Origin of the sequence: Leifsonia poae (assembly GCF_050632865.1) — a bacterium.
In the GTDB taxonomy this organism is placed as follows: domain Bacteria; phylum Actinomycetota; class Actinomycetes; order Actinomycetales; family Microbacteriaceae; genus Leifsonia; species Leifsonia poae_B.
The window spans coordinates 285038-396184 of the sequence record NZ_JBODSA010000001.1 but is presented as its reverse complement, the minus strand read 5'-3'; the positions used below and the strand labels follow the sequence as shown (position 1 = coordinate 396184).

102 protein-coding genes, 1 tRNA gene and 14 pseudogenes (2 of these 117 only partly in view) are annotated in these 111147 nt (G+C 69.8%); 39 read left to right on the top strand and 78 right to left on the bottom strand.

From position 1 onward, the window contains the following. The 5 genes from ACRAWB_RS01895 to ACRAWB_RS01875 form a co-directional block, all read right to left on the bottom strand. On the bottom strand, positions 1–1999 hold the 5' portion of the coding sequence (locus ACRAWB_RS01895; RefSeq protein ID WP_431351801.1) for a hypothetical protein. The gene continues 443 nt to the left of window position 1, outside the view; only the first 1999 of its 2442 coding nucleotides appear in the window; the start codon lies at positions 1997–1999; the stop codon falls past the left edge of the window. A 65-nt stretch (positions 2000–2064) separates the two neighbouring features. Further along, positions 2065–2250, bottom strand: a complete 186-nt coding sequence (locus tag ACRAWB_RS01890; RefSeq protein WP_431351800.1) for a hypothetical protein — start codon at positions 2248–2250, stop codon at positions 2065–2067. A 53-nt stretch (positions 2251–2303) separates the two neighbouring features. Further along, positions 2304–2498, bottom strand: coding sequence for a hypothetical protein (locus tag ACRAWB_RS01885; RefSeq protein WP_431351799.1), 195 nt, complete (start codon positions 2496–2498; stop codon positions 2304–2306). After that, positions 2491–3288: a hypothetical protein gene (locus ACRAWB_RS01880; RefSeq protein ID WP_431351798.1), complete on the bottom strand. Its 798-nt coding sequence runs from the start codon at positions 3286–3288 to the stop codon at positions 2491–2493. The genes ACRAWB_RS01885 and ACRAWB_RS01880 overlap by 8 nt, the downstream gene beginning before the upstream one ends. Beyond that, on the bottom strand, positions 3288–3740 hold the full coding sequence (locus tag ACRAWB_RS01875) for a helix-turn-helix domain-containing protein (protein ID WP_431351797.1): 453 nt from the start codon (positions 3738–3740) through the stop codon (positions 3288–3290). The genes ACRAWB_RS01880 and ACRAWB_RS01875 overlap by 1 nt, the downstream gene beginning before the upstream one ends. A 257-nt stretch (positions 3741–3997) precedes the next feature. Here ACRAWB_RS01875 and ACRAWB_RS01870 point away from each other — a divergent pair, with 257 nt between their 5' ends. Next, complete coding sequence (locus tag ACRAWB_RS01870) at positions 3998–4384, top strand: hypothetical protein (protein WP_431351796.1); 387 nt, start codon at positions 3998–4000, stop codon at positions 4382–4384. A gap of 15 nt (positions 4385–4399) precedes the next feature. Here ACRAWB_RS01870 and ACRAWB_RS01865 read toward each other — a convergent pair whose 3' ends face one another. The 6 genes from ACRAWB_RS01865 to ACRAWB_RS01840 all read right to left on the bottom strand — a co-directional run bounded on the left by ACRAWB_RS01865 (position 4400) and on the right by ACRAWB_RS01840 (position 8239). Further along, a complete protein-coding gene (locus ACRAWB_RS01865) occupies positions 4400–4726 on the bottom strand; it encodes a hypothetical protein (RefSeq protein WP_431351795.1) in 327 nt (108 codons plus the stop codon). Then, positions 4723–4899, bottom strand: a complete 177-nt coding sequence (locus tag ACRAWB_RS01860; protein ID WP_431352692.1) for a WhiB family transcriptional regulator — start codon at positions 4897–4899, stop codon at positions 4723–4725. Before ACRAWB_RS01860 ends, ACRAWB_RS01865 begins: the two co-directional genes overlap by 4 nt. Before the next feature lie 738 nt (positions 4900–5637). After that, a complete protein-coding gene (locus ACRAWB_RS01855; protein ID WP_431351794.1) occupies positions 5638–6828 on the bottom strand; it encodes an AAA family ATPase in 1191 nt (396 codons plus the stop codon). Beyond that, positions 6828–7199 carry a hypothetical protein gene (locus tag ACRAWB_RS01850; protein WP_431351793.1) on the bottom strand — a complete coding sequence of 124 codons (372 nt, stop codon included), beginning with the start codon at positions 7197–7199 and terminating at the stop codon, positions 6828–6830. Before ACRAWB_RS01850 ends, ACRAWB_RS01855 begins: the two co-directional genes overlap by 1 nt. A gap of 477 nt (positions 7200–7676) precedes the next feature. Next, positions 7677–7955, bottom strand: coding sequence for a hypothetical protein (locus ACRAWB_RS01845; RefSeq protein WP_431351792.1), 279 nt, complete (start codon positions 7953–7955; stop codon positions 7677–7679). After that, complete coding sequence (locus tag ACRAWB_RS01840) at positions 7952–8239, bottom strand: helix-turn-helix transcriptional regulator (RefSeq protein ID WP_431351791.1); 288 nt, start codon at positions 8237–8239, stop codon at positions 7952–7954. Before ACRAWB_RS01840 ends, ACRAWB_RS01845 begins: the two co-directional genes overlap by 4 nt. A 265-nt stretch (positions 8240–8504) precedes the next feature. Here ACRAWB_RS01840 and ACRAWB_RS01835 point away from each other — a divergent pair, with 265 nt between their 5' ends. From ACRAWB_RS01835 to ACRAWB_RS01825, 3 genes are all read left to right on the top strand, one after another. After that, positions 8505–9038, top strand: a complete 534-nt coding sequence (locus ACRAWB_RS01835) for a hypothetical protein (protein WP_431351790.1) — start codon at positions 8505–8507, stop codon at positions 9036–9038. An 84-nt stretch (positions 9039–9122) separates the two neighbouring features. Beyond that, on the top strand, positions 9123–9503 hold the full coding sequence (locus ACRAWB_RS01830) for a hypothetical protein (protein ID WP_431351789.1): 381 nt from the start codon (positions 9123–9125) through the stop codon (positions 9501–9503). Positions 9504–9604: 101 nt separating this feature from the next. Beyond that, positions 9605–10867, top strand: coding sequence for a tyrosine-type recombinase/integrase (locus ACRAWB_RS01825; RefSeq protein ID WP_431351788.1), 1263 nt, complete (start codon positions 9605–9607; stop codon positions 10865–10867). A gap of 60 nt (positions 10868–10927) precedes the next feature. Here the strand turns inward: ACRAWB_RS01825 and ACRAWB_RS01820 are convergent. The 13 genes and pseudogenes from ACRAWB_RS01820 to ACRAWB_RS01760 form a co-directional block, all read right to left on the bottom strand. Next, positions 10928–11001: transfer RNA gene (locus tag ACRAWB_RS01820), tRNA-Pro, on the bottom strand. An 83-nt stretch (positions 11002–11084) separates the two neighbouring features. Continuing rightward, positions 11085–11261 (bottom strand): hypothetical protein, encoded by a 177-nt coding sequence (locus tag ACRAWB_RS01815; RefSeq protein WP_431351787.1) that lies wholly within the window; start codon positions 11259–11261, stop codon positions 11085–11087. A 461-nt stretch (positions 11262–11722) separates the two neighbouring features. Beyond that, positions 11723–13333: a chitinase gene (locus ACRAWB_RS01810; protein ID WP_431351786.1), complete on the bottom strand. Its 1611-nt coding sequence runs from the start codon at positions 13331–13333 to the stop codon at positions 11723–11725. Then, positions 13333–15699 carry a glycosyltransferase family 2 protein gene (locus ACRAWB_RS01805; RefSeq protein WP_431351785.1) on the bottom strand — a complete coding sequence of 789 codons (2367 nt, stop codon included), beginning with the start codon at positions 15697–15699 and terminating at the stop codon, positions 13333–13335. The genes ACRAWB_RS01810 and ACRAWB_RS01805 overlap by 1 nt, the downstream gene beginning before the upstream one ends. A 194-nt stretch (positions 15700–15893) precedes the next feature. Further along, positions 15894–17354, bottom strand: a complete 1461-nt coding sequence (locus tag ACRAWB_RS01800) for a hypothetical protein (protein ID WP_431351784.1) — start codon at positions 17352–17354, stop codon at positions 15894–15896. Between the two features lie 147 nt (positions 17355–17501). Next, a complete protein-coding gene (locus ACRAWB_RS01795) occupies positions 17502–17816 on the bottom strand; it encodes a hypothetical protein (RefSeq protein ID WP_431351783.1) in 315 nt (104 codons plus the stop codon). A gap of 54 nt (positions 17817–17870) precedes the next feature. After that, positions 17871–19376, bottom strand: coding sequence for a ribosome biogenesis GTPase Der (gene der, locus ACRAWB_RS01790; RefSeq protein WP_431351782.1), 1506 nt, complete (start codon positions 19374–19376; stop codon positions 17871–17873). Next, positions 19369–20040, bottom strand: a complete 672-nt coding sequence (cmk, locus tag ACRAWB_RS01785) for a (d)CMP kinase (protein ID WP_431351781.1) — start codon at positions 20038–20040, stop codon at positions 19369–19371. The genes der and cmk overlap by 8 nt, the downstream gene beginning before the upstream one ends. Continuing rightward, positions 20037–21124: pseudogene (locus tag ACRAWB_RS01780) on the bottom strand (prephenate dehydrogenase). The gene cmk and the pseudogene ACRAWB_RS01780 overlap by 4 nt, the downstream one beginning before the upstream one ends. Before the next feature lie 72 nt (positions 21125–21196). Continuing rightward, positions 21197–21961, bottom strand: a complete 765-nt coding sequence (locus ACRAWB_RS01775; protein ID WP_431351780.1) for a pseudouridine synthase — start codon at positions 21959–21961, stop codon at positions 21197–21199. After that, positions 21951–22601, bottom strand: coding sequence for an SMC-Scp complex subunit ScpB (gene scpB, locus ACRAWB_RS01770; RefSeq protein ID WP_431351779.1), 651 nt, complete (start codon positions 22599–22601; stop codon positions 21951–21953). The genes ACRAWB_RS01775 and scpB overlap by 11 nt, the downstream gene beginning before the upstream one ends. Beyond that, complete coding sequence (locus ACRAWB_RS01765) at positions 22591–23418, bottom strand: segregation and condensation protein A (RefSeq protein WP_431351778.1); 828 nt, start codon at positions 23416–23418, stop codon at positions 22591–22593. The genes scpB and ACRAWB_RS01765 overlap by 11 nt, the downstream gene beginning before the upstream one ends. Beyond that, the gene (locus ACRAWB_RS01760) at positions 23402–24301 is read right to left on the bottom strand and encodes a ParA family protein (RefSeq protein WP_431351777.1); all 900 of its coding nucleotides are present in this window, start codon (positions 24299–24301) and stop codon (positions 23402–23404) included. The genes ACRAWB_RS01765 and ACRAWB_RS01760 overlap by 17 nt, the downstream gene beginning before the upstream one ends. A gap of 115 nt (positions 24302–24416) precedes the next feature. Between ACRAWB_RS01760 and ACRAWB_RS01755 the strand changes: the two genes are divergently transcribed. Next, positions 24417–24929, top strand: coding sequence for a GNAT family N-acetyltransferase (locus ACRAWB_RS01755; RefSeq protein WP_431352691.1), 513 nt, complete (start codon positions 24417–24419; stop codon positions 24927–24929). Here ACRAWB_RS01755 and xerD read toward each other — a convergent pair. The 8 genes and pseudogenes from xerD to tyrS all read right to left on the bottom strand — a co-directional run bounded on the left by xerD (position 24926) and on the right by tyrS (position 33299). After that, on the bottom strand, positions 24926–25834 hold the full coding sequence (xerD, locus tag ACRAWB_RS01750) for a site-specific tyrosine recombinase XerD (protein WP_431351776.1): 909 nt from the start codon (positions 25832–25834) through the stop codon (positions 24926–24928). The genes ACRAWB_RS01755 and xerD overlap by 4 nt on opposite strands. After that, positions 25831–26478: an NUDIX domain-containing protein gene (locus ACRAWB_RS01745; protein ID WP_431351775.1), complete on the bottom strand. Its 648-nt coding sequence runs from the start codon at positions 26476–26478 to the stop codon at positions 25831–25833. Before ACRAWB_RS01745 ends, xerD begins: the two co-directional genes overlap by 4 nt. Next, the gene (locus tag ACRAWB_RS01740; RefSeq protein ID WP_431351774.1) at positions 26478–28205 is read right to left on the bottom strand and encodes a CTP synthase; all 1728 of its coding nucleotides are present in this window, start codon (positions 28203–28205) and stop codon (positions 26478–26480) included. Before ACRAWB_RS01740 ends, ACRAWB_RS01745 begins: the two co-directional genes overlap by 1 nt. Positions 28206–28257: 52 nt before the next feature. Continuing rightward, a complete protein-coding gene (gene recN / locus ACRAWB_RS01735; protein ID WP_431352690.1) occupies positions 28258–30000 on the bottom strand; it encodes a DNA repair protein RecN in 1743 nt (580 codons plus the stop codon). Positions 30001–30066: 66 nt separating this feature from the next. Then, a pseudogene (locus ACRAWB_RS01730) lies at positions 30067–30948 on the bottom strand (NAD kinase); the annotation flags it as partial. Positions 30949–31006: 58 nt separating this feature from the next. After that, positions 31007–31806 (bottom strand): annotated as a pseudogene (locus tag ACRAWB_RS01725) (TlyA family RNA methyltransferase). Continuing rightward, complete coding sequence (locus ACRAWB_RS01720; protein ID WP_363807818.1) at positions 31793–31948, bottom strand: hypothetical protein; 156 nt, start codon at positions 31946–31948, stop codon at positions 31793–31795. Before ACRAWB_RS01720 ends, ACRAWB_RS01725 begins: the two are co-directional and overlap by 14 nt. A gap of 31 nt (positions 31949–31979) precedes the next feature. Beyond that, positions 31980–33299, bottom strand: a complete 1320-nt coding sequence (gene tyrS, locus ACRAWB_RS01715; RefSeq protein ID WP_431351773.1) for a tyrosine--tRNA ligase — start codon at positions 33297–33299, stop codon at positions 31980–31982. A gap of 575 nt (positions 33300–33874) precedes the next feature. Between tyrS and ACRAWB_RS01710 the strand changes: the two genes are divergently transcribed. Both ACRAWB_RS01710 and ACRAWB_RS01705 read left to right on the top strand, forming a co-directional pair. After that, the gene (locus ACRAWB_RS01710; RefSeq protein ID WP_431351772.1) at positions 33875–34060 is read left to right on the top strand and encodes a hypothetical protein; all 186 of its coding nucleotides are present in this window, start codon (positions 33875–33877) and stop codon (positions 34058–34060) included. Next, entirely contained in the window at positions 34057–34662 is a 606-nt protein-coding gene (locus ACRAWB_RS01705; RefSeq protein ID WP_431351771.1) for a hypothetical protein, read from the top strand. The genes ACRAWB_RS01710 and ACRAWB_RS01705 overlap by 4 nt, the downstream gene beginning before the upstream one ends. A gap of 4 nt (positions 34663–34666) precedes the next feature. Here ACRAWB_RS01705 and ACRAWB_RS01700 read toward each other — a convergent pair. The 12 genes and pseudogenes from ACRAWB_RS01700 to ACRAWB_RS01645 form a co-directional block, all read right to left on the bottom strand. Then, positions 34667–35295: pseudogene (locus tag ACRAWB_RS01700) on the bottom strand (DNA-3-methyladenine glycosylase). A 1-nt stretch (position 35296) separates the two neighbouring features. After that, the gene (locus ACRAWB_RS01695; protein ID WP_431351770.1) at positions 35297–35419 is read right to left on the bottom strand and encodes a hypothetical protein; all 123 of its coding nucleotides are present in this window, start codon (positions 35417–35419) and stop codon (positions 35297–35299) included. Beyond that, a complete protein-coding gene (gene argH / locus ACRAWB_RS01690; RefSeq protein ID WP_431351769.1) occupies positions 35419–36888 on the bottom strand; it encodes an argininosuccinate lyase in 1470 nt (489 codons plus the stop codon). Before argH ends, ACRAWB_RS01695 begins: the two co-directional genes overlap by 1 nt. Beyond that, positions 36885–37823, bottom strand: a complete 939-nt coding sequence (gene argF, locus ACRAWB_RS01685; RefSeq protein WP_431351768.1) for an ornithine carbamoyltransferase — start codon at positions 37821–37823, stop codon at positions 36885–36887. Before argF ends, argH begins: the two co-directional genes overlap by 4 nt. A gap of 36 nt (positions 37824–37859) precedes the next feature. After that, positions 37860–39073: pseudogene (locus ACRAWB_RS01680) on the bottom strand (acetylornithine transaminase). Positions 39074–39087: 14 nt separating this feature from the next. Further along, positions 39088–39998, bottom strand: a pseudogene (argB, locus tag ACRAWB_RS01675) (acetylglutamate kinase). After that, positions 39998–41152: a bifunctional glutamate N-acetyltransferase/amino-acid acetyltransferase ArgJ gene (gene argJ, locus ACRAWB_RS01670; RefSeq protein ID WP_431351767.1), complete on the bottom strand. Its 1155-nt coding sequence runs from the start codon at positions 41150–41152 to the stop codon at positions 39998–40000. The pseudogene argB and the gene argJ overlap by 1 nt, the downstream one beginning before the upstream one ends. Beyond that, positions 41149–42195, bottom strand: a complete 1047-nt coding sequence (gene argC, locus ACRAWB_RS01665) for an N-acetyl-gamma-glutamyl-phosphate reductase (protein ID WP_431351766.1) — start codon at positions 42193–42195, stop codon at positions 41149–41151. The genes argJ and argC overlap by 4 nt, the downstream gene beginning before the upstream one ends. Before the next feature lie 313 nt (positions 42196–42508). Further along, positions 42509–45048: pseudogene (gene pheT / locus ACRAWB_RS01660) on the bottom strand (phenylalanine--tRNA ligase subunit beta). Then, the gene (gene pheS / locus ACRAWB_RS01655) at positions 45048–46088 is read right to left on the bottom strand and encodes a phenylalanine--tRNA ligase subunit alpha (RefSeq protein WP_431351765.1); all 1041 of its coding nucleotides are present in this window, start codon (positions 46086–46088) and stop codon (positions 45048–45050) included. The pseudogene pheT and the gene pheS overlap by 1 nt, the downstream one beginning before the upstream one ends. A 76-nt stretch (positions 46089–46164) precedes the next feature. Next, on the bottom strand, positions 46165–46833 hold the full coding sequence (locus ACRAWB_RS01650) for a GOLPH3/VPS74 family protein (protein WP_431351764.1): 669 nt from the start codon (positions 46831–46833) through the stop codon (positions 46165–46167). A gap of 76 nt (positions 46834–46909) precedes the next feature. Next, positions 46910–47709: pseudogene (locus ACRAWB_RS01645) on the bottom strand (TrmH family RNA methyltransferase). A gap of 75 nt (positions 47710–47784) precedes the next feature. Between ACRAWB_RS01645 and ACRAWB_RS01640 the strand changes: the two are divergent. Then, positions 47785–48222 (top strand): hypothetical protein, encoded by a 438-nt coding sequence (locus tag ACRAWB_RS01640; RefSeq protein WP_431351763.1) that lies wholly within the window; start codon positions 47785–47787, stop codon positions 48220–48222. 6 nt (positions 48223–48228) lie between these two features. Here the strand turns inward: ACRAWB_RS01640 and ACRAWB_RS01635 are convergent, their stop codons facing one another. After that, entirely contained in the window at positions 48229–48807 is a 579-nt protein-coding gene (locus tag ACRAWB_RS01635) for a TetR/AcrR family transcriptional regulator (RefSeq protein ID WP_431351762.1), read from the bottom strand. Between the two features lie 78 nt (positions 48808–48885). Here ACRAWB_RS01635 and ACRAWB_RS01630 point away from each other — a divergent pair. Both ACRAWB_RS01630 and ACRAWB_RS01625 read left to right on the top strand, forming a co-directional pair. After that, positions 48886–49101, top strand: a pseudogene (locus ACRAWB_RS01630) (aldo/keto reductase); the annotation flags it as partial. 95 nt (positions 49102–49196) lie between these two features. Then, the gene (locus ACRAWB_RS01625; protein WP_431352689.1) at positions 49197–49769 is read left to right on the top strand and encodes an aldo/keto reductase; all 573 of its coding nucleotides are present in this window, start codon (positions 49197–49199) and stop codon (positions 49767–49769) included. 65 nt (positions 49770–49834) lie between these two features. Here the strand turns inward: ACRAWB_RS01625 and rplT are convergent, their stop codons facing one another. From rplT to infC, 3 genes are read right to left on the bottom strand one after another with little or no spacing between them, the layout of a single operon-like run. Continuing rightward, positions 49835–50227 carry a 50S ribosomal protein L20 gene (gene rplT / locus ACRAWB_RS01620; RefSeq protein ID WP_285113798.1) on the bottom strand — a complete coding sequence of 131 codons (393 nt, stop codon included), beginning with the start codon at positions 50225–50227 and terminating at the stop codon, positions 49835–49837. A 33-nt stretch (positions 50228–50260) separates the two neighbouring features. Then, positions 50261–50455: a 50S ribosomal protein L35 gene (gene rpmI / locus ACRAWB_RS01615; protein WP_064111236.1), complete on the bottom strand. Its 195-nt coding sequence runs from the start codon at positions 50453–50455 to the stop codon at positions 50261–50263. Continuing rightward, entirely contained in the window at positions 50455–51111 is a 657-nt protein-coding gene (gene infC / locus ACRAWB_RS01610) for a translation initiation factor IF-3 (RefSeq protein WP_431352688.1), read from the bottom strand. Before infC ends, rpmI begins: the two co-directional genes overlap by 1 nt. Positions 51112–51390: 279 nt before the next feature. Between infC and ACRAWB_RS01605 the strand changes: the two genes are divergently transcribed. Together ACRAWB_RS01605 and ACRAWB_RS01600 are read left to right on the top strand one after the other, a co-directional pair. Further along, on the top strand, positions 51391–51765 hold the full coding sequence (locus ACRAWB_RS01605) for a DUF1844 domain-containing protein (RefSeq protein WP_431351761.1): 375 nt from the start codon (positions 51391–51393) through the stop codon (positions 51763–51765). 1 nt (position 51766) lies between these two features. Continuing rightward, positions 51767–53566 (top strand): gamma-glutamyltransferase family protein, encoded by a 1800-nt coding sequence (locus ACRAWB_RS01600; protein WP_431351760.1) that lies wholly within the window; start codon positions 51767–51769, stop codon positions 53564–53566. A gap of 3 nt (positions 53567–53569) precedes the next feature. Here the strand turns inward: ACRAWB_RS01600 and ACRAWB_RS01595 are convergent, their stop codons facing one another. Genes ACRAWB_RS01595 through ACRAWB_RS01585 form a run of 3 tightly spaced genes read right to left on the bottom strand, consistent with a single transcriptional unit; the run spans position 53570 to position 57577 of the window. Then, entirely contained in the window at positions 53570–54949 is a 1380-nt protein-coding gene (locus tag ACRAWB_RS01595) for a pyridoxal phosphate-dependent decarboxylase family protein (RefSeq protein WP_431351759.1), read from the bottom strand. A 57-nt stretch (positions 54950–55006) separates the two neighbouring features. Continuing rightward, entirely contained in the window at positions 55007–56437 is a 1431-nt protein-coding gene (locus ACRAWB_RS01590; protein ID WP_431351758.1) for an amidase, read from the bottom strand. Positions 56438–56446: 9 nt separating this feature from the next. Further along, entirely contained in the window at positions 56447–57577 is a 1131-nt protein-coding gene (locus ACRAWB_RS01585; protein WP_431351757.1) for an alpha/beta hydrolase family protein, read from the bottom strand. A gap of 108 nt (positions 57578–57685) precedes the next feature. On the opposite strand from ACRAWB_RS01585, the gene ACRAWB_RS01580 reads away from it, so the two are divergent. Genes ACRAWB_RS01580 through ACRAWB_RS01570 form a run of 3 tightly spaced genes read left to right on the top strand, consistent with a single transcriptional unit; the run spans position 57686 to position 59750 of the window. Then, entirely contained in the window at positions 57686–58072 is a 387-nt protein-coding gene (locus ACRAWB_RS01580; RefSeq protein ID WP_431351756.1) for a GntR family transcriptional regulator, read from the top strand. After that, positions 58069–58980, top strand: coding sequence for an ABC transporter ATP-binding protein (locus ACRAWB_RS01575; protein WP_431351755.1), 912 nt, complete (start codon positions 58069–58071; stop codon positions 58978–58980). Before ACRAWB_RS01580 ends, ACRAWB_RS01575 begins: the two co-directional genes overlap by 4 nt. Further along, positions 58977–59750, top strand: coding sequence for a hypothetical protein (locus ACRAWB_RS01570; protein WP_431351754.1), 774 nt, complete (start codon positions 58977–58979; stop codon positions 59748–59750). Before ACRAWB_RS01575 ends, ACRAWB_RS01570 begins: the two co-directional genes overlap by 4 nt. Positions 59751–59943: 193 nt before the next feature. On the opposite strand, the gene ACRAWB_RS01565 is transcribed toward ACRAWB_RS01570, so the two are convergent. Beyond that, entirely contained in the window at positions 59944–61029 is a 1086-nt protein-coding gene (locus ACRAWB_RS01565; RefSeq protein ID WP_431351753.1) for a hypothetical protein, read from the bottom strand. Between the two features lie 67 nt (positions 61030–61096). On the opposite strand from ACRAWB_RS01565, the gene ACRAWB_RS01560 reads away from it, so the two are divergent. After that, positions 61097–61432, top strand: a complete 336-nt coding sequence (locus tag ACRAWB_RS01560) for a DMT family transporter (RefSeq protein ID WP_431351752.1) — start codon at positions 61097–61099, stop codon at positions 61430–61432. A 34-nt stretch (positions 61433–61466) separates the two neighbouring features. Here ACRAWB_RS01560 and ACRAWB_RS01555 read toward each other — a convergent pair whose 3' ends face one another. The 5 genes from ACRAWB_RS01555 to ACRAWB_RS01535 are packed head-to-tail and all read right to left on the bottom strand — an operon-like array spanning position 61467 to position 64115. Then, complete coding sequence (locus ACRAWB_RS01555; RefSeq protein ID WP_431351751.1) at positions 61467–61697, bottom strand: hypothetical protein; 231 nt, start codon at positions 61695–61697, stop codon at positions 61467–61469. Beyond that, a complete protein-coding gene (locus tag ACRAWB_RS01550) occupies positions 61697–62242 on the bottom strand; it encodes a DUF2781 domain-containing protein (protein WP_431351750.1) in 546 nt (181 codons plus the stop codon). The genes ACRAWB_RS01555 and ACRAWB_RS01550 overlap by 1 nt, the downstream gene beginning before the upstream one ends. Before the next feature lie 36 nt (positions 62243–62278). Beyond that, on the bottom strand, positions 62279–62857 hold the full coding sequence (locus ACRAWB_RS01545; protein WP_431351749.1) for an N-acetyltransferase family protein: 579 nt from the start codon (positions 62855–62857) through the stop codon (positions 62279–62281). A gap of 35 nt (positions 62858–62892) precedes the next feature. Next, positions 62893–63585, bottom strand: a complete 693-nt coding sequence (locus ACRAWB_RS01540; protein ID WP_431351748.1) for a uracil-DNA glycosylase — start codon at positions 63583–63585, stop codon at positions 62893–62895. 8 nt (positions 63586–63593) lie between these two features. Beyond that, entirely contained in the window at positions 63594–64115 is a 522-nt protein-coding gene (locus tag ACRAWB_RS01535; protein WP_431351747.1) for a phosphoribosyltransferase, read from the bottom strand. A 42-nt stretch (positions 64116–64157) separates the two neighbouring features. Between ACRAWB_RS01535 and ACRAWB_RS01530 the strand changes: the two genes are divergently transcribed. Both ACRAWB_RS01530 and ACRAWB_RS01525 read left to right on the top strand, forming a co-directional pair. Then, a complete protein-coding gene (locus ACRAWB_RS01530) occupies positions 64158–65618 on the top strand; it encodes an MFS transporter (protein ID WP_431351746.1) in 1461 nt (486 codons plus the stop codon). A gap of 2 nt (positions 65619–65620) precedes the next feature. Further along, entirely contained in the window at positions 65621–66415 is a 795-nt protein-coding gene (locus tag ACRAWB_RS01525; protein WP_431351745.1) for a nucleotidyltransferase domain-containing protein, read from the top strand. 75 nt (positions 66416–66490) lie between these two features. Here the strand turns inward: ACRAWB_RS01525 and ACRAWB_RS01520 are convergent, their stop codons facing one another. Beyond that, positions 66491–67813 (bottom strand): bifunctional o-acetylhomoserine/o-acetylserine sulfhydrylase, encoded by a 1323-nt coding sequence (locus tag ACRAWB_RS01520; RefSeq protein ID WP_431351744.1) that lies wholly within the window; start codon positions 67811–67813, stop codon positions 66491–66493. A 108-nt stretch (positions 67814–67921) separates the two neighbouring features. Here ACRAWB_RS01520 and ACRAWB_RS01515 point away from each other — a divergent pair, with 108 nt between their 5' ends. The 6 genes from ACRAWB_RS01515 (at position 67922) to ACRAWB_RS01490 (ending at position 73772) form a co-directional block, all read left to right on the top strand. Next, complete coding sequence (locus ACRAWB_RS01515) at positions 67922–68707, top strand: SDR family oxidoreductase (RefSeq protein ID WP_431351743.1); 786 nt, start codon at positions 67922–67924, stop codon at positions 68705–68707. Positions 68708–68716: 9 nt separating this feature from the next. Then, positions 68717–69421 carry a potassium channel family protein gene (locus tag ACRAWB_RS01510; RefSeq protein ID WP_431351742.1) on the top strand — a complete coding sequence of 235 codons (705 nt, stop codon included), beginning with the start codon at positions 68717–68719 and terminating at the stop codon, positions 69419–69421. A gap of 62 nt (positions 69422–69483) precedes the next feature. Beyond that, positions 69484–70689, top strand: coding sequence for a homoserine O-acetyltransferase MetX (gene metX / locus ACRAWB_RS01505; RefSeq protein ID WP_431351741.1), 1206 nt, complete (start codon positions 69484–69486; stop codon positions 70687–70689). A gap of 153 nt (positions 70690–70842) precedes the next feature. Next, on the top strand, positions 70843–71871 hold the full coding sequence (locus ACRAWB_RS01500) for a sensor histidine kinase (protein WP_431351740.1): 1029 nt from the start codon (positions 70843–70845) through the stop codon (positions 71869–71871). Then, complete coding sequence (locus ACRAWB_RS01495; protein ID WP_431351739.1) at positions 71868–73085, top strand: hypothetical protein; 1218 nt, start codon at positions 71868–71870, stop codon at positions 73083–73085. The genes ACRAWB_RS01500 and ACRAWB_RS01495 overlap by 4 nt, the downstream gene beginning before the upstream one ends. A gap of 33 nt (positions 73086–73118) precedes the next feature. Continuing rightward, positions 73119–73772 (top strand): response regulator transcription factor, encoded by a 654-nt coding sequence (locus ACRAWB_RS01490; protein ID WP_064111214.1) that lies wholly within the window; start codon positions 73119–73121, stop codon positions 73770–73772. 19 nt (positions 73773–73791) lie between these two features. Here ACRAWB_RS01490 and ACRAWB_RS01485 read toward each other — a convergent pair whose 3' ends face one another. From ACRAWB_RS01485 to ACRAWB_RS01465, 5 genes and pseudogenes are all read right to left on the bottom strand, one after another. Continuing rightward, positions 73792–75072, bottom strand: a complete 1281-nt coding sequence (locus ACRAWB_RS01485; protein ID WP_431351738.1) for an MFS transporter — start codon at positions 75070–75072, stop codon at positions 73792–73794. A 9-nt stretch (positions 75073–75081) separates the two neighbouring features. Next, a complete protein-coding gene (locus ACRAWB_RS01480) occupies positions 75082–75321 on the bottom strand; it encodes a hypothetical protein (RefSeq protein WP_431351737.1) in 240 nt (79 codons plus the stop codon). Position 75322: 1 nt separating this feature from the next. Beyond that, positions 75323–75630 (bottom strand): annotated as a pseudogene (locus ACRAWB_RS01475) (thiamine-binding protein). Between the two features lie 83 nt (positions 75631–75713). After that, a complete protein-coding gene (locus tag ACRAWB_RS01470; RefSeq protein ID WP_431351736.1) occupies positions 75714–77054 on the bottom strand; it encodes a hypothetical protein in 1341 nt (446 codons plus the stop codon). Between the two features lie 56 nt (positions 77055–77110). After that, a complete protein-coding gene (locus tag ACRAWB_RS01465; RefSeq protein WP_431351735.1) occupies positions 77111–77968 on the bottom strand; it encodes an ADP-dependent NAD(P)H-hydrate dehydratase in 858 nt (285 codons plus the stop codon). A gap of 72 nt (positions 77969–78040) precedes the next feature. On the opposite strand from ACRAWB_RS01465, the gene ACRAWB_RS01460 reads away from it, so the two are divergent. Both ACRAWB_RS01460 and ACRAWB_RS01455 read left to right on the top strand, forming a co-directional pair. After that, entirely contained in the window at positions 78041–78658 is a 618-nt protein-coding gene (locus ACRAWB_RS01460) for an HAD family hydrolase (protein WP_431351734.1), read from the top strand. Positions 78659–78666: 8 nt separating this feature from the next. Then, the gene (locus tag ACRAWB_RS01455) at positions 78667–79749 is read left to right on the top strand and encodes an NADH:flavin oxidoreductase/NADH oxidase (RefSeq protein ID WP_431351733.1); all 1083 of its coding nucleotides are present in this window, start codon (positions 78667–78669) and stop codon (positions 79747–79749) included. A 28-nt stretch (positions 79750–79777) separates the two neighbouring features. On the opposite strand, the gene ACRAWB_RS01450 is transcribed toward ACRAWB_RS01455, so the two are convergent. Continuing rightward, the gene (locus ACRAWB_RS01450; RefSeq protein ID WP_431351732.1) at positions 79778–80155 is read right to left on the bottom strand and encodes a VOC family protein; all 378 of its coding nucleotides are present in this window, start codon (positions 80153–80155) and stop codon (positions 79778–79780) included. A 230-nt stretch (positions 80156–80385) separates the two neighbouring features. Here ACRAWB_RS01450 and ACRAWB_RS01445 point away from each other — a divergent pair, with 230 nt between their 5' ends. Both ACRAWB_RS01445 and ACRAWB_RS01440 read left to right on the top strand, forming a co-directional pair. Beyond that, positions 80386–81708 carry a hemolysin family protein gene (locus ACRAWB_RS01445; protein WP_431352687.1) on the top strand — a complete coding sequence of 441 codons (1323 nt, stop codon included), beginning with the start codon at positions 80386–80388 and terminating at the stop codon, positions 81706–81708. Next, on the top strand, positions 81701–82738 hold the full coding sequence (locus ACRAWB_RS01440) for a hemolysin family protein (RefSeq protein ID WP_431351731.1): 1038 nt from the start codon (positions 81701–81703) through the stop codon (positions 82736–82738). The genes ACRAWB_RS01445 and ACRAWB_RS01440 overlap by 8 nt, the downstream gene beginning before the upstream one ends. 50 nt (positions 82739–82788) lie before the next feature. Here the strand turns inward: ACRAWB_RS01440 and ACRAWB_RS01435 are convergent, their stop codons facing one another. After that, a complete protein-coding gene (locus tag ACRAWB_RS01435) occupies positions 82789–83706 on the bottom strand; it encodes a hypothetical protein (protein ID WP_431351730.1) in 918 nt (305 codons plus the stop codon). A gap of 223 nt (positions 83707–83929) precedes the next feature. On the opposite strand from ACRAWB_RS01435, the gene ACRAWB_RS01430 reads away from it, so the two are divergent. Further along, on the top strand, positions 83930–84481 hold the full coding sequence (locus tag ACRAWB_RS01430; protein WP_431351729.1) for a TetR/AcrR family transcriptional regulator: 552 nt from the start codon (positions 83930–83932) through the stop codon (positions 84479–84481). A 78-nt stretch (positions 84482–84559) separates the two neighbouring features. Further along, entirely contained in the window at positions 84560–85993 is a 1434-nt protein-coding gene (locus tag ACRAWB_RS01425) for an MFS transporter (protein ID WP_431351728.1), read from the top strand. Positions 85994–86089: 96 nt separating this feature from the next. On the opposite strand, the gene ACRAWB_RS01420 is transcribed toward ACRAWB_RS01425, so the two are convergent. Beyond that, entirely contained in the window at positions 86090–87529 is a 1440-nt protein-coding gene (locus ACRAWB_RS01420) for a GuaB1 family IMP dehydrogenase-related protein (RefSeq protein WP_431351727.1), read from the bottom strand. 135 nt (positions 87530–87664) lie between these two features. Here ACRAWB_RS01420 and ACRAWB_RS01415 point away from each other — a divergent pair. From ACRAWB_RS01415 to ACRAWB_RS01405, 3 genes and pseudogenes are all read left to right on the top strand, one after another. Further along, positions 87665–87769: pseudogene (locus ACRAWB_RS01415) on the top strand (hypothetical protein); the annotation flags it as partial. Continuing rightward, a pseudogene (locus ACRAWB_RS01410) lies at positions 87730–91508 on the top strand (multifunctional oxoglutarate decarboxylase/oxoglutarate dehydrogenase thiamine pyrophosphate-binding subunit/dihydrolipoyllysine-residue succinyltransferase subunit). The pseudogenes ACRAWB_RS01415 and ACRAWB_RS01410, both read left to right, overlap by 40 nt. 38 nt (positions 91509–91546) lie before the next feature. Further along, positions 91547–92329, top strand: a complete 783-nt coding sequence (locus tag ACRAWB_RS01405; RefSeq protein WP_431351726.1) for a VOC family protein — start codon at positions 91547–91549, stop codon at positions 92327–92329. A gap of 19 nt (positions 92330–92348) precedes the next feature. Here ACRAWB_RS01405 and ACRAWB_RS01400 read toward each other — a convergent pair whose 3' ends face one another. Both ACRAWB_RS01400 and ACRAWB_RS01395 read right to left on the bottom strand, forming a co-directional pair. Further along, a complete protein-coding gene (locus ACRAWB_RS01400) occupies positions 92349–92594 on the bottom strand; it encodes a zf-HC2 domain-containing protein (RefSeq protein WP_064111200.1) in 246 nt (81 codons plus the stop codon). Then, entirely contained in the window at positions 92591–93274 is a 684-nt protein-coding gene (locus tag ACRAWB_RS01395; protein ID WP_431351725.1) for a sigma-70 family RNA polymerase sigma factor, read from the bottom strand. Before ACRAWB_RS01395 ends, ACRAWB_RS01400 begins: the two co-directional genes overlap by 4 nt. Positions 93275–93317: 43 nt before the next feature. On the opposite strand from ACRAWB_RS01395, the gene aroA reads away from it, so the two are divergent. From aroA to bcp, 3 genes are read left to right on the top strand one after another with little or no spacing between them, the layout of a single operon-like run. Next, positions 93318–94676, top strand: a complete 1359-nt coding sequence (gene aroA / locus ACRAWB_RS01390) for a 3-phosphoshikimate 1-carboxyvinyltransferase (protein WP_431351724.1) — start codon at positions 93318–93320, stop codon at positions 94674–94676. Then, positions 94677–95726, top strand: coding sequence for a ribosome small subunit-dependent GTPase A (gene rsgA / locus ACRAWB_RS01385; RefSeq protein ID WP_431351723.1), 1050 nt, complete (start codon positions 94677–94679; stop codon positions 95724–95726). Positions 95727–95770: 44 nt separating this feature from the next. Beyond that, positions 95771–96247: a thioredoxin-dependent thiol peroxidase gene (gene bcp, locus ACRAWB_RS01380; protein ID WP_431351722.1), complete on the top strand. Its 477-nt coding sequence runs from the start codon at positions 95771–95773 to the stop codon at positions 96245–96247. 23 nt (positions 96248–96270) lie between these two features. Here bcp and ACRAWB_RS01375 read toward each other — a convergent pair whose 3' ends face one another. The 7 genes from ACRAWB_RS01375 to ACRAWB_RS01345 all read right to left on the bottom strand — a co-directional run bounded on the left by ACRAWB_RS01375 (position 96271) and on the right by ACRAWB_RS01345 (position 102526). Further along, entirely contained in the window at positions 96271–97035 is a 765-nt protein-coding gene (locus ACRAWB_RS01375) for an ABC transporter ATP-binding protein (RefSeq protein ID WP_431351721.1), read from the bottom strand. Beyond that, positions 97032–97835, bottom strand: coding sequence for an ABC transporter ATP-binding protein (locus ACRAWB_RS01370; RefSeq protein WP_431351720.1), 804 nt, complete (start codon positions 97833–97835; stop codon positions 97032–97034). Before ACRAWB_RS01370 ends, ACRAWB_RS01375 begins: the two co-directional genes overlap by 4 nt. Next, complete coding sequence (locus ACRAWB_RS01365) at positions 97832–98713, bottom strand: ABC transporter permease (protein ID WP_431351719.1); 882 nt, start codon at positions 98711–98713, stop codon at positions 97832–97834. The genes ACRAWB_RS01370 and ACRAWB_RS01365 overlap by 4 nt, the downstream gene beginning before the upstream one ends. Then, positions 98710–99672, bottom strand: a complete 963-nt coding sequence (locus ACRAWB_RS01360) for an ABC transporter permease (protein WP_431351718.1) — start codon at positions 99670–99672, stop codon at positions 98710–98712. Before ACRAWB_RS01360 ends, ACRAWB_RS01365 begins: the two co-directional genes overlap by 4 nt. A gap of 72 nt (positions 99673–99744) precedes the next feature. Continuing rightward, a complete protein-coding gene (locus ACRAWB_RS01355) occupies positions 99745–101244 on the bottom strand; it encodes an ABC transporter substrate-binding protein (RefSeq protein WP_431351717.1) in 1500 nt (499 codons plus the stop codon). Between the two features lie 58 nt (positions 101245–101302). Next, positions 101303–102058, bottom strand: a complete 756-nt coding sequence (locus ACRAWB_RS01350; protein WP_431351716.1) for a DUF1684 domain-containing protein — start codon at positions 102056–102058, stop codon at positions 101303–101305. Positions 102059–102094: 36 nt separating this feature from the next. Further along, positions 102095–102526, bottom strand: coding sequence for a hypothetical protein (locus ACRAWB_RS01345; protein ID WP_431351715.1), 432 nt, complete (start codon positions 102524–102526; stop codon positions 102095–102097). 225 nt (positions 102527–102751) lie between these two features. Between ACRAWB_RS01345 and ACRAWB_RS01340 the strand changes: the two genes are divergently transcribed. Next, a complete protein-coding gene (locus ACRAWB_RS01340; protein ID WP_018190103.1) occupies positions 102752–103000 on the top strand; it encodes a WhiB family transcriptional regulator in 249 nt (82 codons plus the stop codon). 146 nt (positions 103001–103146) lie between these two features. Here ACRAWB_RS01340 and ACRAWB_RS01335 read toward each other — a convergent pair. Further along, positions 103147–104639, bottom strand: a pseudogene (locus ACRAWB_RS01335) (sensor histidine kinase). A gap of 158 nt (positions 104640–104797) precedes the next feature. Between ACRAWB_RS01335 and ACRAWB_RS01330 the strand changes: the two are divergent. Continuing rightward, positions 104798–105244: an Rv3235 family protein gene (locus tag ACRAWB_RS01330; RefSeq protein ID WP_431351714.1), complete on the top strand. Its 447-nt coding sequence runs from the start codon at positions 104798–104800 to the stop codon at positions 105242–105244. 83 nt (positions 105245–105327) lie between these two features. On the opposite strand, the gene secA is transcribed toward ACRAWB_RS01330, so the two are convergent. Together secA and ACRAWB_RS01320 are read right to left on the bottom strand one after the other, a co-directional pair. Then, on the bottom strand, positions 105328–108135 hold the full coding sequence (secA, locus tag ACRAWB_RS01325) for a preprotein translocase subunit SecA (RefSeq protein ID WP_431351713.1): 2808 nt from the start codon (positions 108133–108135) through the stop codon (positions 105328–105330). Between the two features lie 161 nt (positions 108136–108296). Further along, positions 108297–110558 carry a transglycosylase domain-containing protein gene (locus ACRAWB_RS01320; protein ID WP_431351712.1) on the bottom strand — a complete coding sequence of 754 codons (2262 nt, stop codon included), beginning with the start codon at positions 110556–110558 and terminating at the stop codon, positions 108297–108299. A 165-nt stretch (positions 110559–110723) separates the two neighbouring features. Between ACRAWB_RS01320 and bla the strand changes: the two are divergent. Continuing rightward, positions 110724–111147: pseudogene (gene bla, locus ACRAWB_RS01315) on the top strand (class A beta-lactamase) (it continues 499 nt past the right edge of the window).

Sequence of the window (111147 nt, the reverse complement as noted above, 5' to 3'; positions counted from 1 at the left end):
GGTTGTTGATCCACTGCTGCAACCCGATGACCTTGTTTCTGGCGTCGTCCACACCGGTGACCTGGACGGCAGTCGCCACGTTCTTGGGAATGAGCCCGTACTGATCGGCCAAGGCGTTAGCCTGCTCGGCGGTCGCGCCCATCTTGATGGCGGTGTCAATGAAGCCCTGACGGGCCGCCGCCATCGTTGCGGTCAGCTGGTCCGTTGAGGCACCAGTCTTCGACTGCGCAGCAACCAAGCCGATGCCGGAACTTGCGATACTGTCCAAAGCTCGCTGGTTCTCGCGGCCCTTCTGCGTATTCAAATCGAGCGTTGCGCCGTTCTGCGCAAGGGCGGCCGACGCGTCTGCGAGGGACTGCTGGTACTGGATGTTCGCCGTGGACGCGTCCAGGTTCACCTGGCCGAGGCCGCGCAACTGCTGCGCCAACTTGTCTGTTGCATCCGCAGTTGCGTCGGTTGCGGTCCTCAACGCGGTAATCAGGTCAGTGCTTGTAGCGGTGTCGCTGTTCGCCTTCCCGATGGCGCTGCTGAGTTGGCGGGACTTGTTGATCTGATCCTGAATCTGCGAGTTTTCCGCCCCAGTCACCTGGGCCAGCAGGGTCGAAGCGTCGAGGCGCTGCTGTTCGGCCTTGGTGAGGCCACCGTGCGCCGCCTGTAGTTGACGGGTCTTGTCCTGAACGTCACTGATAGCGGCGCTGAGCAACTTCTTGGCAGCAACGTCGCCAAGGGTGGCGTCTACGACCGCCTGCGTTGAGACGCCGATCTTGCGTGCCGCGTCCAACGCGTTCTCGTCCTGCAACCGCTTAGCCGCGGTCGCGCGCACATTCGCGCCAATCGCATCGTTGTCCTGCCTCAACGCTGCCGCATAATCAGCAGCCGCCTGAGTCGCCTCCTGCGACGCCTGCGCGTTCACCGACAGCACCGCGGCCAGCGCCGAGACTCCCGCCGTAACCCAGCCGATGGGACCTGTGGCCAGTTGCGTCGCGACGCCTACCGCGCCGATGGACGAAGCCACAGTCGACAAGATGGGCTGAATCAGACCCCATAGCTTGAACGCCGCGAACGCCGCCCCGGCCGCAGCAGCCACATCCATAATCACCGGCAGGGGGATCGCGTTAATCGCTTGCCCAACGAGGGTGAGCGCCTGCACAACAACGGTTCCGATCGGTGCCAAGGCTGCCACGATATGGAGAGCGGCCGTGGCCACGGAGCCGAGAGCATCGGCCACGATCGGCAGTTGGGTGATGGCGTAGTTGGCGAACTGCTGAAGGCCGCCATTCTGTGTCCACGTCTGGAAGCCTCGAGCGAGATCGAGAACGTATTTCGACGCCTGCACGAAAACGGGGTTGAGGATGCGGAGGGCGTTCAGCACACCCGTGAGGGCAGCATTCCCGGCCACCCCCAGAATCTGGCTGAACGTGCGAATCTGCTCGTTCAGAATCGGCAGAACCGTGTTGATCTGGGAGATGGCTTGCTTGAAAGATCCGAGCAGGGCGTTAGCGGCGGTGTTCGCGAGGGAGTCGAGCACCGACTTGAGTTGGATTAGTCCGTTCTTCCACTCGCCACCTGCGGCGGTGCCGTCCCTCATCGCCTTGATGAGTCCGTAGATAGCGAGGCCGCCAGCGGCACCCATGCCCGCGAGAGCACCGGTCACACCGATGGCGTACCCGGCAAGCGGGGCCAGCAGAGGGATGAGGGCAGCAATCGCGGCAGCGATCAACTGCCACCGTTGAATGCCTGCCCCGTTCGCGCTGTTCAGGGCCCCCTGTGCGACTGCCAACCGCCGCGTGGATCCGTCCAAGCGGTTCGCAGCTGCGTCCACTGCAGCGAGCTTTGAAATCGCGTCGCCGGCCTGAACGTCAACGTCGATGTTCGGGTCAACGCTGCCGAGCTTGCGCGCCGCAGCGTCAGCCGCGGCAAGCTTCGACATGAAGTCGGAACTGTCGAGAATCAGCTCTGCCCGGATACTGCCAGCAGTAGTTGGCCCGTCTGCGCCCACGTGGAGTTGTCCTTTAAACGACGAAAGCCCCGTCAGGGGCTAAGAGAGTGGAGTCGGATGGAACGTCAGAGTCGAAGCGCGTGCGCTACCGCGTCGCGAACCTGGGAACTGATCGCGGCAATCCGGTCAGCTTCGTTCGCGACGTCTCGACCCAGAAGGTTGTCGAGATCGCCCGCCTGCTCCGCGTTGAACGCCTCCGCAGGGGTAGCGGACTCCAACCACGCAAGCTTCTCGAGCTGAGCCGGCGTCATATCCCGCCGCTTCGACTCAAACAGCGTTGATCCGTATGCGCTGCCCGCGGAACTCATCTGCGCGAACGAAGTGAAACCGTACGCCTCGGCAAGGAGGCGATCTGGGGAGCCCCCACGTGAGCATCATGCGCTTTCTCCTCCTCGGTCTTGCCCCCGAGGTATTGCGCCAGCTCGCCAGCGCCCATGGCTGCGTTGATCTGCTCCGGAGACGCCGCCTTCACCCAAGCTTCGTCGCGCTGCTCAACCATTCAAAGCCTCCTCACGAGAAATCCGCTCAAGACGGTCCCGCTTCACAATCTCCGGCGAGAACGCGTTGGATTGGTCCGTGACAATCAGCCCGCCATCGGCAGTACGGAAGAACACGGCGTCGTCAGGGATACCCGCCGCCTCGTGGTCGACCGATCCGACCTCCGCACGGAGACGTTCGATATCGCTGTACCCGTAACCCTTCTCATCGAAGTAGTAGCGGCTGTCCCGACGCTCGGCTCCCAACCCAACAAGAAGGCCGGTCAGGTAGGCGCCGGGGTAGACGCGCTTTAGCTTCCGGTTCCCGGCCTGCAACTCGAAGTCGGCTCCCAACGGACCGAGACCCAAGCCTGCATCAGCGTCGGAAGGGACCAGCTTCGTCGGGGATATCTCCGCCACCCCGAGCTGCCGCAAGCGATCCTGCCATCCGGAGATCTTTTCGTTTCTCGCCTTGAACGCCTCGGCAAAAGAAACGGCGGCCGACTCAGCAATGTCGAGCAGCTTCGAGAACTCATCACCGGAGGCCAACGAATAGGAGTCGATCTCCTTGCGAAGCTTCGCCAACTCCCCGAATCGGACCTCCTGGTCGTGGCGCTCCTTCGCGCGACGCAGCCGAATGATCTCGGCCTCTGCATATCGGAGCACCGCTTCCTGGGACTCCACTGCGTCCCAGGACGTGCCATCGCTGGCGAAGTACGCCTCTCGAAGCCGTTCCAACTCGCGCTGAGCAACCTCGAGCGCTTCCCGAGCCGCTGTCACGTCGTCTTCGGTGACCTTTTCGACTTTGGCCATCAGGCCCCCTCTTTGTAGTTTTCCAATGCTTCTCGCGTGAAGACGTACGAATGCCCTGACTTCAGCCCCTGCAACCGTCCGCTCTGCGCCAGGCGGCGAACCGTACGAGCTGTCACCCCCAGCTCAACGGCAACCTCGTCAGAACAGAGATACGCCGAAGCCAGGGCGTTACTGGCAGACACCGCTGAAGAGAAGCCATCGACCTCAGCCGCTGTATTAATTTTACTGTTATCCATAACGGGCTGTCCGGGAACGGACATCAGCGCATCCAAGAGCTCCAGCACATCCGACGCATACTCACCGACGCTCCGCGCACGCCGCATCTGCTGCAAATCCGCCAACAACACCCTCTTCACCCACGGCGCTAAACGCGAGCGAATGTACAGCGACCCGTCGGGCTGCAACAGCACATTCAGCCGGCGCGCGTCCGCCTCAGTGCCACTCTCAGCCACGCTGCACCCACACATTCGCTAGGGTGCGGAGCATGCAACAATGCATAGCCTTCTGGCCGGGAATTTGCGCCACATACCAGGACACGTTCCCCTTCTGGGAGGTGTTCGCAAGTGTGCTCGTGACGGGCACGGTCACCTGGGTAACAGTCCTCGCAGCTACTCGCAGCGCAGAACGTGCAACGCGGAAATCAATCGAGCACGCAGACCGCTTGGCCTTGGTAGCAGAGCGCCGCTCCGAAGGAGCAGCGTTGCTTCGAATGATCGACACTGCCATCAGGCGCTTCGGACCAAAACCGAACCGGAAAGCAAGACGCGAATATGACCAGGCGACGCTCGAGGCCGCCCGCCTCGTCGGCTCCAGTCGAAATATGGCGGGGAGGGACCTTTTCGAGGTCGTCAAGTTCCACACCGAGCGGATTCCCAAAGCGATGGATTCTGACACCCCAGGCAAAGCCGTAACCGAAGCTATCCTCGCGCAGGAATGGCTATCAAACATGGTGCGTTCGTGGATGGACGACCCCACCGAGTACCAAGAGGAAATACTCGAAGAGGCAGAGATAGTACGCAAGGAACGCAACGAGAAAACGCGCCGACTAATAGACCAGCTTCTGGCCAACGCCTCTAAGAACGACACAGGGCACTGACGACCGCCCCAACCGCTACGCATCCAGCCACCCGTCCGACTCCGGATCGTGACCAAACACATCTTTCTCAAGCCCGATAGCCTCAAGCTTTCCCAATTTGTCGTCCAAGAACGCGACAGCGTTGCTTTGACCGGCGAGCAACAAAAGCAGTTCCGCATAGTCCTGAACCAACAACTGCAACATCGCCCGCCGAACCTCGCCAGCATCCGGGAACCCATCAGGCCACGTGTTCAACTCCTCGATATGCAAACCATCCGGATCCTCAACCAAACTGCGAATAGCCCGCATCATCACCGCAAGAGCCTCACGGCCCACCCGCATCCGGTCCTCTTCATCACTCACCGATCCCACCTCTCTCCCGCCCAGACACCAGCCTTCGGCTTCGCAACCCGCGCGTAATTCAGACACAACCCAAACAACGGACACATCAAACACAGCTCACGAACATGAGCCGGATCCGTATCGTCATCCGTGAACTCATCGCGACCACGGCACAACGGCCGAACACGATCCATCCCCGCCACCAAAGCCGCATAAGCGTCATCCCCCGCCGAACTAGCCACGCAACACCACCACGTCCCCCTCCAACTCCCGCAAACGAATCCGCCTCCGCGCCGACTCATCCCGCAACTCGTACACGTATGCCTCCATCGCATCCGCTGCTGAGGCATCCACCGCCCGCACCCGCTCCAACGCCTCACGCCACGAACGCCCAGCCGCATCCCTACGCCGCGTCATCGCGCACCCCGAAAACTAGATTTCAGAAAACCCACACGTACCGAACGGCAAGTGACCGGGGCCTCGCGTTCTGAGAAAAGGGGGCTAGGGCGGGGGTGTCAGCGGTTCTCGCACGCGCGTATCCCCGCAGTGCCGGCCAACCCGCCACGCGCCACGCACTTGACACCACGACATGTGCCCGCGCTCCGATGCCAGTAAACACAAGGGCAGTAGGCACCCTGTGTGCACCCCTGTGTGCATGGGTACGCGCGTGCGGGGCGTTTCCGCCAATCGACCACGCGACGCTGACAGGCCCCGCACCACTCCCCCATCTCACGCGCGCGGGGTTTCGCCACATTGGCCCGATGACGCGGGCGGACCGATCACGACTCCGGTTGGTGGTCATGCGGTTCTCCTCTCGTCGCATGTGGGGTGGGTGCCGTAGGGCTGGTTGGTGGGGTGCATGGGCATGCCGCAGGTTGAGCAGTAGTGCCCGGTGACTGGCCACGGGTGGCCTTGTTTGTCGGTGATGTGTTTCATGCGGCTGCCTCGCATCGTCCGCAGATCCCGTTGAGTGTTGGGGTGTTGTGGATGGGGCAAGGCAACGCGTTCGCAACAGAACCTGACGCTGTTGTGTGTGTTGCTTCTGTTGCTTTGGGCGGGAAAGCAACAGAAGCAACACTCCTAACGGTGTGTGGTTCCGTTATGTCGGTGTTGCGTATGGGCGTGTAGACGCCGCGTTCTGGTCGGTCGATGCGGCCCGTCTTATGTGCACGGCTGAGGTAGGTTCGCGCCTGTGCCACGTCGATGTTCAGCGCTGCTGCTACAGCTTCGGGCCGCACGCCTTCGGGGTGTTCGTTGACGTATTCGATGAGGTCTTGTGACCGTTCCCCGAGGACGCTGAGGTCGCGGTTGAGGATGTCGTCAACGGTGACGTTGGCGGGGCCGATGAGTCGCGCACGGCCAACCGTCGCGGTGTCGCCGTCGTCGGTGCCGACGTTCACGGATTCGATTTGGAACGCGAGCGACGGGCGCACCGGGCTGTAGTTGGACTTCTCCACCGTGAGGATTCGGTCATCGGTTTCCTCATCCACCGCCATCACGATGAGGGACCGGGCGATGTCCCGGAAGGCGTGTGAGCCGCTGACTTTGTCCCCTGCCCTTCCTCCGCCCTTGTTGAAGTGAGCGACGCAGATAATCGCAATTTCGAGGTCCGAAGCCATTTGCGCCAGTGGGTCGAGGTTGCGGCGTACGTCTTCGAGTCGGTGTGAGTCACCCGACATGAGGCTGATGATCGGGTCGATGATGAGCACTTTGGCGCCGAACTCGATCAGGCTTTCCCGGATGCTCTGAAGATCGTCCGCGAGGTTAGGAGAGGTGATCCAGTCGCCGCGATCATCGGTGGCCTCGACGCTACCGAGGGACACGATGTTGTCAATGTTGGCTCCTGCCGCTTTGAGCCGCGGAACCAAAACACTGCTGGCGTCGTCCTCGCCGTTGATGATTGCGACAACGGAGGGGATGCCGTGGAGGTCGCCGTCAAGAGTTCCGTTGGTCCACCCAGCGATCTTCCACGCGAGCACGGTTGATTTGGCGATGCCGGCCGCGCCAGCAAACACTGTGATCGTGCTAATCGGTACGACATCCCGGAAGGCTGATTTGGTTCGGGTCGTTTTCACTGTCGCAAGCGGCGTTGCGATGAGTCGGCGTTGCGTCGCCTGCGTCACTACTTGACCGCCTTCCGGGTGATGCCGAAGTGAGCTTCGAGATCATCGACGTTCGCTCCGCGTGCGGCGAAGGCGTTGCAGACGGTGCGCTTCTCCGCCTCGGTCATCGACTCTGGGGTGAAGTGGCGCGGCTTAAGTGAGACGGCGTATCGGTGTTCGAGGTACTCGAGGTCGAACGATTGCGTCAGCAGTGCGACGGCAAGCGCCCGTCGCTGCCGCTTCGGAAGTCTGAGCGGGTCGAATTCGGGCGCATGCGATTCGAATCCGCCTCCGCGTTCGATGAGCTGGTTGTGCCACCGGAATCGGGAGTGCTGGGTGCCCCTCATCATTCGCTCCTTTCGACCAGGGCACGCACATCCGAAGTCGCGCATTGATTCACGTTGATCGCCCCGAGTCGCTGTGCAGCACGGAGCAACAGAAGAGTGCGGCGACCGAACGAGATCGGGCCGTCAACGCAGGCCAGGGTGAATACAAGGTCTTCGCTCGGCGTCGCTGCGAAGGGGTGGGGACTCTTTGGTTCTCGCGCGCGTCTATGCGGCGGGTCTTCCGGCGTGTGCTGGGTTCGGGCCAGCATCTGGGCGAACACGGGATCCGCATACGATTCGCGTTCCGGCAGTCGAGTCTCCCGCCACAGTCGGCGGCGAAGGTAGCGGTCTACGGCGCTTTGCGGAATGTCCGCGAGTGTGAGCTGGGGGGTGATTTCGTGCGCCTGTACGAAGGCGGCTGAGAGGTCGAGGGACGAAATGAACAAGAGGGGTCAACCCTTCTCGATATGAAGTTGTTGCGGTTGTGGGCCTGGGTTGCGGCTGTCAAAACCGTTGTGAAGCGCGTGCCGTATCTGGCGGCGGTCAGTCCTCTCCGAGTGACCGAAGAAGGGGGCGGGTGAGAATCAAGATGCGCTTGCCGGCGCGGAACGTCTCAATTTCCTTTCGTGCGACGAGTTCGTAAATGGTGTCGGTGCTGCACTGCATGAAGTGAGCGGTGTCAGCTACGGAGTTCACTGAGCGCGAGCGATAGAGGGTCTGAAATGCGACCTCATCGGTGCGGGCGAATTCCTCCGGTTCGGAATGGCGGATACCTGTCGTTGTGGTTGGCGCTGTAGTCATAGATGAGGTCGCCGATGTCACAGCTGACCCCCTTCATCCCCTTCACGAACGGTCAGCACACTTGGCTGTCGCGCGCTGCCGGCGACCTTCGCCAGAACTTCCAGCACGCGGGCGTACCTGACCGCCGTTTCCCCTTGAGGTGTGCGCCTGCCTGTCTCCCAGCGCGAAATCGCTGCACCGGAGACGCCGACCGTTGCGCCGAGGTCACCGACGCTCATCCGGAGCGACAGGCGCAATTCGCGCGCCCGGCCGCTTCCGAGGGCGACGTGCGCTTCCGCGATCCGCCGCAGGTCTTCTTCATCCATGCCTCTACTTTACCATAACCATGTCAATTGCCGACCGTTCGCGGACATCGATCGTGCCCCGAACCTTTACCGATTCCTTATCGTGTGCCATGATGGATACATGGCACGGCCCCTTGACTTCGCGTACGACTTCGGAAACCCGGAGGGCTACGTCACGCACGTAGCACGAGGGTGGGCAGTTGTGCCTTCTGATCAGCGAGGTACACCCGACGCTCAAGTAGGGGCGGTCACCTATCCGAAACGCTTTCAGACGCTCGTGGCATCAGTGACCGACGAGTTCGCATGCCTGATTCTCTTTCTTGCCGACACCGATGCGAGCAGCGTGACCCTGGCCGGCGTAATAAGTCCGACCGTAGATACCGACAGCGCGATCGAAAGGCTCGCTAATGTTCGCCCACTTTCGTGGTGGAAACAGCACGCCATCGTTGGTCTCACGTCGTCCGAGGGATATCTGCCACCGGAGGACGTACGCCCACTGCTGGGTGCGATATTCGACCTGGACGCCGAGGAAGTACACAGGGAGGCCGAATCCATCGCGCGCGCCAAAATGCGTCATCCCTCGCAGGAGGTTCGCGAGCGACGACGGATGTCGGACGCGCTTAGCGCCGAAATCGCAGAGGTATATCGCGACGCTTGGACCGCAGGGAAGAACCCCACGCAAGCCGTAGCGCATCACTTCAACAAGCCCTACTCCACCGCTGCTCGATGGGTAGGCGAAGCCCGTAAGCGGGGCCACCTTGGCCCGGCTGACGGCTCACGTGGCGGCGAGACGACTTCCCCGGAATCCACCGGGGATTGAAAGGAAACGCCCCCGCATCTGAGGCAACAGACGCAGGGGCAGCCCAAACCGATGCAACCAACACTCGAAAGGAAGCGCATCGAAATGAACATCAACAAGGCTACCGGCACCCACACCACCGACAACCGTGCGGACACGGAGGCACTTAAGGCCGCGTACGCAACGGCGAAGGCGACACCGTGCGACTTCCCCGGCTGCGACGGCGGCTGGCACGAGCCCGGCGTTCTCGCCTCTCAGTGGGCGCACCACGCCGACGCCGACTTCGACAACGGGGAGGTTCAGGTGTCCCTCACCCGCGACGGCCTCAACACCCCTCACGCTCAAGTGTGGCTCGAGGGGACGTACGACGATCTGACGGCCGATGACCTCCGCCGCCTGGCGACGGTCTACGAGGCCCTTCCCGCTCTCTTCCGGGAACAGGCTGCGCGACTGGACCGCATCACGCGAGAGGTTGAGTCGCACTGAGGCCGCGACGGTCGGGGCAGGTGCAACGCATGTTTCACCTGCCCCTGCCGTCCTGCCGCCACGTGAGACACAACGATCTACTGAAAAGGAGGCGCAGTCATATGGCTGACTACCTTTACCGTCGCTGCGGTTGCGAACACGACGGCAAGCAATACCCGGTACTGCGCGACAATGCGTCCCCGGATCAACTGGCGAAAGCCTGCCCGAAGATGGCGACGGACCCCACGCACGGCGGATGGGGCTTCTACCTGTCCGCCGGCCGCGACCCCAAAACCAACAAGCGCCGTCAGATCCGACGTACGGGATATCGCACCAAGCGTGAGGCGCAGGCCGCGTACCGATCGGAGGGCAAGAAAGCCGACGACGGCGTATACGTCCCACCGACGCGGCAGACGTACGGCGAGTACATCGACCAGTGGTTTCAGCATCGACTGACCACCGGCGACGGATTCCGGCCAACCACAGAGGACAATTACGCCCGATACATCGCGAGCGATATCAAGCCGTCCGCGCTGGGGCGCATGAAGCTCACGGACATTCGGAAGTACCACGTCAACGGATTCGTGTCCGAGCTGACCGCACAGGGCCGCGGAGCGACAACTGTGCGGCGAATCGCCGCCGTCGTGCAGGGATCGCTGAAAGCCGCTTGGCAGGACGAGCTGATCGACCACAACCCCGGCGCGGGCATCCGTCTACCGAGCGTCCAGAAGCAGAGCTTCGAACCGTGGGAACCGGAGCAGTTGGGAACGTTCCTCGACGTGGCCGTGGCTCACCGGCTCGGAGCGCTGTTCGAAGTGCTCGCATACACCGGGATGCGACGTGGCGAAGCGCTCGGGCTGAGATGGTCCGATGTGAACTTCGAAAGGGGCACCCTCACCATTCGGAACAACCGCACGAGCACCGGCTCTCGCATCGTAGAAGGCGCACCCAAGACCGATGCGGGCCGCCGAACGATTAGCTACCCCGATCAGGTCGGAGGAGTCTTGCTCGCATGGCAGCTTCGTCAGCGCGAGGAAGCCGAAACGCTTGAGGGTGCATGGACAGACAGCGGATACGTGTTCACCTATCCGACTGGGGAACCGCTCAAGCCGCAGTACGTTACTCGCCTCTTCGAGAAGCTGCGGGCGCAAAGCGGTTTGCCCCGCATGCCCCTCCACGGCCTCCGGCACGAGTCCGCTTCGCTTTTGCTGTCTCATGGGGCAGATATCGCGCTGGTGTCAAAAATGCTCGGGCACTCGTCGGTGAGCATCACTGCGGACCTGTATTCGCACCTTATTGCGCGCGCGGATCGCGACGCCTCCGCGAAGGTCGCGGCGGCTGTTCCGAGGGCTAGTGCACACAGAGTGCACACAGAACAGCACTGAGTGCGTCAAACGCAGAAAACCCCGGCGAATCAATTCCTTGATTCGCCGGGGCTTTCTCTGTCGGGCTGACAGGATTTGAACCTGCGACCCCTTGACCCCCAGTCAAGTGCGCTACCAAACTGCGCCACAGCCCGATGTCGTCGCACGCGGGCCGGAGCTCCGCGCGAGGCAACCCATCCATCCTACCGTGTCGGCGGGGTGCCTCGCGCACGCGCGATCAGACGTCCTTCGTCGCCCAGTCGAGGAGCTTGGGCTCGCCCTTGGTGCCGGACAGGTGGCAGACGACGATGACCGACCCAGCGCCCTGGACCGGCGGCTCGATCGGGAAGCCGATGGTCACCTGCCACGATCCGTCCGCATTCTGCGTCGGCGGGTGGGCCGGGTTGTACGGCATCTCCTTGGCCGTCGGCTCGTCCTTCGCGTAGACCTCTTGGGCCAGGACGGCGCACGCTGTCCAGGCCGAGAGCGCATCCAGCGGCTCATCGCCCGACGCCGGCGACGGCGTGGCCGTGACCGTCGCGGCGACCGTCGTCGCGGGCTCAGCCGAGCTCCCGACGGCCGCTCCCCGGCGCAGCCGGACAGTGCCAATAGCGACGCCGCGGCGACCCCGCCGACAGCGTCATCCCCCTCAGTGATCTCATGCGATCCCCCCGAATCTCTCGGGGCAAACCTATCGTGCCGGCGGCGACACCGTGCACCACCCGAAGGCACACGCGTCCCCGCCGGCACTGCTCCGCGTACCGGCCGACTTCACGGCGCGCGGGCGCCCGGACGCTCCCGCCCCGCAGCGGGAGTCCAGGTGGGGTCGGCGACGGGACGCGATGGGGGAGTCAGCGTCCCGCCGCCGATTCTGGTTCAGCGGCTCGTGGAGCCGCCGACGATCTGGTCGATCTCGTCCTGCGTGAGCGGCACCCACGGCGACGAGTCGGGGTCGGCGCTGGCGGCCTCGGGGCTGTCACCCTGCGTCCACCACTTGGCCTCGTAGGGCACACCGTCGAACAGGATGCGCTGGCCCTTGTCGTACGCGGTCGTCCCGCTCCAGTTCGGGTACGTCCCGGCCGGCAGGGTCGGTTGCGGGATGGGCGTCTCGCCCGGCAGCACCGGGCCCACCAGCTCCCACGGCGTCTCCCACGCGTTCAGCACGGGGTTATCCGGGACGTCGCCCTTGGTCCACCACTTGGCCTGGTACACGTTGTGGTGCCAGACCACCTTCGCGCCCTTCAGGTACGAGTTCTTCGTCGCCCAGATCGGGTACGGCGAGGTGGACGGGTCGTCAGCGGCCGCGGCGGAGGTCGGCTCGGCCGTGGTGACCTGGCCCTCCCCCAGTCCGATCCGGCCGTCGAAGCCCTTCGCGAGCAGGCCGGCGAACGTCTTCTTGCCCTGGCTGACGCCGCTGCAGGCGTCCGACACGACGGTCAGGTCGACGTAGTTCGAGCCGCAGGTCTTGTCCCGGTTCGCCGACCACATCGACATGCGGCCGAGACCGTTGGACACGGCCCACGTGTTGAAGGAGGCGGCGTCGGCGAGCGAGAAGACCTCGGCCTCGATGTCGTTCTGGCCGATCATCGGGGTCGCGCCGAGCTTCGCCCACAGGCTCGGGTCGCTCTGGTGCAGCTTCGCGCGGTCGTACAGGATGCCCAGCTGGCGCTGAGTAGCGGAGACCGCCTGCTCAGCGGTCTTCGCCATGGAGGTCTTGGCGTTCTTGGCGTCGCCGAAGTCCATGGTCATGACGTTGACACCGGCGATGTCGACCTTCGCCTTCAGCATGGCGGCGATCGCGTCCGTCCCGTCGGCGGTCAGACCGGTCGGCGCGACGGGGAGGGTCAGCCAGACGGCGAGCCCCTTGCCCGCGGCACGGCGCTCCTGCTGCAGCGCGGCGATCGCGGAGGCGCGGCGCTCGGCGGCGTCGCGGTTCGTGAGGCCGGCGCCCTCGAGGTCGAGGTCGATCGTCCCGATCTTGTAGCGGTCGACGACCGCGGCGTAGGCGTCCTTCAGCTTCGACTCGTCGTCGCAGCCGACGGCGAGCTCGTCGTTCCGCTGGCCGCCGAACGAGACGGCGACCGTCCCGCCCTGCTGCTGCAGGCGCGCGATGCGGCGGTCCAGGTCGAGGGAGCCGCGGGCCTCGTCGAGCGAGTACGCGGCGCCCCAGCTGGGCTCGCATCCGTCGTCCTTCGAGGACACCACGAACGAGAGGACCGCGTCCTTCGTCGACGTGCCGCCCAGGTTCTCGAACGCGAACCGCGGGGTCGCGGTCACATCCACGTAGGAGGCGAACCACGGCTTCGCGTCGACCGCGGCGCGGGCGCTCCACCACTGGAGGCCGACCGCACCGGCGGAGACGACGATGACGGCGACGAGCCCGGCGCCGATCACGCGCCACGGCGAGAGACGGCGGCCGCTGTCGGCCTCGGGGGCCTGAGCCCGCTCGACGGCGTCGGCGGCCGTCGCCTTCTTCTGCTTCGACATCAGGCGGCCTGCTTCTCGTTCGAGGCGGAAGCGGCGGAAGCGGCGGCGGAGTCGGAGTCGGATTCCGCACTTTCGGCCGACGCAGCCGCCGGCTCCACGACCGCGCCGACACCGGCCAGGTGCGGCACCTCGCCGCCGGTGTGCCCGTGGTACAGCACGGAGCGCCAGTCGAGGGAGGCCGTGGCCGGCTGTGCGACGTCCGCCGTGCCCTTCCGCGAGGTGGAGACGTAGAGCGGCTTCGTCATCCCGAGCCAGATGTCGACGATGGTGTTCCACGGGCCGATGTAGGCGATGATCGCCCAGATGGCCAGCGTCGCGTTGAACGCGGCGAACGCGGCGTTGCCCCAGTTGTGCGCGTTGACATCGCGCCACAGGGTGAACAGCGAGAACCCGACGATCGCGAGCGGCGCGACCACGTAGAGCAGCGGCGAGGCGGTGCGGTTCTTCACCTTCGGCGTGCGGGCGAACGGGATCTTCTTGCCGGTCAGCGACTGCTGGATCGACTTGAGCACACCGGCGAGGTTCACCGGCAGCAGGATCAGGTTGAAGCCGTAGATCCGGAAGATGTCGGTGGCCTTGTAGCCGCTGTAGCGGAGGTCCGCGGCCTGGCTGATGAAGTACGGCAGCGCGGCGAGCAGCACCATCGGGCTGAGCAGGCGGCCGTCGTACGGGTAGGCCAGCAGGAAGATCAGGCCGAAGCTCGCCCAGCTGATCGACGCCATGTAGTTGACGCGCAGCAGCAGCTCGATCTTCGACACGGTCTCGCCGCGGCGCTTCCGCTCCTTCACCTGACGCCAGAGTTTCGGCAGGATGAGGAGTCCGCCGTTCGCCCACCGTCGGCGCTGGACGATCAGCGAGCCGAAGTCCGGCGGGGTGGCCGAGTAGCTGAGGCGTTCCGGGTAGTTGGACAGCGTCCAGCCGTGGGTGCCGAGGTCGATGCTCGACTCGGTGTCCTCGATGACCGTGCGGTCCTGGATGTACCGGCGCACCTCGAACCCGCCGACGAACTCGGTCTCGACGATGTCGTCCAGCGCGCGCTTGCGGATGACCGCGTTCGCGCCCACCCAGAAGGTCGCCCCGTAGTACGACTTTCCCTGGTGCAGGATGTGCTGGATGTCGGTGGTCGCACCGGCCAGGCGCTCGATGCGGGTGCCGGCGCCGCGGAACGACGAGTACGGGGTCTGGGTGACCGCGACGCGCGCGTTGTCGGGCTGCTGCAGGAAGTAGGTGAGCCGGAGGCAGTACTCGCGCAGCAGGATGGAGTCGGCGTCCAGCGTCAGGAGGAAGTCGCTGTCCGGGATCTCGACGTCACCGGCACGGCGCTGGCCGGCGGGCACCGCGTTCAGGATGGGGCCCTCCGGCGTCTCCTCGACGCGGTAGGTGCCGCCCATCAGGCCGATGTAGGCGTTGAGGTTCATCGCCTTGTTCGCCTCGTGCGACAGCGACGCCCACTTCTTGCGCTCGAAGACGGCGAGCTCGGCGTCGAAGGTCCAGGCGAGGCGGCGGTAGAGCTGCGCGACGCGCTTGGAGGTGAGGGACGCGCCCTCCGCGATCGCCGCGGCGACGGCCTCGCCGGTGAGCGCCAGGTCGTCGCCGAGGGCGCGGAGCACCTGGTCGGCGAAGAAGACGTCGACGTGGTCCTCGACGGTGTGGGCGTCGGCCTGCTCGTAGAGCCACTGCGCGGCCCAGCGGTAGTGCTCGGCGAGCTCGAGGCCGGCCTCATCGGTGGCGTAGACGCCGGTGTCGCCCAGCTCGTAGCGCAGGAGCGCGTCCGAGAAGCGGAACCGCGGCTCAGCGAGCATGGCACTGATGTCGTGCGCGAGGTCGCGGGTCGCCTCGAGCCGTTCGCGGACGGCCGGGTCGGTCGGGTTGGGGTTGTCGTCGAGGAGCAGGACGACCCGCTTCGACGGGAACTCCTGCAGCGCGGCGGAGAGGAGGGTCATCTTGACGACCTCCGGCTCCTCCGCGTACGACGGCACGAGCACGGTGATGCTGGGCTGGTTCTCCGCGAAGTGGCGGTCCAGCTCGGCGCGCGGAACGCGGACGTGCTTCTGGAAGCGCTGCAGCGCACCCTGCCGGGCCACCAGGTACATGAGGGCCGAGAAGGTGAGGAAGGTCACGACGACCGTGTAGCCGATCGCCTCCATCGTGAAGCGGAAGTTCTGGCTGCCGCTGTCGATGAACTGGCGGATGATCGTGGTGACGACGTAGATGGCCCAGAACAGCACGGTCAGCACGATGGCGACGCGGCTCCAGGTGATCTTGCGGTCGGACGGCTTCGGGTGGACCGTCGGGAGCGGTTCGGTGCGCTTCTCGGAGCCGAGCTGGCGCTTTCGGGCAGGGGTGTATTGGGTTGTAGAACTCATTTTCGGGTATGCGTCCTTGATCGGGTTCGGAAGCCCGGCCCTCGGGTGGGCGCGGTCGGGTGGCTTCCGGTTGTCCACACTAGTGAGGACAAGCCGGGGTACAAATACCCCCTTCTGGTCGCCCCTTCTTTGGGGGCGGTTTCGTGCGATCTTTCACAGCGTGCGCCGGTGTGTCGCTCTTGCGCTCCGGCGATTCATGCATACGCATCGAAGCCGAAGGGATGTCGGAGGCCGCGGTCTAGGCTGGCGGCATGCCGTCGCAGCCGTCCCCGCAGCTGTGGCGGGGGCGCACGGCCGGCGGCCGTCTGGCGTTCCTCCTCGGTCTCGTCGTCGCCATCCCGGTCGTGCTCGCTCTCGGAATCCTGCTGCTGGTCCTCGGCGTGGTGGCCGGTGTCGTCGCGCTGGTCGGGTGGCTGATCGGCGTCGCGGCGGCGTGGGTGTGGTTCTGGATTCAGCGGCAGCAGACCATCCCGTATCCGTTCGGCACGCCCGCGCCGGTGTCGCGCCGTGCCCGGCGGATCGCGCTGAGCGGGCTCTACCTGTCGCTGGCCCCGCGTGCCATCGGCGGAATCGCGCGGTTCGCGGGTTGGTTGCTGGCGCCCGTGGCGTTGCTCGTCTCGCTCATCGGCGTCTTCCTCCCCCGGTGGCGGGCGCGCCCATACGTCGCGGTGTTCACGCTGCCCGCGCTCCTGCGCAAGGTCGTCGGTCTCGGACACCGCCGCGGTCTCCTCCGCGACGGCCAGGACGCCGTGATCGTGCCGTATGACGACTTCCTCGCGCGGGCCTTCCCGCTGATCAAGGATGTGCTCGACTGGTGGAACGACCCCGCGCGCGGTGACGACTACACGCCGACCCCGGGCCTGCCCGACGTGCCGGCGGGGCTCCTCGGCCTGCCGCTCGGACCCTCCCCCGACCCCCTGGGCCAACCGGGCATCGCCGCGGGCGCGATGCGGCGGCGCGCGATCCGGACGCTGCGGGAGGTGCTGCTCAGCCAGCGGGAGATCGACGACCTCTGCGACCCGGACCTCGACGACCGTCCCGACACCGCCCTCGTTCGGCTCGTGGAGGTGGACGCACCGGACGGGCGACGCTGGATCGCCCAGTTCGCGAGCACGAGGACGTGGCACCCGCGTGCGGGCGCGGCGCCGAACGACCTGACGGCCGACCTCATGATCGGCGGTGACGAACGGCCCACCGTGACGCGCGCGGCGATCGAAACGCTCCGCCTGGCGGGCGTGCGTCCCGGCGAGCCGGTGTGCCTCGCCGGCTTCAGCCTGGGCGGGATGATCGCCGCGCAGGTCGCGACGGCGGCGGTCGACGAGGGCTTCACGGTGACGCACCTCGTCGTCGCGGGGTCGCCGCTCGGACGCATCCCCGTGCCGGATTCGATCGCGGTGCTGGCGCTGGAGCATGTGCTCGACCCGGTGCCGCGCGTAGAGGGACGCGAGAACCCGCTGCGAGCGGACGGCGGCCGACCGTTCCTCACGGTGAAGGCGCGGCCTCCGCTCGGGGTGGGCTTCAAGATCGGCGCGCTGCACGCGTCGACGGCCTACGCGGACACGGCTGCGATGGTGGAGGCGGAGCCTCCGGACGAGCGCGTCGGCGCGCTGCTCGCGGAGCTCGCGCCGTTCCTGCGCGGTGCGCAGCGCATCCACGATCGGGCGGCCGTGCGGCCGGGGCTGCCACCGCGTCCGTCGGTCCCGCTGTACCTGCACAGCACGGTGGAAGAGGGCATCACGCGCGGGACACTGCGCCAGACGGTGCGGCGGCTTCCCGGCGTGATCGCCGTGGACGTCTACCAGTCACGCAGCGGGTTCGCGACGACCATCCTCTGGAACGCCGACATCCTCGTCCGGGTGCTCGACCCGTGGCTGGTCGCGGCGGGACGGACGGCGGTCTATCGCGGCCTGCTGTCCCTCCTCGCGCGGCGTCGCGCGGTCGGCATCCACCTGCGGCTGCAGGCGCGGGGAGACGCCCGGGATCACGTGGGAGGCCACGCTGCAGCGGCTCTCGGACGGCCGCTGGCGCGAGGCCGTCGACATCACGGTCGACGACCGCGCCGATCCGTCCGACGTCGCTCGCCTGTTCCCGGGCGGCACAGCACCCGTGGTGGTCATCCACCCGCCGGACGCCTTCGCGCCCGTCCTCGACGTCGCCTTCCAGCGACGGGGCTAGCGCTTGCGCTTCTCGCGGACCCGCATGTTGAGGACGATGGGCGTTCCCTCGAAGCCGTAGACCTCGCGGAGCCGGCGGATGATGTAGCGCCGGTACCCCGGGTCCAGGAACCCCGTCGTGAAGACCACGAATGTCGGCGGACGGCTCGACGCCTGGGTGCCGAACAGGATGCGCGGCTGCTTGCCGCCGCGGACCGGGTGGGGGTGCGCCGCGGTCAGCTCAGCCAGGAAGGCGTTGAACTTGCCCGTCGGGATGCGGGTGTCCCACGACTCGAGCGCGAGCTCCAGCGCGGGCACCAGCTTCTCGAGGTGACGGCCGGTGCGCGCCGAGATGTTGACGCGCGGCGCCCAGGAGACGTGCGCGAGGTCCTGCTCGATCTCGCGCTCCAGGTAGCGGCGGCGGTCGTCGTCGAGCAGGTCCCACTTGTTGAAGGCGAGGACCAGGGCGCGGCCCGACTCGAGGACGAGGTCGATGATGCGGACGTCCTGCTCGCTGATCGGCTCGCTCACGTCGAGCACGACGACGGCGACCTCCGCCTTCTCCAGCGCGGTGGAGGTGCGGAGCGACGCATAGAAGTCGGCGCCCTGCTGCAGGTGCACGCGACGGCGGATGCCGGCGGTGTCGACGAAGCGCCACACCTTGCCGCCGAGCTCCACCTGCTCGTCCACCGGGTCGCGGGTGGTGCCCGCGAGCTCGTTGACGACCACGCGCTCCTCGCCCGCCGTCTTGTTCAGAAGAGACGACTTGCCGACGTTCGGGCGACCGATGATCGCGACGCGGCGGGGTCCGCCGATCTCGCGCTTGGCGACCGCAGACTCCTCCGGCAGGACCTTCAGGATCTCGTCCAGCAGGTCGGCGACGCCGCGGCCGTGCAGGGCCGAGACCGGATGCGGCTCGCCCAGGCCCAGCGACCACAGCTCGGTCGCGTACGGCTCCTGGCGGGCGTCGTCCACCTTGTTGGCGGCGAGGAAGACGGGCTTCTTGGTCTTGCGGAGCAGCCGGACGACGTGCTCATCGGTCGATGTCGCGCCGACAGTCGCATCCACCACGAAGAGGACCGCGTCGGCCAGGTCGATGGCGACCTCGGCCTGCGCGGCGACGGACGCGTCGATGCCGCGGGCGTCGGGCTCCCAGCCGCCGGTGTCGACGAGCGTGAAGCGGCGGCCGTTCCACTCCGCCTGGTACGACACGCGGTCGCGCGTGACGCCGGGGGTGTCCTCGACGACGGCCTCGCGGCGGCCCAGGATGCGGTTGACGAGCGCGGACTTGCCCACGTTCGGGCGGCCGACGATCGCCAGCACCGGGAGCGCGGGCAGGTAGGTGATGCCCTCGACGTCCTCACCGGCGATGTCGAGGATGTCGAGGTCGCTCTCGTCGAGCTCGTACTCCTCGAGGCCGCTGCGCAGCGCGTTGGCGCGCTGGACCGCAAGGTCCTCGTCGAGGTCGGAGAGCCGTGCGACGAGGTCGTCGTCGCCGGTGGGCTCGTTTTCGATGTCAGACATGTGCTGCTTTCTGTACGACCTGGATGACCGCGTCAACGGTCTGGTCGAAGTCGAGGTCGGTGGAGTCGACCGTGGTGACGCCTTCTGCGGCGTTCATGAAGTCGACGACGCGGGAGTCCGCCGCGTCGCGCCTCCTCAGGGCCTCACCGACGTGGGCGGCGGAATGGCCGGTCAGCTCCGCGGAACGCCTGGCCATTCTAACGGCTTCGTCGGCGGTGAGCAGGATGCGGACGGGCGCATCCGGGCACACCACGGTGGTGATGTCGCGTCCTTCGACCACGATCCCGTCGCGGTCCGTGTGCCGGATGATGTCGCGGAACAGCTGCGTGAGGAATTCCCGTACCTCGGGCACGCGCGCGATCGGAGCGACGACGGCGGTCACCTCCGGGGTGCGGATGGTCGCGGTCACGTCGGTGTCGCCGACGAACACGTGGTAGGTGTCCGGGTCGGTCCCGATCCGGTAGTCGAAGTCGGGCAGCGCATCGATGACGGCGCCAGCGTCCGTCGGGTCGAGCTCGCGCGCGACCACGTACCAGCTCAGCGCGCGGTAGGCGGCGCCGGTGTCCAGGTACGCCCAGCCCAGCCGGCGCGCGGCCGCCTTGCTGACGCTCGACTTGCCGCTGCCCGCGGGTCCGTCGACCGCGACCACGATCGTCTCGGTCATCCGGTGATCCTCCATCCACGTTCGGTCAGGTCCGTCACGGTGCGGTGCTCGACCTCGGGCAGCACCGCGATGTCGGCGAGGCCGAACGGCGCGCCCGGCGAGTGCTCCAGCCGCAGGTCCTCCATGTTGACGCCGAGCTCGCCGAGCTCGTGCAGCAGCCGGGCCAGCTCGCCCGGGCGGTCCTCGACCATCACCACGAAGCGCGCATACCTGCGGTCCTGGCCGTGCTTGCCGGGGAGCCGCGAGACACCGGTGTTGCCGCCGGCGATCTCCTCCGCGATCGTGCGGCGCGCCCCAACTGCGTCGACGTCGCCGAGCGCGACCAGCACGCGGTCGAGGTCGTCCCGGTAGGCCCGCAGGATCTCGACGATCGCGGGCGCGTTCGCCCCGAGGATCTGCACCCACAGCTCCGGCTCGCTCGCCGCGATGCGGGTCACGTCGCGGACGCCCTGCCCGGCCAGCGCGAGCGCCGCATCCGGCGAGTCGGCCAGCCGCTTCGCCATGAGCGACGAGACGATCTGCGGCGCGTGCGAGACGAGGGCGACGGCGGCGTCGTGCTCGTCGGCGGCCATCTCGACCGGGGTGGCGCCGAGGTCGAGGATGAGCGCTTCGACCAGGCTGACCGCCGATCGCGGGTTCTCCGGCCTCGCCGCGACCACCCACGGCCGACCGATGAACAGGTCGGCACGCGCGGACGAGGGTCCGCCGCGCTCGCGTCCGGCCAGCGGATGCCCGCCGACGTAGCGCGACAGGTCGGCGCCCGACGCCTCCAATTCGGCCAGCGGCGCGACCTTCACGCTCGCCACGTCCGTGACCACCGCATCCGGATGCGCCGCCAGCTCGTCGGCGACGACCCGGCCGGTCAGGTCCGGCGGCACGGCCACCACGATCAGCGCGGGCTCCACTCCCCGTCGTCGATGCGACCCGCGCCATAGTCCGCCGCCAGCCGCAGGTGGGCGGGCGAGGCGTCGGCGAGCACCACGTCGACACCGCGGGCGCGCAGCCCGAGTCCGACGGACGCGCCGAGCAGCCCCGCGCCGACGACGCGGACGGGGCCGGCGAGGCGGGCGGGAGTGTCAGTCACCCGTCCACCTTAGCCAGCGCCGCCGACCCTCGTTTTCCGCACCCTGCCATTCGCCGTGGGGGTGGTGGTGCCTCAGCCGTTCTCGCGGGAGATGGTGAGCAGTTTGCCGAGCTCGTCCTTCGTCAGGTCGCGCAGCTGGCCGACCTTCAGCGTGCCGAGGTGCAGCGGCCCGAACTGCCGCCGGACCAGCTCGACCACGGGGTGCCCGACCTCGGCGAGCATCCGCCGCACGATCCGGTTGCGTCCGGAGTGCAGCGTGATCTCGACCAGCGACTCGCCGTCCCGCTGGTTCGACTGCAGCAGCCGCGCCTTGTCTGCGGCGATCGGCCCGTCCTCCAGCTCGACGCCCTTGGTCAGGCGGCCGATCGTCTGCGGCGTCATCACCCCGCGCACGCGGGCGATGTACGTCTTGGTCACCCCGAACGACGGATGCGCCAGCACGTGCGCCAGCTCGCCGTCGTTGGTGAGGATGAGCAGGCCCGAGGTCTCCGCATCCAGCCGCCCGACGTTGAACAGCCGCTCCGGGTACTGCGCCGTGAACCGCGACAGGTCCGGCCGGCCCTGCTCGTCGCGCATCGAGCTGACCACGCCGACCGGCTTGTTGAGCATGACGTAACGGCGGGAGGTGTCCAGCTGCACGGCCGTGCCGTCCACCGCGACCTTGTCAACGGCGGGGTCGACGCGGGTGCCGAGCTCCTGGACGACCTTCCCGTTCACGGTCACCCGGCCGGCGACGATCAGCTCCTCGGACACGCGCCGCGACGCCACGCCCGCGGCAGCCATCACCTTCTGCAGACGCTCGCCCTGCGAGCCCTGCGTCCCGTTCTCAGCGGACATCGCCCTCGAACCCGTCCACGCCGTCGCTGAGCAGCGGCGAGATCTTCGGCAGCTCGTCGACGGAGTTGATGCCGAGCTGGCTGAGCAGCAGGTCGGTGGTCCCGTAGTTGATCGCACCCGTCTCGCTGTCCGTGAACAGCTCCGTGATCAGGCCGCGGCCGAGCAGCGTCCGCACCACCGAGTCCACGTTGACGGCACGGATGGAGGCGATGGCGCCGCGGCTGATCGGCTGCTTGTAGGCGATCACGGCCAGCGTCTCCAGGGCCGCCTGGGACAGCTTGGTGGGGTTCTGCTGCAGCACGTAGCCCGAGACGACGGCATCGAACTCCTCGCGGACGTAGATGCGCCATCCGCCGCCCACCTCGCGCAGCTCGAACCCGCGCCGGACGCCGCCGCCCTCGCCGTCGAAGTCGGCGACCAGCGCGGCGATGGCCGCGCGCACGCGCTTCACGGGCGCGCCGACCGCCGTCGCCAGCGTCACCAGGCTCATCGGCTCGTCGGCGACCATCAGGATGGCCTCCAGCGCCCGCTCGATCTGCGCATCCTCGACGGGCGCCGGCACCTCGGTGGTGTCCGTCACCTCGTCGCCACTGATGACCACGTCCTCGACGACGTCGTCGGCCACATCCTCAACCGTCATAGTCGGCTCCCAAGTTCGAAAGGTTCTCCTCGGACCAGTGCTCGGCGGTCCATCGCAGCGTCAGCTCCCCCAGCGGCTCCAGCTGCTCGAAGGCGAGCGCCGCGCGCCGGTACAGCTCCAGCACCGCGAGGAACCGCGCGACGACCACGCCCTTCTGCTCGGCGCCGGCCACCAGCTGCCGGAAGCTCATCGGCTCGCCGTGCCGCAGCATCCCGACCACGATCGCCGCCTGCTCGCGGATGCTGACCAGCGGCGCGTGCAGGTGGTCGAGCCCGACGACGGGCACCTCGCGCGGCGTCATGGCCAGGGTCGCGAGGGCGGCGAAGTCGTCCAGGCTCAGCGTCCACACCAGCTCCGGAGTGCGCTGGCGGAACTTGTCCTCCAGCCGCACCAGGCGCGCGTGCCGGGCGCCCTCGGCCTCCAGCCGCTGCGCGAACCACGCCGACGCCTCCTTGAACGCGCGGTACTGCAGCAGGCGGGCGAACAGGAGGTCGCGGGCTTCGAGCAGCGCGACGTCCTCCGCGTCCACCAGCTCGCCCTGGGGCAGGAGTCCGGCCACCTTGAGGTCGAGGAGGGTCGCGGCGACGAGCAGGAACTCGCTCGCCTCATCCAGGCTGTCGTCGGTGTCGAGCTGGCGCAGGTAGGCGATGAACTCGTCGGTCACCCTGCTGAGCGAGATCTCGGTGATGTCGAGCTCGTGCTTGGTGATCAGCGACAGGAGCAGGTCGAACGGGCCCTCGAAGTCGCCGAGGGACACGCGGAAGCCCGGGGCGTCCTCCGGCTGCGCGACGTCGGGCAGGTCAGGCGACGGCGCCACGGAACACCAGTTCCCGCGCCAGCTGCCGGTACGCCTCCGCGGCCTGGTGCTCGGGCGCGAACTGCGTGATCGGGGTGGCCGCGACCGACGCGTCCGGGAACTTCACCGTGCGCGAGATGACGGTCTCGAGCACGCGGTCGCCGAAAGCGTCGACGACGCGCTCCAGCACCTCGCGGGAGTGCAGCGTGCGCGAGTCGTACATGGTGGCGAGGATGCCGTCCAGCTCGATCGCCGGGTTCAGGCGCTCGCGGACCTTGTCGATCGTCTCGATGAGGAGGGCGACGCCGCGCAGCGCGAAGTACTCGCACTCGAGCGGGATGAGGACGCCGTGGCTCGCGGTCAGGGCGTTGACGGTGAGGATGCCGAGCGAGGGCTGGCAGTCGACCAGGATCACGTCGTAGTCGTTCGCGACCTTGCGCAGCACGCCGGCCAGGATCTGCTCGCGGGCGACCTCGTTGACGAGGTGCACCTCGGCGGCCGACAGGTCGATGTTGGCCGGGATGATGTCGAGGTTCGGCACGGAGGTCTGCTGGATGGCGCCCTGCACGTCCGCGTTGCGGTTGAGCAGGAGGTCGTAGATCGTCGTGACGTCGTGCGTCCGCGCGCCGAGGCCCGCGGACAGCGCGCCCTGCGGGTCGAAGTCAACCGCCAGCACGCGGCGGCCGTAGTCGGCGAGCGACGCGCCGAGGTTGATGCTCGTCGTCGTCTTGCCGACGCCGCCCTTCTGGTTGCAGAGGGCGATGATCTTGGCGGGACCGTGCTGCGCGAGCGGGGCCGGTACCGGGAAGGCGCGCAGCGGACGGCCGGTGGGCCCGGGCTTCGCGGCGACGGATGCCTCATCCATGCCCGGAAGCTGGGTCTCGACCTCGTCGTTGCGCGTCACCTGGGTGTTCCTCGTCCCTCTCGTGGGCGGTCTTTCAAGGGACCAGTCTATGCGCGACGTGCCCCGCTTGCGGGTCGCACGCCCGGCGGTTCGGTACGGTGGTCGCGTGCAGCCGATGCCGTCCGCCCTCGAGACCCCGCGTCTGCGTCTGCGCCCGCGCGACGGACGCGACGCCGAGTGGAACCTCGCGCTGCTCGCCGAGCATCCTCTCGGCCGTGCCGCCGGGACCGTCGAGGAGGAGCGGGAGCGGCTGGATGCGCAGCGCGCGGCCTTCGACGAGCGCGGCTTCGGGTTGTACACGATCGAGGACGCCGAGACGGGCGAGGTCGTCGGGTACTGCGGGCTCGTGGTCGGCCGGGCCACCGCATCCCAGCCCGAGCTCGCGTACGAGCTGCTGCGCGGACAGGTGGGTCACGGCTACGCGACGGAGGCGGCCGCTGCCGTGGCGGATGCGGCGTTCGACGCGGGCTTCCCGGTGCTGTGGGCGACCGTGGCGACGTGGAACGCGCCGTCGTTCGGAGTGCTCGCGAAGCTCGGCTTCACCGCGACCCGCCGCGCCGGCTTCGACGGCGGCTCGGTCTACGTCTGGTTGCGCCGCCGCGCCCCGCGCCGCCGCCACCGCGGCTAGCGCGCGCGGGGGTGGGACGCGGTGTAGACGTCGCGGAGGGTGTCGGCCGTGACCAGCGTGTAGATCTGCGTCGTCGCGACGGACGAGTGGCCCAGCAGCTCCTGCACGACGCGGACGTCCGCTCCGCCGGCCAGCAGGTGGGTCGCGAACGAGTGGCGCAGCGTGTGCGGCGACAGGTGGTCGACCTCCAGCTGCGCCCGCTCGGCGGCGGCGCGGATGATCAGCCACACGTTCTGGCGCGACAGCCGCGCCCCGCGCATCCCGAGGAACAGCGCGGGCGTCGCGCGTCCCTTCGCCGACAGCACCGGCCGGGCGCGGACGAGATATGCGGACACCGCCTCGCGCGCGTATGACCCCAGCGGCACGATCCGTTGCTTGCTGCCCTTTCCGGTGAGGCGGACGACGTCGGCGTCGATGACGTCGTCCACATTCAGCCCGACCGCCTCGCTCACGCGCGCGCCCGTCGCGTACATCAGCTCGAGCAGCGCCTTGTCGCGCAGCGCGGCGACGTCGTCGCCGTCGGTCGCGGCCAGCAGTGCCGACACCTGCTCCACCGAGATGGCCTTCGGCAGGCGGCTCGGGAGCTTCGGCGGACGGAGGTCGCGCGCCGCATCCACCTCGACGCGGCCCTCCTCCAGCAGGAACCGGTGGAAGCCGCGAACGGTCGACAGCATCCGGGCCAGCGAGGATGCGGTGAGCGGCGACTCCTCCCGCGTCCCGAGGTGAACGGCGAACGCCGACAGGGTCGCCGGCGTCACGGAACGCACGTCGGCCACCCCCTGCGCCTCCAGCCACCCGCTGTAGACGCCTAGGTCGCGACGGTACGCCGCGACCGTGTTCGCCGAGAGGCCGCGCTCGATGGCGACGTGCCTCAGGAAGGCGTCGACACCGGCCGCGACGGTCATACCGACAGCTTGGGGTGGCTCGGCCAGGGCTCGCCGGCCGCTCCGAGCGTGCTCCATTCCTGCTCGCGCGCGGTGCGGGCGGCGAGCAGCGCGATGATCAGCGGGGCGTTGTGGACGCGCCGCTGCAGCACCGCGTCCACGGCCTCGTCGAGCGGTACCCAGCGCACCTCGATGTCGGCCTCCTCCGCCTCGCGCGCGAACGCCGAACCGGTCGAGCGGATGCCGCGGGCCAGGTAGATGCGGATCGCCTCGTCGTTTCCGCCCGGGCTCGTGAACACGTCGGCGAGCACGTTCCACTCGTCCGCCTCGAGGTCGGCTTCCTCGCCCAGTTCGCGCTGGGCCGCGATCAGCGGCTCCTCGCCGTGCTGGTCGAGCAGGCCGGCCGGGATCTCCCAGTCGCGGTGCCGCACCGGGTGGCGGTACTGGCGGATGAGCAGCACGCGACCCTCATCGTCCATCGCCAGGATGCCGACGGCGCCGGTGTGGTCGACGTACTCGCGCGTGATCTCCTCGCCGTTGTAGCGGACGACGTCGCGGCGGACGTTCCAGATCTTGCCCTCGAAGGCGGTCTCGCTCGAGACGACCTCCGGGCGGAACGGCTGGTCGTTCAGGTCGGTCGCGGTGGTCTCGGGGGCGTCCGACATCAGACCTCGGCCACCATCTCCGCGTCGGCCTCGGCGACCTCGAACAGCAGGGCGGCCTTCTGGCGGTCGAGCGCGGCCCCGACGAGGCCGGCGAAGAGCGGGTGCGCCCGGTTCGGCCGCGACCGCAGCTCGGGGTGCGCCTGAGTGCCCACGTAGAACGGGTGCACGTCGCGCGGCAGCTCGACGTACTCGACGAGGTGGCCGTCGGGCGAGGTGCCCGAGAACCAGAGGCCCGCGTCGGCGATCTGCTCGCGGTAGTTGTTGTTCACCTCGTAGCGGTGACGGTGGCGCTCGGATGCCTCGTTGGCGCCGTACAGCTCCGCGACGATGGAGCCCTCGGCGAGCGTGGCCGGGTAGAGCCCGAGGCGCATGGTGCCGCCCAGGTCGCCGCCGGCGATGATGTCCACCTGCTCGGCCATGGTCGCGATCACCGGGAACTCGGTCTCGGGGTCGAACTCCGACGACGAGGCGCCGCCGAGACCGGCCTCGTGCCGCGCGTACTCGATGACCATGCACTGGAGGCCCAGGCACAGCCCCAACGCCGGGATGCCGTTCTCGCGGGCGAAGCGCAGCGCACCCACCTTGCCCTCGATGCCGCGCACGCCGAAGCCGCCGGGCACGCAGATCGCGTCGACGTCGCTCAGCTGGTGCGCCGCGCCCTCGGGCGTCTGGCACTCGTCGGAGGCGATCCACTTGAGCTTCACCTTGGTGCGGTGGGCGAAGCCGCCGGCACGCAGGGCCTCGGTGACCGAGAGGTAGGCGTCCGGCAGGTCGATGTACTTGCCGACCAGGCCGATCGTGACCTCGTGCTTGGGGTCGTGGACGGACTCCAGGAGGCGCGCCCAGCCGTTCCAGTCGACGTCGCCGGCCTGGTCGAGGCCGAGCTGGTCGATGATGTACGCGTCGAGGCCCTGCTCGTGGAGCATGGTCGGGATGTCGTAGATGCTCGGCACGTCGACCGCGTTCACGACGGCCTGCTCGTCGACGTCGCACATGAGCGCGATCTTGCGCTTGTTGCTGTCGGAGACCGGGCGGTCGCTGCGGAGCACGAGCGCGTCCGGCTGGATACCGATGGAGCGGAGGGCGGCGACGGAGTGCTGCGTCGGCTTGGTCTTCTGCTCGCCGGAGGCGTTCATGAACGGCACCAGCGAGACGTGCACGAAGAAGCAGTTCTTGCGGCCGAGCTCGTGCCGCACCTGGCGGGCGGACTCGATGAACGGCTGCGACTCGATGTCGCCGACCGTGCCGCCGATCTCGGTGATGATGACGTCGGGCGCGGGCTCGCCGTCGGGGCCCGGCTGGGCCTGGAGACGCATCCGGCGCTTGATCTCGTCGGTGATGTGCGGGATGACCTGCACGGTGTCGCCCAGGTATTCGCCGCGGCGCTCCTTGGCGATGACGTTCGAGTAGATCTGGCCGGTCGTGACGTTGGCCGACTGGCCGAGGTTGATGTCGAGGAAGCGCTCGTAGTGGCCGATGTCGAGGTCGGTCTCGGCGCCGTCGTCCGTGACGAAGACCTCGCCGTGCTGGAACGGGTTCATCGTTCCCGGGTCCACGTTGAGGTACGGGTCGAGCTTCTGCATGACGACGCGGAGGCCGCGAGCCGTCAGGAGGTTGCCGAGAGAGGCGGCGGTGAGGCCCTTGCCCAACGAAGAAACGACACCACCCGTCACGAAGATGTGCTTGGTAATGCCGTTAGATGTGCCCGCGTCTGAATAATCCACCACGGGCTTGTAGCTTATCACCCCTGGCGGGGACTCCCGTCCGCGCGCAGCCGTGTCAGCGACGCGCGGCGGACGCCATCTCGACCAGCTCGCGCGCGTGCGCCAGCCCGCTCTCGGAGTCCGGAAGGCCGGAGAGCAGGCGCGCCATCTCGGCGATGCGCTCGTCGCCGTCGAGGCGGCGGACGCTGGAGGCGGTGACCGCGCCGTCGTTGCCCTTGACGACGGTCAGGTGGTTGGTCGCGAACGCGGCGACCTGCGCCAGGTGCGTCACGACGATCACCTGCGCCGACTCGGCGAGACGCGCGAGGCGGCGGCCGATCTCGATCGCGGAGGCCCCGCCGACGCCGGCGTCGACCTCGTCGAAGATGAAGGTCGGCACCGGGTCCGAACCGGCGATGACGACCTCGATGGCGAGCATGACGCGCGACAGCTCGCCGCCCGACGCGCCCTTGCCGAGTGGACGCGGCTCCGCGCCGGGATGCGGCTGCAGCAGGATGGCGACCTGGTCGCGTCCCGACGCGCTGTACGTGCCGGGATCCTCGGCGTCGCGCTGGGTCACCTCGACGACGATGCGCGCATCCGGCATCGCCAGCGCGGAAAGCTCGTCGCTGACCGCCTCGGACAGCCGCGCGGCGGCGGCCGTGCGCTCGGCGCTCAGACCCGCGGCGAGCTCGCGGACCAGCGCCTCGTCGTCGGCGACCTCGCGGGTCAGCTCGTCGATGCGGTCGGCGTCGCCGTCGAGCTCGAGGAGCCGCAGGCTGCCGGTCTCGAGCGTACGGGTCACGTCGTCGAGAGTCGGGCCGTACTTGCGCACGAGACCGGCGAGCTGCGCCCGGCGCTCCTGCACGACCTCCAGCTCGGCGGCGCCGTCGGTGTCGAGCGCGGCGAGGTACGTGGACAGCTGCGCCGCGATGTCGGAGATGAGGTAGTTGGCCTCCGCGACGGACTCGGCGAGCGGCTGCAAGGCGCTGTCGTGCGGGGCGACGCGCTCCAGCTGGCGGCGGGCGTTGTCGAGCAGGCCGAGCGCGTCGGCGCCCTCGGACTCCTCGGCGCTCAGCACCTCGCGCGCTGCGGCGGCGGCGAGCCGGAGCTCTTCGAGGTTGGTCAGCCGTTCGGCGCGGTCGGCGAGCTCGTCGTCCTCGCCCGGCTGCGGGGCGATCGTCTCGATCTCGGCCATGGCGACCCGGAGGTCGTCGGCCTCACGGGCGCGTCGCTCCTGGTCGGCGACCAGCTCGTCCAGCTCGGAGCGGTTGTCGCGCCAGCGGTGGAACACCTGCTCGTAGGCGGCCAGCTGCTCGGCGAACGCGGGACCGGCGAACCGGTCGAGTGCGGCCCGCTGCGCCACGGCCGACCGCAAACGGATCTGGTCGGACTGGCCGTGCACCACGACCAGCTGCTCCCCCAGCTCGGTCAGCACCGCGATCGGCGCGCTCCGTCCGCCGACGACCGCCCGCGAGCGCCCCTCGGCCGACACCGAGCGGCTGAGCACGAGCTCCGCCTCGGAGGCGTCGATCGCATCCACATCGCCGCCGGCGTCGCGCACCCGCTCGACCACGTCGCCGGTGGACGGCACTCGCCAGCGGCCCTCCACCCACGCCTGCGGGCTGTTCAGCCGCACCGCGCCGCTGTCGGCGCGCTCGCCCAGCAGCAGGCCCAGGGCGGACACCACCATCGTCTTGCCCGCGCCGGTCTCGCCGGTGATCGCCGTGAATCCCGACCCGAGCGGGAGGGAGGCGTCGGCGATGACGCCCAGGTCTTTGATCGAGATCTCCTCGATTCCTCCGCGTACGTCAGTCACGGCCGGCAGGCCCCTCCATCCCGTGACGGGAAGGTCGAACTTGTGCACCAGGCGGTCGGTGAACGGCCCCGGGTGCAGGCGTGCGAGCCGCACCGGGATGGGCGAGCGACGCACCACGACGCGGGCGCCCCGCGGCAGGTCGAAGGGACGGCGGCCGTCGCACCAGAGGATGCCCGCGCCGCCCGCGCGGTCGAGCAGTTCGACCGCGAGCGACGAGTCGGCGTCGACCACCAGCGGACGCGAGAACAGCGCGTGCGCGCTCAGCGGCACGAGGAGCAGCGCGGCGACTCCCGGCCAGACGACGGGGCCTCCCGCCGAGAACGAGTACGCGGTGGACCCGGTCGGGGTCGACATGACGACGCCGTCGCAGCCGAAGCTCGACATGGGCCGGCCATCGACCTCGATGACGACCTCGAGCATCCGCTCCCGGCTCGCCTTCTCGACCGTGGCCTCGTTGAGCGCCCAGCTCTCGTAGACCACCTCGCGACCGACCTTGACCCGGGCGGAGAGCGTCATGCGCTCCTCGACCTCGTAGTCCTTCGCCAGCCCGCGGGCGACCGCCGTCTCGAGGTCGTCGCGCTCGCTCTCGGCGAGGAAGCCGACGTGACCGAGGTTGACGCCGAGCAGCGGAGCCGAGCATCCGCGCACCAGCTCGGCCGCGCGCAGGATGGTGCCGTCGCCGCCCAGCACGATGACCAGCTCGAGCTCGCTCGGCGCCACGTCGTCGCCGAGCACCCGCACCGCCTCGAGCGACGGATCGGCCTCGAGGATGTCGCGCCGTTCATCGGCGCTGAGCACGGGGACGACGCCCGCGTCGAGCAGCTGCCGTGACACCCGCACGCCCGCCTCCAGCGAGTCCTGCCGACCGGTGTGCGCGACGACCAGGATGTAGCGCGTCGCTGCACCGATCTGTGCCACGTCGTCTCCTCTCGAAAGCCGTTCTCCCATTCTTACCGGTTTCGGAAGCAGGACCAGGCCGAAGCCCGGGTTTGTGGAGAACGTTCACCTACCGCGAAAGCCGGACCACGTCGTCGCGCAGCCCCGACGGGTCCGGCGCGCCCGCGCGGAACCAGGCCAGGAACTCGCGGTTGCCGTGCCCGCCGGCGATCGGGGACGCGATGAGCCCCGCCGTGCCGAGTCCGGCGTCGTGTGCGGCCCAGAGCACGTCGGAGATCGCATCCGCGCGCAGTCCGGCGTCGCGGACCACACCCTCCCGGATGCCCTGTCTGCCCACCTCGAACTGCGGCTTGATCAGCAGCACGAAGTCGGCGCCGCGCACGGCCGTCGCCACGAGCGCCGAGATGACCTGCGTGAGGGAGATGAAGGACAGGTCGGCCACGACCAGGTCGGGACGCACGTCGTCGCCGGTCAGCGCGGCGAGCGAGTTCGCGGTCAGCGAGCGGACGTTGACGCCCTCGTACGAGTCCAGCCGCTCCTCCCCGCGAGCGCCGGCGACAGCTGGCCGTGACCGACGTCGACCGCGATGACCCGGGCGGCGCCGCGCTCGAGCAGCACCTGGCTGAAGCCGCCGGTGGAGGCACCCGCGTCGAGCGCGACGCGACCGGCGGGGTCGATCGCGAACGCGTCGAGCGCGGCGAGCAGCTTGTGCGCGCCCCGACTGACGTAGTGGTCGGCGCCGGCGACGCGGATGTCCTGCCCCTCCGACACCTTGAGGGATGCGCGCACGGCGGGACGCCCGTCCACGGTGACCAGGCCGTCGGCGATGACCGCGGCCGCGTGCGACCGCGAGCGGGCGAGGCCCAGCTCCGCCAGCGCGACGTCGAGGCGGCGCTCAGCCCCGGCCATGCTCGTCGTCGCCCTCCAGGGTACGGCGGAGCTGTTCGTGGAGCTGCGCGTACGCGTCGGCGCGGTCGGCGAGCGGCTGCTCCTCGATCACGTCGAGCCGTTCGACGAGAGCGCCGTCGCCGGGCTGCGGTTCATCGGTCATGAGGCCACCGTACGTCCCGCACTCACCGTCGTCACGCGACGAACACGCCCGCGAGCGTTTTCTTGCCGCGACGCAGCACCACGACGCCGCCCGGAAGCACGGCATCGCCGATCGGCTGCTCCGCGTCCTCGACCTTGGCGTTGTTGACGTAGACGCCGCCCTGCGCGACCGCACGGCGGGCCTCGCCGAGGCTCGACGTGAGGCCGGTGTCGACGAGCGCCTGCGCCACCGTCGACGAGGGCGCGGTGTCGGTGGTGTTCGGCAGCTCGCGCAGCGCGGACTCGAGGGTCGCGGCGTCGAGCGCGGCCAGGTCGCCCTGGCCGAACAGCGCCTCGGATGCGGCGATGACCGCCTCCGTCGCCTCCACTCCGTGCACCAGCGCTGTCACCTCGAACGCGAGCCGGCGCTGCGCCTCACGGCGGAACGGCTCCTCGGCCACTTTGCGCTCAAGCTCTTCGATCTCGGCGCGCGAGAGGAACGTGAACACCTTGAGCCGCGCGATCACGTCGGCGTCATCGGTGTTCAGCCAGAACTGGTACATCGCGTACGGCGTCGTCAACCGCGGGTCGAGCCAGATGGCGTTGCCCTCGCTCTTGCCGAACTTCGTGCCGTCGCTGTTGGTGATGAGCGGCGTGCCGATCGCGTGGACGTGGGCGCCCTCCACCTTGCGGATGAGCTCGGTGCCGCTGGTCAGGTTGCCCCACTGGTCGCTGCCGCCGGTCTGCAGCACGCAGCCGTACTGGCGGTAGAGCTCCAGGAAGTCCATGCCCTGCAGGATCTGGTAGCTGAACTCGGTGTACGAGATGCCCTCGTCGGAGTTCAGGCGCGCGGCGACCGCATCCTTCTTGAGCATCGTGCCGACACGGAAGTGCTTGCCGATCTCGCGCAGGAAGTCGATCGCCGACAGCGGTGCCGTCCAGTCGAGGTTGTTGACCAGCCGGACCGCGTTGTCGCCCTCGTCGGAGAGGTAGCGCGTGACTTGGGCCTGGAGGTAGCCGACCCATTCGGCGACCGTCTCCTTGGTATTCAGCGTGCGCTCGGCGGTCGGGCGCGGGTCGCCGATGAGACCGGTCGAACCGCCCACGAGTCCGAGCGGCTTGTGGCCGGCCAGCTGGAGACGGCGCATGGTGAGGAGCTGCACGAGGTTGCCCAGGTGCAGGCTCGGCGCCGTCGGGTCGAAACCGCAGTAATACGTGATCGGCTCCCCGGCAAGGAGCTCTTTCAGGGCGGCTTCATCCGTGGAGACGTGGATGAGGCCGCGCCAGACGAGCTCGTCCCAGACGTCGTCGAAGGACGCGTCGTTGGTCTGCGCGGTGAGGCTCTGCGCGCGGGAGGTCGCGGTGTCGGACATGGGTACAACCGTACCAATGCGCGGGGGTCCGCTCCGGCGCGACGATCAGGGCCGGGGACCTGATCCACTGGTAATCAGGTGTGTAGACCTGATACCATACCGGTCAGGTGCACAGACCTGATGAGGAGGCGGCATGTTCGCCATCACAGCCGACCAGATCGACAGTCGCGGACGCGCGGACGCCGTCGCCCCCGCTCTGACGGCTCTCGACGACCGCTTCGGCGCGCGGCTGGCGCTCCCGCCCGACCGGAACGCCGGAGACGAACTCCAGGTGCTCACGGAGGACGCGGCCACCGCGCTCGACCTCATCCTGACGCTCTCCCGCGACGACGCCTGGAGCATCGGGCTCGGTCTCGGACCGGTCCGGCTCCCCTCCCCGACAGCACCCGCGAGGCCACCGGCGACGCCTTCGTGGCCGCGCGCGCCGCCGTCACCCGCGCCAAGCGCATGCCTCACCGGCTCGCGGTCGAGGCCGTCACCTCCCCGAGGAGGCCGCCGACGCCGAGGCCCTGCTCACCCTCCTGCTCGCGGTCCGTGCGGCCCGCACGCCCGCCGGCTGGGAGCTGCACGACCTGGTGCGCTCGGGTCTCAGCCAGAAGGAGGCCGGCGCCCGGCTCGGGATCACCCCGCAGTCCGCGAGCGACCGCGCCCGCGCCGCCGGACTGCGCGTCGAGCTCGCCGCCCTTCCCGCCCTCACTAGGCTGTTGGAACGCGCCGACGCCGCCCAGGCCGGCGACACGGGAACCCGGGAGGACGCATGACGAGCTGGCCGCTGCCGCTGCCCCTTCTGCTGAACCAGGCCGTCCCCGTCGTCCTCTGGACGCTCGTGGTGCTGCTGCTCGCGGCCTCCCTCGGCTGCATCGTCGCCACGCTGCGCACCCCGCGTCGTCCGCTCGTCTACAGCGCCGCCGCCCTGCTCGCCGCGGCTCTCGTCGTCGTCCTCATCCCCGGACAGCATGCGCCCTTCCCGGTGCGGATCGTCATCGGGATCCTCGCGCTCGCGCTCGCGGTGCTGGGCGGCTGGCCCGCGTCGCAGCTCGTGCTCGTGCTCGCCACCCGCAGCACGACCGAGCCCAGCGCGCACGACGGCATCCTCGTCCGGGCCCTCACGCCCGAGGGCGTGACGACGCGCGAGGTGCTGCGCGGCGGGACGACGATCGGCCTGCTCGAACGGCTCGCCGCGGCCGGGACGATCATGGCCGGCTTCCCCGAAGGCCTGGCCGTACTGATCGCCATCAAGGGCGTCGGCCGATTCACCGAGCTGGAGCAGGCGGAGGCGCGCGAGCGCTTTCTCATCGGCACGCTGACCAGCATCATCTGGGCGTGCGTGTGCGCCGGGGTGTTCCGGATCGCGGCGGGCTGACGACTCAGTCGTCCGACTTGGGGTGCCGTTTGTACGGCGACACCGTCGGGTCCCCCGGCAGCCAGTAGCGCCACGGGAACGCCAGTCCTCCGCCGGCGCCCGAGACGCCGGTCCGTGGCCCTGTCTCGTATTCGGCCTGCGTCGACGGCAGCTCGATCGAGAACGGCGGCTCGAACAGGTCGGCGCCGTCGTCGGCGAGGCTCATCCCCGCGGCGACGACCAGCCGCGCGGGTCCCCGGGCGAGATCGCGATGAGGGATGCGCCTCCCGCTCGCTCCGACGCGGCGGTGCTCGGCAAGATCCTCCCCTCGATCACCTCGGCACCGCGCAGCAGCACGGCGGTCGCCTCGCCCTCCGGCGAGCAGACGACGTTGGCGCACACGTGCATCCCGTAGGTGAAGTACGTGTACACGTGGCCGGGTGGACCGTACATGACCGCGTTGCGCTTGGTGCGGCCGCGGAACGCGTGGGACCCGGGGTCGAGGCCGTCGCCGATGTACGCCTCCACCTCGGTGATGCGCAGGGCGACCGTCCCCTCCGGCGACTCGTGCCGCAGGACGGCGCCGAGCAGCCGCGGCGCAACCTCCAGCGACGACGCCAGGAACTCGTCGCGAGAAGGCCGGTACAGCGTCACGTCAGAAGATCCGGCCGCCCGCGACCACGGCCACGATGAGGCCGACCACGATCACCACGACGGCGACGGTGACGATCGCCGGGATGATCCACGGGTACTTGCGCTCGGGCTGGAATCGGGCCATCAGACGAGGTCTCTCTTCGCTGCGCGGAGGGCCAGGGCGGCCTTCCGGACGTGGTCGGTCAGGGCGGCGAGCTGGTCCGCGACGCGGTCGGGAGCGGTGCCGCCGACGCCGTCGCGGCTGGCGACCGAGCCCTCCACCGAGAGCACCGAGCGCACCTCCGGAGTGAGCAGCGGCGAGACCGCGGCAAGCTGCTCGTCGGACACCTCGTGCAGCTCCAGCCCGTTCTCCTCGGCGACGCGGACCAGGCTGCCGCTCAGCTCGTGCGCGACGCGGAAGGGCACGTGCTGCTTCACCAGCCACTCGGCGACGTCGGTGGCGAGGGAGAAGCCCTGCGGCGCGAGCTCCGCCATCCGCTCGGTGTGGAAGCGCAGGGTCGCGACCATGCCGGTGAAAGCCGGGAGCACGAGCTCGAGCGTGCGCACCGAGTCGAAGACCGGCTCCTTGTCCTCCTGCAGGTCGCGGTTGTACGCGAGCGGGAGGCCCTTCAGCGTCGTCAGCAGGCCGATCGCGTTGCCGATCAGGCGGCCTGCCTTGCCGCGGGCGAGCTCCGCGATGTCCGGGTTCTTCTTCTGGGGCATGATCGACGACCCGGTCGAGTAGCCGTCATCAAGCGTGACGAAGGCGAACTCCCGCGTGTTCCAGAGGATGATCTCCTCGGCGAATCGGGAGAGGTCCACGCCGATCTGCGCCGCGACGAACGCGAACTCGGCGACCACATCCCGAGCGGCCGTGCCGTCGATCGAATTCTCCGAGCTGCGGGCGAAGCCGAGTTCGCGGGCGACGAGGAGCGGGTCGAGCCCGAGCGTCGAGCCGGCGAGCGCCCCCGAGCCGTACGGCGAGACGTTGGCACGTGCATCCCAGTCGGCCAGCCGCTGGAGGTCGCGCACCAGCGGCCAGCAGTGCGCGAGCAGGTGGTGCGCGAGCAGTACCGGCTGGGCGTGCTGCAGGTGCGTGCGGCCCGGGAGGATGGCGGTGGGATGCGCGTCCGCCTGCGACGCGATGGCGTCGATGAGCGCGATCAGCTGCTCGGCGATGACGCCGGCGTGGTCGCGCAGGTAGAGGCGGATCAGGGTCGCGATCTGGTCGTTGCGGCTGCGGCCGGCGCGCAGCTTGCCGCCGAGGTCGGCGCCCGCGCGCTCGATCAGCCCGCGCTCCAGGGCGCCGTGCACGTCCTCGTCGGTCTCGGCCGCCACGAACGCTCCGGAGGCGACGTCGGCGTCGAGCGCGTCGAGAGCGGCGAGCATGCCGTCCAACTCCTCAGCCGTCAGGTAACCCGCCGCGGCGAGCGCGCGAGCGTGCGCGCGGGATCCGGCGATGTCGTAGGCGGCGAGCTCCCAGTCGAAGTGGGTGGATTTGCTCAGCGCGGCGAGCTCGGGCGACGGCCCGCCGGCGAACCGGCCGCCCCAGAGCGAGCCCTCGCCGGTCTTGCCACCGCCGTTTCCGGTGGATCCAGCCGTGCCGTCGCTCATGCGCCCGCCTCCGTGTTCTTCTCCAGCAGCCAGGCGAGCAGCGCCTTCTGCGCGTGCAGGCGGTTCTCGGCCTCGTCCCAGACCACCGACTGCGCGCCGTCGAGCACGTCGGCGCTCACCTCGTAGCCGCGGTACGCCGGCAGGCAGTGCAGGAAGATCGCGTCGGAGGCGGCCACCCCCATGAGGCGGGAGTCGACCGTGTAGTCGCCGAAGACGGCGACGCGCTCGGCCTTCTCGGCCTCCTGTCCCATCGACACCCAGGTGTCGGTGACAACGACGTCCGCGCCGGTCGCCGCCTCGGTCGGGTCGGTCAGCACGGCGACCGAGCCGCCGGTCCGCTCGGCGATCGCGCGGGCGTCCGCGACGATCGACGCGTCGGGCGCGTACGCCGCCGGGGCCGCGACCCGCACGTGCATGCCCGCGGTCGCTCCGCCGAGGAGGTAGGAGTGCGCCATGTTGTTGGCGCCGTCGCCGACGTAGGTCATCGTCAGGCCCTCGGTGCGGCCCTTGTGCTCACGGACGGTGAGCAGGTCGGCGAGAATCTGGCACGGGTGGAAGTCGTCCGACAGCGCGTTGATCACCGGGACGCGGGTGCCCTCGGCCATCTCCTCCAGCCCCGCCTGGGCGTAGGTGCGCCAGACGATCGCGGCGACCATGCGCTCCAGCACGCGGGCGGTGTCGGCGATGGACTCCTTGCCGCCGAGCTGGCTCTCCCCGCTCTGGATGACGAGCGGGCTGCCGCCGAGGTCGGAGATCCCCACCGAGAACGAGACGCGCGTGCGGGTCGAGGTCTTGTCGAAGATCACGGCGACGGTCTGGGGTCCGGCGAGCGGCTTCGCCGAGAAGCGGTCGCGCTTCAGGTCGGCCGCCAGGGCCAGCACCTCCGCCTGCTCGGCAGGCGAGAGGTCGTCGTCGCGGAGGAAGTGCCGGGTCATGTACCCGCCCTTTCGTGGTGCTGGAGGTGGTCGGTGTCAGAGGGCGGCGAGCGCGCGTCCGAAGCGCTCCCGGAAGCCGGCGAGCTCGTCGTCGCCGATGATGAGCGGCGGCGCCAGGCGGATGCTCGACTCGTTCGGAGCGTTGATGATCAGGCCCTGGGAGAGCGCGGCGTCGGAGAGGCGGTGCGCCTCCCCTCGGTGAGCCCGATGCCGATCAGCAGGCCGTGACCGCGGACCGCGCCGATCAGCGGGTGGTCGAAGCCGCGGATGATCTGTTTCAGCTCCTCCCCGCGGCGTGCGGCGTTCTCGACGAGACCCGCCCGCTCGATCTCGGCGAGCACGGCGTTGCCCGCGGCGGTCGCGAGCGGGTTGCCGCCGAACGTCGAGCCGTGCTGGCCCTGGCTGAACAGTTCCGATGCCCAGCCGAAGGTCACCAGCGCGCCGATCGGCACGCCGCCGGCCATCCCCTTGGCGACCGTGACGGCGTCCGGGAGGATGCCCGCTCGCTGGTACGCGAACCATTCGCCGGTGCGGCCGACGCCGGTCTGGATCTCGTCGACGATGAGCAGCGCGCCGTGCTTCTCGGTGAGCTCGCGCGCCCGCTCCAGGAAGCCGTCGGGCAGGTCGAGCACCCCGGCCTCGCCCTTGATCGGCTCGACGAACAGCGCCGCGACGTGGCCGTCGATGGACGCCTCCAACGCCTCGATCGTGGAGTCGATGTGCTCCACGCCGCCCGGAAGCGGCTCGAACGCCTCGCGCATCGGCGGCTTGCCGGTGAGCGCGAGGGAGCCCATCGTGCGGCCGTGGAAGGCGTTGTGCAGGGCCAGGACGCGCGTGCGGCGCCCGTGCGGGCCGGTGCGGTTGAGCCGGGCCAGCTTGAAGGCCGCCTCGTTCGCCTCGGCGCCCGAGTTGCCGAACAGGACGCGGCCGTGCTCCCCGGCGCCGGTGATGCGGCGGAGGCGTTCGGCCAGCTCCAGCTGCGGAGGGGTCGAGAAGTAGTTGGAGACGTGCGCGAGCGTTCCCACCTGCGCGGTCACCGCCTCCACGAGCGCGGGATGCGCGTGCCCGAGCGAGTTGACGGCGATCCCGGCGAGGAAGTCCAGGTACTCGTTGCCGTCGACGTCCCAGACCCGGGCGCCCTCACCGCGCACCAGCATCAGCTTCGGCGTCGCCAGCGTGCGCATGAAGCGGTCGCCGAACGGACCCTTCCAGGCCCCGTCGCGCCACTCGTCCGTCTCGTATCGTGTCATTGCCTGTGCCTCGCTCACGCGGGCACCACCTCCGTCCCGATTCCGGACTGCGTGAAGACCTCGAGCAGGATCGAGTGCGGCACGCGCCCGTCGATGATCGCGGCCTTCGCCACTCCCCGTCGACCGCGTCCAGGCAGGCCGCCATCTTCGGGATCATCCCCGACTCCAGCGACGGCAGCAGCTCCCGCAGCTCGTCGGCACCGATCTTCGATAGCAGCGAATCACGATTCGGCCAGTCGCTGTAGAGGCCGGCGACATCCGTCAGGATCACGAGCTTGGACGCACCCAGCGCGACGGCGAGCGCAGCGGCGGCCGCATCCGCGTTGACGTTGAGGGCCTGGCCCGCATCGTCGATGTCCGGTGCGATCGACGACACCACCGGGATGCGCCCGGCCGCGAGCTGGGCGAGCACCGCCTCCGGGTCGACAGCGACCACGTCGCCCACGAGCCCGAGGTCGACCTCCTCGCCGTCGACGACCGCCGCGCGGCGCCGGCCCTGGAAGAGCCCCGCGTCCTCGCCCGACAGTCCGGCCGCGAGCGGGCCGTGCTTGTTGATGTTGCCGACGATGTCGCGGTTGATCTGGCCGGTGAGGACCATGCGCACCACATCCATCGCCTCCGGCGTGGTCACCCGGTAGCCGCCGCGGAACTCGGACTCGATGCCGAGCCGGTCGAGCATGGCCGAGATCTGCGGGCCGCCGCCGTGGACGACGACCGGGCGGATCCCGGCGTAGCGGAGGTACACCATGTCCTCGGCGAAGGTGCGCTGCAGTTCCTCGCTGACCATCGCGTTGCCGCCGAACTTCACGACGATGATCGCATCGTGGAAGGCCTTCAGCCACGGCAGCGACTCGATGAGGGTGGCGGCCTTGGAGGCCGCCTCCTCGCGTTCGGCGGTGTCCGTCATATCCTCTGCGGTGTCCATCAGCTGGCGTACGCGCTGTTCTCGTGCACGTAGTCGTGCGTGAGGTCGTTGGTCAGGATGGTCGCCGTCTCCTCGCCCGCGTGCAGGTCGATCAGGATGTGGACCTTCCGCGGTGTCAGATCGACCAGTTCCCGCGGCTGGTCCGGTTCACCTGCTGTGCAGACCTGGACGCCGTTGATGGCCACGTCGATCCCGTACGGGTCGAACTCCGCGTCGGTGGTGCCGACGGCTGCGAGCACCCGGCCCCAGTTGGGGTCGTTGCCGAAGATGGCGGCCTTGAACAGGTTGCTGCGCGACACCGCCCGGCCGACCGTCACCGCGTCCTCCTCGGACTTCGCGTTGACGACCTGGATGGCGACATCGTGCGAGGCGCCCTCGGCGTCCTCCTGCAGCTGCTCGGCCAGGTCGCGGCACACCTCGGTGAGCGCCAGCGCGAAGTCGGCCTCGCCCGGCTCGACGCCGCTGGCGCCCGAGGCGAGCAGGGCGACCGTGTCGTTCGTGGACATGCAGCCGTCGGAGTCGAGGCGGTCGAAGGTGACGCGGGTCGCCTGGCGCAGGGCCGCGTCCAGCTGCTCGGAGGTGAGCACGGCGTCGGTCGTGAGGACGACGAGCATCGTCGCGAGGCCGGGCGCGAGCATCCCGGCGCCCTTCGCCATGCCGCCGATCGTCCAGCCGTCCGGTGAGCTGTGTATGGACTGCTTGGGGCGCGTGTCGGTGGTCATGATCGCCTCGGCCGCGGCGATGCCGGCGTCGCTCGCAAGGGCTCCGGCCGCTGCGGTGACGCCCGTGATGAGCTTGTCGAGCGGCAGCTGCTCGCCGATGAGGCCGGTGGAGCACACCAGCACGTCGCCCGCGGAGACCTCGAGCTGTTCGGCGACCGCCTCCGCCGTCGCGTGCGTGGTCTGGAAGCCCTGCGCGCCGGTGTAGCAGTTCGCGCCGCCCGAGTTGAGGACGATCGCGGAGACGACGCCGTCCTGGATGACCTGCTCGCTCCACAGCACGGGGTTCGCCTTGCAGCGGTTGGTGGTGAAGACGGCGGCCGCGGCGTTCAGGGGGCCGAGGTTCTGGACCAGGGCGAGGTCGCGGTTCCCGCTCGTCTTGAGCCCCGCGACGACGCCGGCGGCGGCGAATCCGGATGCAGCGGTGACGCTCACGGGGCGACTCCGTTCACGGTCAGGCCCGCGGTCTCGTCGAGGCCGAGGGCGATGTTGACGGACTGGATCGCCGCTCCGGCCGTCCCCTTGTAGAGGTTGTCGAGCGCGAGCACCGTGACCACGCGGCCCGCGGCCTCGTCGAGCGCGACGCCGATCAGGACGGTGTTGGCACCGAGCACGTCGGCCGTGCGCGGCAGCGTCCCAGCCGGCAGGACGTGGACGAACGGCTCGTCCGCGTACGCGGCCTCCCACGTCTGCTCCACCTGCTCGGCCGTCACGCCCGGCTTCACCCGGGCCGTCGAGGTGGCGAGGATGCCGCGCGACATCGGCACGAGCACCGGCGTGAACGACACGGTCGGGGCTTCTGCTCCGGCCTTCCGGAGGTTCTGCTGGATCTCGGGGATGTGACGGTGCGTCCCGCCGACCCCGTACGGGTTCGCGGAGCCCAGGATCTCGCTCGCCAGGTACATGGTCTTGAGGGACTTCCCGGCGCCCGAGGGGCCGACCGCCAGCACGGCGACGATGTCCTCGTCGTCGATCAGGCCGGCCTGGATGCCCGGGGCGAGAGCGAGGGACACGGCGCTCGCGTTGCATCCGGGGGCCGCGATCCGCCGTGCGCCGCCCAGGTTCTCGCGCTGCTTCCCGCCGTCGGCGAGCGGCAGCTCCGGCACGCCGTACGCCCACGCGCCGAAGTGCTCGCCGCCGTAGAACGCGGCCCAGGCGGCCGGGTCTTCGAGGCGGTGGTCGGCGCCGCAGTCCACGACGATCGTGTCGTCGGGCAGCTGGGCGGCGATCTCGCCGGAGGCGCCGTGCGGCAGCGCGAGGAACACGACGTCGTGGCCGGCGAGGTTCGCCGCGGACGTCTCCTGCAGGGTCAGGTGCGCGAGGCTGCGCAGGTGCGGCTGGTGGGCGATCAGCGGGTGACCGGCGTTGTTGTGCGCGGTGACGGTGCGGATCTCGAAGTCGGGGTGCGCGGCGAGGATGCGCAGCAGCTCACCGCCCGCGTATCCGGATGCGCCTGCGACAGCGACCGAGAAAGTCATGCTTCTTCCTTTTCGAGTGGACGACGGGAGTCTCGGCGACGGCGACGCCCACGTCGGCCCGCGCACGGACCGCCCTGAACGCCGCCTAGCTTCGGCGGTCGCACAGGCGTCGGCGCATCGCGCGGGCGGCGAGGGCCGCGAGCGTCGAGGCGGTGCGCCGGACGGAAAGCATGGGACAACCCTAGCGCGCCCTCCCCGCCGCCGCCAAATCGCGGGGTGCGGGGGTGTTCAGACGCGCAAACGACCGATCCCGGCCCCACCGCCACGCGGAAGAGCGTGACGGCGGACCGGGATCGGTGGATGCGGTGCTCCGCTACTCGCGGATGGTCGCCCCGTACAGCTCGCCGGCGCGGGCGGAGCCGGCCAGCTTGGCCTCGGACGCCTCGGCCGCGGTGAGGGTGCGGTCGTCGGCGCGGAAGCGGAGGGCGAAGGTGAGGCTCTTGCGTCCCTCCGGCAGGCCGGCGCCGCGGTAGTCGTCCACCAGGTGGATGTCCTCGAGCAGTTCGCCTGCGCCCTCGCGGACCGCTTGCAGCACGTCGCCCGCGGGGACGTCAGCTGCGACCACCAGGGAGAGGTCCTGCGTCGCGGCGGGGAAGCCGGCGATGACGCCCGCCACGATCTCCGGCGGCGCGATGGCGATCAGGGCGTCCAGGTCGAGCTCGAAGACGGCGACCACGCGCGGGAGGTCGAGTTCCTGGGCGAGAGCGGGCAGGAGTTCGCCCGCGTAGCCGACCGGAACCGTCTCGCCGTCGGCGCCGCGCGCGAGCAGCCGCGCGGTACGCCCGGGGTGGAGGGCCTGGTGCGACGACTGGGCCACGTCGACGGTCACGCCGACCGCCGCGGCGGTCTGACGCACCATGTCGAGGGCGTCGACCAGACCGGCCGGTACGGCGGCAGCACCGGGCCGCTTGGCGTGCACGTCGCCGACCACCAGGCCCGCGAGGTGACGCGGCTGCGCCGGGATGCCGGCGTTCAAGCCCGCGAGGATGTCCGACGACGGCAGCGCGGCCCCGGGCGGAAGCGTCTCGCTGCCGATCGAACCCTCGGACGGACGGAACACCGTGCCGAGCTCGTAGACCCGCAGGTCGACGAGTCCGCGGGCGAGGTTGCGCTTGGCGGCATCCACGAGCCCCGGCAGCAGCGAGGTGCGCAGGTAGGGCGCGGTCGCGTCCAGGGCGTTGGCGAGCCGGACGGCCGGGACGTGGCCGCCCGCCTCCGCCTGGCCGAACAAGTCGTTCTGCGCCTCGCTCACGAACGGGAACGCGAGCACTTCCGTCGCCCCGTTGTCCGCCAAGATCTGCGCGGCGGCGCGGCGGAGTCGCTGCTCCCGGGTCAGACCGCGTCCGGGAGGTGCGACCGGCAGCACCGAGGGGATGCGGTCGTAGCCGACGATGCGGGCGACCTCCTCGGCCAGGTCGGACTTGTCACGCAGGTCGGGACGCCAGGTGGGCGGCGCGACGAGCAGGGCACCGTCGGTCTCGGTCACGGCGCCGCCGATCTCGGCGAGGGCGCTGCGCACCTCGTCCTCGGTGTAGTCGACGCCGATGAGCGAGGAGATGTAGCCGTCGGGCAGGCGGATGGCCTCGACGGCCTCCGACGCGTCGAGCAGCGAGCCGAGGCCGTCGGCGTGGCCGCCGGCGAGCTGTTCGAGCAGCTGCACGACGCGGCCCGCGGCCGCGACGGCCACCTGCGGGTCGACGCCGCGCTCGAAGCGCTTGGACGCCTCGCTCGGCAGCTTGTGCCGGCGGGCGGTGCGCGCGATCGACACCGGGTCGAAGTTGGCCGCCTCGATGAGCACGTTGCGGGTGTCGGGGCCGATCTCGGTCGACGCGCCGCCCATGACGCCGGCCAGGCCGATCGCGCCGGAGTCGTCGGTGATCACGAGGTCTTCCGGGTCGAGGGTGCGGGTCTGGTCGTCGAGCGTGACCAGCTTCTCCCCGGCCTCGCGCGCCGCACCACGATGCCGCCGGACAGCTTGTCGAGGTCATAGCCGTGGATGGGCTGACCCAGCTCGAGCATCACGTAGTTCGTGATGTCGACGATCAGCGAGATCGAGCGGATGCCCGCGAGCTTGAGCCGCGCGATCATCCACGCCGGCGTCGGCCGGCTGCCGTCGACGTCGCGCACGACACGCGTGACGAACACGCTCGCGCCGACGCGGCCGCGGATGGGCGCAGCGTCGTCGATCGTCACCGAGAAGCCGCTGGCGGGCTCGGAGGTCGTCGGCACCGCGTCCGCCGGATCGCGGAACGCCGACCCGGTCGCGTGCGAGTACTCGCGGGCGATGCCGCGGATGGAGAACGCGTAGCCGCGGTCGGGCGTGACGTTGACCTCGACGGCCGCGTCGTCCAGCCCGAGCAGCGAGACCGCGTCGGTGCCGACCTCCGGGTCGAGGCCGAGCGTGCTGAGGCGCAGGATGCCGTCGTGGTCCTCGCCGAGTCCGAGCTCGCGCGCGGATGCAATCATGCCGTCGGACACGTGACCGTAGGTCTTGCGCGCGGCGATCGGGAACGGTCCGGGCAGGACGGCGCCGGGAAGCGTCACGACGACCTTGTCGCCCTCGAAGAAGTTGCGGGCGCCGCAGACGATGCCGCGCACGTCGGCGCCGCCGTCGGCCGCCGTCTCGCCCTCGGGCGCGACGCGCACCTGGCACCAGCGGATGGTCTTGCCGTTGCTCTGCGGCTCCTCGACGAACTCCAGCACCTGGCCGACGACGATCGGGCCGGACAGCTCGAAGGTGTGGATGTCCTCCTCCTCGAGCCCGACGGACACGAGGGCGGCGTGCACCTCCTCCGGCGTGGTGCCGGGCTCGAGGTCGACGAACTCGCCGAGCCAACTCAGGGGGACGCGCATCAGACCACCATTCCGAACTGCTGGGAGAACCGGACATCGCCCTCGGCCATGTCGCGCATGTCCTTGACGTCGTTGCGGAACATCAGGGCCCGCTCCACGCCCATCCCGAACGCGAAGCCGGAGTAGACGTCGGGGTCGATGCCCGCCGAGCGCAGGACGTTGGGGTTGACCATGCCGCAGCCGCCCCACTCGATCCAGCGCGCGCCGCCCTTGAAGGTCGGGTGCCACAGGTCGAGCTCGGCGCTCGGCTCGGTGAACGGGAAGTAGTTCGGGCGCAGGCGGACGCGCGCCTCGTCGCCGAACAGCGTCTTCACGAAGTGGTCGAGCGTGCCGCGGAGGTGCGCCATGGTGAGGCCCTTGTCGACGGCGATGCCCTCGGTCTGGGTGAAGACCGGGAGGTGCGTCGCGTCGAACTCGTCGGTGCGGAACACCCGGCCCGGCGCGATGCGGTAGACGGGGACCTGCTCACCCAGCAGAGCGCGCAGCTGCACCGGCGAGGTGTGGGTGCGCATCACGAGGTGGGCGTCGGTCGGCTCGACGAAGAAGGTGTCCTGCATCGCGCGCGCCGGGTGGTCGGCGTCGAAGTTGAGGGCGTCGAAGTTGTACCACTCGCTCTCGAGCTCAGGGCCCTCCGCGACCTCCCAGCCCATGCCGACGAAGATGTCGGCGATGCGCTCCTGGAGCAGGCTCAGCGGGTGACGCGCCCCGGGCGTCCAGCGCGACGGAAGCGCCGTGACGTCGACGGCCTCGGCGGCGAGCTGGGCCGCCTCCTCCGCCGCCGCGATCTCGGACTCCTTGGCCGCGAACGCCTGGTTGACGCGGGCGCGCGCACCGCCGACGAGCTTGCCCGCCGCGGCCTTCTGGTCGCCCGGCAGCGAGCGGATGCTCGCGTTGAAGCGCGCGAGCGGCGAGCCCTCGGCCGTGTGGTCGTGGCGCACCGTCTTCAGCGCGGCGGAATCGCTCGCGGCGTCGATCGCGGCGAGGGCCGCTCCGACCGCGGCCTCGACCTCCGATTCGGTGATCTGGGTGGTATCTGACACGGTCACCCAGTCTAGTCGGGGCCGGGGCGGGGTCCCGGCCCCGAACCCAAGCCTGTGGAGAGCGGCATCGGGAGCGTCAGAACGGCCCGACGTGGCCGAACAGCAGAATCAGGACGATGACGATCGCGGCGATGGCACGGCGGATGGCGCTGCGCACCGCAGCACCGGCCCACTCGCCCTGGACCACGGCCTGCACGCGCTCCTCGGTGGCGTGCGGGAACTGCTTGTCGAGGAGACGGCAGGCATGGAGAAGGGCGATGAGGGCAGCCTGGTCGGCGGTCGCCTCACGCTCGCCGCGCAGGACCGCGGCCAGCACCTCGCGGAGCTCGTTCTTGGGAAGCGCGTCGATCTCGGGATAGGCGTCGACCGGGAACGTGCTCAGCACCGTGCCGTGGCCGCGCGACAGGATGCCGCGGTCGACGAGGGTGCCGATCACATCGTCGGCGAGGTCTTTGTGCATGAGCGAGTAGACCCAGCGGGTCGGGGACTTGCGGGACGGCTTCGCCAGGATTCGCTGGTACGCGAGCGACGCGTACGAGCTCAGCGCACGGTCGGGGACGACGCCGGCGGGGATGACCTTGCCGTCGTCGATGGTGATGGCCTCGGCGAGAGCGAGCTCGCTGAGGACGGCACCGGCGAGGACCATCCGGCTCCGGTAGGAGTCCATCGCCCATCTGCCATCGGGATTGAGAAGCAGCAGGACGGTCTGCTGCGCGAGGGAGAGGTCGGTCTGGGTCGAGGTCATTGCGTCTGCTCCATTCCGGGTGCTTTGCGCCCTATCTATGAAGACGCGCGGCCCGGCTGAACGTGACGTGAACTCCTCAGGTGCGCTGGGCGAATGCCGACTCGTAGAGGCAGACGGAGGCGGCGGTGGCCAGGTTCATCGACTCCGCACGACCGTAGATCGGGACGGTGACGACGCGGTCCACCAGCTCCAGCAGGCCGTCGGCCAGTCCGTGCGCCTCGTTGCCGAACACCCAGGCGGTCGGACGCGCGAGCTCGCCGTCGCGGCGCGCGGCCAGCAGGTCCTCCCCTTGATGTCGGCGGCCAGCACCTGCAGTCCGGCGGTGTGCGCGCGCCCGACCACGTCGCCGAGGCCGGCCCCGACGGCGACCGGCACGTGGAACAGCGACCCGGTCGTGGAGCGGACGACCTTCGGGTTGTAGAGGTCGACGGTACGCCCGGTGAGCACGACGGCGTCGGCGCCGGCGGAGTCGGCGGCGCGGATGATCGTGCCCGCGTTGCCGGGGTCGCGCACCTCCTCCAGGATCGCGACGAGGCGCGGCTCGCCGGTGAAGATGTCGCGGATGGAGGTGGGGAACTGCCGGGCGACGGCGACGAAACCCTGCGGCGTGACGGTGTCGGCCATCGCGCCCAGCACATGCTCGGTGACGAACTCCACCTCGACGTCCGCCTCCGCCGCGGCACGTGCGATGTCGCCGTGCTTCTCGAGCGCCGTCGGCGTCGCGAACAGGTCGACCACGAGCTCGGGGCGGAAGGAGAGGGCTTCGGCGACGGCCTGGGGTCCTTCGAGGAGGAAGAGGCCGGTTTCGGAACGGGCCTGCCGCTTGGCGAGTTTGGCGACGGCCCTGACGCGCGGCGAGCGCGGGTTGTCCAGCATGGCACCAGCATATGGGTGCACTGAACCCGATCGCCTCGCGTCTCGTGTTACAGGAAAGCGGATGGAGGCTGAACGATGAGAACACTCGTCAAGGCGACACTGATCGCAGGCGGCGCGGCGGTCGCGCTCGGACTCGGCACGGCGGCGGCGGTCGCCGCGACCGGCGACGGCGGGCGGGATGACTCCCCGCGCATCGTGCAGCCCACCGGGACGCCGTCCCCGGCGGGCGAGGACCGCATCCCGCGGCCCACCCCGAGCGACCTGCCGACGGCGGTGCCGGTCCCGGCGCCCGACGACCACGGCGCCGACGACCCAGCCACCCACGACGTCGGCGACGACCACGGCGTCGACGACCCCGCGACCCATGACGTCGGCGACGACAACGGGGTCGACGACCCAGCCACCCACGACGTGGGCGACGACCACGGCGCAGCCGGCCACGGCGCCGACGACCCTGCCGGGCACGACGCGGGCGACGACCACGGTTCGGGCGGCCACGGCGCCGACGACTGAACCGCCCTACTCCCCCGTGCGCAGGCCGCGCACCAGCAGGTCGAGCAGCCGCTCGGCCTGCTCCGGGTCCTCGCTCTGCGCGGTCGTCAGAAACACCCCGATCATCCCGGCCGTGACGTCGTCGGCCTGAAGGCCCGGCTGGAGCACGCCCTGGTCCGCGCCGGCGACGAGGGCCGCGTCCACGACCTCGTTCACACGACGCCGCGTGTCCGCCGAGGCGGCGGCCGATCGCAGCGCACCGGCCCGGACGCTCTCCGCGAGCCCTCGCTTGGTGGCGATGAAGCCGCTGTAGTTCCGCATGAACTCTCGCAGGGCCTCATCGGCCGGGCGGGAGGCGAGCAGCGGTTCCATCGTCGCGAGCACCGCCTCCAACTCGCTCGCGTAGACCGCGGCGAGCAGTTCCTCGCGGGTCGCGAAGTTCCGGTACAGCGTCCCGATGCCGACCCCGGCCGCCCGCGCGATCGCCTCCAGCGAGGGATCGTCGCCGCCGCTGGTGAGCGCCGTCCGCGCCGCCTCGAGGATCGCCGCGCGGTTGCGCGCGGCGTCCGCTCGGGGGCGGCGGTCAGTGCGGGCGGCGTCGGTCAAAGTGGAGGTACCTCCGTTTTAATGCTACGGTCGCGATAGCGGAGGATCCTCCGCTTCATCCTCAGTCTAGGAGGTCCCATGCTCGGTAGCAGCACACGACCCGGCGGCACGTACGAACTCGGCGGACGCGAGGTCGCCCGCATCGGCTACGGCGCGATGGCCTTCGAACGCTTCGAAGGCGATCCGGACGCCGGGATCGCCCTCCTCCGCCGCGCGCTCGACCTCGGCATCGACCACATCGACACCGCCGACTTCTACGGCGACAGCGTCTCGAACGACATCCTGCGCCGCGCCGTCGGGGACGACCCCGCGGTGACCATCGTCACGAAGGTGGGGGCCGTCCGGGTGGACGCGCCGGTCCCCTCGCGCTCGCCCAGCGCCCGGAGCAGCTGCGCGATCAGGTCGAGGCGAACCTGCGGACCCTCGGACGCGAACGCCTCGACGTCGTCAACCTCCGCCGCCCCGAGGTGGGACCGGGCATCACCGTCTCCGACGACGAACTCGTCGACCTGGACGACCAGCTCGCCGTTCTCATGGAGCTGCGCGACGCCGGCGTGATCGGCGGCATCGGCCTGAGCGCCGTCCGCGAGGAGACCGTTCGGCGTGCGCTTCCCGCGGGCATCGTCTGCGTGCAGAACGCGTATTCGGTGCTCTCCCGCGCCTTCGAGGACGAGCTCGCCCTCTGCCGGGCCGAGGGAATCGCCTGGGTGCCCTACTTCCCCCTCGGCAGCGGCTTCCCGCAGCTCCCCAAGGTCGCCGACGACCCCGTCGTGCAGGAGATCGCGTCCGAGGTGGATGCGACGCCCGCGCAGGTGGGACTCGCCTGGCTGCTCGCGCACGCGCCGGACATCCTGCTCATCCCGGGCACCGGCAGCATCGCCCACCTCGAGGAGAACGCGGGCGCCGGGGACGTGCGACTCAGCGCCGAGCAGCAGTCGCGGCTCGACGCCCTCGGCGATTAGCGCCCGCAGACGCGAAACGGCCCGGCCGACGTGATGTCGACCGGGCCGTTACGTGTATGCGTGCGTTACGCCGCGGCGTCCGCCTTCGGGGCCGACGTGTCGGCCGGCAGCGCCTTCTTGGCGGTCTCGACGAGGGCCGCGAAGGTCGCGGGCTCGGTGATCGCCAGGTCGGCGAGGATGCGACGGTCGACCTCGACGCCCGCCAGGCCCAGGCCCTGGATGAAGCGGTTGTAGGTGAGGCCGTTGGCGCGGCTCGCGGCGTTGATCCGCTGGATCCAGAGGCGACGGAAGTCGCCCTTCTTCTGGCGACGGTCACGGTACGCGTAGACGAGGGAGTGGGTGACCTGCTCCTTCGCCTTGCGGTAGAGGCGCGACCGCTGACCGCGGTAGCCCTCGGCGCGCTCGAGGATGACCCGACGCTTCTTGTGGGCGTTGACAGCCCTCTTCACTCTTGCCATTAGTCGATTTCCTTCTTGAAGTAAGTGTCGGGATTACTTGCCGAGCATGCGGCGGATGACCTTGGCATCCACCTCGGGCACGACCTGCTCGGCGTTCAGGCGGCGCTTGCGGCTGCTCGACTTGACCTCGAGGTTGTGGCGCATACCGGACTGCTGCTTCATGACCTTGCCGCTGCCGGTGATCTTGAAGCGCTTCTTGGCGCCGGAGTGGGTCTTCTGCTTGGGCATTACTTCTCCTCGTTCGTCGCCTGGGCGGGCGAACTCTCGTCGGACTGAGCAGCATCCGCTGCGTCAGCAACCGGCTCCTGGTCGCGCCCCTGGGCGCGCGCCTTGGAGGCGGCACGTACTGCGTTGGCCTCTTGCTTGGCCTCGGCCTTGTTCTTGAGCGGGCTGATGATCATCACCATGTTGCGCCCGTCGATCGTGGGGTTGGACTCCACCGTGCCGAGCTCGGCGACGTCCTCCGCGAAGCGCTGCAGGAGGCGCACACCCTGCTCCGGACGCGACTGCTCGCGGCCTCGGAAGAGGATCATGGCCTTCACCTTGTCGCCGGACTTCAGGAAGCCCTCGGCGCGCTTGCGCTTGGTCTCGTAGTCGTGCTTGTCGATCTTGAGGCGGAACCGCACCTCTTTGAGGATGGTGTTCGCCTGGTTGCGCCGGGCCTCCTTGGCCTTCTGCGCAGCCTCGTACTTGAACTTGCCGTAGTCCATGATCTTGGCGACCGGCGGCTTGGAGTTGGGCGCGACTTCGACCAGGTCGAGGTCGGCCTCCTGCGCGAGTCGCAGTGCGACCTCGATCTTGACGACTCCGACCTGCTCTCCGCTGGGGCCTACGAGTCGAACTTCGGGGACGCGGATACGGTCATTCGTACGGGGATCGCTGATGTCTTTCTCCTCTGATCAAGCGATGCTTCTCGGCCACGGATCATCGGTGACGATCCGGCGAAAGAGGAGGTTCCACGCACCAGCACGGCCTGCGATCCGGATTCGAAAATCCATACCGCAGGCCTGGTACAACACCCTGACTACCACCGCGTTCGCACGCGGTGGCGGAGTGCAACAACCCGGTAACCTGTATAGCGGTCAAGCGCGGGTGGGAGGAATCTCCACTTTCGTACCGGGACAGATGCCCCGGAGCCTGAAGAATTCTAGCAGAGGAAAGCAGTGAGCGACACATCCTTCACCTTCGACGACTCGGGCGCCTTCAATGACGGCGTCGCGGATGCCACGCGCGACATCGCGGAAGTGCCCGCTGTCGAGGTAATCACCACCACCGCGGTCCACCTGATGAGCGCGGCCGCCGTCAAGTGCGGCCTGGCCGACGACCCGGAGCACCAAACCGACCTGGATGAGGCGCGCAAGCTGATCGACGCCCTCGCCGGCCTCGTCACGGCGAGCGCGCAGCACGTGGGCGACCAGCACGCACGCAGCCTCCGCGACGGCCTCCGGTCGCTGCAGCTGGCCTTCCGCGAGGCGTCCGCGATCCCGGACGAGATCGGCAAGGGCCCCGGCGAGAAGTACACCGGCCCCGTCAGCTGACATGGCCTTCACCCCTCCCCCGGCCTTCACCACCCGGCCGACCCTGCAGGGTCGCTTCGGGATGAGCGCGTCCACCCACTGGCTGGCGACCGCCTCGGCGCAGGCAGTGCTGGAGCGCGGCGGCAACGCGTTCGACGCCGCCGTCGCGGGCGCGTTCGTGCTGCACATCGTCGAGCCGCACCTGAACGGTCCGGGCGGCGACCTGGTCGCGCTGTTCGCGACGGCCGAGGACCCGAGGCCGGTCGTCCTGTCCGGCCAGGGGCCGGCGCCGGTGGGGGCGACGCGCGAGCACTACCTCGCCGAGGGGCTTGAGCTGGTGCCCGGCGCGGGTGCTCTCGCCGCGGCGGTGCCCGGCGCGGTGGATGCGTGGCTGCTGCTGCTGAAGGACCACGGCACCTGGGAGCTCTCCGACGTGCTGGCGTTCGCCCTCGACTACGCCGAGAACGGGCACCCCGTGCTCGAACGCGTGTGCACGACCATCCGCACGGTCGCACCGCTGTTCGCCGAGCACTGGCCGACGTCGGCCGAGCGGTGGATGCCCGGCGGCCACATCCCGGAGCCCGGCGAGGTGATCGTCGACCGGGCGTACGCGCGGGTGCTGCGCGGGTTGATCGCCGCGGGTGCCGCCGCAGGATCGCGGGAGGACCGCATCGAGGCGGCCAGGACCGAGTGGTCGACCGGCTTCGTCGCGCGGGCCGCGGCGGCCTTCGTGCGGACACCGCACCGGCACTCCGACGGCGCCGACCATGCGGGCGTCATCGCCGAGCAGGACTTCGCCGGCTACCGAGCGCAGTATGAGGACGCGGTGACCGTGGAGTTCCGCGGGCACACCATCGCCAAGACGAACGCGTGGAGCCAGGGTCCCGCCCTGTTGGAGACGCTGGCCATCCTTGACGGCTTCGCCGACGACGAACGGCTGGACCCGTCGACCGAGCTCGGCGCACACACCGTGCTGGAGGCGCAGAAGCTGGCCTACGCCGACCGCGACGCCTACTTCGGCGACGCCCGCGTGCCGGTCGAGGCGCTGCTCTCGCCGGAGTACGCGGCGTCGCGCCGGGAGCTGATCGGAGATCGCGCGTCGGCGGAGTTCCGCCCGGGGCGCGTCCCGGGCGCCGATCCGTTCTTCCCGCCGCTGCGCACCGAGTACACGCCGCCGTCGGGCGTCGCCGCGGAGGGCGTCGGCGAGCCGACCGTCTCACGCACCGGCGAGACCCGCGGCGACACATGCCACATCGACGTCGTGGACCGCTGGGGCAACATCGTCTCGGCCACTCCCTCCGGCGGCTGGCTGCAGTCGTCGCCGACCATCCCTGAGCTCGGCTTCTGCCTCGGCACGCGCCTGCAGATGACCTGGCTGGAGGAGGGATCCGCGTCCACGCTCACGCCCGGCAAGCGACCGCGCACGACGCTGACGCCGACGCTCGTGCTCCGTGACGGCATCCCGGTGACCGCCCTCGGCTCGCCCGGCGGCGACCAGCAGGACCAGTGGCAGCTCCTCTACCTGCTCCGCACGATCGTCGGCGGGTACACGCCGCAGCAGGCGATCGACGCGCCGGCGCTGCACACGACGTCCATCGCCGAGTCGTTCTGGCCGCGCACGTGGGTGCCCGCCGGCGCGGTCGTGGAGTCGCGGCTGGGCGACGCGGTGATCGCGGGGCTCGAGGCGCGCGGGCACGGCGTGGCGCGGGCGGGCGACTGGACGCTGGGGAGGCTGTCGTCGGTCGGCCGGGATGCCGCGACGGGCATCCTGAGCGCGGCGGCCAATCCGCGCGGGATGCAGGGGTACGCGGCCGGACGGTGATCCTCAGGCGACCGACGCCGCCGCGCGGGCGACCGCATCCACGGTCCGCTGCGCCTCCGCCGCATCCGTGAGCCAATTGCTGACCGAGAAGCGCAGCACCGCGCGCCCGTGCCACGTCGACGGCGACGCGAGCGCGGTCCCGTCGGCCAGCAGCGCGGCGCCGATCGCCCGCGTCCGCTCTTCGTCGCCGAACGCCGCGCAGACCTGGGTGTAGACGACCTCGTTCAGGATCTCGCCGCCCGGGATGCCGCGGATGCCGTCTGCGATCACCGTCGCCGCGTCGGCGAGCTGCTGCACCAGCTCCGCCACCCCCGATCGCCCGAGCTGGGCGAGCGTCGCGTACACCGGCACGCCGCGGGCGCGGCGGGACAGCTCCGGCACCCGGTCCGACGGGTCGGCGACCGTGTCCGACGAGGCCAGGTAGGCCGCGTGCTGCGCCATCGTGCGGTGCAGCGCGGCGGGATCGGCGACCGCCACGATCCCGCAGTCGTAGGGGACGTTGAGGGTCTTGTGCGCGTCCGTCGCCCACGAGTCGGCCTGCTCCGCGCCGGCCATCAGCGGCCGCAGGCCCGGAGCCGCAGCGGCCCACAGGCCGAACGCGCCGTCGACGTGCACCCACGCGCCCGCGGTGTGCGCCACCTCGATCGCCTCCGCGAACGGGTCGAAGGCGCCCGAGTGGATGTTGCCCGCCTGCAGCACGACGATGGCCGGTCCTTCCCCATCGTCGAGCGCGGACCGGAGAGCGTCCACGCGCATCCGGCCCTGGTCGTCGACATCTATCGCGCGCCCGTGCCCGAGCCCTGCTATCGCCGACGCGCTGTCGACGGAGCCGTGACGTTCGGCCCCGACGAGGACCCGCACCCTCGGTCCTCCGGCCAGCCCGTCGGCGGCGGCGTCCCATCCGGCGCGCCGCAGCACCTCGTCGCGCCCGGCCAGCATTCCGGTGACGTTGGCGAGCGTGGCGCCCGTCACGAATCCGACCTCGGAACCGGACGGAAGCCCGAGCAGGTCGACCAGCCACCCCGCCGCCAGCTCCTCCGCCCCGGCGACGCCGGGGGTCACCGACCGCAGCCCGTTGTTCTGGTCCCACGCGGACGTCAGCCAGTCAGCGCCCAGCGCGACCGGCTGCGCGCCGCCCATCACCCAGCCGTGGAACCGCGGCGAATGGATGCGCATCAACCCGGGCTCTGCGCCGCGCGCGAGCGACCGCAGCACGGTCACGGGATCGGGCCCGCGATCCGGCAGCGCGCGGCCGAGCGCGTCCTTCACCTGCTCCACGTCGGCGGTCGGCGGGATCGGCCCGTCGCGCACGCCCTCGAGCCACCGCCCGGCGAGCGCCACCGCTTCGTCGAGCACCGGACCGAACTCGTCTCGATCGCTCACACGCGAAGGCTAGCCCTCACCCCCGGGGTGCGCACCAGACCGCGTTCGCGGCCGCTCTCACCAGATCGGAGGCCGCCGCTCCTGCCAACGGATGCGGCGCTCCAGCTGGGTCGCCAGCGAGAGCAGCGTCCGTTCGCCGCCGGGCCGGCCGATCAGCTGCACGCCCATCGGCACGCCCTCCTCGGTGACCGACACCGGCAGCACGATCGCCGGAAGGCCCGTGACGTTGAGCATGGAGGTGAACGGCGTGTACTGCACCTGCTGCTCGAAGTTGCGCTCGCCGTCCTCCTGGTCGTACCAGCCGATCGGGCGCGGGGTGAGCGCCATCGCCGGTGTCAGCACCGCGTCGAACGACGAGAGCTGCTGGATGAACGACCGCTCGTAGGCGGTCAGTGTCGCCAGCGCCTCGCCGAGCTCGCGAGCGCTCAGGGCGCGGCCGCGCTCGACCAGCCAGGCCGTCAGCGGCTCCAGCAGGTCGAGGACTTCGCCCTCGGCGGGGATCCGCGCGGCGCCCGCCTGCCAGATGGTCCGGAACGCGGGTGCGTACGTGTCGTCCGGCTCCAGGGCGGTGTCCTCGAGGCCGTGACCCATGGTGTCCAGGAGCTCGGCCGCCTTCGCCACCGCATCCAGGGCCTCCGGCGCGATCGTGATGTCGTACGCGCCGTCCCATGCCGAGGTGGTCATCACGCCGAGCTGGAACCGCCCCTCGCCGCGGACCGCGGTGCCGAGGAACGGGCCGTCGTCGTCGTATGGCGCACGGAGCGTGTAATGGTGGTCGATCGTCCCGTCCGACCGCTTCGCGATCATCCCGTCGAGCAGGAGGGCCGCGTCGGCCACCGTGCGGGCCAGCGGCCCGTCCACGACGAGACCGGCCAGCGAGGGGATGCCGCTGCCCGCGGGGACCAGCCCGCGCGACGGCTTCAAACCGACGAGACCGCACGCCGCCGCGGGGATGCGGACCGACCCGCCGCCGTCCGAGCCCGGGGCGAAGGGCAGCATCCCGCTCGCGACCGCGACGGCCGCTCCCCCGCTCGACCCGCCGGCGCCGAGGTCGGGGTTCCACGGGTTGCGCGCGGGCGGCGCGGCCAGCGACTCGGTGTAGGCGGGCAGGCCGAACTCGGGAGCGTTCGTCTTGCCGAGGCTGATCGCGCCCGCCGCGTCCAACTGCTCGACGATCTCGTCGCTCTCCTCCGGCACGAAGCCGGCCATCGCCCGTGAGCCGAAGCCGGTCGGGACACCGGCGCGCTGCCAGAGGTCCTTGTCGCCGGAGGGCAGCCCCCAGAGCGGAGCGGTCTTCGGCACGCTCTCCGCGACCTCGTCGGCGCGGCGGAGGGCGGCATCCCGGGTCACGGTGACGAAGGCGCCGAGCCGGGGATTCAGCCGTTCGATGCGGTCGAGGTAGTGCGCGGCGAGCTCGCGCGGCGACACGCGCCCCGTCTGCAGCTCCTGCCAGAGTTCCAGCGCGGTCAGCTCGTGGAGGTCGGCCATGCGCCCAGGCTAACGCGGTTCGATGAACTCGATGATCGCCCGGTTGAAGGCCGCCGGATCGACGTTGTACTCCCAGCCGTGCTCGGCGGGCGAGAGCTCCACCAGACGCACGTGATCCGGGTTCGCCATCGCGAACAGCACCGACGACGCCAGCGGGACCTGCCGATCCCCGTCGGAATGGATGATCAGGGTCGGCAGCGTCAGCCTCCCTGGCCGCCCCCAGCTCAGCAGGTCGAAGTCGATCGGCTCCGGCAGGCCCACCCGCGCACTGGCACGACGGTCGGCGAGCGTTCGGATCGCCAGGGCCGCCGCCCACCACGGCACACCGCGGTCGGCGGCCGTGGACCGGATCGCCGCGCGCCAGTCGGTGACCGGGCCGATGAGGATCAGCCGGTCGATCAGGTCGCGGTGCGCGCTCCGTTCGGACAGCTGAAGGGCGATGGTCCCGCCCAGCGACCAGCCGACCAGCACCACCCGCTCGGCCCCGTGGTCGCGCGCGTAGCCGATCGCCGCATCCACGTCCTCCCACTCGGTCATGCCCAGTGTCGTGACGCCGCCGTGGACGTCCGGTGCCTCGCCGTCACCACGGAAGGAGACGACCAGCGACGTCATCCCCAGGGCCTCGGCCGCGGGCACCGATCGCAGGGCCGTGATGCGGGTCGTTCCCCAGCCGTGGATGTGGATGGCCCACGTCGCGGGACGGCGGGGCCGGGCCGGCGGGATCACCCAGGCCGGCGCAGCGCCGCCGGAGACCTCGACGGCGACCTCCCGGTACGGCCGCCGAAGCGCTTCGGAGCCCGGATGCAGCTGCCCCGTCCAGTACCCCACCTCGGCGTCCTCGAGCGGACCCGACACGTGCAGCAGTTCCCGGGTGACGGTGCCTGCCGCGTGATCCCGGCCGCGGATGGGGCCGACGACGGCGTGCCCGTCCGTGCCGAACCAGAGCCCGAACTGCCCGCGATGGAGGGTGCGGCGGTCCGCGTCCAACGTCACGGAGGACGCGGTGCACGCCCGGATGCGGGTCGCGGGACGCGGACGGGGACGCACGATCCGGTGCGCCAGGCGCCGTGCCGCCCGGCGCGCGACCCACACGGAGACGACGCACGCAGCGGCGACGACGGCGAAGATGATCCACCCCATACCCAGTAGGACGACCTGTCTGCGGTTTCGTGACGCGAATTCGCTCTTGACATGGCGGGGTGGAGCCTGGTTGGTTAGTTACATGAGTAATGAACCGGTGAAGCTCGGATGATCGACGAAGGCAAGCCGATCTTCGTCCAGATCGCCGAACAGCTCGAAGACGACATCCTCGACGGGGTCTACCCCGCCGAGACGCAGGTGCCGTCGACGAACGAGTTCGCGGCGTTCCACCGGATCAACCCCGCGACGGCGGGCAAAGGCATGGGTCTCCTGGTCGACGAGGGGATCCTCTACAAGAGGCGGGGGATCGGGATGTTCGTCACCGAAGGAGCACGCGAGCGGCTGATCGCCAAGCGCCGCGACGCCTTCCCGGAGGAATTCCTCCGTCCCCTCCTGGCGGAGGCCGCCAAGCTCGGCATCGACTCCGGCCAGCTCACCCGCATGATCGAGACGGCCGCCGCGGCGCCGTCACCCACGAAAGGACTGAGCGCATGAGCGCCACCCTGGCCTTCCCCGGACCTGCCGTGCAGGTCGCCGGGCTCACCAAGCGGTTCGGGTCGTTCACCGCGATCGACGACGTCTCCCTCACCATCGCGCCGAACCGCATCCACGGCCTGCTCGGCCGCAACGGCGCCGGCAAGACGACGCTGATGCAGCTGATCACGGGCCAGGACTTCCCGACCGACGGCGACATCCGCGTCTTCGGCGAGCACCCCACCGAGAACGCCCGCGTGCTGCAGAACCTCTGCTTCATCAAGGAGAGCCAGCGCTACCCGGAGGACTTCCAGCCCAAGCACGTCTTCCGCAGCGCCCCCTGGTTCTTCGAGAACTGGGACGCGGACTTCGCCGATCAGCTCATCGAGGAGTTCCGCGTGCCGCTCGACCGGCGCATCAAGAAGCTGTCGCGCGGCCAGCTGTCGGCGGTCGGCGTGATCGTCGGCCTCGCGTCCCGCGCCCCGCTCACGTTCTTCGACGAGCCGTACCTCGGGCTCGACGCGGTCGCCCGGCAGCTGTTCTACGACCGGCTGCTGGAGGACTTCGCGGAGCACCCCCGCACGGTGGTGCTCTCCACCCACCTGATCGACGAGGTGGCCAACCTGCTGGAGCAGGTGGTCGTCATCGACCAGGGATGCATCCTCATGGACGAGGACGCCGACACGCTGCGCACCTCCGCCACCACCGTGGTCGGGCAGCGCGGGACCGTCGACGCCTTCGTCCGCGGACGCGACGTGCTGCACCGCGACGGGCTCGGCGGACTCGCCTCCGTCACGGTGGCCGGGCTCGGTCCGGCCGACCGGGCGGAGGCCGCCGCCGCGGGTCTCGAACTCGCGCCGGTGTCGCTGCAGCAGCTCATCGTCCGCAAGACCGACATCCGCGAGACAGGAATCGAGCAGAGCGCATGACCGCAGCACATCCCGCACCCGCCCTCCTGGCGGCCCCGGCCGTCGGCGAACGCATCTGGCGCGTGGTCAGACTGAACCTCGTCAACAAGTGGACGACGATCTACCTGCCCGTCATGATCATGGCCTTCATCGGGCTGGTGAACTGGCTGATCTGGTGGATCATCTGGGCGGCGACCCCACCGACCGACCGAGCGGACGCGATGGACGGCACGCAGTGGAGCGGCGGAGCCTTCTACATCTTCGTGTACATGCTGGTGGTCGGCATCCAGGTGATCGCGGCCACATTCCCGTTCGCCCTCGGCTACAGCGTGACCCGCCGCGACTTCGCTCTCGGCTCGGCGCTGACCTTCCTCATGCTGGCGGCCGGCTACGCGGTCGGCTTCACGATCCTGTCGGCGCTCGAGGAGTGGACGAACGGCTGGGGACTCGGCGGCCACCTGTTCACCTCGGTGTACTTCGGAGGCGCGAACCTCGGCGAGCGGCTGTTCGTGGTCTTCGGATCGATGCTGTTCTTCTTCGCCGTCGGCGCGTTCTCCGCGGCGCTGTTCATGCGGTGGCGGATGTTCGGCATCCTCGTCGCGGGAGCGGCGGTCGCCCTGATCGTCGTCGGGGCGGTCGCGCTGATCACCTTCACGCAGAGCTGGCCGGCGGTCGGCGAGTGGTTTCTCGCGAGCGGGCCGGTCGGGGTGACGGCGTGGCTGCTCGTCCCGACCGCGGTCGCGGCCGGCGGCGCGTACCTGTCGCTCTCCCGGGCGACGCCCCGCAGCTGAACCGGGACGGCATCCACCGGACATGGACGTGGCCGGGAGCTGTGCGCTCCCGGCCACGGTTTCATGCCATCGGCCTCACTCGGCCGGCGCGGCATCCGCTCCGTCCGACGATGTCGTCGCCCTCAGGCTAGGTGGCGGCGGCGACGGGCGACGGAACGTGCGGTGAACTCATAGGGGACCGATACGGCGCTCCTCAGGACAGGTTCTCGATCACCGCTCGGGCGACGGCGAGGAGCTGGTCGTCGGTGAGGGCGACCGAGCCGACCTGCACCCAGCTGTTCTTCACCTTCACGTCGAGCAACGTGTCCCGACTCGGCGTCGTGTCGCCCGGAACCGTCGATCCCGGGCGCGAGAAGTAGGCCTCCTCGCCGATCGCGGCGCGACGGATATCCGTGGTCCCGGCCAGGGGATGCTCGTGCCGGTCGTCGAAGCCGAAGCCCCCGCCCGGGAGCACACCGACCGAGAACCCCTCGCTGCCGTCGGCGATGAAGAAAGCCCAATTCCCGCCGACGATCTCAGAGGAACCGAGTGCGGAGACCTCGTTCTCTCCTCCCTCCGACTTGACCACGCGGAGCGGCCCGGTGCCGGCCGCGGCCTGCAGCCGGTCGAGGGGCGCGAAGTCGTCCGTCGTCGTCACGCCGCGCAACGAACCGCCCTGCGGCTGCCAGAGCGGACCCGGCGCCCCGAGGCCGGCGACAACCGACCGGGCGGAGTCGAACACGGCGCGCGCGGCGGTCTGGTCGATGCTGCCGGATCCGACCGAAACGGTCCCCAGCCACTGGTAGCCGTCGCGCGTCCCGCCGAACGCGCAGGTCGCCGGGCTGAGACCCCCGCAGACGAAGAACGGGTCGGACTGATCCTCCGCGCCCGAGTTGCCCTTGAAGAAGGAGAAGGCGTCCGGGCTCGAACCGGGGAGCACGCCGACCCAGACCGAGGGCTTCAGCCAGGGCTGCGTCGGATCGGTGATGCCGCCCTCCCACGAGCACACCAGCGCGCCCACGCGTCGGTCGGCGTACATCAGCGCGCTGTGGCCGCCGGGGAGGTCGCTCGCGAGGGCCACATGCGTCCCGGTCGCCGCATCCCGGACGGCCGCGGGCACGAGCTGGTCGCAAGTGGCCGGCACGCGCACGGTCGGCGCGGAGGCGACCGTGGGTGTCGGGCTCTGACTGGCGACCGCGGTGGTCGTAGGCCCCGATCCTCCCGGCGTGGGGGCCGCACAGCCGCTCATGATCCCCAGCAGGGCGGCGGCGACCGCGATGATGCCGAACCTCTTCTTCATGGATCCCCCTGATCCGCTCCTGATGGAGCCTCATTCCATTAGTGTCCGGTACCGCTACTTTGGTTCCGTGCTGGGCTATCTCTTCCTCGCGGTCGCCATCGCGACCGAGGTCGTCGCGACCACGTTCCTCAAGTTCACCGCGGGCGAGAACGCCAGATGGTGGGCCTTCGTCATCGTCGTGGTCGGCTACGTCGCATCCTTCTTCGCGCTGTCGCTCGCGCTGGGCCGCGGCGTGCCGCTCGGGATCGCCTACGCGATCTGGTCGGCCGTCGGCGTCGCCGCCATCGCGATCATCTCGTGGGTGTTCTTCAAGGAATCGCTCACCTGGCTGCAGATCGCGGGGCTGGTGCTCGTGATCGGCGGTGTCGGGCTGCTCGAGCTCGGAGCGAAGCACCCGGCCTGAGCGAGGGCTCCGCCGGCGCCGGCGGCTCCGCCGGCTACGCCGAGCCGACGAACGCGGCGAGCGCGTCGTCCAGCGTGTGCGCCGGGGCGATCCACTCGAACCGGGCGCCGTCGCCGCTGGGCACGTACTCCCCCTCCGGCGTGACGACGACCGACCCGAGCAGCCGGCCGCGACCGAGCTCGGCGTCCTCGTCGGGGAACGAGTGGTCGTACACGTCGTAGCGGTCGCCGTCCTCGTAGACGGTCAGGTCTTCCAGCAGCGGCATCAGAACCTCCTCGTGAACGGCAGCGGCTTCCGCATCCGGATGAGCAGCAGCAGGGGGACGAGCACGTACGGCCCGTTGTACAGCAGGAACACGACCGGGTTCGGGGTGCGCTGCCCGACCGGCCCGAAGAACTCGACCCCGAAGATCGGGATGGCCGTCAGGCTGATGATCATCGTGGCGTAGATGACCGCGAACAGCTGGATCCAGTTGTAGCCCTTCACCAGGCAGACGATCAGCAGCACGTAGAACGGCAGATAGATGAAGGCGCTCGTGCCGGTGATGAACCGCAACCACAGCGGTTCCTGCATGTAGAGCGGGTCGTACTGCGACGAGTAGGTGTAGTTCCACTGCGCGAGGATGTTCGTCGTCGTGGCGGTCTGCGGGATGCCGAGCGTCGGGATGGCGTCGCTGATGATGCACGTCACGATGAACAGCGAGAACATCACGATGAAGAAGATGTCGAACGGACGCTTGCGCAGAGGCAGGTTCGCCGGGGTCGCCGGGGCGGCGGCGACCTGTCCGGTTCCGGGGGTCACGGTGGTCACGACGGGAGCCTAGCGCCGGTGGGGCGTCCCTCGCCGCTACTTGAGCGACTTCTGCATCAGCACGGTGCCGAGCCAGCGGTCGAACTTGTAGCCGACCCGCCCCATGCGGCCGATCTCGGTGAAGCCGAAGTTCTCGTGCATCTTGATCGACGCCTCGGCGCCCTTGTCGGCGATGACCGCGATCATCTCCTTGAGGCCCGCCTCCTTGGACTTGTCGATCAGCGCCTGCATCAGCACCGGACCCAGGCCCTTGCCGGTGGAGGCCGCGCCCAGATAGATCGAGTTCTCGACCGTGAAGCGGTAGGCGCGCTTCTGCTTCCAGGGTGACACGAGGGCGTAGCCGAGGATCTGCCCGCTGGGCGAGACCGCGACGATGAACGGCATTCCGAGCTTCTTGAGGTAGGCGTACTTGCTCTTCCACTCGCGCAGCGTCATCGCGTCCTCGTCGAACGTGACCGTGCTGTTGGCGACGTAGTGGTTGTAGATCTCGCGGATGTGCGGGAGGTCGGCCGGTTCGGCGTCGCGGATGGCGTACTCGAACGGCGCCTCCGGCGTCTCCTGTTTGCGCAGGTGGCGCGGCAGGACGCGGCGCTCCTGGTATTCCTCTTCCAGCACGCCTTCAAGAGTACGTCGCCCGTGTTGCCGTCGGGTTACGGATGCAGCGTCCAGTCGACCGGCTTCTCCCCCACGCGTTCGAGCAGCGCATTCGCGCGCGAGAACGGCTTCGACCCGAAGAAGCCGCGGGAGGCCGACAGGGGGCTCGGGTGCGGCGACTCGATGACCGGGTTGCCGTCGAGCAGCGGCTTCAGGGTCGCGGCGTCGCGGCCCCACAGGATGGACACGAACGGGCGTCCGCGGGCGACGAGCGAGCGGATGGCGTGCTCGGTGACCTCCTCCCATCCCTTGCCGCGGTGCGACGCCGGCTCGCCGGGGCGGACGGTGAGGACGCGGTTGAGCAGCATGACCCCGCTCGAGGACCAGGCGCTCAGGTCGCCGTGCGGCGGTGGGACGACGCCGAGGTCGTCGCGCAGCTCCTTGTAGATGTTGCGCAGGCTGCCGGGCAGCGGACGCACGTGACGCTCGACCGCGAACGACAGGCCGATGGGATGGCCCGGCGTCGGATACGGGTCCTGGCCGACGATGAGGACCCGCACGTCCGCGAGCGGCGCCCGGAACGCGCGCAGCACGTTCTCACCGGCCGGAAGGTAGGGCCGCCCGGCCGCGACCTCGGCGCGCAGGAACTCCCCCATCGCGGCGATCCGCCCGGCGACGGGTTCGAGCGCCTGCGCCCATCCCGGATCCATCGAGCCGTCGGCGGCGAGGTCCGCCAGCGTCTTGGCCATGCCGGGCGTCAGTGGGTGGCGGCCGTCACCGGCGGGAGCGCAGACCACGGGAAGGTGATCCAGCGGTCGGTGCGGCGCCAGACGAAGTCGGGCTCGAGGACGGTGCGCGGCTTGGAGTAGAGGCAGACCGTGCGCACGTCGGCGCCGGACGCGGAGATGAGGTCGACGACCATGGCCAGCGTCCGGCCGGAGTCGGACACGTCGTCCACCAGGAGCACGCGCTTGGAGTTCAGCGCGGAGGAGTCGAGCATGGGCGGCAGGACGACGGGCTCGGGGAGGCGCGAGTCCACACCCGTGTAGAACTCGACGTTCAGCGCGCCGCAGGCCTTGATGCCGAGGGCGTACGAGATAGCGCCGGCGAGCAGCAGACCGCCGCGCGCGATGGCGACGACCATGTCCGGCTCGTAGCCCGACTCGACGACCTCGCCCGCGAGATGGCGGGACGCCTCACCGAATTCGAGCCAGCCCAGGACCTCCCGTTCCGTCTCCTGAAGGACGTCTGCTCCGGAATCGTCGAGTTCGCTGGCCATCCATCTACCGTACCGGGGCTGCGCGGGTGTTAGCATCCGCGCATGACCTCGGAGAAGACGTCGACCCAGCGCCGTGCGACGGTCGCGATCGGCGCCACCGCCGCCCTGATCGGCTGGCTGGCCCTCGTGGAGCTGACGAGCGGCATCCTGCAGGGGTACTACGTGCCGCTGATCTCCGACATCGTGAAGCATCTGGGCATCCACGACGCCGACTACAACTGGTTCGAGGCCGCCCAGCTGCTGCTCTCCGCTCTGGTCGTGCCGGTGCTCGCGAAGCTCGGCGACATGTTCGGGCACAAGCGCATCCTGCTGGTCGCGACCCTGCTCACGGCGCTCGCCAGCTGGGCGCTCGCGTTCTCGGGAGACTTCGTCACGTATCTGGTCGCGTTCGCGCTGCAGGGCTTCTACGTGGTCTGGCTTCCGCTGGAGGTGGCCCTCATCTTCGACCGCGGCCGGCGGACGGGGACGGCGGCGTCCCGGACCAGGCGAGCCGCCGGCCTGCTGGTCGTGGCCCTGGAGGCGGGAGCGATCGTGGGCGCGATCGGAGCCGGCCTGCTCTTCGAGGCGTTGGGCGGCGACGTCACCGTAACGCTGATGGTCCCGGCCGTCGCCGTCAGCCTGGTCTTCTTCGCGATCCTGTTCGGCGTCCCCGAGTCGGAGCCGGTGCCCGGCCGGACGCTCGACGGGATCGGGTTCTCGCTCCTGGCGCTCGGCCTGCTGCTGATCACGTCCGGGCTGACCTTCCTGCGGCTCAACGGCGTCGGGACCTGGTGGGTCTGGGGCCTCATCCTCCTCGGCGTCCTGGCGTTCATCCCCTTCGGGCGCTGGGAGCTGAAGCAGGCCGACCCCGCCATCGACCTGCGCGTGCTGCGGCGTCCGGCGATGTGGCCGGTCCAGCTCACGGCGGGCCTGATCGGGATCAGCCTCCTCGGCGCGCAGGCGCCGCTCAGCACGTACGCGGGCACCGACCCGGCGAACGGCTACGGGCTCGGGCTCTCGGCCGGGCAGCGCAGCATCCTGATCGGCGCGTACCTGATCTCGATGATCGTCGGCGCCCTGCTGTTCCCGCTGGTGTCGTCGTGGCTGACGCCGCGCGTGACCCTGATCGGCGCGTCGTTCCTGGTCGCGATCGGATACCTGATGTTCCTGCCCTTCCACCTGCAGACGTGGGAGGTCTTCCTCAACATGGCCGTCGCCGGGATCGGCTCGGGCGCGCTCGTCGGAGCGCTCCCCGCCGCCGCAGCGGCTGCCGCCCCGCGCGGGCAGACCGGTGTCGCCACGGCGATGACGAACACCACCAAGACGGTCGGCGGATCCTTCGCCTCGGCGGTGTTCGGCGTGGTGCTGCTCACCGGCGCGGCCACGGTGACCGCCACGGCCGCCAGCCTCTTCGGCTACATGATCGTCTGGACCATCTGCGGCCTCGGCGCGCTCGTCGCCGCGGTGCTCCTCTTCTTCGTGCCGCGGCTCGCGTTCGCGGACACCGAACCCGCCCTGGAGTGACCATGTCCGACCAGCTCCCCGCCCCCGTCGCCGACGCACTGACGCAGTTCCTGCTGGAGCAGAGACGCCTCGCCCCCGGCCTGGTGAGCCGGGCGGTGGTCACCGGATCGGCGGTGGCCGGGGACTGGCATCCCGGCGTCAGCGACATCGACGTCGTCTTCGTCGTGACGCGCGACCCGGTGGACGACCTCCCGGCTCTCGCGGACCTCCACGCAGCCTCCGACCCGCACATCGACGGCGTGTACCTCACAGAATCGGAGATCGCCCGCGGACCGGACGTCATCGAGACCGCGCCGCAGGTGGTGGAGGGCGTCCTCGTCTCCCAGCTGCCCGGGGCGCAGCTCAGCTGGATCACCTGGCGGGAGCTGGAGTCCGGGGTCCAGGGCATCGTCGACGGCGGCGACGTCATCTGGTCTCCCGTCGCCGACCGGCACCCGAAGGCGGCGGAGGGTGTGGTCGCGTTCTCGCGGCAGAACCTGCAGGACTACTGGCAGGGCATCGGCGACGGCCTCGAGCGCGAGATCGCGGGCCGGGCGGACGACGGACCGATCCGCGCGGAGACCGTGCGCTGGGTGGCGCTCGGTCCCATCCGGCTGGTCGCGACGATCGACACCGGCGAGGTCGTGTCCAAGACCGCGGCGGCCGCGTACGCCGCGGAGCGCTGGCCGGAGCACGCGGAGCTCTTGGAACGGGTCGTGCGCGACCGCGCGGGTGAGCGGCAGGAGTTCACCGCGGCGGACGGGCGGGAGGCGGTGGAGCTGCTGCGGAAGTGCGTGGCAGTGGCCGCCGACGCCTGATCCTGGCCCCCGAGCACAGGAAAAACGTCCGCCGAACCGCGTTCGACGGACGTTCTTCCTGTGCTCGACGGCTGGCTAGGCGCGCGCCGCCTCCGCGACGGAGCGGGCGGCGGCGAGGCCGGCCGACAGGTCCGCCTTGAGGTCGTCGACGTTCTCGAGGCCCACCGAGAGTCGCACCAGACCCGGGGTGACGCCCGCGGTCAGCTGCTGCTCGGGGGTGAGCTGCGAGTGCGTGGTCGACGCCGGGTGGATGACGAGACTGCGCACGTCGCCGATGTTGGCGAGGTGGCTGAACAGCTTGAGGCTGTCCACCAGCGCCGCACCCGCGTCCACGCCGCCCTTGAGCTCGAACGACAGCACCGCGCCGACGCCCTTGGGGGCGTACTTGTTGGCGGCCGCGTACCAGGGGCTGGTGGGCAGGCCCGAGTAGTTCACCGAGGCGACGTCGGGGTGCGCCTCCAGGAACTCCGCGATCTCCTGCGCGTTCTGGGTGTGGCGCTCGACGCGCAGCGACAGGGTCTCGATGCCCTGGATGAGCTGCCAGGCGCTGGCCGGGGCGATGGCCGAGCCGAGGTCGCGGAGCAGCTGAACGCGCGCCTTGATGATGTAGGCGAGGCCGTCGCCGACCGCAGCCGTGTAGCTGGCGCCGTGGTACGACGGGTCCGGCTCGGTGAGGCCCGGGAACTTCTCGACGTTCTTCGACCACTCGAACTTGCCGCCGTCGACGATCACGCCGCCGATGACGGTGCCGTGGCCGCCGAGGAACTTGGTGGCCGAGTGGATGACGATGTCGGCGCCGGACTCGAACGGGCGGATGAGGTACGGGGTCGCGATCGTGTTGTCCACGATGAGCGGAACGCCGGCCTCGTGCGCGACGTCGGCGACGAGCGCGATGTCGAGGATGTTGATCTTCGGGTTGCCGATGGTCTCCGCGAAGAACAGCTTGGTGTTCGGGCGGACCGCGCGGCGCCACTCCTCGGCGTCGTCCTGGTTCTCGACGAAAGTGGTCTCGATGCCGAGCTTCGCGAGCGTGTACTTGAACAGGTTGTACGTGCCGCCGTAGATCGAGCTGGAGGAGACGATGTGGTCGCCGGCCTGCGCGATGTTGAGCACGGCGAAGGTCTCGGCCGCCTGACCCGAAGCGACCAGCAGGGCGCCGGTGCCGCCCTCGAGGGCCGCGACGCGCTCCTCCACGACGGCCTGCGTCGGGTTCTGGATGCGCGTGTAGATGTTGCCGAACTCGGCCAGCGCGAAGAGGTTCTTGGCGTGCTCGGCGTTGTTGAACACGTAGGACGTGGTCTGGTAGATCGGCGTCGCCCGGGCGTTGGTCACGGGGTCGGGGGCAGCTCCGGCGTGGATCTGCTTCGTTTCGAACTGCCAGTCGGCGGCGTCGGTCATGGCGTTTCTCCTTCGGGTGCTTCGGGTGCGCGGTCCTCAGAAGGCTAGACGCGCCGCCGCGCGCGGGCAACGCCCTCGAAACACGCCGTAACCCGGGAGAATGGCGGCATGAGCAGCAGACGCGTTGTGGTGACCGGGGCGAGTTCGGGGATCGGGGCGGCGACCGTCCGCGCCTTCCGTGCGGAGGGCTGGGATGTGGTGGCCGTCGCCCGCCGCGAGGACCGCCTCCGCGCCCTCGCCGAGGAGACCGGCGCCGAGTACGTCGTCGCCGACCTCACGAAGCAGGATGAGGTTGATGCGCTCCGCGACCACCTCGCCGCGACCGGCGGCGTCCACGCGCTCGTGAACAACGCGGGCGGCGCGCACGGCCTCGACTCGGTCGAGTCGTCGAGCGTCGACGACTGGGTGTGGATGTACGAGATCAACGTCATCGGCACCAAGCGGGTCCTCTCCGCGCTGCTCCCGCTGCTGCGCCAGGGCGCCGCGGAGACCGGGCACGCCGACATCGCCGTGGTCACCTCCATCGCCGGGCTCACCGCCTACGTCGGCGGAGGCGGATACAACGCAGCCAAGTTCGCCGAGCACGCGCTCACCGAGGTGCTGCGACTGGAGCTGAACGGCGAGCCCATCCGCGTGGTCGAGGTCGCGCCGGGCATGGTGGCGACCGAGGAGTTCTCGCTGGTGCGGTTCGGCGGCGACCAGGCGAAGCGCGACGCCGTCTACGAGGACGTCCCCGAGCCCTTGTCGGCGGAGGACGTCGCCGGGACGATCGTGCACGCGCTCACCCTGCCGCGGCACGTCGACCTCGACCTGATCGTCGTCAAACCGGTGGCGCAGGCCGCGCCGTACCGGCTGCACAAGGGCCCTCTGGCCGTCAAAGACACGGTGCGCTAGGACTGATCCATGGCCGAGGTGGTGGAGGAGGACCGGCGCCGGAAGGCCTGGGAGCGCGTCACCAGCTGGCCTGCGCTCGGCGCGTCGTTCCTGTTCCTCATCGCCTACTCGGTCGGCATCCTGTGGGTGGGGCAGCCGTCGTGGGTCTCGGTGACCATCTCCGTGATCCTCATCGCCGTCTGGGCGTTCTACGTGCTCGACTTCACCGTGCGGCTGTCGCTGTCGCATGACAAGGGCCGCTTCGTCCGTCGCCACCCGATCGCGCTGCTGTCGGTGCTCCTCCCGCTGGCCCGTCCGTTCCTGCTGCTGACGGGGCTCGCTCGGGTGCGCGCGTTCCGTGGCAACACGCCGTCGCACCTCCGGCGACGGGTGCTCGTGTTCGCGGGCGCGTTCATCGTCATGTTCATCTATGTGATCTCGCTCGCCGAACTGCACGTCGAGCGGTACGCGCACGGCTCCAACATCAAGACCTTCGGGGACGCGGTGTGGTGGGCGTTCGTCACGATGGCGACGGTCGGGTACGGCGACTACTACCCGGTGACGCCGGAGGGCCGCGTCCTCGCGGTGATCCTGATGATGGGCGGCATCGTCATCGTCGGAACCGCGAGTGCAACGATCGTCAACTACCTCAACGAGCGGACGCAGCACCTGCGGCGGCACCCCGAGGACCAAGGCGACCCGCCCACGAACGCGAGCGACGCCGACCGGGGCTGAAGCCGGCCATCCCCGGGCGTAACAGAGCGCCGCCGATCCACGCGCTCGGGAAGAATGGACGCATGGACTGGCAGACCTCCGCCGATACGGCCCCGTCGAGCTTCATCACGGAGGCCCAGGCGCGGACGCTGCTGGGCAAGCCGCCCGCGAGCGGCGCCTGGAAGGAGTCCGACCCGGTCGCCGGCCGCCAGTTCGCCGGGATCGGCGCGTTCTCGTTCGAGAGCGGCGAGAGCCTTCCGTACGTCCGCATCGCCTACGAGACCTGGGGCGAGCTGTCCGAGGCGCGCGACAACGCCGTCCTCGTCCTCCACGCCCTCACCGGCGACGCGCACGCGGTCGGACCGGCGGGGCCGGGCCAGCGGACCCCCGGGTGGTGGCAGGGCATCATCGGGCCGGGCAAGGCGATCGACACCGACCGCTGGTTCGTCGTGGTCCCCAACATGCTGGGCGGCTGCCAGGGCACGACCGGTCCCGCATCCCTCGCTCCCGACGGAGCGGAGTGGGGGTCCCGCTTCCCGTTCACGACCATCCGGGACCAGGTCGTCGCCCAGGCGCAGCTGGCCGACGCTCTGGGCCTCGACCGGTGGGCCGCGGTCGTCGGCGGGTCCATGGGCGGCATGCAGGCGCTGGAGTGGGCGGTCACGTTCCCCGAGCGCGTCGAGAGGCTGGCGGTGATCGCCGCGCCCCCGTTCTCGACCGCCGACCAGATCGCGCTCAACTCGGTGCAGATCGAGGCGGTGCGCACGGACCCGCTCTGGCGTGGCGGCCAGTACTACGACGCCGAGGACGGCGACGGGCCGCACCGCGGGCTCGCTCTCGCCCGCCGGATGGCGCTGCTCAACTACCGCAGCCCATCCGAGCTCAACGAGCGGTTCGAGCGCGCCTGGCAGAGCGGCATCAGCCCGCTCGGCGGCGGCGGCCGGTTCGCGGTCGAGTCGTACCTGGACTTCCACGGCAACAAGTTCGTCCGCCGCTTCGACGCCAACAGCTACATCACCCTCGTGGAGGCCATGAACTCCCACGACGTCGGGCGCGGTCGCGGCGGCCTGGCTGCGGCGCTCTCGCGGGTGACGGCCAAGACGCTCGTCGTCGGCATCGACAGCGACCGGCTGTTCCCCGTCGAAGGACAGGACCTGATCGCCTACCACGTGCCGGACACGCTGGACGGTAGAGTTCCAGTGGTGATCCGCTCGGACTTCGGTCATGACGGATTCCTGATCGAGGACGACGCCGTCAGCACGCAGCTGCGGCGCCTGTTCGCCGTGTGACCGAGGTTGGAGGGGCATGTCGCGCATCCAGAAGGAGCGTGATCGTCTCCTCGCCTCGACCGCTCGCACGGTCGGCCTCACGGCGACCGCGACGGCGCTGATCTGCCTGAGCGTCCCCGGCTCCCTCCCCTGCCGCTGTACCTCGCGTCCCTGGTGCTGGTCGTATGCCTCGCATACGCGCAGTGGCAGCTCGCGACGCTGTTGCGACTCATGCTCTGGATGCCGGTGATCGTGGTCGCGGGCGTCGCGCTGATCCTCATCCACCTGCTCCCGGGCACCGCGCTCGGGCAATCGGCGATCAGCGCGGTCGGCGTGATCGGCGCCGCCGCCGTGGCGTGCGTATGCGTGCTGGCGGTGACGTCCCGGGCGCGCATCCTGCTGCTGGTGGTCTCGGCGCTGGCGACCCTGGCCGCGCTCGGCGTGACGCTCGGGATGACGCACTCCCGCCTCATCGAACCCCTCGTCTTCACCGTGACCGGCTGGGTCGCGCTCACCGCGACGGGCATCTGGCTCTCGCGCACCGTGCCGCGCACGCTGAAGCGCATCTCGACCATGAGCCGCGCCTACCGGGTCGAGCGGCAGGCGAGCGAGACGGAGGCGCGTCGCCGTCAGAGTGCGCGCCTGCTGCACGACACCGTGCTCGCGACGCTCACCCTGCTCGCCCACTCCGGCGTCGGCGTCAGCCACGGCGCGTTGCGCGAGCAGGCGGCGGAGGACGCGGCCCTGCTGCGTCAGCTCCGCCTCGGCTTCACGCCCGACCCGGCGCGGTCGGGCGACTACAAGCTGAAGCCGGTGGAGGAGTCCACCCTCGGCAAGACGCTGGAGTCAGTCAAGCAGCGTTTCCGCCGGATGGGGCTCGAGGTCAACTGGCACGGCGCCGGGCAGGTGCTGCTGCCGTCCGACGTGCTCGACGCGTTCCTGCTGGCGCTCGGCGAGTGCCTGGAGAACGTCCGCCGTCACTCCGGGGTCAACGAGGCGCACGTCACGATCACCGACGACGAGACGAACGTGCGCGCGATGGTCACGGACGCGGGCAAGGGCTTCGATGTCGCGAGCATCGACACCGGACGTCTCGGGTTCACCGAGTCGATCGTCGCGCGGCTGCGGGACGTCGGCGGCAACGCCCGCCTGTTCTCGTCGCCCGGCAGCGGGACGACCGTGGTGCTGGAGGTTCCGAAGTGACCCGTGTCGACGAGCGGACCCTCCCGCGCAGCCCGATCGCCCGCGGCGCCGCCGGGGACGAGCGGGATGCGCTCGGCCGCGCCCGCCTCGACCTCGGCTTCAACGTGGCCACGGTCGCGCTGATCGCGTTCCTGCTCATCCTGTTCGCGATCAACGCGGGCGAGTACGCCCTGCTGGGCTACACCGTCTCGGCCTGGGTGCTCATCGGGGTGTCGCTGGCCGGCGCACTGGTGCTGCGGTTCCGCCTGCCGGACCAGCTGCCGCTCCCGATGTACCTCGGCGCGCTCGCACTGTGGGCGGGGGCGGTCGCCCTGGACGTGGTGGGCACGTGGCCGCTCGACGGCGCGGTGGTGCCGCTGACGGCCGCGGCCGCGGTCGGGCCCGCGCTGCTGCTCTGTGCACCGGTCCGTCCCGCCCGCGACATCGTCGTGGCCACCGCCGTGCTCGGTGTGACGCTCGGGATCGTGGTCGTCTGGCGTGCGCTGCCCGACCTCCAGCTGCTCGGCCCCGGCGTGGTCACCGTGGCGATCGCGGTCGCGCCTCCGCTCGTCGGCGTCCAGATCGTCCGGAGCCTGCGCACCCTGGTGCAGTTGGAGCTCGACCTCGTGCAGGTGCAGAGCACCGTCGTCTCCCCCGGTTACGCGGTCGGGATGCTCGCCTCCGAAGAGCTCGCCCGCCTCGACCTCGCCGCCGAACGACTGCTCGACGGCGTCGCCACCGGCCGCACCCGGCTTCCCCTCGACGAGGACACCGCGGACGCCGCCGCCAGCATCGCGACGGAGCTCCGCCTCCACCTCATCCAGGGCCGCAAGGAGACCTGGCTCTATCACGCCGTGACGGAGTCGGCCCTGCTCGGCCCGTCGGTGACGCTGACCGACCCCGACGGCCTGGCCGCCTGGCTGAGCCGCGACCAGCGCGACGGCCTGCTCACCGCGGTCTGGCTGCTGATCAGCGACCCCGTCCGCACGGGTGCCGGAGCTCCGCGCACCCTCACGCTCGACCTCTCCCGCCCGGTCGGCACCTACCCGAAGTCCGCAAACCCGGGCGCGACGACGCTCATCGTGATCACGACGAGCGGTGTGCCGCGAAACGGGGTAGACCCCGCGGCATGGCAAGCTATCCGTAAAGTGGGGCGCTATGCCGAGTCGTTCTCCGGATCGACCCTGCGGATCGAGATCACCTCGATCCGCGACACTTCCGCCGAACTGGGCTGACCCAGCGGGCAGAACGGGACAGAAAGGCACGACATGGGCGAGCAGCCGCCGATTCGGATCGCGATCGTCGATGACCACAAGATGCTCCTCGGAGCGCTCACCGAGTGGATCCGCAGCGCCGCGGACGACATCCGCATGGTGGCCGCGGTGGCCAGCTGGCCCGAGCTGCTGACGCATCCCGAGTTCCCGGTGGACGTGGTCCTCCTCGACCTGGACCTCAAGGACAACATCCCGATCTCGCTCAAGCTGTCGACGTTGAAGACGACCGGCGTGGCGACCGTGCTGATGAGCACGTACTCCGAGCCCGCTGTCGTGCGCGAGGCTCTGGCCGCCGGAGCGATGGGCTACCTCGTGAAGAGCGAGGACGCGGAGATGATCGTCGAGGCGATCCGCGCGGCGCGCAAGGGCGAGTCGTTCATCTCGGCCGAGCTCGACCTCGCGCTCAACGCCGGCGAGCTCGGCGGGGCACCGAAGCTGAGCGCCCAGGAGCGCCGGGTCATGGCGCTGTACGGCGCCGGCGAGCCCGTCAAGGCGGTGGCGTTCCAGCTCGGCATCTCCGACGAGACGGCCAAGAGCTACCTCAAGCGCATCCGTGAGAAGTACCGCGTGGCCGGCTACGACGTGGGCACCAAGGTCGCCCTCCGCAAGCGCGCCATCCAGGACGGCATCCTCCTCCAGAACGACTGACCCCAGCCGTGCTCCGGGGCTAGTCGACGGGGATGGGGTCGGGGCGCTGCGCGTGGACCACGCCGGTGTCGACGCCGCGGCGCTCGCGCGAGCGGTCGATCCCGAACGACAGGAGAGCCAGCAGGATGCCCGCGACGGCGAGGATCGCGCCGACCACGATCGGCGAGAGGTAGCCGAGTCCTGCGGCGATCGTGAGGCCGCCGAGCGCGGCGCCCGACGCGTTCGCGATGTTCAGCGCCGAGTGGTTGAGGGCCGCGGCGATCGACTGGCTGTCGTGGGCCACATCCATCAGCCGGGTCTGGATGGTCGGCGACAGCGCCGAGCAGGCGCCGGCCACCACGAACACCGACACGACGAGCCCGACGACCGTGGACGCGGTCAGCCACAGGGCCGCCAGCGCGACCAGCAGGATCGCGAAGAACAGCAGCATGCTGTTCCGGACGCTGTGGTCCGCAGCCCGGCCGCCCAGGATGTTGCCGACGGTCATGCCGAGACCGGCGACGATCAGGATGAGCGGCACCGACGCCTCCGGGAGCCCGGTGACCGTGGTGACGATCGGCGCGATGTACGTGTAGACGGCGAAGAACCCACCGAAGCCGATCGCGCCGATCAGCAGCGCCAGCCAGACCTGCAGGCGAGTGAACGCCCGCAGCTCGGTGCGCATGGTCGCCTTCGCGTTGCCGGCCTGCCACGGGACGAGGAACGCCACGGCGACGAAGGTCAGCGCGAAGATCGCGGCGACGACCAGGTAGGCGATGCGCCAGCCGTTGTGCTGCCCGATCCAGGTGATCGCGGGAACGCCGATGACGTTCGCGATCGTCAGCCCGGAGAGCACGAAGGCGACCCCGCGGCCGCGCTTCCCGGGACCCATGAGGGAGGCGGCGACCAGCGATGCGATGCCGAAGTAGGCGCCGTGCGGCAGCGCCGAGACGAACCGCGCGAGCATCACGAGCTGGAACGTCGGAGCGACGGCCGACGCGATCGTGCCGACGGTGAAGGCGACCAGCAGCCACAGCAGCAGCTTCTTGCGCGGCCAGCGCGCGGCGACGGCTGCGATGGTGGGCGCTCCGACCACGACGCCGAGCGCGTAGGCGGAGATGATCCAGCCGGCCTGGGCGTTGGCGTCGTCGGGCGAGGCCGCGTACACCTGCGGCAGCAGGTCGTGCGCGATGTTGGGCAGCAGGCCCATCGCGACGAACTCGGTGGAGCCGATGCCGAAGCCGCCGAGGGCGAGCGCCAGGAGAGCAAGACGAATACGGGCCGACGACATCGTCGTCGGCCCGTCAAGAATCGGGGTCACCCGCCGAGTCTATATCGAATCGTTTCGACCCGCCGCCATCGCCGCGGCGGATTCCTGCTCGAAGAACTCGGCGACGTCCACATCCCGGGTCTCCTCGGGACGCGCGACCCCTGTGCGCACTGCGCCGACGATCGCGACGATGACGCAGCCGAGCACCACGCCGCCGGCCAGCACGGCGATAAGCGCGAGCAGCGGAGTCAGATAGATCAGCACGCCCATCACGGCGAGGACGATCGTGTTCAGATCCACGTCAGTCCCCCTGCTCCAGCGCGGCCTCGAGCCGCTGCACCTTGCCCTCGAGCTCTCCGGTGTAGCCCGGGCGGATATCGGCCTTCAGGACGAGCGAGACGCGCGTGCCGAACCGGCCCACCGCCTCGGTCGCCCTCCGGACGACGTCGAAGACCTCGTCCCACTCCCCTCGATCGTCGTGAACATCGCATCGGTGTGGTTCGGGAGCCCGGACTCGCGCACCACGCGCACGGCCGCGGCGACCGCGTCATGCACCGACGCGTCGGCCCCTTCCCCACCGCTCGGGGCCACAGAGAACGCCACCAGCATGATTCCCCCTTCGACGGGATGGACGGGTCCCTCGATGATGTCATCTTCTGCGGGTCCACGGCCAGGGAACCGGGCATCCCGGCTCAGCGCGGGTCGCCGCCCACCGGCTCGGCGTGCGCGCCGGGCGCCGAGCGGAACGGCCATGCGTGCGCGGGCACCAGGTCGCCCGCCGCCTCCTGCCGGTGCCGTCGCCGCCACAGCGCGCCGATCGTCCAGCCCAGGATGACGAAGTACATGAGGTTTCGCAGGGTCAGGACCGCGACCATGACCGGATCCGGCACCAGCAAGAAGTCGTACAAGAACGGGTAGAACACCTGCGTCAGGCCCGCGGTGACGAGCACCAGGATGGCCGGCGTCCGGAAGCCGCGGCCCTGGTAGGTCAGCCCGATGACGACCGGCGCCGCCAGCCAGACCACGTACTGCGGCGACCCCACCTTGTTGAAGGCGATGAACGCGGTCACCAGTGCCAGCGACAGCTCCGGCAGGATGCGCGTGTACGGTGTACCGCGCCGCAGCGCCCGCACGCCGATCAGCGTCACGACGACCGCGGTCAGCGCGAACAGCGGGTTCATCAGGCTGCCCGCAATCCCCGTCCCGCTGCCGCTCACCTGGAACGTCAGCAGCTGGCGGTCGTAGTACACGGCCGCACCCGGCACGTGGAACGCCGCCTGCCACATCCAGATCGTGCTCACCGGCGCCTCGATCTGCAGGCCGCGATCGGTCTGCATGGTGATGAAGCTCAGGATGTGCCACCCGGCGCCGAAGATCAGCGGCACCGCGACGATGACCGCCGACGTGACCACCGCCACGAGCACGATGTGCCAGCGCGACTTAAGCGCGACCACCGCGGCGAGCAGGATGGCGGCCGGCCAGACCTTGATCCAGGTCGCGGCGGTCAGCACCACGACCGCGGCCCGTTCGTGCAGGGTGAGCCAGAGCAGGCCGACGATCGCGAGGGAGGCGGACACCGCATCGAGCCGCCCGACCGCGATCGGGCCCAGCAGCAGCAGGAAGCCGAGCCACCACCACGCGGCGACCAGCCGGCGCGGCTCGCGGCCGCCGATGAGCACGGCGAAGGCGGCCGCGTTGAGCAGCAGCACCATGTTGAGCCACGCCCAGACGTACCCGTGGTCGCCGAACAGCAGCGGAAGCATGATCGGGACCAGCGCGCCGAACGGGTACACCCAATCCGAGTCGACCCCGACGATCTGGGTGCCCTGCGCGGCCAGCTGCGCCCACGGCTTGTAGACGAGGAAGACGTCGCCGAGGCCCTTGCCCTGGTCGAGCGCGAGACCGCTGACGATCAGGTGCACGAGGAGGAACGCGATCCACAGCGTGAGGGGGCTGCGGAGGACCCGGCGGACGGTTCCGGGGTCCGTCTCCGGGATCGCCGACGCGCGGATCGGCGCCGCTTCCATCCCCATAGCGCCACATCCTAGGGGATGCGTCGAACGCGGTCCTGAACGGGATGCGATTGCGGTCAGCCGCGCCCGCGGACCAGCTCCCGCACGACACCGGGCAGACCGTCGACGATGTCCAGCGCCACGATCGGGCCGCCGTCGGAGATGCGCTCCCCCGCGCGTCCGTGGACCCAGGCGGCCGTCGCGCCGAGCGCGGCGAGCGCCGCGTGCCCGTCCTCGTCGATCTCGCGGGCGTGCGTCGCCACGAGCGCGCCGAGAACGCCGCCGAGCACGTCGCCACTGCCCGCTGTCGCGAGCCAGGCCGGGCCCGCGGTCACGGCGTAGTGCGGGCCGCCGGGCGCGGCGACGTACGTCGTGTGGCCCTTGAGCAGCACGGTCACCCCGAGGCTGTCCGCCGCCCGAACGGCCCACTCGGCCGGGTCGGCGGAGATGTCGTCGGCGGTCACGGCGTCCGAATCGTCGTCGGCCCGGGCGGCGAGCATCGTCGCGAGCTCGCGGAAGTGCGGGGTGACGATCACCGGCGCGGACGCCCGGCCGACGAGGTCGAGCGCGCCGGCGTCGATCACCAGCGGGCGGCCGTCACGGAGCGCTGCACGCAGCCGCTGAGCGTCGTCGTCGGGGCGGCTGGACGCGTCCATGCCCGATCCGATCAGCCAGCCCTGCACCCGGCCCGGCGCGGTGACGATCTCGGGGCGACGGCGGATGACCAGATCGGTCGGCCGGTCGGCGCCGAGGTAGCGGATCATGCCGACACCGGTGCGCGACGCCCCTTCGACGCCGAGCACCGCGGCCCCCGGATACCGCTCCGAGCCGGTCACCACCCCGAGCACGCCGCGCGAGTACTTGTCGCTCGACTCCTGGGGCACCGCGATCCACGCCGCCGCGTCCGTCCCGTCCCACTGCTGCCACTGCGTCACCGGCCGCCTCCGCTCGCTCGTGAGTCCATCGTCCCCCATCGAACCCCGCGCCGCCCACGATAGGTTGAGAGCATGGCGATCAGCATCCCCGGCAAGGTGATCGTGTTCGACTACGGCGAGGTCATCTCGGTGACCCCGACCCCGGAGGACCGCGCGGCACTGACCGAGCTGGCCGGCGGCGACGCGGAGCGGTTCTGGCCCGCCTACTGGCGGCACCGCAACGCGCTCGACCAGGGCACGCTGAGCATCCAGTCGTATTGGCGCGGCATCGAGCGCGAGCTCGGCGAGAGCTGGGGCGACGCGACCGTGCACCGACTGTGGCTGGCCGACTTCCGGAGCTGGCTCACCATCGACCACGACACGCTCGACGTGCTGCTCGACCTCAAGGAGGGCGGCACCCGGATGGCGCTGCTCTCCAACGCCGGACGCGACTTCGGGTCGTACTTCCGGCACGGAACGCTGGGCGACCTGTTCGAGCAGGTGTTCGTCAGCGGCGAGCTCGGCACCATCAAACCGAGCCCCGAGATCTTCGAGCACGTCATGTCGTCGCTGGGCGTCACTCCCGAGCAGACCGTCTTCATCGACAACAAGGAGGAGAACGTGCGCGGGGCCGAAGCGCTCGGCATCGCGGGCCACGTCTTCACGAGTCCTCAGGGTCTCCGGGCATATCTCGACGCCCTCGGGGCTTAGATGGAGACATGCCCTCTCTTTTCGACCCCCTGACCCTGCGCGGCGTCACCACCCGCAACCGCATCTGGACCTCGCCGATGTGCCAGTACTCGGTCTTCGACCAGTCCGGCATCCCGAACACCTGGCACCTGGTCCACCTCGGATCCTTCGCCACCGGCGGGAGCGGCCTCGTCTTCAGCGAGGCGACCGCCGTCAGCCCCGAGGGTCGCATCAGCCCGGAGGACACCGGGATCTGGACGGACGAGCAGCGCGACGCGTGGAAGCCGATCACCGCGTTCATCGCGGAGCAGGGCGCCGTTCCGGGCATCCAGCTCGCTCACGCGGGACGCAAGGCGTCCACCTTCTCGGGACTCGCGTCCGACGGGCGCACCGGAACCGTTCCGGAGAGCGAGGGCGGCTGGAAGACGGTCGCGCCCTCCGCCATCCCGTTCGACGGCTACGCCGTGCCGCAGGAGCTGGACGCCGCCGGCATCGACAAGGTCGTCGACGACTTCCGTACGGCGACGCGACGGTCGCTGGAGGCGGGCTTCCGGGTGCTGGAGATCCACGCGGCGCACGGCTACCTCATCCACCAGTTCCTCTCGCCGATCTCGAACCAGCGCACCGACGAGTACGGCGGGTCGCTCGAGAACCGCGCGCGGCTGCTGCTGCGCGTGGTCGCGGCCGTCCGTGAGGAGGCGCCCGACGCTCCCCTGTTCGTCCGGTTCTCGGCGAGCGACTGGACCGAGGGCGGCTGGGACGAGCACCAGACCGCGACCGTCGCCGCGTGGGCCCAGGACGCCGGAGCCGACTTCTTCGACATCTCCAGCGGCGGCATCCAGGCGGGCATCCGCATCCCCGTCGAGCCCGGCTACCAGGTGCCGTTCGCGCACCACGTGCGCAGCACGTCCGAGGTGGATGTGAGCGCGGTCGGGCTCATCACCACGCCGGAGCAGGCGGCCGAGATCGTCGAGAGCGGTCGGGCGGACGCGGTCATGCTGGCGCGCGAACTCCTCCGCGACCCGCACTTCCCGCTGCGGGCCGCGCACGAGCTCGGCGTCGAGATCGACTACTGGCCGCCGCAGTACGTCCGTGCGAAGTGGCGCCGCTGAGCGCAGCACGTCGCCCCGGGCGGTCGGGTCAGGTGGGCTGGGTCAGGCAGAGGTAGTTGCCCTCGCTGTCCTGGAACCACGCCGACCGCCCCATCTCGTCGGTCGCGATCCCGTTCTCGGTCTTGAGCCCGGGGAAGTCGTAGTCCGCGAAGACCACGCCCCTGCCGCGCAGGTCGGACATGACGCCCTCGATGTCGTCGACCAGCCAGCACATCGCGGTGTTCTGCGCGGTGCCGGCGTTGCTGGTCTCGTACACGTAGATCTTCCCCTCGCCGCCGGTGCCGTACAGGACACCGCCGTCGGTGGTCCGCTCCGGTTCGAGCCCCAGCTTGTCGCGGTACCACGCGGTGGCCCGCTGCAGGTCGGAGGCAGGAAGGACGGAGTATGTGACGCTCGACTCCAACATGATGATTCCTCCTTCATCCGGGCGGGATGCTACGCCCCGGGGCCGCTCGTGCGGGCTACCTGGAATCGGCGGTCTACACCCTGTGAATCCGCCTGAGAACTCCCGCAGGCTGCGCATCCGGCCTCGATATACTGGCGGGCAAATGGACGACCCTCCCTCTCCCAGCCCATTCCTGACGGCCGGCCCGCCCCGGACTCGGCGAGGTGAGCGGCGTGGCCTATGAATGGATCATGCTGGCGGTCGGCCTCCTGCTGACCGTCGGCACCGGACTGTTCGTCGCCAGCGAGTTCGCGCTGGTCAACCTCGACCGCGGTGACCTCGAGGCACGGCGGGAGCGCGGCGTGTCGCGCCTGACGATGACGATCGCGGCGCTCAAGATCACCTCGACGCATCTGTCGAGCGCCCAGCTCGGCATCACGCTGACGACGCTGCTCACCGGTTACACGATGGAGCCCGCGATCAGCTCGCTGCTGCGCGGTCCCCTGACCGCGACCGGGCTGCCCGACGGCGCCGTGATGCCCATCGCGACGATCGTCGCCATCACGATCGCCACCCTGCTGTCGATGATCCTCGGCGAGCTGGTGCCCAAGAACTTCGCGCTCGCGCTTCCCCTCGCGACGGCCAAGATCGTCATCCCGTTCCAGACCGTGTTCACGACGGTGTTCCGGCCCTTCGTCGGGCTGCTCAACGGCACCGCGAACGGCATCCTGCGCCTGCTCGGCATCGAGCCGAAGGAGGAGCTGTCGGGCGCGCGGACGGCCGACGAGCTCTCCTCGCTGGTCCGCCGCTCCGCGAGCGCCGGCGTCTTGGAGGAGGACACGGCCACGCTGCTCAGCCGCACGCTCGCCTTCTCCAGCCGCAACGCCTCCGACGTGATGACCCCGCGGCCCCGGATCGAGGCGGTGCAGCGCACCGACCCCGCGCAGGCGGTCAGCGACCTCGCCCGCAAGACGGGCTACTCCCGTTTCCCGGTCATCGGCGACGACATCGACGACGTCGTCGGCGTAGTGCACGTCAAGCAGGCGGTCGGCGTCCCGCGCCAGCGCCGCGGCCGCGTCCCCGTGTCCGCCCTCATGACCGAGGCGCTGCGCGTGCCCGAGACGATGAACCTGGACACGCTGCTCGGTGAGCTCCGCGCCCGCGGCTACCAGCTCGCAATCGTCGTGGACGAGTACGGCGGCACGTCCGGCATCGCCACCCTGGAGGACCTGGTCGAGGAGATCGTCGGCGAGGTCGCGGATGAGCACGATCGCACGCGCGCCGGCGTCATCCGCGGCCGCGACTCCATCACGTTCCCCGGCATCCTGCGTCCCGACGAGCTCGAGGAGCGGGCCGGCGTCACCGTTCCCGAGGAGGGCCCGTACGAGACGGTCGCCGGCTTCGTCATGAACGAGCTCGGGAGGCTGCCGAAGGTCGGCGACGAGGTGACCATCGACGGCGGCACGCTGCGCGTCGAACGCCTCGACGGCCGCCGCGTCGACCGCATCCGCTACACGCCCGATCCGGTCGTCGTGACCGAGGGCGCGGACGCCGAGGGGGTGCGCCATGAGTGACTGGGCCGGACTCGCCTGGCTGGTCGTGCTGCTCGCGATCAACGCCTTCTTCGTCGGCGCCGAGTTCGCCGTCATCTCCGCCCGCCGCTCCCAGATCGAGCCGCTTGCGGAGCGCGGCAAGCGCAGCGCCAAAACCGCGCTGTTCGCGATGGAGCACGCGACGCTGATGCTCGCGACCACGCAGCTGGGCATCACCGTGTGCTCGCTGCTGATCCTGAACGTCTCCGAGCCGGCGATCCACCACCTGCTCGAGATCCCGCTCCACCTGACCGGATGGTCGGAGGAGGCCATCGGCACCATCGCCTTCATCGTGGCGCTCGTGGTGGTGTCGTTCCTCCACGTCGTGTTCGGCGAGATGGTGCCGAAGAACATCTCGTTCTCGATGCCCGACAAGGCCGCCCTCCTGCTCGCTCCGCCGCTCGTCGGCATCGGGCGCGCGGTGCGGCCGATCATCGTCGCCCTGAACGCGACGGCCAACAGCGTGCTGCGCCTGTTCCGCGTGGAGCCGAAGGACGAGGCGGCGAGCACCTTCACGCTCGACGAGGTGGCGACCATCGTGTCCCAGTCCACCCGTGAGGGCGTGCTGACGGATCGCACCGGCGCACTGACGGCGGCGTTCGAGTTCACCGAGAAGAAGGTCCGGGAGGCGGCCGTCGCGCTCGACGCGCTCGTCACGCTTCCGGCGTCCCCGACCCCCGCGGACGTGGAGAAGGCCGTCGCCAAGTACGGCTTCTCCCGCTACGTGGTCCCGGACGCGGACGGCGAGCCGACCGGCTACCTGCACCTCAAGGACGTGCTCGACCTGGAGGAGACCGGCTTCGAGCTCCCCGTTCCCGCCAAGCGCATCCGCCGCCTGGTCACGGTGTTCTCGGGCAGCGACCTGGAGGACGCCCTGGCCACCATGCGCCGATCGGGCAGCCACCTCGCGCGCGTGGTCGACGGCGAGGGCGCGACCGCGGGCGTGCTGTTCCTCGAGGACATCATCGAGGAGCTGGTCGGCGAAGTTCAGGACGCGACCCGGCGCAACTGACGTGCCGGTCCGTCCGATCTTCGGCAATTCTCTTGAGGTTTGAACGACCGTCAAAGGCCGAAGGAGGCTCCTGGCCTGGACCCGGAACCTCTATGTGGGTCGGGCCCGAGTTCCGTCCCTTGCCGAGACGAGACGATGCCGGTCAGCGAGAAGCCCTTTTCACTTATCAGGCCAGGCTGCCTGAAATACTCAGGGTGCGGCCCCCGAAAGTCACGCACGTAATTTGCCGTGACCGCAAAGCGCTGCATGGACCCCAGATCGGGCGGTTCGACGAATGTAATAAGGCCGCTGTCGCCGTCTGCTTTTCGCGGCAACGAGGTCACGATAGAACTGGCTCCGATGTGTTCGCCGCTTGAAGCCATTTCGGCGCTGAGCTCAGACAGGCGAAGCATGATCGGTCGAGGGTCGGCGGTGTCCTGACGCGCAAGCGCCTCCAAGTCAGCCTTCGCCTTTGCGATAGCCGGGTTCGTTAAGTCTCCGTTCTCGTCTTCTCCTCCAACGCTCCACAGAGTGGTCACCCCTGAGTCGTCCGGCGCAAGCGGATGCACTTCGAACTCCAAGTCGCGCGTTTTAGGGTCGAAACGAAGATCGATGTCATCCCATGCGTTGGTAACGATCCACCCGCGGGGTACGCGCTTACCGCGCTGCTCTTGGAACCCTGCGCCAAGTAACGCATGCGGCTCGAGAATTCGAAACCGCCTAAACGCTTCTGTTGCCTTCAAGGCGAGAGCGCGCAATCGCTCATCGCGTGGTACGCCATTCAGCGCGTCCGCCACCCATTCGTCGACTAATCGGTTGCCGATTCGAGCTACACCCGTCCAGCCGAAAATGTCGTCACTGTCAAGCTGCATAGTCTTCGTTGCCCAGTCGCTTTGATCCTCTACCCGACGCCCGCGCATGGTCGTGACACGCAAATCGCCACTTATGAACACGAACCGAGGTGTGGCCAGAGCAGAAATGAAGGTCAAATCGCATCTCCCTTCTGCCCCGCGTTGGCCCGCTCCCGGAGCGGAGGGATATCGACCACAACAAGCATCGAGAGCGACGCGAACGCGCAAGTCCAATCCGACGTAGCCAAAGTATCGGCCATGTCCCTCGCATGCGAGAGACGATCCGCAACTGGCGTGCCGGTCCGTCCGATCTTCGGTTCGTCGTTGACATTCCCGAAAGAGTGAGTGTACAGTCACTCACATGGCACGAACCCTCTCCACCGCAGACGACCGCCGCGAGGCGGTGCTCGACAGCGCCATCACGGTGTTCGCCGCGAGCGGCTACCTCGGCACCCCGATCGCGTCGATCGCCGCGGACGCCGACATCTCCACCGCGTACGTGTTCAAGCTCTTCCCCGGCAAGGAGACCCTGTTCGTCGCCGCCCTCGAGCGCTGCTTCGAGCGCATCGAGGCGGCGCTCGAGGAGGGCGCCCGCACCGTGGAGGACGGAACGCCTGCCGAAGTCCTCGACGCGATGGGTGAGGCGTACGCCGATCTGATCGCCGATCGCTCGCTGCTCATGCTCCAGGTGCACGCGCAGTCGGCGTCGGATGTCCCAGCCATCCAGGCCGCGCTCCGCCAGGGCCTCGCGCGCATCACCCGCTTCGCCACCGAGCGCTCCGGCGCCGACGGCGACGCCGTCCAGCACTTCATCGCCTGGGGCCAGCTCTGCCACCTCATCGTGACGGCCGGCCTCGACGAGATCCCGGAGACGTGGGCCCGCGTGCTCACGAAAGGGATCCGGCACCCCTGAACCACCCGCTCCCTCATTATCACATCGCACACCTCAAACAGTGATTGACCAGTCACTCACTAGCAAAGGAGAAAGATCATGAACACCACCCGTCTCGCTCCCCCGGCCGACGCCCCGTCGACCGCTATCACCCCGCGCAGCCGTCACCGCTGGTGGGCCCTGGCCGTCCTCGCCCTGGCGCAGTTCCTCGTCGTCCTCGACGCCTCCATCGTGAACATCGCCCTCCCGTCCGTCGGCTCGGCGCTCGGACTCGACACCGCCGCACTGGCCTGGGTGGTGACCGCGTACGTCCTCCCCTTCGGCGGCCTCCTGCTGCTGGGCGGCCGGCTGGCCGACCGCTACGGACACCGTCGGGTCTTCCTGATCGGCGTCGCGGGCTTCGCCCTCGCCTCGCTCGCGGCCGGCCTGTCGGTCGACGGCACCATGCTTCTCGCCGCCCGCGCGGTGCAGGGGGCGTTCGCCGCCCTCCTGGCGCCCGCGTCCCTCGCCCTCCTCACCCAGCTGTTCCCGGACGCCGCCGCCCGCGGCAAGGCTCTGGGGCTGTGGGGCGCCGTGGCCGGGATGGGCAGCGCCGCCGGCGTGCTCCTCGGCGGCGTGCTCACCGCGAGCTTCGGCTGGCCGGCCGTCTTCTTCGTCAACGTGCCGGTCGGCATCCTGGTGCTCGCCGTCATCCCGTTCCTCATCACGCGCGACCGGATCGCGACCCGTGAGCGGATGGACGCGGCCGGCGCCGCCACGGCGACCCTCGGTCTCGCCGCAGCCGTTGCAGCGCTCAGCGAGGGCGGCACGCTCGGCTGGACCCACCCGGTCGTCCTCGGCCTCGCGATCGCCGCTGTCGTCCTGCTCGCCGCCTTCGTGCTCGTCGAGCGCCGCGCATCCCACCCGCTGCTGCCGTTCGGCTTCTTCCGCAACCGCGACGCCCTCGCCGGCGATCTGGTGATGCTGGTGGTCGGCGGCGCGACCGTCGCGCTGTTCTTCGCCCTGTCGGTCTACCTGCAGGAGGTGCTGCGCCTGGATGCGCTCTCGGCCGGTCTCAGCCAGCTCCCGCTCGCGCTCGCCCTCGTCGGCGTCGCCGGGGCGGTGCCGGCGGTCGTGAACCGCGCCGGCCTGCGACCCACCCTGACGGGTGCGCTGGTCGTCCTCGCCGCGGGCGTCGTGTGGTTCGCCCTCGCCGGGTCGACCGGCTTCGTGCTCGGCTTCCTGCTCCCCAGCGTCGTCATCGGGCTAGGACTCGGCGCCACGTTCGTCACCGCCACCCAGCTCGCGGTGCGCGGGGTGCCGGAGTCGGAGTCCGGCCTGGCGAGCGGTCTCGTCAACACGGCCCAGCAGATCGGTGGAGCGCTCGGGCTGGCGGTCCTGGGCGGGATCGCCGCCGCTCAGACCTCCGCGCTGACCGCCGGAGGTGCGACCGCCGCGGACGCCGCCGCAGGAGGCTTCCTGCTCCTGTTCCTCGGCGTCGCCGCCCTGGCCGTGATCGGAGCCGCCGTCACCGTCCTCATCCGCCGCCGCTGACCCCGCTCCCCCGCTCCCCCCGCTGAATTGCTCGTCGTTGCGATCGGCACGCCGTGCCGGACAGCAACGACGAGCAATTCGCGGAAGGGGAAGGGGCTACCAGCTGACAGGGAGCGCCTTGCCCTCCTCGTAGCCGGCGGCCGACTGGATGCCGACAAGCGCACGCTCGTGGAACTCCGCGAGCGTGCGCGCTCCGGCGTATGTGAACGAACTGCGGACGCCCGTGGTGATCATGTCGAGCAGGTCCTCCACCGACGGCCGCATCGGGTCGAGGTAGATGCGGGAGCTCGAGATGCCCTCGGCGAAGAGCTCCTTGCGGGCCAGGTCGTACGCGTCCAGCCGCTCGAAGCGTCCCTTGACCGCCTTGGTGGAGGCCATGCCCCAGCTCTCCTTGTAGAGGGCGCCGTTCGCGTCCCGGTCGAGCGTGCCGGGCGCCTCGATCGTCCCGGCGAACCAGGAGCCGATCATCACCGAGGCGCCGCCCGCGGCGAGCGCCAGCGCCACGTCGCGCGGGTACCGCACGCCGCCGTCCGCCCAGACGTGGGCGCCGAGCTCGCGGGCGGTCGCGCTGGTCTCGAGCACCGCCGAGAACTGGGGACGCCCGACCGCGGTCATCATGCGGGTCGTGCACATGGCGCCCGGTCCGACGCCGACCTTGAGGATGTCCGCACCGGCGGCCACGAGGTCGCGGACCGCCTGCTCGGTCACGACGTTGCCCGCGACGATCGGCAGGCCGAGGTCGAGCGCCTTGACCGTGCGGATGGCGCGGATCATGCCGTCCTGGTCGCCGTGCGCGGTGTCGATCACCAGCACGTCGACGCCGGCCGCGGCGAGCGCCTTCGCCTTCCCTTCGACGTCGCCGTTGATGCCGACCGCGGCCGCGACGCGCAGCCGGCCGTGCGCGTCCAGCGCGGGCGTGTAGATCGTGGAGCGGAGGGCGCTGCGGCGAGACAGGGTGCCGACGACCTTGCCGTGGTCGAGGACCGGGGCGAATTCGAGCCCGGCGGCGTCCATCACCCGGAAGGCGGCCCGACCGTCGGACAGGTCCTCTGCGTCGAGCGAGGTGAGCGCGCCGTGCAGCAGGTCGCCGATCCGCGCATCCGGCAAGGCGGAGCCCAGCTGCACCGCGGCCAGGCAGCCGAGGTAGGCGCCGGATGCGTCGCTCACGACGATCCCGTGCCCCTCCACCGGCGGGATGCGGCGCAGCACGTCGGCGACCGACTCGTCCGGCCGGGCGTCGTACGGGGTGTCGAACGCCACCGGCTGGGCCTTCACCCAGCGGATCGCGTCGTCGAGGTCCTGCAGGCGCATGTCCTGCGGGAGCACGCCGAGTCCACCGCGCCGGGCGAGGGTCGCGGCGAGGCGCTTGCCGGTCACCGAGTTCATGTTGGCGGACACGATCGGGATGGTCGCGCCGGTGCCGTCGTTGGGCGCGAGGGACACGTCCAGACGGCTGGTGACGTTCGATCGCGACGGTACGAGGAACACGTCGGAGTAGGTGAGGTCGTGGCGCGGCGACGTTCCATAGAACTGCATGGGAATAACGCTATCCCGCTCTCCTGAGCGACCGCACCCGGCCGTCGATGGGATTAGGCTTGATGCTCGGATGGAAGCGGGCGGTTCTTTGCCGCTCGGTCATGAGAAATCAACGGAGAGAGTGGGCGATCGGCTGTGTCGAGCCAATTGACCGGAGTGGGAACCGAAGACGGATCCTCGGGCGAATTCGGAGCCAACGAATGGCTCGTCGACGAGCTGTACGAGCAGTTCGTGCGCGACAAGAACTCGGTCGACAAGTCGTGGTGGCCGATCCTCGAGAACTACCACCCGGCCGTAAAGGACGAGTCCACCCCGTCGCCGGACGAGACCCCTGCTCCGACCCCTGCCGAGCCCACGGCCCCGACCCCGTCGGAGCCGCTTGCGCCCTCCCCCGCCGAGCCGACCGCGCCGACCCCGTCCGAGCCGACGACACCGGCTCCCCCGGCGGGCGGCGCCCCCGCCCCGCATCCGAACGAGCCGAAGCCCGTCACCACTCCCATCCCGGTGATCGGCCAGCAGCCCGTCGCGCGCACCACGTCCGTCGCGCCGAAGCCGACGCCCGTCCCCGCCGATGCTCCCGTGACGGCGCCCAACGCCACGGTCGACGCGGCCGAAGAGGACAAGGTCACCCGCTCCGCGGCATGTCCAAGACCCTGGCCACCAACATGGACGCGTCGCTCACCGTCCCGACGGCGACCAGCGTCCGCACCATCCCGGCCAAGCTGATGATCGACAACCGCATCGTCATCAACAACCACCTCAAGCGCGCCCGCGGCGGCAAGGTCTCGTTCACCCACCTGATCGGCTGGGCGCTCATCCAGGCGCTCAAGGAGTTCCCGAGCCAGAACGTGTACTACGAGGAGGTCGACGGCAAGCCGTCGGTCGTCGCTCCGGCGCACATCAACCTCGGCATCGCGATCGACCTCCCGAAGCCGGACGGCACCCGCGCCCTCCTCGTGCCGAGCATCAAGCGCGCCGACACCATGCGCTTCGGCGAATACCTCGCCGCCTATGAAGAGCTCGTCAGCAAGGCCCGCAACAACAAGCTCGCGGCGTCGGACTTCGCCGGCACGACGATCTCGCTCACCAACCCGGGCGGCATCGGCACGGTCCACTCCGTGCCCCGCCTGATGAAGGGCCAGGGCGCGATCATCGGCGCCGGTGCCCTCGAGTACCCGGCCGAGTTCCAGGGCTCCGCCGAGAAGACCCTGGCGGGCCTCGCCATCGGCAAGACGATCACGCTCACCAGCACCTACGACCACCGCGTCATCCAGGGCGCCGGCTCCGGCGAGTTCCTGAAGATCGTGCACGAGCTGCTGATCGGCAAGCGCAACTTCTACGAGGACATCTTCGCCGAGCTGCGCATCCCGTACATGCCGATCCACTGGAACCCGGACATCGCGGTCGACCTGGCCAGCGCCGTCGACAAGACCGCCCGCGTCCAGGAGCTCATCAACTCGTACCGCGTGCGCGGCCACCTGATGGCCGACATCGACCCGCTCGAGTACAAGCAGCGCACCCACCCCGACCTCGAGATCGAGAACCACGGCCTGACCTTCTGGGACCTCGACCGCGAGTTCGTCACCGGCCAGTTCGGCGGCGACCGCCGCAAGATGCTGCTCCGCGACATCCTCGGCGTGCTGCGCGACTCCTACTGCCGCACCGTCGGCATCGAGTACATGCACATCCAGGACCCGGCCCAGCGCAAGTGGTTCCAGGACAAGCTGGAGCGCCCCTACGAGAAGCCGAACCACGACGAGCAGCTGCGCATCCTGGGCAAGCTCAACGAGGCCGAGGCGTTCGAGACCTTCTTGCAGACCAAGTACGTCGGGCAGAAGCGGTTCAGCCTGGAGGGCGGCGAGTCCACCATCCCGCTGCTGGATGCGATCATTCAGGGCGCCGCCGAGGCCGGGATGGACGAGGTCGCGATCGGCATGGCCCACCGCGGCCGGCTCAACGTGCTGACGAACATCGCCGGCAAGACGTACGGCCAGATCTTCCGCGAGTTCGAGGGCACGCAGGACCCGAAGACCGTTCAGGGCTCCGGCGACGTCAAGTACCACCTGGGCACCGAGGGCACCTTCAAGGGCGCCGGCGGCGAGGAGATCCCGGTCTACCTCGCGGCGAACCCGTCGCACCTCGAGGCCGTCGACGGCGTCCTGGAGGGCATCGTCCGTGCCAAGCAGGACCGCCGCCCGGCGGGCACCTTCCTGACGCTGCCGATCCTCATCCACGGCGACGCGGCCATGGCCGGCCAGGGCATCGTGGTCGAGCAGATGCAGATGTCGCAGCTGCGCGCCTACAAGACCGGCGGCACCATCCACGTCAACATCAACAACCAGGTCGGCTTCACCACCTCCCCGGGGAGGCCCGCAGCTCGGTGTACTCGACGGACGTGGCCAAGACCATCCAGGCGCCGATCTTCCACGTGAACGGCGACGACCCGGAGGCCGTGGTCCGCGTCGCGGAGATCGCCTTCGCCTACCGCCAGGAGTTCAAGCGCGACGTGGTCATCGACCTCGTCTGCTACCGCCGCCGCGGCCACAACGAGGGCGACGACCCCTCGATGACCCAGCCGCTGATGTACAGCCTCATCGAGGCGAAGCGCTCCGTCCGCCGCCTCTACACCGAGGCGCTGGTCGGACGCGGCGACATCACCGAAGAGGAGTACGAGCAGGCGCACCGGGACTTCCAGGAGCGCCTGGAGCGCGCGTTCATGGAGACGCACGCGGCGCAGACCACGCCGACGCCGGTGCTGACCCCGGGCGACGAGGGCGACCTCGAGCAGCCGAACCACGGCGACGACGGCAACGTCGGCGAGCCGGAGACCACCGCGGTGAGCGAGCAGGTCATCCACATGATCGGCGACGCGTTCAACAACCCGCCCGCCGGCTTCACCGTGCACCCGAAGCTGCAGCAGCTGCTCAACAAGCGCAGCGAGATGAGCCGCAACGGCGGCATCGACTGGGGCTTCGGCGAACTGCTCGCCCTCGGCTCCCTGCTGGTGGAGGGCACCCCGGTGCGCCTCGCCGGTCAGGACTCCCGCCGCGGCACGTTCGTGCAGCGCCACGCCGTGCTGCACGACCGGGTGAACGGCCAGGAGTGGCTGCCGCTGGCGAACCTCAGCGACAACCAGGCCAAGTTCTGGATCTACGACTCGCTCCTCAGCGAGTACGCCGCGATGGGCTTCGAGTACGGCTACTCGGTCGAGCGTGCGGACGCGCTGGTGCTGTGGGAGGCGCAGTTCGGCGACTTCGCCAACGGCGCCCAGATCATCATCGACGAGTTCATCTCCTCGGCCGAGCAGAAGTGGGGCCAGCGCTCGTCGCTGGTGCTGCTGCTCCCCCACGGCTACGAGGGTCAGGGACCGGACCACTCCAGCGCCCGCATCGAGCGGTACCTGCAGCTCTGCGCCGAGAACAACATGACCGTCGCGCGCCCGTCGACCCCGGCGTCGTACTTCCACCTCCTGCGCCGCCAGGCTTACGCCCGCCCGCGCCGTCCGCTCGTCGTCTTCACCCCGAAGGCGATGCTCCGCCTCCGCGGTGCGTCGAGCAACGTCGAGGACTTCACGCACGGCCGCTTCGAGCCGGTGATCGACGACCAGCGAATCACCGACAAGGGCGCCGTGAAGCGCGTCCTGCTCATGGCCGGCAAGCTCTACTACGACCTGCTCAACGAGCTGGAGAAGAACCCGAACCCGGAGATCGCGCTGGTGCGCGTGGAGCAGTTCTACCCGCTCCCCGGCGACGAGCTGAAGGCCGTGGTCGACTCCTACCCGAACGCGGAGCTCGTGTGGGTGCAGGACGAGCCGGAGAACCAGGGCGCCTGGCCGTTCATGATCCTGGAGACCTCGAAGCTCGGACCGCGCCCGCTCGGCGTCGTCTCGCGCCCGCCGTCGGCGTCGCCCGCCGCCGGTTCGGCCAAGCGCCACGCGCAGGAGCAGCAGATCCTCATCCAGCGCGCGCTGACCCTCTAGGTCTGCCGCAGGCCCGCCGGGGCGGCTAGGTTGGCACCATGACCGTCGTGACCAACCACCGCCTCGGCGAGCCCTGCTGGGTCGACTACGCCGCCACCGATGTCCCGCGGGCCCGCGACTTCTACACCAGCCTGTTCGGCTGGACCGCGGAGGAGGCGGGCGAGGAGTACGGCGGCTACATCACGTTCCGCCGTGACGGCCGTGCGGTCGCGGGCCTCGGCCCGGTGATGGGCGGCGGGGGTGGCGACGCGTGGCTGACGTACCTCCTGGTGGAGGACGCCGAGACAGCCGAGAAGGCGGCGCTCCAGGCCGGTGCACAGGTGGTCGCCCCGACGATGACCGTCGGCGACCAGGGCCGCCTCGCCGTCATCCTGGACCCGGGCGGCGCGGTCGTGGGCCTGTGGGACCCGGAACAGCACCGCGGCTACGAGCTGGTCGCCGAGGTGGGCGGGATCTCGTGGCACGAGCTGTACGCGCGCGACTTCGCCGCGCAGATCGACTTCTACACGCGCGTCTTCGGCTGGAAGACGCAGGTGCTCGGCGATACGGCCGACTTCCGCTACTCGACCTTCGGCGACCCGGCGTCACCGAGCGGCGGGATCTTCGACGCGAACGGCATGCTGCCGGAGGGCGTCCCTTCGCACTGGGTCGTCTACTTCGGCGTGGCGGACGCTGCTGCCGCCTCCCAGCGCGTCGTGGAGTTGGGCGGGACGGTCATCCGCGATCCGTGGGACAGCGAGTTCGGCCGCTTCGCGCAGGCCACCGACCCGCTCGGCGGGCTGTTCTTCCTCCACGAGGTCGGGTCGGGTAGCGCGGCCTAGCGCGCCGGCCCTCCCGCGCTCAGTGCGCGGTCGCCTGGAAGGACCGGATGCGCAGCAGCACCTCGGTGCGCAGCGTCTCGGGCGCGGTCTCCTTGCACGCCCGCTGCACCACCTCGGTGAGCACGACGTTCAGGTGCGCCTCGTCGGAGCATCCTGAGCAGTTCGCCAGGTGCTCGCGCACGTCGGCAGCATCCTCGCTGCACAGTTCGTTGCGCAGGTACTCCTCGAGCTCGGCCTTCGCCTTCTCGCAGCCGCAGTCGGTCATTTCTTGCTCCTGGTGGTCTGCACGGCGCGACCCTCCTGGACGGCGGAGAGTCCGCGCTCGTGCGCGTAGTCGGTCAGAAGCTCCCGGAGCATGCGACGGCCGCGGTGCAGGCGGCTCATCACGGTGCCGATCGGGGTCTTCATGATGTCGGCGATCTCCTGGTAGGAGAAACCCTCGACATCGGCGAGGTACACGGCCAGCCGGAAGTCCTCCGGGATGGCCTGCAGCGCGTCCTTGACGGCGCTGTCCGGCAGGTGGTCGATCGCCTCGGCCTCGGCCGAACGGCTCGAGGACGAGGACATGGACTCCGCGCCCCCCAGCTGCCAGTCCTCGAGCTCGTCGATCGTCCCCTGGTAGGGCTCGCGCTGCTTCTTGCGGTACGTGTTGATGAACGTGTTGGTGAGGATGCGGTACAGCCAGGCCTTCAGGTTGGTGCCCTGCTGGAACTGGTTGAAGGCCGCATACGCCTTCACGAACGTCTCCTGCACGAGGTCTTGCGCGTCGGACGGATTCCGGGTCATCCGCAGCGCAGCCGCGTACAGCTGGTCCATGAAGGGCAGGGCCTGCTCCTCGAAGAGGTGGCCCTGGTCCTCGGTGGTCTCGGTGCTCATCACCGGCCAGTCTAGTTCCGTCGCCCGCACAGCGACGCGGGGAGCGTCGAGCAGGGCGGTGGCGGTCATGGACTGATCCTTTCTTGGGCGATCCCGGATAATCTGGACAACAATGCTGATCTCGAAATATTCCGCTCCCGATTTCGACCCGTACGGCGACAACCGCTCGGAGGAGCCGAACACGCTGTGGCCCGCCCCCGTGGCGGGCGGTCCGGTGTCCGCGACCGTGTCCCTCCCCGGGTCCAAGTCGCTGACGGCGCGGGAGCTGGTGCTCGCTGCGCTGGCGGACGGCCCGTCGCTGCTCCGCTCGCCGCTGCACTCGCGCGACAGCGCGAACATGGTCGAGGCGCTGCGAGCCCTCGGGGTCGGCATCCAGGAGCGTGACGGCGCCGGCGAGTTCGGCGCGGACCTGCTCGTCACCCCGGCCGAGGAACTGCTCGGCAGCACGACAATCGAGTGCGGCCAGGCCGGCACGGTCATGCGCTTCGTCCCGCCGATCGCCGGGCTTGCCCTCGGCCCGACGATGTTCGACGCCGACGACTCGGCCCGCGGCCGTCCGATGGGCGCGATCATCGCCGCCCTCCGTGCCCTCGGCGTGGATGTGAACGACGACGGTCGCGGCTCCCTTCCCTTCACCGTGCACGGCACGGGCCGCGTGGCGGGCGGCGCCGTCGAGGTGGATGCGTCCAGCTCCAGCCAGTTCGTCAGCGCTCTGCTGCTGTCGGCGAGCCGTTTCGAGAACGGCCTCGACCTCACGCACTCCGGCGAGCGCCTGCCGAGCCTCCCCCACATCGAGATGACCATCGCGGCCCTCGCCCAGCGCGGCGTGACCGTCGAGTCGCCGTCGACCGGCCGCTGGATCGTCGCTCCGGGGTCCATCGCGGCCCGCGACGTCGACATCGAGCCCGACCTGTCCAACGCCGCCCCGTTCCTGGCCGCGGCTGTGGTGACCGGCGGCACCGTCACGATCACCGGCTGGCCCGCCTCCACCACCCAGGTGGGCGCCGACCTCGCCGACCTGCTCCCTCTCTTCGGCGCGACCGTAACGCGCGACGGCGACCGCCTCACGGTCACCGGCCCCGAGCGCCCGAACGGCGTCACCCTCGACCTGACGACCGGCGGCGAGCTCGCGCCGGCCCTGGTGGCGATCGCGGCTCTGGCCGACGGCCCGAGCGAGATCACCGGGATCGGGCACATCCGCCACCACGAGACGGACCGTCTCGCCGCCCTCGCCGCGGAGATCAACGGCCTCGGCGGCGCGGTGACCGAACTGGAGGACGGCCTGCGCATCGAGCCGCGCCCCCTGCACGGCGGCGTCTGGCGCAGCTACGAGGACCACCGCATGGCGACCGCCGGCGCGATCGTCGGCCTGGTCGTCGAGGGCGTCGAGATCGAGAACGTGGCCACCACCGCCAAGACCCTGCCGCAGTTCACGCAGCTGTGGGCCCGGATGCTCGGGGCCGGCCTCTAGATGTCGTGGTGGGCGGATGACGACGACGAGGACGACGAGGACGACCTCTACGACGAGTCCAGCGTCCGCACCCGGCCGAATCCCAAGGGCAACCGGCCGCGCACCAAGACGCGACCCGAGCACGCGGACGCCGAGATCGCCCGCGTGCTGGGCGTCGACCGCGGCCGGTACACCGTGCTGCTGGACGAGGACACTCCCGACGAACGCCAGGTGACGGCTGCGCGAGCGAGCGAGCTGCGCCGCAATCCCATCGTGACCGGCGACCGCGTGGCCGTCGTCGGCGACACCACGGGTGAGGAGGGGACGCTCGCCCGCATCGTCCGCGTGGAGCCGCGCACCACCCTGCTGCGCCGGAGCGCCGACGACACCGACGAGGTCGAGCGCGTCATCGTCGCCAACGCCGACCAGATGCTGATCGTGGTCGCGGCCGCGAATCCCGAGCCGCGCACCCGCCTGGTCGACCGCTACCTCGTCGCCGCCTACGACGCCGGCATCGAGCCGATGCTCTGCGTCACCAAGACCGACCTGGCCGATCCGGCACCGTTCCTCCAGAACTTCGCCGGTCTCGACCTGCCGGTGTTCACCAGCCGGCAGGACAGCATCCCGGTGCACGACATCGCCGCCGCCCTCGTTGGCCACGACACCGTCGTGGTCGGGCACTCGGGCGTCGGCAAGTCGACCCTCGTGAACGCGCTCGTCCCGGGTGCCCGGCGCGCGACCGGCCACGTCAACGAGGTGACCGGACGCGGGCGTCACACGTCGTCCTCGACCGTGTCGCTGCGGGTCGAGGATGGCTCGGGGCACCACGGCTGGGTCATCGACACACCGGGCGTGCGGTCGTTCGGCCTCGGGCACGTGAACACCGACAGCATCCTGAAGGCGTTCACCGACCTTGCCGCGATCGCCGAGGACTGCCCGCGCGGCTGCACGCACCTCCCGGACGCCCCGGACTGCGCCATCATCGAGGCGGTCGAGGAGGGCCGGCTCGGCGAAGCGGGACGCGCACGGCTCGACTCGCTGCAGCGGCTGCTGGCGACGTTCGCGCGCTGACGGCCGCTGCCTCCGTCGCGCTCATTCGCTGCCAGAATGGAGTCATGACGGATGTGCGACTCCAGGCGGGCGAGCAGGCTCCCGCATTCACGCTGACCGACCAGGACGGTTCGGAGGTCTCGCTCGGCGACTTCGCCGGGAAGAACGTGATCGTGTACTTCTACCCGGCCGCGATGACGCCGGGCTGCACGACCGAGGCCTGCGACTTCCGCGACAACCTCAACTCGCTGAAGTCGGCCGGCTACCAGGTGATCGGCATCTCGAAGGACGCCCCGGCGCGCAACAAGGAGTTCCAGGAGCAGGAAGGCCTGAACTTCCCGCTGCTGTCGGACGAAGACCTCGCCGTGCACAAGGAGTACGGCGCCTACGGCGAGAAGAAGCTCTACGGCAAGACCGTCGAGGGCGTCATCCGTTCGACCTTCGTCGTCGACCCCGACGGTTCCCTCCGCCTTCCGCTGTACAACGTGAAGGCGACCGGACACGTCGCGGCGCTGCGCAAGAAGCTCAAGATCGACGCGTGACGCGTGATGCGCCTGTCTAGAGACTAGACAGGCAGCCGCGGCACGGACGCCAGCAGGCGCTGCGTGTACGGGTCGCGCGGGGCGCCGAGGACGGTCCGCGTCTCCCCCTGCTCCACGACGCGGCCGCCTTGCAGCACCACGGTCTCGGCGCAGAGCGAGGCGACCACACCGAGGTCGTGGGACACCATGACCACGGTCAGCTCTTCGCGTGCGGCGAGCTCGCCGAGCAGGTCGATGATCTGGATGCGCGTGGTCACGTCCAGGGCGCTGACCGGTTCGTCGGCCAGCAGCACGCGCGGGCGCGAGACGATCGCCCGCGCGATCGCGATGCGCTGCCGCTGACCGCCGGAGAACTCGTGCGGGTAGCGGCGGGCGGCGTCCGCCGGAAGCGCGACCTCCTCGAGCGCCTGGGCCACGCGGTCGCGTTCGTCGGCGCCGCTCGCGATGCCGAGCGAGGCCAACGGCTCGCCCACGATCCGCCCGACGCTCTGCCGCGGATCGAGCGACGAGTACGGATCCTGGAACACCGGCTGGACCGTGCGTCGGAAGCGCCGGAGCTGCTGCCGGTCTCGCGGGTCGAGCGGCTGCCCGTCGAAGAGCACCACGCCGCTGGTCGGCCGCGTGAGCCCGAGCAGCAGCGACAGGGCGGTGGTCTTCCCGGCGCCGGACTCCCCCACCAGCCCGAGACTCCGCCCGGGCTCGACGGCGAACGAGACGCTGTCCAGCGCCGGCGCCGCGGCACGGCGGTACCGGAACCCGGCGTCGCGCAGTTCGAGGATGGCCGTCATCGCACCTCCAGGGCGGCGTCGAGCTCCCGGGCGCTGCGGACGAGCTCGGCCGTGTACGGGTGCGTCGGGGCGGAAAGCAGCCGGTCGAGCGGACCGTCCTCGACCATGCGGCCGCCGCGCAGCACGATCGCGCGCTGCGCCATCCGGGACACCACCGCGAGGTCGTGGCTCACGAAGAGGAGCGCCATGTCGCGCTCCGCCACGAGCCCTTCCAGCAGCGCGAGGACGTCGGCCTGCACCGTCACGTCGAGGGCGGTGGTCGGTTCGTCGGCGATGAGCAGCTGCGGCCGGCACGCGAGTGCGGCGGCGATCGCGACGCGCTGCCGCTGCCCGCCGGAGATCTCCCACGAGTAGGCGCGCGCGATGCGGTCGGGTTCCGGCAGTCCCACCTCGGCGAGGGCGTCGAGCACCGCCCGCTGGAGGGCGTCGCCGCGCAGGCCGAGGTGCCGGCGCAGCGGTTCGGCGACCTGGCGCCCGAGGCGCATGAGCGGGTCGAGCGCTGTCAGCGGCTCCTGGAACACCGTGGACGCGACGCGGCCGCGCAGCGGCACCAGGTCGCGCTCGCGTGCGCCGACGACCTGCACGCCGTCGAGCAGCACGCTGCCCCTCGCCGTCAGCCCCTCCGGGAGCAGCCCGGTCAGCGCGAAGGACGTGAGGGACTTGCCCGACCCCGACTCGCCGATCAGGCTCAGCCGCTCACCGGCCCGCAGGTCGAACGACACGTCGTTCACGAGCGGCACTCCGTCTCGCGTCGCGACGGACAGCCCGCGCACCTCCAGCAGCACGTCCTGCCCGCTCATCGCGACCTCCTCCGCGTCGGGTCGGCCACATCCCGCAGCCCGTCGGCCACGAGGTTGACCCCGATCACCAGGACCACGAGCGCCACGCCCGGCGCGATCGCGCCGACCGGCGCCGTCGAGACGGTGCCCTGCGCCTCCTGCAGCATGCGGCCCCACGAGGCGTTGGGGGGCGGCGCGCCCAGCCCCAGGTACGACAGGCTCGCCTCGGCGAGGACGGCGACGCCGAACTGCAGCGCGAGGCTGACGCTCAGGGTCGGCCAGATGTTCGGCAGGATGTGCCGGGCGATGATGCCCCACCACGACGTGCCGGAGGTGCGCGCCGCCGTCACGTACTGCTGCGCGAGCACCCGCTTGGCCAGCACGCGCGTCAGCCGCGCGACCACCGCCGACATGGCCAGGCCGATCGCGACGATCGCCGTGCCGAGCGAGGCGCCCTGGGCCGCGACGATGAGCATCGCGAGCAGCAGCGTCGGGAACGCGATCAGGATGTCGAGGACGGCCGACAGCGTGTCGTCCACCCACTTGGTCGCGAACGCCGCGAGGAGGCCGAGCGTGATGCCGACGAGGGCGCCGATCACGACAGACCCGAGCCCCACGGCGAGCGCGATGCGCGCGCCGATCATGAGCTGGGTCAGCAGGTCGCGGCCGAAGCGGTCCGTTCCGAGCCAGTGGGCGCCGCTCGGCTGCTCGAGGCGCGTTCCGGAGGTGTCGGACTGCGCGTACGGCAGCCAGGCGAAAGAGACGACGGCGACGATGACGACGAGCCCGACCAGGGTCAGTCCGATGCCGAGGCTCACCGAGCGCCGGACGCGACGCCGGGGGCGCCCCGCCGGCTCCGGCGCGGCCGCCTCGGTCGCCTGCTCCACGATCGCGCTCATGCGTTCCCCGAGATGCTGCGGCGCAGCCGCGGGTCGACGAGCCGCTGCGCGATGTCGGCGAGGAACCCGACGATCAGCACCAGCAGCGTCGAGACGAAAAGGATGCCCTGGATGTTCGGATAGTCGTGCTGCTCGATCGCCTTCAGCAGCATGCTCCCGAGCCCGGGAAGGGTGAACACGCTCTCGACGACGACCGCGCCGAGGAACGTGGTGGCCAGCTCGATGCCGAGCACCGAGATGACCGGGACGGCGCCATTGCGGACACCATGACGCCACATCGCCCGCGAGAAGCCCGACCCGAGTGCGCGGGCGTTGCGCAGGTAGTCGCTGCCGATCACATCCAGCGTCGCACTGCGCACATAGCGGGAGATGGACGCGCTCATCACGATCGCGATCGTCACCACCGGCAGCGCGAGCGAGGTGAGCGCGGCGGAAGGGTCCTCCCAGTCGTCGCGCGGGAACCCGCCCGACGGGAACCACCCCAGGGTGATGGCGAACACATCCACGAGCAGGATGCCGACCCAGAACACCGGCACGGCGATGCCCAGCTGCGAGAACGCGGACAGCGCCACCCCGTACCAGCGGTCGGCCTTCCACGCGGCCACGAAGCCGATCGGCAGGGCGAGCACGAGCGCGAGCCCGAACGAGAGCAGGGTCAGCGGCACCGTCACCGACAGCCGCGCCGCGATTTCGGGACCGACCGGCAGGGAGCTGATGAACGACTCCCCCAGGTTGAGGGTGAGGAGGCTGCCGAACCACGAGAAGAACTGCTGCAGCAGCGGCTGATCGCTGCCGACCTGCCGCTGCGCCGCCGCGATCTGCTCCTTGGTGGCGCCGACCGACAGCAGCGCGTTGGACGGGTCGCCCGGGAGCACCCGGAGCAGGAAGAAGAGCACGACCATGGCCAGCAGCAGCGACACCACGAGGAACGCGGTGCGGCGGACGAGGTAGAGAGCCATGGTGCTTTCAGCGTAGATGCTCGGGGAACCGGCCGACCGGCTCCCCGAGCATCTGTGGATAACGCGGAGTGGTTACTTCTTGACGATGTCGTAGGCGAAGAACTGCGAGTTCAGGCCGTTCACCGGGTAACCGGTGACGTTGCTGTCGGCCACGACGATCTGCGGATAGAGGTACAGCCAGGCGCTGGCCGCATCCTTCGCGATCTGCTCGTTGACCTGCTTCAGCTTCGCCGTCTGCTCCGCCGTGGTGGTGGCCTGCTCGGCCTCGTCCACCCACTTCGTCACCTGCGGGTTGTCGTAGCCCCAGTAGAAGTCGGGGTTGCCGTACCAGACCACGTCACGGTCGTTGACGTGCTCCTGCAGCGTCGCCGTGAAGTCGTGGTTCTTGAACACCTTCGTGTACCACTCGTCGGCCGAGATGGAGTTGATGTTCACCGTGATGCCGACCTTGGCGAGCTCGCTCTTCAGGAACTCCGCCACCGCGGGGTGCGGGTCGTAGGTCGGGGTGTCCAGCGTGAAGGTGAAGCCGTTCGCGAAACCGGCCTCGGCCAGCTCTTTCTTGGCCAGGTTGACGTCGTACGGGTTCACCTTGGTGAGGTCTTCGTACCAGGGGTCGCTCGGCGGCACCATCGAGCCGATCAGCGTGCCGTAGTCGCCCCAGATGGAGTTCAGCAGCTTCTTGGTGTCGATGGCCGAGTAGACCGCCTTGCGCACCTCGGTGTTGTTGAAGGGCGCGACCTTGTCGTTGAACGCCAGGAGCTCCTTGGTCGTCGACTTGCCGTCGGAGATCGTGTAGTCCTTGTTGTCCTTGAAGGTGCCCAGGGCGTCCGGGCTCTGGATGCTCGTCACGATGTCGACCTGCTTGGTCGTCAGGGCGTTGGACAGGGCGGACGCGTCGGTGAAGTAGTCGAACTCCACCTCCTTGTTCTTGGCCTTGTCGCCCCAGTAGCCGCTCCAGCGCTCGAGGCTGAGCGAGCTGCCGCGCTTCCAGGTGCCCAGCGTGTACGGGCCGGTGCCGTCCTCGGCGGTCTTGTAGTTCTTCGTGCCGGGGCCGTAGATCCAGACGTAGCTGAGGTTGTAGGGCAGCGAGATGGAACGCGACTTCAGCGTGATCTTCACGGTCTTGTCGTCGGGCGTCGCGATGTCGGAGATGACGGCCAGTTGCGACTTGCGGGCGGACTGCGAGTCGTCGGCCGTGACGCGCTCGATGCTGCGCTTCACGTCGGCGCTGGTGAGCGCCTTGCCGGAGTGGAACTTCACGCCGTCGCGCAGCGTGAACGTGTAGGTCAGGCCGTCCTCGCTGGTCGTGTACTTCGTGGCGAGCAGCGGCTCGACCTTGCCGTCGTCGGTGAGCTTGAACAGGCCCTCGTAGACGTTGCCGTTCAGCGCCTCGGTGACGCCCTGGCCGCCGCCGGCGGTGTTGTCGAGGTTGACCGGCTCATAGAGCGAGCCGATCGCGATGGAGGCTTCGCCGCCGCCCGCGGAGGACGACGAGCCGCCCGCGCAGCCGGCCAGCGCCAGGGCGGCGGTGACACCGACGGCGAGCGTCGCGAACAGGGTGGACTTTCTCACGGGTTCTCCAGTGCTGTGGGGGTGCTGTGGGGTGTGAAGGGGTGATGCGTGGAGCGGGTCAGTGCTGGAAGGCTGCGTCGAAGATGACGCGCTTCTCCCCTGCAGTGACCGCGACGGGGAAGCGGTTGTTGCGCGGCGGCAGCGGACAGTTGTACTGGTCCGAGAAACCGCACGGCGGGACGAACGCGCGGTTGAAGTCGAGCACGGCGCGGTCGCCGTCGAGCTGGACGAACAGGAAGCGTCCGGAGGCGTACGTGCCGTCGTCGCCCTCGGCCCCGTTGCTCGGGTCGCCGAAGACGAGGAGCAGGGTGCCGCCGTCGTCGAAGGCGCTCAGCGTGTACTCGACGCCGTCGCGCTCGAAGCGGATGTCGCCCGGGACGACGAGGTCGCGGGTGAGGCCGTTGTCCCGGATGTGCTCGAACGGGATGGTGCGATCGTCCGCGACGGGTGTGAACGTCGCCTCGATGACCCAGCTCGGGTCGAACGGGAAGACCTCGATCCCCTGGAAGGCGCGGATGGCCGGCGATGCGGCGTCCCAGAGGCGGATGCCGCGCTCGGTCTCGCCGGTCTCCAGGCTGGTGCGGCTGAGCTCGGTCGCCGCGACGGTGTCCGAGTGCCCGGCCCGCGCCTCCTCGAGGGTGGTCTCGTCGCCGGCGGGGAGCCAGCGGGTCTCGATCAGCGCGAGATTGCCGGTGGGCGAGGTCACGCCGCGGAGGCGGCTCTCGCGCCAGGCGTCCCAGCCCTCGCGGGCGCTGTCGACGGTCTCAGGGGAAGCGGAGGTCTGTGTGGAGATATCGGTCACGATGTCGGACATAACCATCCGAGTCTGCGGCTTGTTCCCGGTCCCGGTCTATTCGTGTTGCTCCGTGTTGCGACCGGTGGCGCGCACGACCGCCGGGGTGATCGCGAGGACGCCGGCGACGACGGCCGGAACCAGGAGTGCCCAGCCGAGATCGGGACGCGCGAACAGGCCTTGGAAGCACCCCACCGCGACGGCCAGCTGGAGGATCTGGATGGTGAGCGCCGACGCGCGCGCCCAGCTGCGGCGGCGGAGAAGGCCCACGAAAGTGGCGATGGCCCAGGCTGCGGCGAGAAAGCCGAGGATCGTGATCGCGACCGCCGACGGGTACGACTCGGGCCGCTGGGTGAGCAGTTCGATGAGCAGCCACACGGCCACGCCGGTGACCAGCAGGGCCTCCAGACCCACGATCACGGCGAGCACCAGAAGCAGCGCGGGGCGGGCCGGCGCGGTGGGCGCGGGGGCGTTCTGAGGGTCGAGCACTATAGCATCCTGACGTTTCCGGCTCGTGTTCTCAGCGTTATCCCATACAAAACTATTGATTCGGGATAAGCGCTATGGGAGCATATTCAGCGGTCGAGTTAACGCTCACAGGGTCGTGGGCAGGTCTGATTCCCCACGGATCTATGCACCCTGTAGCTCGACTGCTTACCTGCATTCTATGGTCCCCTCGGGCCAGAGACCCCAGTAAACAAGGAGCACATCTTCATGGATTGGCGCGACAAAGCCGCCTGCCTCACCGCAGACCCCGAGCTCTTCTTCCCGGTGGGAAACACCGGGCCCGCGGTGGACCAGATCGACAAGGCCAAGGCGGTCTGCGCGCGTTGCACCGTGACCGAGATCTGCCTGCAGTACGCCCTCGAGACCGGTCAGGATTCGGGCGTCTGGGGCGGTCTCTCCGAGGATGAGCGCCGCGCCCTCAAGCGCCGCGCCGCCCGGGCCCGCCGCGCCTCCTGAGGCCGGCTGCACAGCACCACACCGTCGGCGCGGACCCGAATTCCGCGCGTACGACAACGCCGAGGCGGCGCTCACACACCTAGCACTGAGCGCCCCTCGGCTTTTCTGTGCCCGCTGCGGCCCGCGCCCCTGACGCCCGGGTGGCGTCAGAGCTTGGCGAGGTAGCGCAGCGGGATCTCGATGGTCACCTCGGTGCCCTGGCCCATCAGCGTGTGCCAGTCGATCGCTCCGCCGAGCTCGCCCTGGATCAGCGTCCGCACGATCTGCGTGCCCAGACCCGAGCCCACCTTGCCCTCCGGGAGCCCGGAGCCGTTGTCGACGACCTTCACCGTGAGCGAGTCGTCCGACCGCTTGGCGATGATCTCGACCTGGCCCTCCCGGCCGGCGAGGCCGTGCTCGACGGCATTGGTGACGAGCTCGGTGAGCGCCAGCGCGAGCGGGGTGGCGTACTCCGACGGCAGCTGGCCGAACTTGCCCGTCTTCTTGGGGTGGACGGTCGTGGTGTGGCTGGCCGCGACCTCGGCCACGAGCAGCAGCACCCGGTCGAACACGTCGTCGAAGTCGACGATCTGGGCGAGGCCGGTGGATAGGGTGTCGTGCACCACCGCGATAGCGGCCACGCGGCGCATCGCTTGGCTGAGGGCTTCGCGCGCCTCCTCCGAGTGCGTGCGTCGCGCCTGGATGCGCAGCAGCGACGCCACGGTCTGGAGGTTGTTCTTGACGCGGTGGTGGATCTCGCGGATCGTCGCATCCTTTGTGATGAGCTCGCGCTCCTGGTGGCGCTGCTCGGAGACATCGCGGCACAGGACGATCGCGCCGACGCGCTCCCCGCGGTTGCGGATCGGGATGGCCCGCAGGGATACGGTGACGCCCCGCGCCTCGATGTCGGTGCGCCAGGGGCGCGGCCGGTGACGACGAGCGGAAGGGACTCGTCGGTCGTGATCGTGCCGGTCAGCAGGCCGGTCGTCACCGCCGCCAGGGACTCGCCCTCGAGTTCGTCGGTGAAGCCCATGCGGTTGAACGCGCTGAGCGCGTTCGGGCTGGCGAAGGTCGTGATGCCGTCCACATCGAGGCGGATGAGGCCGTCAGCCGCTCGAGGGGCGCCGCGGCGTGGAGCGGCAGGAGCGCCGAGGTCGGGGAAGTCGCCCGTCGCGATCATGTTGAAGAGGTCGTTGGCGCACTCGTTGAAGGTGAGCTCCTGGCGGCTCGGCGTGCGGGCCTCGCTCAGATTTGTGTGGCGCGTGATGACGGCCACGGGCTCGTCTGCGGTCTCGGGCGAGTGGACCGAGAGCCGGCGGATGACGGGGACGGCGCGGACGCGGGTGGGCGTCTCCTCGAACCAGTCCGGCGCCGACGTGTCGATGATCTGCTTGGACGAGTAGGCGTCGGTGACCTGCTGCCGCCACTCGGGCTTGATGCGCTGGCCGACGAAGTCTCGGTAGAAGAGCGTCGCCGCGGACGACGGACGCGCGTGCGCGACGGCTACGAAGTCGTCGTCGGCGGTCGGGACCCACAGGACGATGTCGGCGAAGGCGAGGTCGGCGAGCAGCTGCCAGTCCCCCACCAGCCCGTGCAGCCACTCGACATCGGCCTCCGAGGAGCGGCCGTGGGCATGGACGAGATCACTGAGCGTCGACACCACCCCATCCTAAGCGGCGTCCGCTGACCGCTTCCCGCGGTTCTCCACAGGGCACATATGCCCTGGACCGACCCGGCGCTCCCCTGCTTGAGTGAGGCATCGGACATATCACAGGTCCAGTAGAACATGGACCACCGACACTCGTAATTGGAAGACTCATGCACCACCTCGCACTCGCCCCCGCACTCGCCCCCACCATGACCCTCGTGGCCCCGGAGACCCCCACCCGGCAGGCCGTCCCGCCGATCCGCGCCTGGGACCTCAGCGACCCCGACCCCGGCACGCTGTGCTCCAACCTCGCCCGCTGCGTGATCGAAATCCTCGCCGGCGCCAGACCGCTCGACCAGATCAGCCCGTGGGTCAGCGACGCGGTCTACGTCCACCTGCTGCGCCGGACGGTGCTAGCGGCGCGAGCCCGCGCCCTGTCGTCTGAGGATGCACTGCGACCCCGCATGCGGATCGGCGACCCGCGCCTGAGCCGGCCGTCGGACGGGGTGGTGGAGGCGGTGGTGCTGGTGCATCAGCAGGGCCGCTCGCGCGCTGTCGCGATGCGCTTGGAGCGGCACCGTGCCCGGTGGCGCGCGACCACCATCAACGTGCTGTGACCCGGAGGACGGCGGAACGACGAACGGCGGCCCCAAGGGGCCGCCGTCGTCGTGTCGTCTGAGCGCGCGCTCAGCGCCGCGGGCTAGCGCTTCTTGGCCTGGGCGCGGCGCTCTGCGCGGTTCGAGGGCGCGTCGTCGGCCGACTCCTCCACGCGCTGCCCGAAGGCGCCGCGCTGCGTCGCTCCCTGCGCCGGGGCCGCGGGCGCGGCCTGCTGCTGCTGCTGGGCGCGCTGCGCGCGGGCCGTCGCGGCCTGCTCGACCTGGCCGCGCTGGTTGCGCACCTCCACGCCGCCCTGCTCGGCCGGCGCGGAGTAGCTGAGCGCGGTGTCGCCCTCGCCGCGGGTGAGGCCCTTGGCGGCGACGGCGGGCTGCTCCACCTCGCCGGGGGCCTGATTGACCTCCACCTCCAGGTTGAACAGGAAGCCGATGGTCTCCTCGCGGATCGCGCCCATCATCTGCTGGAACATCGCGAAGCCCTCGCGCTGGTACTCGACCAGCGGGTCGCGCTGCGCCATGGCGCGCAGGCCGATGCCGTCCTTCAGGTAGTCCATCTCGTAGAGGTGGTCGCGCCAGCGTCGGTCGATCACCGACAGGACCACGCGGCGCTCCAGCTCGCGCATCGCGGGCGAACCCAGCGACTCCTCGCGGCGCTGGTAGGCGATCTTGGCGTCGGAGAGGATTTCGCGGCGCATGAAGTCGCGGTTGATCCGGCCCTTGTTGCCCGCCTCCGCGATGACCTCGTCGATGCTGACGCTGACCGGGTACAGCGTCTTGAGCTCGGCCCAGAGCGCGTCGAAATCCCAGTCGTCTCCGCTGCCCTCGCCGGTGTGCTGGTCGAGGATGTCGTCGATGACGTCGGTGAGGAACTGCTGCACGCGCTCGTGCAGGTCGTCGCCCTCGAGGATGTGGCGGCGGTCGCTGTAGATCGCCTCACGCTGCCGGTTGAGGACGTCGTCGTACTTGAGCACGTTCTTGCGGATCTCGGCGTTGCGCGCCTCGACCTGCGACTGGGCGCTGCGGATGGCGCGGCTGACGACCTTGGACTCGATGGCCATGTCGTCGGGGACGCTGCTGCGGCCCATCAGGCTCTCGGCGGCGCCCGCGTTGAACAGACGCATCAGATCGTCGGTCAGCGACAGGTAGAAGCGGCTCTCGCCCGGGTCGCCCTGACGGCCGGACCGTCCGCGCAACTGGTTGTCGATGCGGCGCGACTCGTGGCGCTCGGTGCCGAGCACGTAGAGACCGCCGGCCGCGATGACCTTCTCGGCCTCTTCGGCGACCTGCGCCTTGACGTTCTCGAAGACCTCTTCCCACGCGGCCTCGTACTCGTCGGGCGTCTCGACCGGCGACAGACCGCGGGCGTTCATCTCGGCGACCGCGATGAACTCGGAGTTGCCGCCGAGCATGATGTCGGTTCCACGGCCGGCCATGTTGGTGGCCACCGTGACCGCGCCGAGGCGGCCCGCCTGGGCGACGATCGCCGCCTCACGGGCGTGGTTCTTCGCGTTCAGAACCTCGTGGCGCACGCCCTTCTTGGCGAGCAAGCGCGACAGGTACTCGCTCTTCTCGACCGAGGTGGTGCCGACCAGGACAGGCTGGCCCTTCTCGTGCCGCTTGGCGATGTCTTCGACGACCTGGTCGAACTTCGCCTTCTCGTTCTTGTAGACGAGATCGGACTGGTCGATGCGCTGCATCGGCTTGTTGGTGGGAATGGGGACGACGCCGAGCTTGTAGGTGCTCATGAACTCGGCCGCCTCGGTCTCGGCGGTACCGGTCATGCCGGACAGCTTCTTGTAGAGGCGGAAGTAGTTCTGCAGCGTGACCGTTGCGAGGGTCTGGTTCTCGGCCTTGACCTCGACCCCCTCCTTCGCCTCGATCGCCTGGTGGATGCCCTCGTTGTAGCGACGGCCGACCAGGATGCGGCCGGTGTGCTCGTCGACGATCAGCACCTCTCCGTTCATCACGACGTAGTCCTTGTCGCGCTTGAACAGGGCGTTGGCCTTGATCGCGTTGTTGAGGAACGAGATCAGCGGAGTGTTCGCCGACTCGTAGAGGTTGTCGATGCCGAGGTAGTCCTCGACCTTCTCGATGCCGGGCTCGAGCACGCCGACGGTGCGCTTCTTCTCGTCCACCTCGTAGTCGACCTCGGGGGTGAGGCGCTTGGCGAGATTCGCGAACTCGTTGAACCATCGGTTGGCCTCGCCGGACGACGGGCCCGAGATGATGAGCGGCGTGCGGGCCTCGTCGATGAGGATCGAGTCGACCTCGTCGACGATCGCGAAGAAGTGGCCGCGCTGCACCATGTCGCTCGCCTGCCACGCCATGTTGTCGCGCAGGTAGTCGAAGCCGAACTCGTTGTTCGTGCCGTAGGTGATGTCGGCCGCGTACATCTCGCGGCGCTCCTCCGGCGTCTGGCCGGCGAGGATCACGCCGGTCGACATGCCCAGGGCGCGGAAGACGCGTCCCATGAGCTCCGACTGGTAGCTCGCCAGGTAGTCGTTCACCGTGACGACGTGCACGCCGCGGCTGGCGATCGCGTTCAGGTACGCGGCGGTCGTCGCGACCAGGGTCTTGCCCTCACCGGTCTTCATCTCGGCGATGTTGCCGAGGTGGAGGGCGGCGCCACCCATGATCTGCACGTCGAAGTGCCGCATCCCGAGCGTGCGCTTGGCCGCCTCGCGGACCGCCGCGAACGCCTCCGGCAGGAGGTCGTCGAGCGATTCGCCGTTGCCGTAGCGCTCGCGCAGCTCGACCGTCTCGTGCGCGAGCTCTTCGTCGGTGAGTTCGCTGAAGTCGTCTTCGAGGGCGTTGACCGCTTTCGCGTACGCCTCCAGCCGACGGAGGGTTCGGCCCTCGCCGACACGAAGGACCTTTTCAAGAACTGAGGCCACTGATGCACTCCACTTTTGCTCGGTTCGGGCCCATGACCCGGCGCCCCGGCGGGCGCGCGTCGACGGCAGACTCCACCGACGCTAGGGACATGCTACTTGTTCAGCCCTCGCGTTCGGCAGGCGATGCCTGAGAGGGCGCCGAGTGCCGGCTCGAGGACATCTCATCGTCCCCGCGTCGGGACGGGGCTCGCGGTGCGTCCACGAACCTCGGAGGGGACGGGACCCGGCGTGCCGGTCGGGGTGGGGCTCGGAGTCGGCGTGGGGGTCGGGGTCTCCGTCTCCGCCGACGGCTCAGGAGCCGGCTCGCGCAGTGCCGGCGGCTCCGGGAAGTCGTCGCCGCCGTACTTGTCGACGGCCGCGCTCATCATCGTGCGCATCACGGCGACCCGCGCGGCGGCCGGAGAGGTGCCGTGCGTCGGGTAGACCCGGCGGAAGTCGACGTGACCTTGGACGTTGCCCACCCAGTACGCGCCGGCGACCTTGGTCGTCGCCGCCACCAGCCAGAGGTGATCGTTGTACTCGGTCGTTCCGGTCTTCCCGAGCATGTCCGTGCCGGTCCGGTTCATCCCGGACGCCGTGCCCCCGCTCTGCAGTGGGCCCTGCAGCGCCTTGGCCATCGTGCGGGCGACGGACGGGGTGACCGACTGGACGCAGCGGCTCGCCGGCGGTTTCACCTCCGTGCCGTTCGCGTCCAGAATCCGGTCGATGGCGATCGGCGAGCACGTGAGCCCGTCATTGGCGATGCCGGCGAACGCCGTCGCCATGGTCAGCGGCGCGATGTAGTTGGTGCCGAGGACGGCCGACGGGTTCGTGTCGAGCGGTTCGCCCTTCGCCGTGTGGACTCCGAAGTCCTCCGCGGTCCGACGGATCTCGCACAGGTCCAGTTCGCTGGCCATCCGGACGAAGGCGGTGTTGATGGACAGCGTCGTCGCGCTCTTCGCGCTACGGATGCCCTCCTCGCCCGGTGCATCGTTGACGGGGCGGTAGCTCCCGGACCAGTCGCCATCGCAGCTGTTGCGGAAGCTGGTGTACGTGCGGATGTTGGCGTTGACCGGTTCTCGAAGCGTATGACCTTGCTTGAGCCATTCGGCCAGGGTGAACACCTTGTACGTCGATCCCACCTGGAAGCCGCCCGAACCGCCGTACTTCTGGTCGGTGGCGTAATTGATGGAGGTGTATTCCGGATCCGCCAGCACCTCAGGGTCCTGGCTGTATCTCTTGTTCTGCGCCATGTACAGGACACGGCCCGTGCCGGGCTGCACGCCGGTGAGCACGCCGCCGATGTCGGCACGGTCGTACGATCGAGGCACGTACGACTGGATGGTCTGCTCCGCCACCTGCTGGAGCTGGAGGTCGAGGCTGGTGTAGATCTTGTAGCCGCCGCGGTTGAGGTTGGAGGCGCGGGTGTCCTTGTCGGCGCCGAAGGCGGGGTCGTTGAGGATGGTCTTCTGCACGTAGTCGCAGAAGTACGCCGACCCGCCCGCGGTCTGGCAGCCGCGCTCCGACCGGGTGATCACCGGCTGGATCGGCGTCTTGACCGCCTCCTGGTACTGCGCCTTGGTGAGCTTCTTGTACTGGTACATCTTGCCCAGGATGTAGTCCCGGCGCTCTTTGTTCTTCGCGTACCCGTTCGCGGCACCGTTGCTCTTGGACTCCGGGTCGTCGATCTTCAGACTGGTCGGCTCGTTCACGATCGCGATCAGGCTGGCCGCCTGCGCCGGCGTCAACGCAGCCGCGCTGGTGTTGTAGTAGTACTTCGCCGCCGCCTCGATGCCGTACACCGAACCGCCGAACCCGGCGATGTTCAGATACCCGACCAGGATCTGGTCCTTGCTGTACTTCTTCTCCACACCGATCGCGTACTTCATCTCCTTGACCTTGCGGTCCGGGGAGACACCGGTGGAGTCGGTCACGCACTCCTGATACTTGGCCTTCTGCTCCTTCGTCTTCACCGGGAGCGCTTCGCACTTCTGCAGCAGCACGTTCTTCACATACTGCTGAGTGATCGAAGAACCACCCTGCACCCCACCACCCGCGACCGTCGAGAGCACACCGCGGACGGTGCCCTGGATGTCGACACCACCGTGGCTGTAGAAGCGCGGGTCCTCACCGGCGATCGCCGCATCCTTGACAGCTACCGAGATCGCTCTGGAAGGGACCGGGAGGCGGTTCTGGGAGTAGAAGGTCGCCAGGGGGACATCCTGGTCGCCGTTCTTCGCGTAGATCGTGGTCGGCTGAGCGAGTTGATCGACGTTCAGGTACTCCGGAAGACCGTCGAACAAGCCGATGCCGCTGCTGGTCGCGAGCCCGGTCATCGCGATCGCCGGGGTGACGGCGACGGTGACCAGAAGACCGGCCACCACGCTCAGGCCGACGAAGCCGGCGAAGGCCCCTCCCGCCCGGCCCGCTCTCTTCCGATCCACCGTATCCTCCAGGTCTGTAACACGAGGTTTCAGGTTCAGGGAGAGTCGTCCGCCACGCCAAGACGGGGATGGCCGCAATAGCCGCCTCTGCCCGGTTCGAGTCAGGGCGGCATGACATGCTGTGGAGTCCTGCCGGGATTCGATCCGCAGAAAGGCCCTTCTCCCATGCCGACCGCCCGCATCCGCGCGACCGCCCTCGGTCTCGCTCTCGCGGCGCTGCTCACCGGCTGCACGCAACCCTCAGGAGCAGTGCCGCAGGAGCCTTCGGCCTCGACCACGACCCAGACCTCGGAGTCACGACAGACCGAGACGTCCGACCGGGCGTTCCGCGGTCTCGAGCAGCGGTACCAGGCGACCCTGGGTGTGTACGCCGTGGATACGGGCAGCGGGCGCGACATCGCCTTCCGCGCGGACGAGCGCTTCGCGTATGCGTCGACGTCCAAGGCGCTGCTGGCGGGAGCGGTGCTCGCGACGGCCACGGATGCCGAGTTGGAGGCCACTGTGCGGTACTCGGCCGACGAGCTGGTGACCTACTCCCCGTCACGGAGAAGCACGTGGCCGACGGTCTTCCATTGCGCGAGGTGATCGC

What these genes read in the sequence shown, in the direction of transcription:
- ACRAWB_RS01890 (WP_431351800.1), bottom strand. Translation starts at nt 2,250, where the DNA reads ATGACGCCGGCTCAGCTCGAGAAGCTTGCGTGGTTGGAGTCCGCTACC.
- ACRAWB_RS01885 (WP_431351799.1), bottom strand. Translation starts at nt 2,498, where the DNA reads ATGGTTGAGCAGCGCGACGAAGCTTGGGTGAAGGCGGCGTCTCCGGAG.
- ACRAWB_RS01880 (WP_431351798.1), bottom strand. Translation starts at nt 3,288, where the DNA reads ATGGCCAAAGTCGAAAAGGTCACCGAAGACGACGTGACAGCGGCTCGG.
- ACRAWB_RS01870 (WP_431351796.1), top strand. Translation starts at nt 3,998, where the DNA reads ATGATCGACACTGCCATCAGGCGCTTCGGACCAAAACCGAACCGGAAA.
- ACRAWB_RS01860 (WP_431352692.1), bottom strand. Translation starts at nt 4,899, where the DNA reads ATGGATCGTGTTCGGCCGTTGTGCCGTGGTCGCGATGAGTTCACGGAT.
- ACRAWB_RS01850 (WP_431351793.1), bottom strand. Translation starts at nt 7,199, where the DNA reads ATGCGCGACTTCGGATGTGCGTGCCCTGGTCGAAAGGAGCGAATGATG.
- ACRAWB_RS01840 (WP_431351791.1), bottom strand. Translation starts at nt 8,239, where the DNA reads ATGGATGAAGAAGACCTGCGGCGGATCGCGGAAGCGCACGTCGCCCTC.
- ACRAWB_RS01830 (WP_431351789.1), top strand. Translation starts at nt 9,123, where the DNA reads ATGAACATCAACAAGGCTACCGGCACCCACACCACCGACAACCGTGCG.
- ACRAWB_RS01825 (WP_431351788.1), top strand. Translation starts at nt 9,605, where the DNA reads ATGGCTGACTACCTTTACCGTCGCTGCGGTTGCGAACACGACGGCAAG.
- ACRAWB_RS01815 (WP_431351787.1), bottom strand. Translation starts at nt 11,261, where the DNA reads ATGCCGTACAACCCGGCCCACCCGCCGACGCAGAATGCGGACGGATCG.
- ACRAWB_RS01810 (WP_431351786.1), bottom strand. Translation starts at nt 13,333, where the DNA reads ATGTCGAAGCAGAAGAAGGCGACGGCCGCCGACGCCGTCGAGCGGGCT.
- ACRAWB_RS01805 (WP_431351785.1), bottom strand. Translation starts at nt 15,699, where the DNA reads ATGAGTTCTACAACCCAATACACCCCTGCCCGAAAGCGCCAGCTCGGC.
- ACRAWB_RS01795 (WP_431351783.1), bottom strand. Translation starts at nt 17,816, where the DNA reads ATGACCACCACGGGTGCTGTGCCGCCCGGGAACAGGCGAGCGACGTCG.
- der (WP_431351782.1), bottom strand. Translation starts at nt 19,376, where the DNA reads ATGTCTGACATCGAAAACGAGCCCACCGGCGACGACGACCTCGTCGCA.
- cmk (WP_431351781.1), bottom strand. Translation starts at nt 20,040, where the DNA reads ATGACCGAGACGATCGTGGTCGCGGTCGACGGACCCGCGGGCAGCGGC.
- ACRAWB_RS01775 (WP_431351780.1), bottom strand. Translation starts at nt 21,961, where the DNA reads ATGTCCGCTGAGAACGGGACGCAGGGCTCGCAGGGCGAGCGTCTGCAG.
- scpB (WP_431351779.1), bottom strand. Translation starts at nt 22,601, where the DNA reads ATGACGGTTGAGGATGTGGCCGACGACGTCGTCGAGGACGTGGTCATC.
- ACRAWB_RS01755 (WP_431352691.1), top strand. Translation starts at nt 24,417, where the DNA reads ATGCCGTCCGCCCTCGAGACCCCGCGTCTGCGTCTGCGCCCGCGCGAC.
- xerD (WP_431351776.1), bottom strand. Translation starts at nt 25,834, where the DNA reads ATGACCGTCGCGGCCGGTGTCGACGCCTTCCTGAGGCACGTCGCCATC.
- ACRAWB_RS01745 (WP_431351775.1), bottom strand. Translation starts at nt 26,478, where the DNA reads ATGTCGGACGCCCCCGAGACCACCGCGACCGACCTGAACGACCAGCCG.
- ACRAWB_RS01720 (WP_363807818.1), bottom strand. Translation starts at nt 31,948, where the DNA reads ATGACCGATGAACCGCAGCCCGGCGACGGCGCTCTCGTCGAACGGCTC.
- tyrS (WP_431351773.1), bottom strand. Translation starts at nt 33,299, where the DNA reads ATGTCCGACACCGCGACCTCCCGCGCGCAGAGCCTCACCGCGCAGACC.
- ACRAWB_RS01705 (WP_431351771.1), top strand. Translation starts at nt 34,057, where the DNA reads ATGACGAGCTGGCCGCTGCCGCTGCCCCTTCTGCTGAACCAGGCCGTC.
- ACRAWB_RS01695 (WP_431351770.1), bottom strand. Translation starts at nt 35,419, where the DNA reads ATGGCCCGATTCCAGCCCGAGCGCAAGTACCCGTGGATCATCCCGGCG.
- argH (WP_431351769.1), bottom strand. Translation starts at nt 36,888, where the DNA reads ATGAGCGACGGCACGGCTGGATCCACCGGAAACGGCGGTGGCAAGACC.
- argF (WP_431351768.1), bottom strand. Translation starts at nt 37,823, where the DNA reads ATGACCCGGCACTTCCTCCGCGACGACGACCTCTCGCCTGCCGAGCAG.
- argC (WP_431351766.1), bottom strand. Translation starts at nt 42,195, where the DNA reads ATGACTTTCTCGGTCGCTGTCGCAGGCGCATCCGGATACGCGGGCGGT.
- ACRAWB_RS01650 (WP_431351764.1), bottom strand. Translation starts at nt 46,833, where the DNA reads ATGACCTCGACCCAGACCGACCTCTCCCTCGCGCAGCAGACCGTCCTG.
- ACRAWB_RS01640 (WP_431351763.1), top strand. Translation starts at nt 47,785, where the DNA reads ATGAGAACACTCGTCAAGGCGACACTGATCGCAGGCGGCGCGGCGGTC.
- rplT (WP_285113798.1), bottom strand. Translation starts at nt 50,227, where the DNA reads ATGGCAAGAGTGAAGAGGGCTGTCAACGCCCACAAGAAGCGTCGGGTC.
- rpmI (WP_064111236.1), bottom strand. Translation starts at nt 50,455, where the DNA reads ATGCCCAAGCAGAAGACCCACTCCGGCGCCAAGAAGCGCTTCAAGATC.
- ACRAWB_RS01600 (WP_431351760.1), top strand. Translation starts at nt 51,767, where the DNA reads ATGGCCTTCACCCCTCCCCCGGCCTTCACCACCCGGCCGACCCTGCAG.
- ACRAWB_RS01590 (WP_431351758.1), bottom strand. Translation starts at nt 56,437, where the DNA reads ATGGCCGACCTCCACGAGCTGACCGCGCTGGAACTCTGGCAGGAGCTG.
- ACRAWB_RS01585 (WP_431351757.1), bottom strand. Translation starts at nt 57,577, where the DNA reads ATGGGGTGGATCATCTTCGCCGTCGTCGCCGCTGCGTGCGTCGTCTCC.
- ACRAWB_RS01580 (WP_431351756.1), top strand. Translation starts at nt 57,686, where the DNA reads ATGATCGACGAAGGCAAGCCGATCTTCGTCCAGATCGCCGAACAGCTC.
- ACRAWB_RS01575 (WP_431351755.1), top strand. Translation starts at nt 58,069, where the DNA reads ATGAGCGCCACCCTGGCCTTCCCCGGACCTGCCGTGCAGGTCGCCGGG.
- ACRAWB_RS01570 (WP_431351754.1), top strand. Translation starts at nt 58,977, where the DNA reads ATGACCGCAGCACATCCCGCACCCGCCCTCCTGGCGGCCCCGGCCGTC.
- ACRAWB_RS01565 (WP_431351753.1), bottom strand. Translation starts at nt 61,029, where the DNA reads ATGAAGAAGAGGTTCGGCATCATCGCGGTCGCCGCCGCCCTGCTGGGG.
- ACRAWB_RS01555 (WP_431351751.1), bottom strand. Translation starts at nt 61,697, where the DNA reads ATGCCGCTGCTGGAAGACCTGACCGTCTACGAGGACGGCGACCGCTAC.
- ACRAWB_RS01540 (WP_431351748.1), bottom strand. Translation starts at nt 63,585, where the DNA reads ATGGCCAAGACGCTGGCGGACCTCGCCGCCGACGGCTCGATGGATCCG.
- ACRAWB_RS01535 (WP_431351747.1), bottom strand. Translation starts at nt 64,115, where the DNA reads ATGGCCAGCGAACTCGACGATTCCGGAGCAGACGTCCTTCAGGAGACG.
- ACRAWB_RS01530 (WP_431351746.1), top strand. Translation starts at nt 64,158, where the DNA reads ATGACCTCGGAGAAGACGTCGACCCAGCGCCGTGCGACGGTCGCGATC.
- ACRAWB_RS01525 (WP_431351745.1), top strand. Translation starts at nt 65,621, where the DNA reads ATGTCCGACCAGCTCCCCGCCCCCGTCGCCGACGCACTGACGCAGTTC.
- ACRAWB_RS01520 (WP_431351744.1), bottom strand. Translation starts at nt 67,813, where the DNA reads ATGACCGACGCCGCCGACTGGCAGTTCGAAACGAAGCAGATCCACGCC.
- ACRAWB_RS01515 (WP_431351743.1), top strand. Translation starts at nt 67,922, where the DNA reads ATGAGCAGCAGACGCGTTGTGGTGACCGGGGCGAGTTCGGGGATCGGG.
- ACRAWB_RS01510 (WP_431351742.1), top strand. Translation starts at nt 68,717, where the DNA reads ATGGCCGAGGTGGTGGAGGAGGACCGGCGCCGGAAGGCCTGGGAGCGC.
- metX (WP_431351741.1), top strand. Translation starts at nt 69,484, where the DNA reads ATGGACTGGCAGACCTCCGCCGATACGGCCCCGTCGAGCTTCATCACG.
- ACRAWB_RS01490 (WP_064111214.1), top strand. Translation starts at nt 73,119, where the DNA reads ATGGGCGAGCAGCCGCCGATTCGGATCGCGATCGTCGATGACCACAAG.
- ACRAWB_RS01470 (WP_431351736.1), bottom strand. Translation starts at nt 77,054, where the DNA reads ATGGGGATGGAAGCGGCGCCGATCCGCGCGTCGGCGATCCCGGAGACG.
- ACRAWB_RS01460 (WP_431351734.1), top strand. Translation starts at nt 78,041, where the DNA reads ATGGCGATCAGCATCCCCGGCAAGGTGATCGTGTTCGACTACGGCGAG.
- ACRAWB_RS01455 (WP_431351733.1), top strand. Translation starts at nt 78,667, where the DNA reads ATGCCCTCTCTTTTCGACCCCCTGACCCTGCGCGGCGTCACCACCCGC.
- ACRAWB_RS01450 (WP_431351732.1), bottom strand. Translation starts at nt 80,155, where the DNA reads ATGTTGGAGTCGAGCGTCACATACTCCGTCCTTCCTGCCTCCGACCTG.
- ACRAWB_RS01445 (WP_431352687.1), top strand. Translation starts at nt 80,386, where the DNA reads ATGCTGGCGGTCGGCCTCCTGCTGACCGTCGGCACCGGACTGTTCGTC.
- ACRAWB_RS01440 (WP_431351731.1), top strand. Translation starts at nt 81,701, where the DNA reads ATGAGTGACTGGGCCGGACTCGCCTGGCTGGTCGTGCTGCTCGCGATC.
- ACRAWB_RS01430 (WP_431351729.1), top strand. Translation starts at nt 83,930, where the DNA reads ATGGCACGAACCCTCTCCACCGCAGACGACCGCCGCGAGGCGGTGCTC.
- ACRAWB_RS01425 (WP_431351728.1), top strand. Translation starts at nt 84,560, where the DNA reads ATGAACACCACCCGTCTCGCTCCCCCGGCCGACGCCCCGTCGACCGCT.
- ACRAWB_RS01420 (WP_431351727.1), bottom strand. Translation starts at nt 87,529, where the DNA reads ATGCAGTTCTATGGAACGTCGCCGCGCCACGACCTCACCTACTCCGAC.
- ACRAWB_RS01405 (WP_431351726.1), top strand. Translation starts at nt 91,547, where the DNA reads ATGACCGTCGTGACCAACCACCGCCTCGGCGAGCCCTGCTGGGTCGAC.
- ACRAWB_RS01400 (WP_064111200.1), bottom strand. Translation starts at nt 92,594, where the DNA reads ATGACCGACTGCGGCTGCGAGAAGGCGAAGGCCGAGCTCGAGGAGTAC.
- ACRAWB_RS01395 (WP_431351725.1), bottom strand. Translation starts at nt 93,274, where the DNA reads ATGACCGCCACCGCCCTGCTCGACGCTCCCCGCGTCGCTGTGCGGGCG.
- aroA (WP_431351724.1), top strand. Translation starts at nt 93,318, where the DNA reads ATGCTGATCTCGAAATATTCCGCTCCCGATTTCGACCCGTACGGCGAC.
- rsgA (WP_431351723.1), top strand. Translation starts at nt 94,677, where the DNA reads ATGTCGTGGTGGGCGGATGACGACGACGAGGACGACGAGGACGACCTC.
- bcp (WP_431351722.1), top strand. Translation starts at nt 95,771, where the DNA reads ATGACGGATGTGCGACTCCAGGCGGGCGAGCAGGCTCCCGCATTCACG.
- ACRAWB_RS01375 (WP_431351721.1), bottom strand. Translation starts at nt 97,035, where the DNA reads ATGACGGCCATCCTCGAACTGCGCGACGCCGGGTTCCGGTACCGCCGT.
- ACRAWB_RS01370 (WP_431351720.1), bottom strand. Translation starts at nt 97,835, where the DNA reads ATGAGCGGGCAGGACGTGCTGCTGGAGGTGCGCGGGCTGTCCGTCGCG.
- ACRAWB_RS01365 (WP_431351719.1), bottom strand. Translation starts at nt 98,713, where the DNA reads ATGAGCGCGATCGTGGAGCAGGCGACCGAGGCGGCCGCGCCGGAGCCG.
- ACRAWB_RS01360 (WP_431351718.1), bottom strand. Translation starts at nt 99,672, where the DNA reads ATGGCTCTCTACCTCGTCCGCCGCACCGCGTTCCTCGTGGTGTCGCTG.
- ACRAWB_RS01350 (WP_431351716.1), bottom strand. Translation starts at nt 102,058, where the DNA reads ATGTCCGACATCGTGACCGATATCTCCACACAGACCTCCGCTTCCCCT.
- ACRAWB_RS01340 (WP_018190103.1), top strand. Translation starts at nt 102,752, where the DNA reads ATGGATTGGCGCGACAAAGCCGCCTGCCTCACCGCAGACCCCGAGCTC.
- ACRAWB_RS01330 (WP_431351714.1), top strand. Translation starts at nt 104,798, where the DNA reads ATGCACCACCTCGCACTCGCCCCCGCACTCGCCCCCACCATGACCCTC.